Below are 114185 nucleotides of genomic sequence, written 5' to 3' on the forward strand. Positions count from 1 at the left end.
CATCGCGGCCACCACCCCCGACCCCCGGTAAGACATACCGAAGCCCCCGATCAACCGCTCAATTTCGCAACAACCCGATCTGCCGAAAAGTCGTGTCACAACTGGCCGTTCGGCATGTCAGGGGCGAGGCAACGAGTAGAGCGCCATGCGCCGGTTGGACATGTCGTGCTCACCGAGGAACGTGCATCCCGCCCACTCACAGAGCCGGCGGGCCCCGACGTTGCGGTGATCCGGGTCGAACATGATGCGCCGGCAGTTCGGCTCGAGTTCGAAGACGCTGGCGACGATGCGCGGCAGCAGGAACGCGGCGAGGCCACGGTTGACGTACCGCAGGTCGGCGATTGCCGCGTGAATGCCGATGTCGTCGGGTTCTGCGGCATACCGGGGTGCGATGGAATCCTTCGCGGCGCGATACAGCTCGATGTAGCCGACGGGTTCGCCGTTGAAGCTGCCGATGAAGGGGCGGGAGTAGTCACCGTCGACCTGGGCCTGCAGATGACGCCGCCAGCGCTCGGGCGGCCAGTCGTATTCCCAGGCCTCGACCAGGTGCGGACGGTTCATCCACTCCGACACCAGCTCGGCGTCGGCGTCCGGGTCGGCCGGCCGGATCGCGTACGGATCGGCCACGATCGGGGTGGGCGGCGCCGCCACGGCCCGCACCGCGTCGGATATGTCGGTCAGTTCGCGCTTGAGGATGGGCGCGTCGTCGATCTCGGTCATTTGATCGCCGAGCCTACCGCAGAAAGTGAGGGTAGGTTTACCTACCTTCGACCGGGTGAGAGCAGCTTCGCCAGCACCACCAGATGACTCAGTTCCACCTCACGGGTCGCCGTCACCAATGTGAGCGAACCCTTGCTCACCATGTCCCGCAATTCATCAAACGCCTGGGCAGCCGGCGAGGTCTCCAACTCCGCGGTATAGCGGGCGGCGAATTCGTCGAACAGCTCGGCTTGGTGGTTGTACCAGTGCCGCAGTTCGGTGGACGGCGCAACGTCAGGCAGCCAATGCCCGACCCGCGGATCGGTCTTGCGGATCCCCCGCGGCCACAGCCGGTCCACCAGTACCCGGGTCCCCTCGTCAGGCGCCGGTTCCTCATACACCCGCGCCAACCGGATCTGATGTTTCGCTGCCATCACATGCGATGGTAGGAGCATGGATGTCAGTCGCGTTGCCGATCTGGTGCGCTGGGAGGATTCCGGTGCGCACTGGCAGGTGATCGCCCGCACTGCCGACAGCATCACCATCGCACTGCTGCGGTGCGACGGCGGTGAGGAGGTCGAGCGGTTCACCTCTTCCGATCCCCGCCTGCTCGAATTCGTCGGCGCCAGGACCGGCAGCGAGGACTCCAGGTGATCACCGAAGCAGGCCGGTGACATGGAACTTCCGTTGCCGGATGCGGTCCTGAGCCGGCTGGCTCGGCGCTCTGCCCCACCGGAAATCGCCGAAGAGGCGGTGGATCTGGTCGACGAAGGCGACGACACCGCCTTGGCGGAAGCCGCGGCACCGCCGACCGCCGAGCCCGCCCTGCTGCTGCAGAAGATGGAAAACCGGCTGATCCGGCTCACCCTGGCCGATCCCGACGTGCTGACCGACGCAGAGTTGCGCAGACTGCGCTACATCCTGAACTTCGCCCGGCTGGGCGACTTCGAACCTGGTGCTGCAGGCCCGAACGGAATACGCGGACGGGGCGACATCGCGGTCGGTGCACAGTTGGGCCCGTGGCGATCACGGGTCATCGACGCGCTACACGGCCCGCTTCGCGAAGAGCGCGACGCCGTCACCGCGCTGACCACGGCGCGCGAGGCACTGGCCGGCCTGGCCGACGACCAGGCCGAGCAGCGCGACCTGCTCATCGAGCGACACCGCAACGACTTCTCGCCGGCCGAACTGGATTCCGAAGTCGGATACAAGAAACTGGTGACAGTCCTCGGCGGTGGCGGCGGTGCGGGATTCGTCTACATCGGCGGCATGCAGCGGCTGCTGCACGAGGGACATGTCCCCGATTACATGCTCGGGTCGTCCTTCGGAGCGATCATCGGCGCGGTGGTCGGGCGCACGCTACCCGTGCCGATCGACGAGTACGTCGAGTGGGCCAAGACCGTGTCCTACCGCGCGATCCTCGGCTCTGAACGGCTACGTCGCAGGCACGGACTGACCGGCATGTTCTCGCTGCGCTTCGACGCATTCGCGCACACCATGTTCAGCCGCTCGGATGGCGAGCGGATGCGCATGTCGGACATGGCGATTCCGTTCGACGCCGTGGTGGCCGGGGTGCGCAAACGGTCGTTCGCCGCGCTGCCGTCGCGGTTCCGCCGCCCGGAACTGGCCGGGCTGCGCCTGCTGCCCATGCTGCCGGTGGGTATCGGTCCCCTGGTCGCGGCGCGCATGTGGCAGGTGGCCGCGTTCATCGATTCCCGCGTGGTGAAGCCGATCGTCGTCGGCGGTGACGACTTGACCCGCGAATTCAACGTCGTCGACGCCGCGTCGTTCTCCTCGGCGATTCCGGGCGTGTTGCATCACGAGACGAACGACCCACGGATGGAACCGATCCTGGACGCGCTCTGCCAGAGCCACGACGTCGCGGCGCTCGTCGACGGCGGCGCGGCCAGCAATGTGCCGATCGAATTGGCGTGGAAACGCGTGCGCGATGGGCGGTTGGGCACCCGCAACGCCTGCTACCTGGCGTTCGACTGCTTCCATCCGCAGTGGGATCCGAGGCATCTGTGGCTCGTGCCGATCACGCAGGCCGTGCAGCTGCAGATGGTGCGTAACGCGCCCTATGCCGATCACCTCATCCGCTTCGGGCCGACCCTCTCGCCGGTCAATCTTGCGCCGTCGATCGCCACCATCGACCGCGCGTGCGAATGGGGCCGCAACAGCGTCGACGCCGCGATCCCGCTGACATCGGCGCTGCTGCAACCGATCTGGTGGGCGGGCGACAAACCGCCCGTCACCCGTGCCCGTAAGACGCTGGTCAAGTCGGTCGCGTCACCGATGAGTGCGGTGATGTCGGCCATTCAACTGCCGACCGGGTTCGCGCGCTGGCGCAACCGTCATCTGACCTGATCGCTATCCGCGGCGAGGCGGCCACACCGGCGCGCCGAGTTCGCGCGAGACCGTGCGTGCGGTATCCCGCAGCGCGTCGACGGCCTCAGGGTCCAACGGCCAACGCGCCGCGGGGACCACCAGTGCGATCGCGCCCGCCGCATCGCCCGATGCATCGAAAACGGTTGCCGCAACGGAACACTCCCCGAGCACGGCCTCTTCGGCCTCGGTGGCGATGCCGGTGCCGCGGATCTGGGCGAGTTGGGTGGCGAGCTCGGCGGCGTCGGTGACGGTCTCACCCGTCATACCGCACAGCTCCCCTGACGGATAGTCGGCCGCGTAGGCCAGCAGCGCCTTGCCCAGCGCGCTGGCATGGGCGGGGATCACGATGCCGACCTCGGGCATCTGCCGGGTGCCGTCGGGACGCGGTTCGTGCGCCACCACCACGACCTCATCGAACAACAGCACCCCGGTGCGCACCGCACAACCGGTGCGGCGGGCCAGCCCTTCCGTCCAGACCGCGACCCGCGACCGTAGTTCGAGCGTGTCCAGATAGACGTTGCCCATCCGCAGCGTCGCGGGGCCAAGTCGGTACCGGCCGGAATCCAGCTCCTGCTGCACCATGCCGTGCGCCAGCAACGTGCGCACCAAGCCGTGCACCGTCGATGGCGCGAGCTCGATCGCCGAGGCGATCTCCCCCAGACTCATCCGCCGACCGCCTTGCAGCACCGTGAGGATGCGAAGGGCGCGATCCACCGCCTGAATCACGACGACCTCCTCGTGGGCGAAGACGCTCTTGTGCTCACAGCAGCATAAGCGTATGTTCCAGATCACATTCGATAATGTCGAATGTGATGCGAGATAGCCGATTCGCAGTCGGTAAGCGTTGTGTCACATCCCAACCCCTGGAGCGCACGACATGGACGATCCGTCAATCACCCAAAAACTCGCCGCGGAGGCCTTCGGCACCGCGTTCCTGGTATTCATCGGCGTGGGATCGGTACCCGCGACCATCATCATCAACGGTCATGCGCCGTTCACCATGGCCGATCTCGGCGTGATCTCCTTCGCGTTCGCGACGGTCGTCGTCGCAACCGTCTACGCGCTCGGGCACATCTCCGGCAACCACATCAATCCGGCGGTCACCCTCGGTCTGGCCGTGACCGGCCGGTTCCCATGGTCCCGCGTTCCGGCCTACATCGCCGCGCAACTCGTCGGCGCAACCGTCGGGGCCGCAGCGATCCTCGGCGTACTGGGCACGCGCGCGCGAGACGCCGGGCTGGGCATCGCCACCTACAGCGGCGACATCAGTGCCGTACAGGCGTTTTTCGCGGAGTTCGTGGGTACGTTCATACTCGTGTTCACCGTCTTCGGCGTGATACATCGCAAGGCGTCGGCAGGATTTGCCGGGGTGGCCATCGGCTTCGTCGTGTTCGCTGCGATCATCCCGCTGGCACCGACGACGGGTGCCTCGATCAACCCGGCCCGGACCTTCGGGCCCATGCTCGTCCAGCAGATCGCCGGCGGCTCGGTGGCCTGGCACCAACTGCCGGTGTATCTCGCCGCGGAATTCCTCGCCGGCGCGCTCGCCGCACTGTCCTACGCCGCGATCTCGCGCACCCGCGCCGACACCGCCAAAATCTCCGTCCACGCAGCACCGACCGCAGTCTGAGGAGCCGAATTGTGAAGAAACTGATAAACGATCCCGCCGACGTCGTCGCCGAGTCGCTTCGCGGCATGGCCCTGGCGCACCCGGAACTGCGTGTCGACCACGCCAACCGCATTGTCTACCGCGGTGATGCCCCGGTCGCGGGCAAGGTCGGTTTGATATCGGGCGGCGGATCCGGGCACGAACCGCTGCACGCCGGTTTCGTCGGCCGCGGCATGCTCGACGCTGCCTGTGCCGGTGAGGTTTTCACCTCACCGGTACCCGACCAGATGCTCGAGGCGACGACCAAGGTCGACGCTGGCGCCGGCGTGCTGCACATCGTGAAGAACTACACCGGTGACGTGATGAACTTCGAGATGGCCGCCGAACTGGCTGCCGCCGACGGCATCACGGTCGAGTCGGTCGTCGTCGACGACGACGTCGCGGTGCAGGACAGCACCTTCACCGCCGGTCGGCGCGGCGTCGGCGCCACCGTGCTGGTCGAGAAGATCGCCGGGGCCGCGGCCGACGAGGGCAGGCCGCTGGCCGAAGTCGCCGAGGTGGCGCGCCGGGTCAATGCCGCATCCCGCAGCATGGGTGTCGCGTTGACGTCGGGCACGGTTCCCGCGGTCGGCCACCCGACGTTCGAGCTGTCCGACACCGAGATCGAGCTCGGCATCGGCATTCACGGCGAACCCGGCAGGCAGCGTGTGCCGCTGCAACCCGCCCGCGCCGTCGCCGAACTCCTGGTCGAACCCATCTTGTCCGACCTCGACTTCACCGGCGTGGACCCGGTCGTGTTGTTCCTCAACAGCATGGGTGCCACGCCCCTGATCGAGCTGTACGTGATGTACGCAGAAGTGGCGGCCATCCTGGAGAAGGCGGGCGTGCAGATCGCGCGCTCGCTCGTCGGGCCGTACATCACGAGCTTGGACATGGCAGGCTGCTCGGTCACCCTGCTACGCGCTGACGACGAATTGCTGCGGCTGTGGGACCACCCGGTCGACACACCCGCGTTGCGGAGAGGATGCTGACATGGATCTGGATCGACTCACCGCCTGGGTCCGCGAGTTCGCCCGGCTGATCGCCGAAAATGCCCAGTATCTCAGCGATCTGGACGCTGCGATCGGCGACGCTGACCATGGCATCAACATGGATCGCGGGATGACGGCCGTGGTGGCCGCGCTCGACGACCCACCACCGGCCGACGCCGGCGCGTTGTGCAAACAGGTCGGCATGACCTTGGTGAAATCTGTCGGCGGCGCAAGTGGGCCGCTGTACGGCACCTTCTTCCTGCGCATGGCGCCCACGATGGGCGCCGACAGCGCAGATTTCGCCGCGGCGTTGCACGCCGGCGTCGAAGGCGTCGTCCAGCGGGGCCGTGCCGAAGCCGGCGACAAGACAATGTTCGACGCGCTCGCACCCGCCCTCGACGCCCTCGACGCCGCACTCGCGTCGGGCGCCGACCTGGCCAAGGCACTGACCGAAGCCGCAACTGCCGCCGAAAAGGGCAGGGACGCCACCGAATCCATGGTGGCCCGCAAGGGGCGCGCCAGCTATCTGGGACAACGCAGCGTCGGGCACATCGACCCGGGAGCCACGTCGGCAGCATTGCTGATCGGTGCCGCCGCGACGGCGGTGGGCACGTGACCGTCGGGCTCGTCGTCGTCTCACACAGCCGCCCACTCGCCGAGGCCGCCGTCGACTTGGCACAGGAGATGTTGCACGGCAAGCAGATCCAGATCGAGGTCGCGGCAGGCCTGGACGAGACCACCTTCGGCACCGACGCGGTCGCGATCGTCGACGCCATCGCCGCCGCAGACCACGGCGACGGCGCGGTCGTGCTCATGGACCTCGGAAGTGCCGTGCTGTCAGCCGAACTCGCGCTGGAGCTGCTCGACGACGAGGTGCGCGAGCGGGTGGTGCTGTGCCCGGCTCCCCTCGTCGAGGGGCTCGTGGTGGCCGCAGTCGCCGCGGGCGGCGGAGCCCCGGCCGCGGAGGTGGCCGCCGAGGCCTCGGGTGCGCTTGCCGGAAAGCTTGCTCAGCTGGGCGGCGGCGTCGAGCAAGCCGCCACCGAGACGGCCGTCGAAGGGCTGTCCGCGACGTTCGTCGTCGCCAACCCGCACGGGCTGCATGCCAGGCCTGCGGCCCGCCTCGTCCAGGAGGTCCGCGGCCGCGACGCCGAGGTACGTATCCGTAACCCGCGCACCGGTTCGGCGTGGATCGACGCCGCGAGTCTCTCCAAGATCGCCACGCTCGGCGTACGCAGTGGCGACGAGGTCGAGGTCCGGGTATCCGGTCCACAGGCCGCAGATGTGCTCGAGCACATCCTGGCCCTGGCGGCCAGGCACTTCGACGAGACACCGTCCGCCCCTGCCTCACCTGGGCCAGTAACGACAGGCCGACCGATCGGCGCCGGGCCGGGCCTGGGGATCGGACCTGCCTGGTCGGTCCGGGCGGGCACCATCGAGGTTCCCGAACACCAGGGTGAGGATCCTGCGACCGAATGGCGCAGCCTCACCGCAGCCGTCGACGACGTACGTACCGCCATCGCCGGCGTCCGCGCCCACACCGCGCGTGCCGTAGGCGAAGCCGAGGCATCGATCTTCGATGCGCACGCGCTGCTGCTCGACGATGATGCGCTGCTCGGCGCGGCGAAGAGTCGAATCGACAAGGGGCACAACGCCGCAGCTGCCTGGTCAGCCGCGGTGACCGAGGTCGCCGATCAGTTCGCCGCCGTGGATGACGCCTATCTGCAGGCGCGGGCCGAGGACGTCCGTGCCGTGGGCGGACAGGTGCTGCGTACCCTGCTGGGGCAGGTGGCACCCACGGCCGCGGCCACCGGCGTGCTGGTGGCCGCCGACCTGACTCCCGCCGAGGCCGCCGAACTCGATCCGACGCAGGTCGCCGCGGTACTGCTGGCATTCGGCAGCGCCACGGCTCACAACGTGATCCTGTTGCGGGCCAAGGGCATTCCTGTGATCGTGGGTGCCGGACGGGCTGTGCTGGCCATCGCCGACGGCACCACTGTGGCCGTCGACGGTACGTGCGGGGAATACCTGGTCGATCCGCCCGACGACGTCCGCCGGGAATTCGAGGCCCGCGTCGCCGCTGCCGCGCAGCAGCACCGGGAGGCCGTCACCCGCACGCGTGAGCCCGCCATCACCCGGGACGGTGTCACGGTCAAGGTCGGCGCCAACATCGGCTCGGTCGATGACGCGCGCGCCGCAGCAAGCCAGGGCGCCGACTTCGCGGGTCTGGTCCGCACCGAGTTCCTGTTCCTGGGCCGGGAGCAGGCACCCGACGTGGACGAGCAGCTCGCGGTTTACCGCAAGATCGCGGAATCCCTTGAGGGACGCAGGGTCACCCTGCGCACCCTCGACGTGGGCGGTGACAAACCGTTGGCGTTCCTGCCGACGCCCGCCGAGCCGAACCCCTATCTGGGGGTGCGTGGTATCCGGCTGGCGCTGGCACACTCGCAGCTGTTGTCCGACCAGTTGCTGGCGATGGCGCGGCTCAGCAACGATACGCCGGTCAGCATCATGTTCCCCATGGTCAGCACCCTCGACGAACTGTTCTCCGCGCGCCGGGTGCTCGACGACGCGATCCGCCGAGCCGGTCCACAGGCGGCTGACCTGCAGGTCGGGATGATGGTCGAGGTGCCCGCCGCCGCCCTCAAAGCCGCGGCGTTCGCGCCGCACGTCGACTTCTTCTCGATCGGCACCAACGATCTCACCCAGTACACGATGGCGGCCGACCGCAACAACGACGCCGTCGCGAGCCTCGGGGACGCGTTCGATCCTGGTGTCCTGCAGTTGGTGCGAGCGACGTGTCAAGGCGCCGCGGGACGGGCGTCGGTGTCGGTCTGCGGCGAGTTCGCCGCAGACAACCGTGCCGCCGCACTGCTTCTCGGGTTGGGTGTCGATGCGCTCAGCGTCACTCCGCCTGCCATACCGGCCACCAAGGACGCTGTGCGCGCTGTCGACACCGGCGAGGCGCAGCACCTTGCCGCCGTGGCCCTCTCGGCCGCCGATGCCGCCGGGGTGCGATCACAGTTCGGCTGATCGGCTGCCCGCGCCTGCGGGCACCGTCGGTGCCCGCAGGCGCGGCGCAGTGCGCGGCCTTAGGATCCGGATGTGCCGACCGCGTGGCCACTGGTTGATCGTCAGGATGAACTGCGCCTGATCGCGGCCGCGCTGAGCTCCCATGGCGGCGCGGTACTCACCGGGCCCGCCGGGGTCGGCAAGTCCCGACTCGCACACACCGCCGCCCAGCGACGACACGGGGTGGTCCGGTGGATCGCCGCAACAGCCACCGGCCGGTCGATCCCGCTGGGTGCGCTCGCCGGCTACACCGCACGGTGTGGCCCGGACCCGCTGCTGCGGGTGCAGGAAGTGATCCACGCCCTCCTCGACGGCGAAGCTGCGGTTCTGCTCTGCGTGGACGACGCCCACCTGCTCGACGACCAATCGGCCTTGGTGGTCGAGCGGTTCGTCGAGCAGGCGGCAGGCGCCGTCGTCATGACGGTCCGCGACGGCGAGCCACTGCCGGATTCGGTGGCGGCGCTGTGTGCCCGGTTGCCGCGAATTGCCGTGCCCCCGTTGACCACCGAAGGGGTCGGCGCACTGGTCACCGAGGTTCTCGGTGCTCCGCTGGAATCGTCCAGTGCGCAACGGTTCTTCAGCTACACCCGCGGCAACGCGCTGTACCTGCGGCAGCTGGTCACCGACGAGATCGCGGCCGGCCGGCTGACGCGCCGCTCCGACGTATGGGTGTGGGATGGACCGCCTCGACTATCCGCCTCGCTCGTCGACCTGCTCGAAGCGAGCATGGGCAACCAGCCGGACGGGATCATCGATGCACTCGACGTGCTCGCCGTCTCCGATCCGGTCGAACTGCCGGTGCTGCTGCGATTCGTCGGCTCCGACGTGATCGACGACGCCCGCGACCGGATCCTGATCTCCGTCGACTACGGGCAGGTACGGCTGGCGCATCCGTTGTTCGGGGAGGTCCGCCGCAACCGGGCCGGCACCGCGCGGCTGCGCGGTATCCGCGGCCAGGTCGCCGAGCTGATCGGCCAGCTGTGCGCACCATCAGCGGTCCAGACAGTGCGGCGTGCCGTTCTGCTGATGGATTCCGACACCCAAGGCGATCCCGCGTTCCTGGTGGAAGCGGCGAATGCGGCACTGCAATTGCTCGACCTCGACCTCGCCGCCCGCCTGGCCGAGGCTGCGGTCGCGGCAGGCGGGGGACGCGCAGCCCAGGCGGCACTCGCCACGATGTTGGCTTTCGCCGGGCAGGGTGGCGCCGCGGACACGATGTTCGCGGAACTGGCCGAGGGCGGTGATGCCGCCGAACGCGCGTCGATCGCCCTGTTGCGGGCTGCCAACCTGTCCTGGGTGCTGGCACGGCCAGGCAGCGCCGAGACCGTGCTGAACGCGGCGCGTGACGCCGCCGACAGCTGCGGCCTCGGCCCGTCCTACCAGGCGCTGCATGCCTCGTGCCGCAGCGCGCTGGGCCATCCCCGAGAAGCAGTGGACATGGCGACGGCGGCGTTGACCGCAGAGAACGTCGATCCCCTTGCGGCGATGTTCGGTTACTGGGCCTTGGTCTGCGGGCTGGGCGACCTCGGTCACGTCGACCGCATGACCGAGGCGGCAGCAGCCGGCTATGAACTGGCGGCAACGGCCCCGCAAGCCTCGCATCTGCGGTTCGGTCTCGGCCTGATGGAGATCGTCGGCTTGCACCGGGCAGGCACCCAGGAGCGCATCCCCGATATCGCCAACAGGCTGCGACAGCAGTCGCTCGACGTCGTGGTCTCGCGTTCGTTCACCGCGGTCATCCTCGGATATGCCGAATTGTGTTGTGGCCGGTTGGCTTCCGCGCAGCGCTGGCTGCGGGAATCGTTGGCCACCGGTTCGGTGTTCGATGCGCAGTCGGGTGTCATCCGCGAACTCGCCGGGATGTGGCTGACCATGACATTGGCGATGTGCGGTGATCTGGCGGGCGCCCGGACCACCGACGCCGAGAGGTTCCGTTACTTCGGTGACTACTCGCACATCTGGCGTACGGACATGCTCCTGACCCAGGCATGGCTCGAAGCAGTACATGGATCGCGGAGCCGCGCAATATCTTTCGCGATCGGCGCCGCCAGGACTGCGCGCACCCAGGGCAGGCCGGCGCAGGAACTGTGGTGCCTGCAGACCGCAACCCAGTTCGGCGCAACCGAAACCGTGGAGCGGCTCGGACAACTGGCCGCAGTGGTGCAGGGCCCGCGGGCCGGATTGGCACGTGAACATGCCACCGCGCTGCGCCGGGCGGACGGCGCTCGGCTGCTGAGCGCGTCGAACGGCTATGCGGTGATCGGCGATACGGTCGCGGCACTCGACGCCGCGGCGCAGGCCGTACCGCACCTGCATGGCGAGCGGCAGCGCCGCGCGATCGCCACCGCGCACCGGCTCGCCGCAGATGGCGCCCGCACCCCGGCGTACCGGGCGATGGCCAGTACCGGTGTGCTGACCCCGCGCCAGCGGGAGGTCATCGCCCTTGCGGCGACCGGCCTTTCGAACCGCGAGATCGCTGATCGGCTGGTGATGTCGGTGCGCACGGTGGAAGGTCACCTGTTCCGGGCGTGTCAGCGTCTGGGCGTCAACACCCGCGACGAGCTCATCACACTGCTCGCCGACGGCACCGCGTCGTGATCCTCAGGTGGCAGGCCGGAACCGGACCAGCCGGGCCAACTGATCGCGGTCCTCGATGCCGAGTTTGGCGAAAATGCGGTAGAGGTGGCCGTCGACGGTGCGCACCGACAAGCACAGCCGGTCGGCAATCTGCCGGTTGCTCAGCTCGGCTCCCACCAGATTGGCGATCTCCCATTCGCGTTCGGTGAGATGCAGCGGATCGGCTGCACGCCGGGTCGCCGGTGTCGCCAGGCCGCACCGGCTGGCCAGCCAGTGCGCCCGGGTCGCGGATTCCAGCTCACTGCCCCGGTGCCCGGCGCGCGCGTGTTCCCGCGCGGCGTGCGCGGCCGCGTCGGCGGCCAGTGCCAGTAGTCCGAGCTCTTCGAAACGGCAGGCTGCCTCGTCCAGGCATCGGCCGTCATGCTCGGTCACTCCTCGGCTGTGGGCGGCGATCGGCTCGCACAGCGGCGCGTCCAGCTGTGCGGCCAGCTGCTGAATCCTGGCGTCCACGGAGCGGTCGCCGAGCCGCAGCGCGGTGTGCAGTGCGGTGAGTTCCACCGCGCGCATGCCGCCGCCCCGGGCGAGCTGCGCTGCCCGGACGGCGTGCTGCTGAGCTGACGTGGTCTCCCCCCTCGCGGCCTGCAACCAGGACCGGGCGAGCTCAAGTTCGGGCCGGAACACCTCGACCTGGGGCCCGCTGGCCGCTTCGGCCCGCGCCAGGGCCACCGCGGCGGCTTCGATGTTCCCGCGGTGCGCCTCGGCCTGCGCCAACCACGACGCGACCAGCATGACCCAACCCCGCGGCAGGCATTCCGACATCGCCCACACCGAGGTCTGCAAGGCCTCGCACGATTCGGCGACGCGGCCCCGCGCCAATGCGAGACGCCCCTGCAACGCGGTGACGATGGCTTCTGCCTGCAGCGCACCCGCCGTCATCGCGGCGTACCGCGTGGCGACGTCGTCGACGGCGGCCAAGTCACCGCCGTAGAGACCGGCCAGGGCCTCGGCGAGCGCAAGCGAGTAGCGCTGTGGGCCGGACTCACAACAATCGGCAGCCCGTTCACCCTGCTGCACCACCGCGGCAACGTCGCCGAACCGGCCCGACAGCGCCAGCGCCCCCGCAGTGGCCAGCGCAGCCCACACCGTCGCCATCGGCAGCATGTCCGCGGCCATCGCCTTGGTTCCCGAAGCGATGGCCGCAGGCAGGTCACCGGCGAAGAAGGCGAAGCTGACCTCGATCGCGGTGACGAAGCCCAGGGCCGCGGTGGTGGTCACGCGCGCGCGGACGATGTCCAGGACATCCGATGCCTGCTCGGCGCGACCGCATCCGAAGAAGAGGTTCGCCGCGCGCAGGCAGCCCCACCGCACCACGGTCAACTCGTCGCCGCCGGCCGGGTCGAACCCGGCCAGCAGGTCCTCTGCTTCTTGTCCCCTGCCCTGCCAGCTGATGGCGTCGGCGAGCACGATCGCGGCCTGCACACCGGCGCCGTGCTCCAAGGCGAATCGCGCAAGCTGTTCGCCGAGAACCAGATTGGACATGGTCACCGCACTGGCAGCAGCTTCGACGATGGTCTCCAGATCCGCGGGGGCATCGCTGGCGATCATGAACCGGGCCAACTGGATCCGGGTCCGGACATCGGCAGCGGCCGGCCGGTGCGCTGACAAATGCCGTGCCAGAAGAGAATTGATCTGGCGCGACCGGGTCACCGGGCACCGTCGCCGGGCCACCTCGCCGACGATCGGATGCGCAGGCTGCACCATGGTGTGCGCCGCATCGGCGGTCACCTGAATCGCACCGCGACGTTCTGCGCGGGTCACCGCTTCGGGCGGGCAGATGTCCAGCAGCACATCCCACTCGAGGGCCTGCGCCGCAGACACCACCTCCACCACGTCGAGTTCATCTGGGCGCAGGGAATCCAGCCGCGACGCCACCAGTTCATGGATGTCCGGGCTGGGCCGCAAGCGGCCGCGCAGCCGCCAGTGGTCTCCGTCGCGGACCAGGGCACCGTCTGCGCGTGCGGCATTCAGCACGCCGCGCAGGTAGAGCGGGCTCCCCGACGAGAACCGGTGCAGCTCCCCGACCGCCCGATCGTCGACGTCACCGCCGAGCACCGCCGCGGCCAGCTCGGCAGTCTGCTCGCGGGTGAACGGTTCCAGGTCGAGACGGGCCAGCAGCTGTTCCTTCCACAGTGCTGTGACCGCGTCCGCCGGGGCCGCACCCGAGCGGATGGTGACGATGAGCGTCGGTTCCCCGTTGACCGCGAGCTGCTGAACCAGCAGAGCAGACAGCGGGTCGAGGTACTGGGCGTCGTCGACGACGATGACCAGGCTGGGATCGGCGAGGGCCTGCTGTGCCGCGCCGAGCATGACGGCCGGCTCACGTGCATCGGTGAGGTGCAGCGCATGATGGAACGCGCCGAACGGCACCGCCTGCGCGGTCTCGGTACCGAGGACGAATCGCGCGCAGCGTCCCTCGCTCTGCAACTCTCGCGCAAGGACTCTGGCGAGCGCTGTCTTGCCGACACCGGCGGGCCCGACGAGGACGACACCGCGCGAGGGGTCACGTAGCGCCAGCGAGGCTTCGCTGAGCTCCGTATCCCGTGCGACGAACGGCCAATCCGCCAATGCGTACCCCCAAGGTGCGCCGGTGTGCCGGGCCGACATTACGCCCGCGCAAATCTGTGTATCGGCTGAACTTCGACGCCGCATCTCGAATGTTTGCGCAGTTAACCAGTTCTGGGCAGCGGGACTGCCGGGGAGATTACTTGTTCGCGGTGAAAAGAACAGCCCCCGACGCAATCTCCGAACCTGTCCGCACAGCATCGGACACGGCAATGTTGGCGGCCTCGCGCTCGTCCATGATCACCACGGGGACAATGGGATTGAGTCCTTTTTCGGCCACCGACGCGGCATCGTAGGTGATGACGACCTGCCCCGCGGCGACATCATCACCCTGATTGAGGTGGACAGTGAAGCCCTCGCCGCCCAGCGCCACGGTATCGAGGCCGAGATGGACCAGGACGCCGACTTTCTCCTCGGTCAATAAGACATACGCATGAGGCATCAGTTTCAGCAACTTTCCGCTCACAGGGGCGATGGCATCCACCACTCGAGGTCCGGGGTCGATCGCTGCGCCGTGACCGACCATTCCGGCCGAGAAGACCGGATCGGGGACGTCGCCGAGGGCGACCGCGCGCCCGGCGACGGGGGCCAGCACTGTCGTGGTACTCACGCGTGGTCTCCTTTTTTGTTTGTGGCCGCAACCTTACGAGCGTCGCATGCCGTCTCGTCTAAGCTTCCGACCAACTCGGCGACCGCACAGGCGACCAGGAGGGCGACGCACCCATGACCGATACCACGAAACCTGGCGGGACACCGGAGAAATCGACTGCAGCAGCACGCAGTTTCGCCCAGCTGCAACGGCTGGGCAAGAGCCTCATGCTGCCGATCGCCGTGCTGCCCGCAGCGGGGATCCTGCTGCGGCTGGGCCAGCCCGACCTGCTGGGCCGGATCGACGCGCCGGTGATCGGACCGTTCTTCAAGTCGATGAGTGCCGCAGGGGACGCCCTGTTCAGCAATCTGCCCCTGCTCTTTGCGATCGGCGTTGCGATCGGATTCGCCCGCAAGGCCGACGGATCCACCGCGCTGGCGGCCGCGGTGGGCTATCTGGTGACGTCCGCGGTGTTCAAGACCATGTCGCCGATCGTCCTCGCCGGTCAGGTCGACAAAGCCGGGGAGCAGGCCCAGATCAACTACAGCGTGTTCGCAGGCATCATCGTCGGCTTGGTCACCGCGTGGCTGTTCGACCGGTATCACACCATCGAATTGCCGTCGTATCTCGGCTTTTTCGGCGGCAGACGGTTCGTCCCGATCGCGGTGTCACTGGCCTGCCTGTTCATCGCGTTCGCGATGAGCTACTTCTATCCGATCTTCGACGCAGGCCTGACCGGCCTCGGCCGGTTCATCGGCGGTTCCGGCGCGTTGGGCGCATTCGTATACGGGTTCGCCAACCGCATGCTGATCCCGCTGGGGTTGCACCACATCCCCAACTCTTATGTGTGGTTTCTCTACGGCGACTATCAGACGCCCGACGGCAAGGTGGTGACCGGTGAGCTGACCCGGTTCGCCGCAGGCGACCCCACCGCTGGACACCTCACCTCAGGCTTCTACCCGATCCTCATGTTCGGCCTACCCGCCGCCGCGCTGGCCATGATCCACGTGGCGAACAAGAAGCAGCGCAAAGTCGCGGTCGGCATTCTGTCGGCGGCGGCGTTGACGGCATTTCTGACCGGCGTCACCGAGCCGCTGGAGTTCGCGTTCATGTTCGTGGCCTTCCCGCTCTACGTCGTGCACGCCGTGCTGACGGGTCTGTCGCTGGCGATCGCCTATCTCCTCGACATCCATCTCGGTTTCTCGTTCTCCGCCGGCCTGGTCGACCTGCTCCTTTACGGCACGGCGCCGGCAGCCAAGAACATTCCGTTGCTCGTCGGTATGGGTCTGGTGTTCTTCGTCGTCTATTACCTGCTGTTCCGGTTCGCGATCACGAAGTGGAACATGCGCACACCGGGTCGTGAACCCGAGGCCGAGTTCGAGGCCGAGCAGGCCGCCAATCTCGGCGACCCGGCGTCCGCCGGTGCGGTCGAGACTCTGACTCGGACCGACAGCAAGGCCGAGCAACTCATCGAGGCATTCGGTGGCCGGGAGAACCTGGTCACCGTCGACGCCTGCATCACCCGGTTGCGAATGGACGTCGCGGACAAGACCAAGGTCGATCAGGACCGGCTACGCGCACTGGGCGCAGCGGGTGTGATCGAGGTCGGCAACAGCGTGCAGGCGGTCTTCGGCACAGACTCCGAGACGCTCAAGAACAGCATCCTCGACATCCTGTAACCGCCTCAGACCGACAGGAGCCGTTCGAAGAAATCGCGGTAGCGGGTCAGCGCGACCCGGAGGTCTTCGGTCGAGGCCTCCTCGCCGCGGGCCCATTGCGCTTCCAGTCGAGAGCGGGTGTCGGCGAAGCTCGCGTTCAGCTCTTCGACCACTTCTGCCACCAGACTGTCGGCATTCTGCACACATTGCTTCGGGTCATCGACGAAGGCCGCCTGAACTGCGTTCCAGCGCGAATGCAGTCCTGACCGATGCTCGTCGGCGAACAACAACGTGTTGTCGTCGATCGGCGCGTCTGTGGCGGCAGAATCGTCCTCGTAAGCGGGCACGGGTTCAGGCCAGCCGGTCGCGGCCTGCTCGTCGTGGGCGGTCATGCTCGCGCCCCTTTCGTCGGGTCGGTACCTGCCTCTCGCTCGACCGGTGATTCGTGCGTTTCACGTGTTTCGTGGTCCGGCCGCAGCAATTCCTCGAAGAGTGTCCGGTAGTGCACGATCGCCTCACGTTGTGCCTCGGTACCGATTTCACCGCGCTCTTGGGCAAGGTGCAGGATGTGCCCGGCCCGATAGTGTTCGACGACCTTGGGGTGGTCCACCGAGATGTCAGCCGCCCGCTGCTCGAAATCGTCTATCGGGTAACCGCGTTCGCGCAGCACCTCGGTCACCAGTCGATCAGCTTCGCTGACCGCCTTCGACGGATTGTCCACGAACCCTGCCTGGGTCGCCTCCCACGCCTGCTCGTATCGCGCCCGTGATTGCGGCGTCAGCTCACTGATGTCCAACTTGTTGTGTTTGCGCTCGCGGGCGAGAAGTTCCTTTTCCGCCGCGCGTTGGCCTCCGGCGGTGTCCACGGCCCGCTCGTACTCCGGCCCGAACTGCTCCCTCAACCTGTCACTGCGCTTCTTGCGCATCATCGATGCGCCGGCGATCACTGCGAGCACCACGATGATCAGGACGACGACCGCGATGACGATCCAACTCCATGTAGGCATTTCTGACCTCCTGCACGGGGGTGATACCCGATGCAGGACTGCACAAACGTCAATTTCTTGGTGGACGCCGCGGGGACGTGGTCATATCAACCTGTCAGGGCACGTTCCAGGTACGCCAGCGCGTCGTTCGCGTCATCGGTGATGTGCACCAACTCGTCCAGCGGAATCGGTAGGAATCCGTCCTGCTCCATCCGGCGCAGTTGCACCAGCAGACCGTCGTAGAAGCCGGCGGTGTTGAGCAGCACGACGGGTTTGTCGTGCCTGCCGTGCTTGCGTAGTTCGAGGATCTCAGTCAGCTCGTCCATTGTGCCCAGGCCGCCGACCAGCACCACGATGGCGTCGCTTCGGGCCAGTAACGTCGCCTTGCGCTCGGCCAGGTCACGCGTGAAGACCATCTCATCGGCATCGGCTTTTGCCTTGTGGCGCAGGAAATCCACCGAGATGCCCACCAGCCGGCCCCCGCCCGCACGCACGCCGTCGGCCACGACCTTCATCAACCCGGTGTCGGATCCGCCCCACACCAACGTGTTTCCGCGGGCACCGACCAGTTCGGCGAATTCCAGCGCCGGCCCGGTGTAGCGCTCGTCGAGGTCCGCGGCGGACAGGAAGACGCAGATGTTCACGTGCCGGTCTCAGATGCTCGCGAAGCAGGAGTTGGCTTCCCCGTTGGGAATTGACGCGTTCTGACTGGAGAACTTGCCGACCACACCGGTGCTGGTCACCTCGACGCTGTCGGCGTGGATACCCAGCGGATAGTTGTCGTTGAGCTTCTTGGTGAGCCCGTCGAGTGCCGACTGCACGGCGTCCTTCGAGAACGGGCCGGTGGCATCGAGTACCTGCAGGTTCAGGTCACCGTTGGTGACGACGGGCTTGGCGGTGATGCTGGTGCCACCGGCGGCTTCGAGGATGAGGGTGCCTGCGGCGGGGTCGGTGTGCACGTCGGTGAGCAGGTCGCCGACGAACGGCAGGTTCTCGGCCACCGTGTTCTTGATCCCGGCGGAGGTCCAGGACAGTGTGGCGGTGAGCGATCCGATGGTGCCCTTCGATTTGGCATCGCCCTGCAGGCGGATATCGGACAGGCTCACGTCTGCCGTCATCCCCTTGGCGGCTTGCACCTGGTTACCGGCGGTGTCGACGGAGATGTTGGTGTAGTGACCGGTGATGTGCTGCCAGAGGAACGGCGGACTCACCCCGAACGAGATGGTGGCGCCGTCCTGCACGACGCACTGCGTGACGTCGGCCAGCAGGGTCCCCGCCCGGTGCCGGGCATACAGTTCCGCGCCGGCCAGTCCGCCTGCGATCAGCGCGACGACGATGACCGCGACCAGGACGATGGCCTGCCAGCGCCGCGGCTTCTTCCGTGGGCGCTCGCCCGCTGTCGGCGGACGCTGACGGGTGATCTTCTCGGTGGCCGGGGTGTCGGCCGGGGGCCGGTGAGCGCGCAGCTGCTGGGTCGGCGGTTCGGGTTGGCCCGGTCGCTGCGCCGGAGGCGGCCTCAGCCGCTCGGTCGGCGGCTCGGGCGGCCGCAGCCGCTGGGTCGCGGGGTCGGGCGGTGGCGCTCCCCGACCGCGCCAACCAGGTTGTCCGGGGCGTTGCGGCGGCGGTGTCGACACCCCGGCAATTCTGCCCCATCGACATGGGCGCGAGCTGAGAACGAGGGTCAATCACTCATCTCTCGCAGCGACTGCGGCTGCTCGGTGTGTCGCCGGGCGCGCTCCCATGGCCACGTCATCAGCGCCCACACGACGAGAACGATCGCGACCTCGGCCAAAAGGTAAAGCGGCCACGGTCCCAACACGTCCAGCAGGGACGCCGTGGGGGGCTTGCGGTTCAGGTAGCCGTAGTTGGTTCCGGTGGCCGCATTGAAGGCGAGTGTGACAGCTGCCCACCCGAGGGTCGCGATGACCGCGAAGCGGTAGTCACGCCACCGCGGTCGATTTCCACGTCCCCACGTGAGATAGATGGCCGCCCACACCACGAGCACGTGAAGCGTGAAGAAGGTGATGAACAGGTGGTGCGGAAAGTCCGGAGCGCCGTCCTTGGGCGTGCCGATGTCGGGCGTGATCAACGCCTGCGAACTCAGGACGAGGCCCCAGTAGTAGGTCAGGACGAACGCCCAATGCCGTTGGGACCACAGTGCGTAGGCCGCCGCGAGCTCCGCGACGTCGCACAATTGCAGCGGCACCGAGGTGTCCATGGATGGGTCCACCAGCTTGTAGCCCAGCGCCACCGCGAACGCCGCGAGGAGCAGCATCGCCAGCACCCGGCTGAACATCCGCCCCTGCGCCTCGGTCTGGCGCCGGCCCAGCACGACCAGAAGCACTGCACCCAGCGCGAACACCGCCAAAACCGCGCAGTGCGATGGGCCGTACGCCGCGAACTCACGTTGTGCAGACAACACTTCGATCAACTCCCCGTTTCGGTGGCACGCAGGGAACGATTACCCATGATCCCAGGCGGAGTTCGATCTCGTCGGGCGATGGTGGCAGGCTCGCCGAAGCGCGTCAGCGAACCGCTGAGACCCAGCCGAGGTCAGGGGGCAGCGAACCCGGATCCGACGTCGAAGGACCGGACAGGGACGGCTGCTGGCCGCCGTACCCCGGCGTGGCCGAACCGTATCCCGGTTGCGGGCCATGCACCGAAGTCGCCGGGTCGTACCCCGACGACGGCCCGTATCCGGGCACCGTCGGAGCAGAGCCGGCCATCAGCTTGTCCGCGGCGAACGCCGCTGCCTGGGTGGTGTAGACGGGGACGTAACCCTCGGTGTGTCCGCTCCACGCGTTGCCCGGCCCCGGGTGACAGATCGGGTCGGCCGGATTACACAGGTCGATCGCCTTGGCACCCAGCAGTGCGCTGTGCGTCGGCAGCGCCTGGTCGGTGCGGGTCGCCACGTCACCGAAGGTCGCGACCGCCGCAACGTTCTTCGCGTACTCGGCGGGCAGCGGATCACCCCAGCTGATCCCGCCCACGGGGACGCCGGCCACGATGTCCATCACGCTCGCGCCCTGCGAGTAGCCGCCCAAGACGATCTGGGTGTTGGGACACGACGACACGGTGGATTTGAGGTGCGAGATCGCGTCTTTTGCGCCGTCGCCACCGTGCAACTGCAGCTTGCTGGCCTTGTAGTTCACCGCGTAGCTGGCGATGTTCATGCCGGTCTGCTTGCGCAGCGAGTCGACGAAGGCGTCGCCTACCCGGCCCAGACCGGCCGGCTCGTCGGTACCGCGCGCGAAGATCACCTCGGCGTCGGCACAGTCGGTGGCAGATGCCACCGGCAGATTCGGGGCGGCCAGCGCGAGGCCGGCGGTGAACAGTGCAGTAGCGCCAAGCCCGACCCAGCGACCACCTGACCGCGCACTGCCCGTCCGGGGGCTGCGTATGCGGCGAGAAAACACGCCTCAATCTAGCGCGTGTCGGCAAAGGATCAAGGTCGCGTCACGACCGGTTCCGGTGCACATGCGTCGGCCGCGGGTGAGCGAAATGCGCAAAAGCGGCAATTCGCGCATTGCGCGGGTTGCGCACACAAGCGAGCCAGGCCGGTCCACACCGGCCTAACTTGGCGGCATTCGCCCTCGTCAACGCCCTGGAACCGCACCGAAAGCCTCGCCATGAAATCAGCCTCTCTCAGCCGCAAGCAAACCTGGGCCGGCCACCGGCGCGGGTCCACCGAGTACCGCCGCCTGCTCGCGGCATTGTTCTGCGCGGGGATAGCAACCTTTGCCCAGCTCTACTCGCCACAGGGCGTGCTCCCCCAGATCTCGGCCGACCTGGGTGTGGGAGCAGCCTCCGCCGCGCTGATGGTGTCGGCTTGCACGATCGGCCTGGCCGTCGGTGTGATCCCCTGGTCGATGATCGCCGACCGGATAGGCCGGGTGAAGGCGATGTCGCTGTCGGTCCTGTCGTCCAGCGTGCTCGGCCTGCTCACCCCGTTCGCGCCGACCTTTCACCTGTTGCTCGCCGGACGGCTGCTGCAGGGGCTCGTGATCGCCGGGGTGCCCGCCATCGCTATCGCCTACCTCACCGAAGAGATCGCCGCGGAGCACGCGGCCCGCGCGGCCGGGACCTTCGTCTCCGGGACCAGCATCGGTGGGCTTCTCGGCCGGGTGGTCGCCGGCCCGGTCACCGACATCGCGACGTGGCGTGTCGGCATGCTCACCGTAGCTGTCCTGTGCGCAGCCGCCGCGGCGGGCTTCGTCAAACTCGCGCCGCAGTCACGCGGTTTCACCCCCTCGAACGGCCTCGGCACAGGTCCGGAAGGCACTGTGGCCCATCGCCTGTGGTCCAACCTGCGGTCACCGCGCCAGCTGACGCTGTTCGCTCAAGGTTTTCTGCTGATGGGCGGGTTCGTGGCGATCTACAACTTCCTGGCCTTCCGGCTGACCGCCGCGCCCTATCACCTGCCGGGAACCGTGGTGAGCCTGATCTTCTTCGCCTACCTGGCGGGCACCGGAGCATCGACCCTCGCAGGTGCACTGGCCACCCGGTTCGGCCGTAAGGCGGTTCTGCTCACATCGATCGCCATCATGCTCATCGGAGTGGCGACCACGTTGTGCGCCAACCTCTTTCTGGTGTTGGTCGGCCTCGTGGTGACCACCGTCGGCTTCTTCGCCGCACATGCGATCGCCACCGGGTGGGCCGGTCGCGGGGCCACCGTCGGCAAGGCGCAGGCCTCGTCGCTCTACAACCTCTTCTACTACGCCGGATCGAGCATCATCGGCTGGTTCGGTGGCATCGCATTGGACTTCGCAGGGTGGGCGGCCGTCGCCTCGACCGTCCTCATCCTCGCCGGTGTCGCGGCGGCCGCCGCGGCATTCTTCTTGCCCCGCAACTGATCCGAGAGGGACGCCACGATGAACACAACGACACCCGGCCCGGACGCGCCCGCCGACGGATTCAGCCGCGCGGTCATGGCCGCCTATGAGGACTGGAGTTTTTCGTCTCTGCCGACTGCGGTGGTGCAGCGAATCAAGCTCTTCGTGCTCGACACCCTGGGCGTGATCGCCGCCGCAGCCGACGCGCCCGGCATCCCGCAGATGAACCACCTGCTTCTCGGCTGGGAGAGTGGCGGTCCGTCGACCGTGCTCATCGGCAAGGGGCGCGTCGCGCCACCGACCGCCGCGCTGGCCAACGGTGCGGCCGCGCACGCACTGGATTTCGACGACAATCACGACCCCGGCCGCGTACACGCCTACGCCGTGATCCTGCCCGCGGCGATGGCGGCGGCGGAGGCGCGCGGCGGCGTCAGCGGACGCGATCTCATCGCGGCGCTGGCCACCGGCGTTGAACTGCAGGCCCGGCTCGGACTCGCCGCGCCGCAGAGCATGTCCCGCGGCTGGCATCCGACCACCGTCCTTGGTGCGCTCGGCGCCGCAGCCGCGACAGCACGAGTGCTGGACCTGCGCGCCGCGCAGTTCTCCGACGCCGTCGGGCTGGCCTTCCATCAAGCGTCGGGCACCCGACAGGCGCTCAACGACGGCGTTCTGGCCAAGCGACTCGGAGCGGGTTTTGCCGCCCGCAACGGTACGGCCGCGGCGTATCTCGCCGCGGCCGGACTGACCGGTCCGACCCGTTTTCTGGAGGGCGAAGCCGGGCTGTTCCGGCTATATGAGCGTGGCGAGGTTATCCCCGACGCGCTCCTACAGGACCTCGGTCGGAGGTGGGAGGTCATGACGCACAGCATGAAGCCCTATCCCTGCTGCCGCTGCACCCATAACGCGATCGCCATCGGTCGGGCGCTGCACCGAGAAGGCTTGAGCCCAGCGGAGATCGAGAGCGTTGTCATCGGCATGAGTGAGGTGAACACCAAGATCGTCGGCGAGCCCTACGACGCCGCGAGGGACTCGACGATCCACGCCCAGTTCAACGCGTGCTACTGCTTTGCGACGGCGCTCGTCCACGGTCGCGTCGACGTGACGAGCTTTCAGCGGCCACAGATTACCGATCCCGCAGTCAGCGCACTCACGGCGCGTACCCGGGTGATGGTCGACGACGCGATCGCACCCGGCGCCATGTCGCCTACCCGGGTGAGCATCCTCTGCCGAGACGGTCGACGAATCGAACGCTTCCCGGAGTTCATGGAGGGCAGCCCGGAGCAACCGATGACGCAGGACGCGGCGATCGCCAAGTTCTCGACGTGCCTTGAGATGGGTCTCGGCGCGACGCCTGCCGAGATCGACCGTCTCGCAAGCAAAATCCTCGCGCTGGAGAGCTGCGCGGACGTCAGCGACATCATCGCCGCGTTCCCGGGCACGCCACAGCCGCGGTGAGCGCAATGCACAAAAGCCGGAGATTGCGCGCTTGTCGGGGTTGTGCGCACAAGCGAGCCACGGCGCCGAAAGATCCGTAATTTCAGTGATGCAAGGCCACCTTGACAGAAACCAAATATCCACTGACACAGGAGAACTCGAATGAACACAGCAGACGCACGCAGCACCGGCGACACCACCGTCTCGAACGCACAGGCGTTGTACGGCAAACCAATCGCGGTGCTGCACCAGGCAGTCACACCGCCATCACTGGGCGGGGCGGTCAAACCTTCGAACCCCTTCGGCTACCGGGATTCATCCGCCGATATCGCCTTCGCGTTGACGCAGGCCGGCTGTGACGTGCTCACCCCGGTGGACGATCCGCGACCTGATGTCGACGCGGACTGGACGTACCCGGACACGCTCGAGGGAATCTCCCGAGCAATCGCCGACGGAGCCGAGATCCTGTGGGCCAACACCAGTTTGTTCGACGAGCATCCGATGGCCCACTTCGGTTCCCGCGACGGGCTGTACGTCGTCGGTCAGCCGCTGGATGTCGTCGAGAAGTTCGAGGACAAGAACGTGTGCCAGGCCGCCATCAGCGCGATCGGCGTCCCGGTACCCGTGCAGGCGCTGGTCAATGTCGAGACGGGACCGGCGAAAGATCAAGTGGAAGCAGCTGTTTCGACGAAGAGGCTGACCTTCCCGATCATCGTGAAGCCGGTTCGGGGCCGCGGCAGCGCCGGTGTCAAGGTTGTCGACTCCGTCGCGCAAGCATCGGAACACATCGAGTCACTGGTCGGGCCGACGTTCGGCAACAAGTTTCTGCTCGAAGAGTACCTGTCGGGCCAGGAGCTCGCCGTGACCGTGATGCCGCCCGGTGTTTACGAGACCTCCGAGGGGCTGCGCAGCGAGGCCACCCACTGGCCTCTTCCCGCGATCGAGCGGACCGGTCATCACGGCGGGGTGATGCCGTTCAGTGGCGTGGTGCCGATCCAGTCGAACAGCAAGCCTGCGGGCGACGACGATCGCCTGCGCGAATTCGGCAGGCACGCCGTCCGCGTCGCGCAGTTCCTCAACGCCACGGCACCGATCCGGATCGACTGCCGCGAAGACGCCAAGGGTGTCATCAAAGCCATCGACATCAACATGAAGCCCAGCATGACGGGCCCGGGTCGGCCCGGCCGGGATCAGATGATCAACCTGTCGGCCCTGTCAGGAACGGAAATCGGTTGGAGCTACACCGAATTGCTTGCCGCGATAGCGGTCAACGCGGCTTCCGTGCAGAGGATCGCACGGCCGGCGGCCCGCAGGCGTCCTCGCTCCCTGGGGCGCGCTGCAAGCTCTGCCCGGCCGCGCGGGGTCTGCCATCGACCGGAGCGCTCGACTCGTTCGCGGTGACAGGCAAACCGTGCCGGGGCCCGCAAGTAGGAGGTTATGCCCCACCTGCGGGCCCCGGTGGCACCGCCGTCACGACGTCGGTGGCGGGGTGGCAGCCGGGCCCAGCAGATCGGCGCTGGTGTTCGACGAGGTGCGTCGCCACCGTCCGTACAACGGCAACTCACGCATCGACGCGCCGAGCGGGACCGGCGATCGCCGAGCGATGAACCGCGTGACGGTGCGCACGTAGCGCGTCGTCTCCGAATACCACCGCCACTCGTACAGCCGGCCGGTCGGCAACCACTGCGCGAGCGCCTCGGATTCGACACCCTGCAGATACGGCCGCACCCACGTCACCATCACCCATGCCCGTTCTGCCACCTCGGCGGGATGGCGGAACGTCCATTCGATCGGAGTGTCACCGGCGGCCATGGTGTGCCGCACCGCCGGGCGTTGCTCGCCACCGGTTTCTGACACACCGAACAGTTGCACCGTCACGTTGTGAAACACCCCTGGCCCACCCACTTCGAACCGCACGCGATAGGCGCCAGGGCTGTCGGAGTCGTCGCGGTACGCAGAGAACGCGACCAACCCGCCGACCGCGACGTAGCGGGAGAACACCAACTGACTTCCCACCATGACGAATCGGCGAACCGCGAGCAGCACCGTCAACGTCGCCACGGTCAGCGCCACGACACCCCACACCAGGTCCACTCGCACAGAGTGACAGAGCGTGGCCACGAAACCGGTGACAACGCCCGGATACAGGAAAGGCCCCCGTGTCTGGGGGCCTACCTGCATCTTCGGTTGTGGAGCTGCCGGGAATTGAACCCGGGTCCTACGGCATGTCGTCGAGGCTTCTCCGTGCGCAGTTCGCTGTGTCTCTACTCGGATCTCTCAGTCACGCGAACAAGCCGAGATGACGATCCCAGTCGCTGTTTGATGTCCCCATGGATTCCGCGACCGAACCCATGGGTGGGTCCCTCTAGCTGATGCCAGGGTCCGGGCCGAGGGCGCTCCCGGTCTGACAGACCAGCCGTCGCTTAGGCAGCGAGGGCGTAGTCGCGCTGATTGGAATCGGCGCTTAATTGGTTGCAACGACGCTTACGGTGGTCTCTTGCCTGCACCGGCACGCTTCCCTTGATTCGATGCGCGAAGTCGAAACCGATCAGCCCCTCGCATCCCCGCCGACTTTCGGCAGGACGATCAATAGTACGCCAGACCGAGCGGCGAACGCCAAGCCATTATTCCCGTGATCTGGACGGCGTGTCGGCCAACAGACACGCACGTTCGCGGTGCGGCCCGGCGCAGCGGGGCTACATGCCTTTGGCGCGGCGGCCGAGTTCGCGGGTGATCTCCCGGTCGGCGTCCCGCTTGGCGATGTCCTGACGCTTGTCGTGCGCCTGTTTGCCTCGGGCCAGCGCCAACTCCACCTTGACTTTGCCGTCAGAGAAATACATCGACAGCGGCACCAGCGTCAGATTGCCGTCGCGGATCTTGCCGATGAGATTGTCGATCTCCCGGCGATGCAGCAGCAACTTGCGGTTGCGGCGCGGCGCGTGGTTGGTCCAGGTGCCGTGGTGATACTCGGCGATGTGAACGTTGCGCAGCCAGATCTCGCCGTCATCGACGGTCGCGAAGGCGTCGGCGAGTGACGCCTGCCCCTCGCGCAGGCTTTTCACCTCGGTACCCATCAGCGCAACCCCGGCCTCGTAGGTGTCGAGGATCGTGTAGTTGTGCCGGGCCTTGCGATTGCTCGCAACGATCTGCTTGTTGCCAGCGGGGCTGGCCTTCTTGGTCACCACGACGACCTACCTACGGACGTACAGCCGGAGGGTGACGTACGCGGTCAGGCCTGCCATCGCCACGCCGACGAACAACAGGATCGGCGAGATGTACAGGATGTCGGCATAGTCCACCCTGGCGATCAGGTTGGCTTGATAGAACTGGTCGAGCGCGCGTTCCAGGAACGCCGCCCGCACGATGATGAGCCCGACGACCGCGATGACGACGCCGATGAGGGCCGCGAGCATCGCCTCGACCAGGAACGGCAGCTGGGTGTACCAGCGGGTGGCACCGACCAACCGCATGATGCCGATCTCGGTCCGCCGGGTGTAAGCGGCCACCTGCACCATGTTGGCGATCAGCAGCACGGCACCGATGGCCTGCACCAACGCCACCGCGAACGCCGCATTGCTCAGGCCGTCGAGCACCGAGAACAACCGGTCGATGAGCTCTTTCTGGTTGAGCACTCTGCGCACCCCGGGCTGCCCGATCATCGACTTGTCGAAGTCGGCGTGCTGCTCGGGATTGTTGAGCTTGACGATGAACGACGCCGGGAACGCGTCCTTGCTGGCGACGTCCTTGAACTGCGGAATCTTGCGGATGGCGTCGTCGTAGGCCTGGTCGCGGTTGAGGAACCGCACCGATTTGACCTGCTCGGTGTTCTCCTCGAGCTTGCTGCGCAGCGCCTTGCACGGGTCGGCATCACAGTTCGGATCGTTGGCCGAGACGTCGTCGGTCAGGAACACCTGCGTCTCGACCCGGTCGAGATAGATGTCGCGGGACTGGTCGGCCAGCCGCACCACCAGCAGACCGCCACCGAACAGCCCGATGGAGATGGCTGTGGTGAGGATCATCGCAACGGTCATGGTGACGTTGCGACGAAGCCCGGTCAGAACTTCATTGACAAGAAAGCCGAAGCGCACTTAGCGATCCATTCCGTAGACGCCGCGCTGCTCGTCACGAATCAGCCGGCCGAGTTCGAGTTCGACGACCCGCTGACGCATCGAGTCGACGATGTGATGGTCGTGGGTGGCCATCAGCACCGTCGTTCCGGTGCGGTTGATCCGCTCCAGCAGATCCATGATGTCCTTACTGGTCTCCGGGTCCAGGTTTCCGGTCGGCTCGTCGGCGATCAGCACCAGCGGGCGGTTGACGAAGGCGCGGGCGATCGCGACGCGCTGCTGCTCACCACCGGAGAGCTCGCTCGGCAGTCGGTTGGCCTTGCCGGAGAGCCCCACCATCTCCAGCACGTCGGGCACCACCCTGTTGATCACCTCGGATCGCTTGCCGATGACCTCGAGGGCGAACGCCACGTTCTCGAACACCGTCTTCTGCTGCAGCAGCCGGAAGTCCTGGAACACGCAGCCGATCACCTGCCGAAGGCTCGGGATGTGCCGGCCCGGCAGCTTGTTCACATGAAACTTGGAGACCTGGATGTCGCCGGCGGAGGGTGTCTCGGCTGCGAGCAACAGGCGCATGAACGTGGACTTGCCCGACCCGGACGGGCCGATGAGGAACACGAACTCACCCTTGTCGATCTTCAACGAGACGTCGTCCAGCGCGGGACGCGCTGACGACTTGTACTGCTTCGTCACGTGGTCGAGGGTGATCATCACGGCACGCCAGTGTAGCGGTGAGTACGCAAAGGCCGGGTCACGCTACGGCTGCGGTGTCGGAGCAGCAGGTTGCTCACCGACCTGCGACGGTTGCTCGGCAACCGGCGTAGGAGGCTGCCCCGGCGTCGGGGTCGGCGCCGGTGGGCCCATGCCCGGCAGGATCGGCAACGTGATCGGCGGCAACGGTCCGGGACCGTCCGGATCGATCACCGTGGTGCGCGGGCCCGGCGACGGGGATGTCGTGGTCGGACTCGTGGAACTGGTGGTCGGACTCTCGGTGGTGGTCTCCGGCGTCGTGGTTTCGGTCGTCGTCGGCGTGGTGGTCGTCGTCCGATGCGTCGTCGTCGGCGGTGCCACGTTGGTCCGCGGCACCCAGGTGTAGTCGGGATCGGGCACGAAGCCGGGTGGCGCCGTCGGCGTCGGCGCCGGCGGCCGATAGGCCTGCTGCACCCAGAACAACGCCACGAACGCCACCGCGAGCACCACGGTCGAGGTGCGCAGCCGGCCAAGGCGCTTGGGCCAATATTTGACCGCGACGGCCTTGATCGCCGCGGCCTGCGCGGACATGTCGATTTTCATGACGTCGTCTCCCGGGCGGGCCGTCCGGACGGCGTCTGCTCGGCCCCGGGCACCGTCGCCGGATGCGGGATCGACTCCACCGTGGGCGTCGCGCCGTCGGTGGGCGTGACCACACCGGCGCGCCGCAGGGCACGCACCACGCGGACCCGCAGCCGCCGGCCGACCTCGAACTGCTTGCCGGGCAGGGTCCGGGCGACCATGCGCAGGTTGACGGTATCCAGCCCGATGCTCTCCACACCCATGAGCTGGGGCTTGTCGAGCAGCAGCTTGGACAGTTCCTCGTCATCGGCAGCCTTGTCCGCCACGTCGTGCAAGACGTCGTTGACGGCGTTGAGGTCCGCGCTGGCCGGGACCGGGATGTCGACCACAGAGCGAGCCCAGTCCTTGGAGAGGTTCAGCGACTTGACGATCTGCCCGTTGGGAACGGTGTACATCTCCCCCTCGGAAGACCGCAGCTTGGTGACCCGCAGCGTGACATCCTCCACGGTGCCCTCGGCCTCGTTGGCTGCCGCGATCGTGAGCCGGACCAGGTCACCGAAGCCGTACTGCTTCTCGGTGATGATGAAGAAGCCGGCCAGCAGGTCCTGGACGATGCGCTGCGCACCGAAACCCAGCGCGGCGCCGATCACGGTCGCCGGAGCCGCCAAGGACACGATCGGCACCGCCAACACATCGCTGACCTCGACGAGCACGACGACGAACAGCATCGCCACCGACACCCAGGAGATCACCGATGCGACGGCCTGCCGGTGCTTGGCGCTCTCCGAGCGCACCAGCTGGTCGCTTTCCTCATATTCGGCGTCGATGCGCCGCACGAATTTCTGCGCAGCCCAGTTGATGAAGCGGGCCAGCAGCAACCCGCCGATCAGCAGCAGCGCGATGCGCAGACCCTTGGTCAGGATCCACACGCCGAACTCGCCGTGCCAGAAGTCATGCCAGCGCTGAGCCATCGGGTAGGCCAGCACTGTGGCGGCCAAGTTACTCGTCGTCATCTTTTCTGTTGCGCCACCTGATTCCCGCTTCCAGGAATCCGTCGATGTCTCCATCGAGCACCGCGGTCGGGTTACCGACCTCGTACTCGGTGCGCAAATCCTTCACCATCTGATAGGGCTGCAGAACATAGGACCGCATCTGGGTTCCCCAGGAACTTCCGCCGTCGCCCTTCAGCGCATCCATCTCGGCGCGTTCCTCTAACCGCTTACGCTCCAGCAACTTTGCCTGGAGAACCCGCATCGCCGAAACCTTGTTCTGCAGCTGCGATTTCTCGTTCTGACAGGTGACCACGATACCGGTCGGGATGTGGGTGAGGCGTACCGCCGAGTCGGTGGTGTTCACCGACTGCCCGCCCGGACCGCTCGAGCGGTAGACGTCGACGCGGATGTCGCCCTCGGGGATCTCGATGTGGTCGGTGGTCTCGACCACGGGCAGCACCTCGACGTCTGCGAATGAGGTCTGGCGCCGGCTCTGGTTGTCGAACGGGCTGATCCGCACCAGCCGGTGGGTGCCCTGTTCGACCGAGAGGGTGCCGTAGGCGAACGGCGCGTGCACCGCGAACGTCGCGCTCTTGATGCCGGCTTCCTCGGCGTAGGAGGTGTCGAAGACCTCGACCGGATACTTGTGCTGCTCGGCCCACCGGATGTACATCCGCATCAACATCTCGGCCCAGTCGGCCGCATCGACGCCGCCCGCGCCGGACCGGATGGTGACGACGGCCTCCCGCTCGTCGTACTCACCGGACAGCAGCGTGCGGACCTCCATCTGCTCGATGTCCTCGCGCAGCTTGTTGAGCTCGGCGTCGGCCTCGGCGATCTCGGACTCGCCACCTTCTTCGGCGGCCAGCTCGTACAGCACGGGCAGATCGTCGAGACGGCTGCGCAGTTCCTCCACCCGGCGCAGCTCACCCTGAGCGTGCGACAGCTCGCTTGTGACCTTCTGCGCACGCGTCTGGTCGTCCCAGAGCTTCGGGTCCGACGCTTCCTGCTCGAGTTTGGCCACCCGGTCGCGCAGGCCGTCCAAGTCAAGCACCCGCTCCACCGTCGTCAGGGTGGTGTCGAGTGCGGCGATATCGGCTTGACGGTCTAGATCCACGAAAGTTGAGGTTACCTGTAGCCCGCTCGAGGAAGTTATCGCTGACCGGCGGCAGCTCCACCGATCCGCGTTTACAGTCGGGGTGTACCCAGCCCAGCTGTGTCGCGACAGCCCCTTGCGCACGGCCGGGAGAGCGATTGGCTATCAGAAGGCTGATGCATGCGCCCATACCATGTGGCAGTCGTCGGCTCGGGACCCTCGGGGTTCTTTGCCGCGGCAGCGTTGTTGAAGTTTGCCGATTCCACCGACAGTGCTGAGCACCGCGATGTCCGCGTCGACATGCTGGAGATGCTGCCCACGCCCTGGGGACTCGTGCGCTCCGGTGTCGCACCCGACCACCCCAAGATCAAGACGATCAGCACTCAGTTCGAGAAGATCGCGCAGGATCCGCGGTTCCGGTTCTTCGGCAACATCGTGGTCGGCGAGCACGTGCAGGCCGGTGAACTGGCAGAGCGCTACGACGCCGTCGTCTACGCGATCGGGACGCAGTCGGACCGACCGCTCGGCATCCCCGGCGAAGATCTGCCCGGCAGCGTGGCGGCAGTCGACTTCGTCGGCTGGTACAACGCTCATCCGCATTTCGAGCTGATGGCCCCCGACGTCTCGAATGCCCGCGCAGTGGTGGTGGGAAACGGAAACGTGGCACTGGACGTGGCCCGCATCCTCGTCAGCGACCCAGAAGTGTTGGCGAGCACCGATATTGCCGATCACGCCCTGTCCGCACTGCATGCCAGCGGGGTGCAGGAGGTGTTGGTGATCGGCCGGCGCGGACCGCTGCAGGCACCGTTCACCACGCTCGAACTACGTGAGCTGGGTGATCTCGAGGCCATGGCCGACGTCGACATCATCGTCGACCCCGCCGACTTCGTCGACATCACCGACGAAGCGCTGGAGTCCGCGGGCAAGACGGTCAAGCAGAACATCAAAGTGTTGCGTGGTTACGCCGCCAAGGAGCCCACCGGGGCGGCACGGCGCATCGTGTTCCGGTTCTGCACCTCCCCCATCGAGATCAAGGGTGACGGCAAGGTCGAGTCGATCGTGCTGGGCCGCAACGAACTGGTCACCGTCTCCGACCGGGTGGTCGCCAAGGACACCGGAGAGCGCGAGGAGCTGCAGGCACAGCTGGTGGTGCGCGCCGTCGGCTACCGCGGCGTGCCCACTGCCGGGCTTCCGTTCGACGAGCGCTCCGGCACCATCCCGCACACCGACGGCCGGGTGGACGGCAGCCGCAACGAGTACGTCGTCGGCTGGATCAAGCGGGGCCCGTCGGGCGTCATCGGCAGCAACAAGAAGGACTCCGCCGACACGGTGCACACCCTGCTGACCGACTTGTCCTCGGCTTCGCTGAGCGACTTCGGCCCAGAGCACGCCGACGAGCTCGCCCACTGGCTGGTGTCGCGCCAGCCGCTGCTGGTCACCGACGACCACTGGCAGCGCATCGACGCCCACGAGCGAGCCGCCGGCGAGGCGTTGGGACGGCCCCGCGTGAAGCTGACGAATGTGGCGGACATGCTCAAGATCAGCCACGGCTAGCTGTGCCGAATGGCGTCAGGCCGGCTGATTCACCGATTCCGGCACGGCGACGACGCGCCGCGGCCTGCTGCGCACCTTGAGCGGCCACCAGAACCAGCGCCCGAGGATCGCGGCGATGGACGGCGTCATCAACGACCGCACCACGAGCGTGTCGAACAGCAGGCCCAGGCCGATGGTGGTGCCGCCCTGCCCGATCGCGCGCAGATCGGACGTCACCATGGAGGCCATCGTCACCGCGAAGACCAGGCCGGCCGCGGTCACGACGCCACCGGTGGCGCCCATCGCCCGGATGATGCCGGTCTTGATGCCCGCCCCGATCTCCTCTTTGAACCGGGACACCACCAACAGGTTGTAGTCCGACCCCACGGCCAGCAGGATGATCACCGAGAAGGCCAGTGTCATCCAGTGCAGTTCTATCCCGAGCAGGTATTGCCACACCAGCACCGACAAGCCGAATGATGCTGCCAGCGAGAGGATCACGGTCCCGACGATCACGAACGACGCGATGAGCGCCCGGGTGATGATCAGCATGACCATGAAGATCAGCGTGATCGCGCCCAACGCCGCGATCAGCAGGTCCCATTTGGCGCCGATCTGAATGTCCTTGTAGGTGGCCGCAGTACCGCCGAGCCAGAACTTGGCATCGGCCAGCGGGGTGCCCTTGACGGCCTCCTTGGCCGCCTGCAGCTCGGCGTCGACATGCGAAATGCCTTCCGGGGTAGCCGGATCCGTGTCATGGGTGATGATGTACCGCGCTGATTTGCCGTCGGGCGAGATCAGCAGACGCAGACCGCGTTGGAAGTCCGGGCTGTCGAACGCCTCCGGCGGGAGGTAGAAGTAATCGTCACTCTTGGCCGAGTCGAACGCCTGCCCCATCGCGCTGGCGGTGTCGGTCATCCTGTCGATCTGGGTGATCAGCCCGTTGAACGTGCTGTACATCGTCTTCAGGGTGCCCTGCATGTCCTTGGACACCGCGATCATCGGCGGCAACTGATCGAGCAACTGCGGCATGAGCGCATCCATGTCGTTCATGTTGCGCAGCAGCTTGGTGAGGCTGCCGCTGAGCCGATCGACGCCGTCGAGCCCGTCGAACAGCGATCGCATGGACCAGCACATCGGGATGTCGAAGCAGTGCGGCTCCCAGTACAGATAGTTGCGCAGCGGCCGGTAGAAATCGTCGAAATCGGCCATGTGGTCGCGCATCTCGTCGGTGACGGTCTTCATCTCCGTCGCCGTGCCCACCATGTCGTGGGTGGTGCCGGTGAGCTTGCGCATCAGATCCAGCATCTTCTCCATCGAGCCGATCATGATGCCCAGCTGGTCGCTCATCCGCTGCATGTCACCGACCCGGCCCTTGAGGAACTGCATGTTCTCGGTCATCGTCACCGACTGCAGGCTGACTTGAAAGGGTATGGAGCTGTGGGCAATCGGATCACCCAGCGGTCGGGTGATGTTCTGTACGCGGGCGATGCCGGGCACCCGGAAGATGTTCTTGGCGATCTTGTCCAGCACGATCATGTTCGATGCCGTACGCAGATCCTGACCGGCCTCCACCAACAACATGTCGGGGTTCATCCGGGCGGCGCTGAAATGCCGTTCCGCAGCGGCGTATCCGACGTTCGACGGCAACGACTGCGGAATGTAGTGCCGATCGTTGTAGCTGGTCCGGTAGCCCGGCAGGGCGAGCAGCCCGACCAGGGCGATGGAGATGGCCGCCGCCAGGATCGGCACGGGCCACCGCACCACCGCGGTGCCGACGCGCCGCCAGCCGCGGGTCTTGATCGCCCGCTTGGCGTCGAATGCGCCGAACCGGCTGCCGACCGTGAGCACCGCGGGCGCCAGTGTCAGCGATGCCACCACGACGATGGACAAGCCGATGGCGCTGGGAATGCCCATGGAGCTGAAGTAGTTCAACCGCGTGAAATGCAGACACAGCATGGCGCCGGCCACGGTGAGGCCGGAGCCGAGGATGACGTGCCCGACGCCGTGAAATGCGGTGTAATAAGCGTCTTCTCGGTCCTGCCCGGCCTGACGGGCTTCCTGGTAGCGCCCGACCAGGAAGATGACGTAGTCGGTACCCGCAGCGATGGCCAATGAGGTGAGCAGGCTCGTCGAGAAGGTCGACAACCCGAGCAGGTGCTGATTGCCGATCACCGCGACCACGCCCCGCGCCGAGTTCATCTCGATGAGCACGACGAACAAGGCCAGCACCGTGGTGACGATGGACCGGTAGACGAGCAGCAACATCACGGTGATGACGATCAGCGTGATCACGGTGATCTTGACCATCGACTTGTCGCCGGCCTCGGTCATGTCGGTGGTCAGCGGCGCCTGGCCCGTCACGTACGCGTGCACGCCCGCGGGCGGGTGTGATCGGTCCACGATCTCGCGGATGGCCTCGACCGATTCCATACCCAGGGTTTCGCCCTGGTTGCCGGCAAGGTTGACCTGCACGTAGGCCGCCTTGCCGTCCGAGCTCTGCGAACCCGCGGCGGTGATCAGGTCACCCCAGTAGTTCTGCACGTGCTGAACGTGTTTGGTGTCGGCTTCGAGTTCCTTGACCAGGCCGTCGTAGTAGCGGTGCGCCTCGTCACCGAGTGGCTCGTCGCCCTCCAGCACGATCATCGCGATGCTGTCGGAGTCGAACTCCTGGAACTGCGCGCCCATCCGGTTCATCGCGATCATCGCAGGCGCGTCCTTGGGCGACAGCGACACCGAGTTCTCTTTGCCGACCTGTTCCAGTTGTGGCGCAATGGCATTGGTGACCACGGTGATCGCCAGCCAGATCAGGATGATCGGGATGGACAGCACCCGGAGCGTCCTGGCGATTCTCGGCCGGGTCGCGTGCGCGCCGGTCATGCGGCTTTCACCAGGCAGAAGGCCTGAGCATCGTGGCCGGTGGACGACTGGTCCTCGCGCACTTCACCATTGACGGTTATCCGGCACCTGATCGAGGTGCTGTCGCCTTGCGCGACGAGGTTGGCGAACATCGACGGCAGCGTCGTGGTGACCTGGAACGACCACGGCAGCGACGTGAAGTCGGCACGTTGCGGCTCGGCGTTCTCGTCCAAATAGCTGATGCTGCCCGCGGTCGACTCGGGCCCGAGCACCTCGTAGAGGACCCGTTTGGGATTGAACGGCACGATCTTGTCGACTCCCCCGCCGCCCGCGCCTGCCGACTGCTGCGAGCCGAAGATGCCGTGCATGCGGTACATGGCGAAGCCGCTGACCGCGAGCACGACCACCAGAATCAGTGGTATCCAGCCCCGTCGCAGGGCACGAAGAAAACCGAGCACCGCCACCCACCTTCCCGACCAATGGAGCGTGCACCCTGTGAGTAGGTCCTCCGAAAACCCTGAGAGAACTTACTAGTTCACTAATGGAACGTCAACGCTCCACTTTGGGGCGGAGTTACGATGGCACGATGGGCGCCGTCACAGAGCAGTTGTCTGGTTCGCAGGTCCGCACCCGTAATGCCATCCTCGCTGCGACCGCCTCGGTGATCGCCCGCAACCGCACCGCCACCTTGCCCGACATCGCCCAGGCCGCCGGCGTCGGCCGTACCACTGTGCACCGCTACTTCCCGGACCGGGAATGCCTGATGACCCAGACCAGGGCCGACTCGATCCGCATGCTCGACAAGGCGATTCGCGAGGCCGCCACCGACCAGGGCCCCGCCCTCGACGCCATGCGCAGGGCCATCGCGGCGATGGCCTCAGCCGGTGACCGCATCCTGTTCCTGTTCGACGATCCCGCCGTGATGCGCGACGTTCCACCGGCCGAACAGCCCAACGAAGACCTGGTCCTGGACCTCATCCGGCGAGGGCAGGAGGAAGGCGTGTTCACCTCCGACCTCAGTGTGGAGTGGATCGAGCACACCCTGTTCGCGTTGGTGCACTGGGCGTGCCGTGACGCCAATGCGGGCACCCTGCCCCGTCACGCCGTGGTGCCGACCATCATCCGGACCTTCGAAGGCGGCTGCGGGACCTGAAGCTCGATCAACCGATGAATCGGCTGGTCATTGGCCGCCAGTGATTCTGACGATCGGCGGCCGGTGCCCGATGGCATCCGCTTTACTGAAACGGATCTCTCGAGCGTCAGGCGCGGAGGCATGGTGACCGAGGCAACAACTTCGCTGTATCGACGGCTGGGTGGCTACGACGTGATCGCGGCCGTCATCGACGACATGTTCGCCGCGTTGCGGGCCGACCCGGCGTTCGCGCGTTTCGCATCGGGCCGAAGCCTGGATTCCCATATGCGCGCCCGGCAGTTACTGGTCGACCAGATGTGTGAGCTCAGCGGTGGACCGTGCTACTACATCGGGCGCGATATGAGGACCGCCCACGACGGCCTGGCCATCTCCGAAGCCGAATGGCACGCCAACATGAACTACGCCGACGCCGCACTGATGAAGAACGGCGTCGCAGAGCTCGAAAGAGCCGAGTTCCTGGCGCTTTTCGAGCGCTACCGCAACGAGATCGTCGAAACCGACTAAACCGGAGGCATCTCGGAGGGTGGCGGAGCGAAGCCCCACTTGTCCGGGTTCTTCGGTGAGTACACCACGGGAATCAGCTGCCCCATGGTCGGCCACGCGGAGACGTCGACCGCCATGCGCTGATACACCACATGCTCGTTGACCGTCGGTCCGTTGATGACGCCGGTGATCGTGACGAACTGCTCTCCTTCGGCGTCGGGACGCGGACTGACGCCCGTGACCAGCAGCGTCCCCGAAACGGCATCGGGCCCCATGCCGCGACGTCGCATGATCCGCGGGGCCAGCAGCAACACCAGCACGCCCACGAGCAACAGGAGTATCCCGAATTCCCACACACGGCCATGGTAGGACTGCTGCCATGAGCACCTCCGCAGATGACTTGACCCTGGCACTCGCATTGGCCGATCAGGCCGACGCTCTGACCATGGCCCGCTTCGGCGCCCTGGACCTGCGCGTCGAAACCAAACCGGATCTGACGCCCGTCACCGACGCCGACCGCGGTGCCGAGGAATCACTGCGCGCGACGCTGGCCCAAGCACGGCCGGAGGACTCGGTGTTCGGCGAAGAGTTCGGTGGCACAACCACTTTGACCGGCCGGCAGTGGGTTCTGGATCCGATCGACGGCACCAAGAACTTCGTCCGCGGCGTGCCTGTGTGGTGCACGCTGATCGCCCTGCTGGTGGACGGCACGCCGACCGTCGGCGTTGTCAGCGCACCGGCCCTGGCGCGTCGCTGGTGGGCCGGTGCGGGCCAGGGCGCGTTCGGTTCGTTCGCCGGGCAGACCCGCAAGCTGGCCGTCTCCGGCATCAGCGACCTGGCCTCGGCAAGCCTGTCGTATTCCGACCTGACCACCGGTTGGGAAGACCGCCGGGACCGCTTTGTCGAGCTGACCGACGCAGTGTGGCGAGTGCGGGCCTACGGGGACTTCTGGTCCTACTGCATGGTCGCCGAGGGCGCCGTGGACATCGCTTGCGAGCCCGAGGTGAAGCTGTGGGACATCGCCCCGCTCGACATCCTCATCCGCGAGGCCGGAGGGGTGTTCACCAGCATCGACGGCGCCGACGGACCGCACGGCGGCAGCGCGTTGGCGACCAATGGACAGCTGCACGCGGAGGTGCTCAAGCGGCTGTCGGCAAGCTGAGCCGAGCCGTGTGACGGGTGTGAAGTTGGTTACAACCGCGCCGTACCTTACTCCGGAGTAAGATACGGTCATGGCGTCGCCACTCCCAACTAGAGGCAGCTGACATGACCAACACCCTGCCGTCCAAGAACGGCTCTGCACCCCGTCCCCAGCGGTCCGCCCGGCCGAGCGCCGTGGGCCTGCACAAGCACAAGCGGACAGCGACCGACATCGGGTTGGCGCTGATCACCCCGATCGTCGGCCAGGAGTTCCTGGACCGCTACGGATTGCGCGACCCGCTCAACCGCGGCCTGAAATACGGTGTGAAGCAGGTATTTTCAACCGCGGGCGCGGCCACCCGGCAGTTCAAGCGGGTTCAGGGCGTGGGTAAGGCACCCACCCGGCTCAAGCCCAGCGGCGCCGATTACTTCGACCTGACGCCCGACGACGACCAGAAGATGATCGTCGAAACCGTCAACGAGTTCGCCGAAGAGATCCTGCGGCCCGCGGCCCACGACGCCGACGAAGCCGCCACCTATCCGGCCGACCTGATCGCCAAGGCCGCCGAGCTGGGCATCACCGCCGTCAACGTTCCCGAGGACTTCGACGGCATCGCCGAGCACCGCAGCACGGTCACCAATGCACTGGTCGCCGAGGCACTGGCCTACGGCGACATGGGCCTGGCCCTGCCGATCCTGGCGCCCGGCGGCGTCGCCGCAGCGCTGACCCACTGGGGCAGCGCGGACCAGCAGGCCACCTACCTCACGGAGTTCGCGAGCGAGAACGTGCCGCAGGGGTGTGTGGCGATCGCCGAACCGCACGCGCTGTTCGACCCCACCGCGCTCAAGACCACTGCGGTCCGCACTCCCAGCGGCTACCGCCTGTCCGGCGTGAAGTCTCTGGTGCCGGCCGCCGCCGATGCCGAATTGTTCATCGTCGCAGCACAACTCAATGGCAAGCCGGCCCTCTTCATCGTCGAGGCGGCGTCGGCAGGGCTGACCGTCAAGGCCGATCCCAGCATGGGTATCCGCGCGGCCGCGCTCGGTCAGGTCGAACTCGACAACGTGGCGGTGCCGTTGAGCGCCCGGCTCGGTGAGGACGACGCGACCGACGAGGATTACTTGGAGGCCATCGCACTCTCGCGGCTCGGCTGGGCGGCGCTCGCGGTAGGCACGTCGCACGCCGTGCTGGACTACGTGATTCCCTACATCAAGGAACGCCACGCCTTCGGCGAGCCCATCGCCCACCGCCAGTCGGTGGCGTTCATGACCGCCAACATCGCCATCGAACTCGACGGCCTGCGGCTGATCACCTGGCGCGGCGCGGCCCGCGCCGAACAGGGTCTGCCGTTCGCCCGCGAGGCCGCACTGGCCAAGAAGCTCGGCACCGACAAGGGCATGCAGATCGGTCTGGACGGCGTCCAGCTGCTCGGCGGCCACGGCTACACCAAGGAACACCCGGTCGAGCGCTGGTACCGCGATCTGCGGGCCATCGGCGTCGCCGAGGGTGTCGTAGTCATCTAGCCCAGCGGTCCTCCAAGCGAAAGACACATCATGGCAATCAATTTGGAAATGCCCCGCAAGCTCCAAGCGGTCATCGAGAAGGGCCATCAGGGCGCCGCGGAGATGCTTCGCCCCATCTCGCGCAAGTACGACCTGGCCGAGCACGCCTATCCCGTCGAACTCGACACCCTGGCCAACCTGTTCGAGGGCATCTCGAGCGCCAAGACCATCTCGTTCGCGGGTGCCGAGGCATTCCGCGACGACGCCAACGGCGACGGTCAGAAGACCACGGTCAACGGTGCCAACATGTCGGCTCTGCTCAACGCCCTCGAAATCAGCTGGGGCGATGTGGCATTGCTGTTGTCGGTGCCGCGCCAAGGCCTGGGCAACGCGGCCATCTCGTCGGTCGCCACCCCTGAGCAGCTGGAGCGGCTCGGCAAGGACGTGTGGGCCGCGATGGCCATCACCGAACCGGGCTTCGGCTCAGACTCGGCGGCGGTGAGCACGACGGCCGTGCTCGACGGCGACGAGTATGTGATCAACGGCGAGAAGATCTTCGTCACCGCGGGCTCGCGCGCCACCCACATCGTGGTGTGGGCGACGCTGGACAAGTCACTCGGCCGGGCGGCGATCAAGTCGTTCATCGTGCCGCGCGAACACCCCGGTGTCACCGTGGAGCGCCTCGAGCACAAGCTCGGTATCAAGGCCTCCGACACCGCGGTGATCCGCTTCGAAAACGCCCGCATCCCCAAGGACAACCTGCTGGGCGATCCGGAGATCCACGTGGAGAAGGGCTTTGCCGGGGTCATGGAGACCTTCGACAACACCCGTCCCATCGTGGCGGCGATGGCCGTAGGTATCGCCCGCGCCGCCCTGGAGGACCTGCGGGCCATCCTCACCGATGCCGGCGTGGAGATCTCCTACGACAAGCCCGCGCACGCGCAGAGCGCCCCCGCGGCGGAGTTCCTGCGGATGGAGGCCGACTGGGAGGCCGGTTATCTGTTGACCGTGCGCTCGGCGTGGCAGGCCGACAACAGCATCCCGAACTCCAAAGAGGCCTCGATGGGTAAGGCCAAGGCCGCCCGGGTGGCCAGCGACATCACCCTCAAGGCTGTCGAAATGGCCGGAACCGTGGGCTATTCCGAGCAGACCCTGCTGGAGAAGTGGGCCCGCGATTCCAAGATCCTCGACATCTTCGAAGGCACGCAGCAGATTCAGCAGCTGGTGGTGGCCCGCCGCCTGCTTGGCCTGTCCTCGGCCGAATTGAAGTAGGTTCTCTGCCGCAGTTCGCCCGGCGAGCAGTCCGCCATCGGCGGGGACTGCTCGGCTCATAGGGTGAGGCCATGGACACGTTTCAGGCACTCATCGCGAGACAGGACGGCGACCGCATCGACGCGGCAGTCGAGACGCTCGAGGAGTCGGCACTGCCCCCGGGCGAGGTGACCATCCGAGTGCAGTACTCCAGCGTCAACTTCAAGGATGCCGTTGCGAGTGAGTGATCGTTAGTGGTCACGTGACTCGCACCCCGTCTCGGGGTTGTTTCCCGGCCGGATGGCCGGTTCCCTTCCGCGCTTCGTCGCCACCGGCCGGGCGGGGCCCGGTCTTACGGTCGGCTCCACGCTTGACGGCGGCCCTAACTGGGCCGACGACGCTAACGGGTTCCTCGTAGCGTGCGAGGTTTACAGCGGCGTTGTCGTCGCGCTGGTGCGTTGGTGCTGAACACGCTTCACATTGCCAGTGCTCAGCCCATCCGATGTTTTGCACATGCCGACATACGTGGCAGGTTTTCGACGACGGGAACCACCGGTCGGCCACTATCAGTTGTGACCCGTACCAGCGGGTCTTGTAGGACAGGTGTCGCCGTTGTGTGCCCAGGGCGGCATCGCAGAGCCCACGTCGCCGGGCACGAGCCCCCGGCAGCCCCTTCTGCTGCAGCATTCCCGCCGCGTCCACACCTTCGACAACGATGCAGCCGTGGGTTTTGGCCAATCGTGTTGTCAGGACATGCAAATGATGCGAACGGACATCGTTGACCCGGCGATGCAGCCGGGACAGTTCGGTGGTGCGCTCACGGTAGCGTCGTGAGCCTTTCCTGCAGCGCGAGCGGGCACGGGACACGTGCCGCAACTGCGTGAGCGCCGCGTACAGCGGGCGCGGGTTGTCGACCCGTTCTATGACGGTGCCGTCCGTGGTTGCGACCGTGGCCAGGCGCCGGACCCCGACATCGACACCGACACGCGAATCGGGCCGTGCCACGCCACGCTGCTGGGGCCGCTGCACCAGGACGCGCACGCTCGCATCGAACCGGGTGCCGTTGCGGCGCACCGAGATCGCCACAACCCGCGCCCGACCCTTGCTGATGAGCCGCTCAATCCGGCGGGTGTTCTCGTGCGTCCGCACACAGCCGATCACCGGCAGGGTCAGATGCCGTCGATCTGGCTCGACCCGCATCGCCCCGGTCGTGAATGACACCCGGTCAGCGTCGCGACCCTTGCGTTTGAAGCGGGGGAACCCGACCCGTTTCCCTGCACGGGTGCCCGCACGGGAGGTTTGCCAATTCCAGTAGGCCTCGACCGCACCGGCGATGCCGTCGGCGTAGGCCTCCTTCGAGCACTCCGGCCACCACACCTCACCGCTCTCAGCGTTGACGCACACGGTGTCCTTGACGGTGTTCCACCGTTTGCGCAGCACGCGCAGCGATGGCTTCGCCGTCGCGACGCCGGTCGCATGCCAGGCTTCGATGTCGGCCTTCAAGGCCGCGACAGTCCAGTTGTATGCCTTACGCCGGGCACCGAAGTGCCTAGCCAACGCGTGGGCCTGCTCGGCGGTCGGATCCAACGTGAACCGGAACGCCTGCACACACCAGCCCTCGGGGATCTCCAACCGCGGCATCTCAGACCGCCTCCACGCCATCGGAGGCCGCAGCCGCCAGCACACGCATGGCCCAGGCCTGCGCAGCGCGATTACCCAACAGATCCGCGTACATCGATGCCAGGATCTCGGCCTTATCACCCACCAGGTCGTCATCGACCCCGGCCGAATCGACCACCACCAGCTCACGACCCTGGCAGGCACGAGCGGCTTGAACGTACTCAGAGCCGAACCGGCAGAAGCGGTCCCGGCGTCCCACCACGATCCGACTCACCATCGGGTCACCCAGCCGCGCAGCAATCAGTTCAGCCCTGGCCCACCCAGTCACCCGCACTACCTGCCGATCCAGATCCGGCTTCTGATCCGCCGAGGAAACCCGCCCGGACACCGCCGCCCTTTGCCGCGGTCCCGCAACGCTAGAAGGCTCGTCGACAACCATCAGCCGGCCCACTTTCCGGGCGGGCACCGACAACGCCCCCGCGCCCAACCAGCGATACGCGGTAACCCACGCAACACCGTTGCGCTCAGCCCACACCGCCAGATTCATACACCTGTTCCTACAACACACCACCGACAACAACCGACCACTCAGAACGCAACAGTTCGCAACCCCTCGCACTGACACCGAAAGGTGGTGTGGTGCGCGACTATCCGATCGTTCCCGGGATCGACCTGGCCGGTGAGGTGGTCGCGTCGCAGTCATCGGAATTCACGGTGGGCGACCTCGTGCTGGCGCACGGCTATCTGATCGGTACCGGCCACCACGGCGGCTACGCCGAATATGCGCGGTTGCCCGCCGATCAGGTCGTCGCACTGGGTTCCCTGACCCCGCGCGAGGGCGCGGCCATCGGCACCGCGGGGTTCACCGCCGCGATGAGCCTGCAGACCCTGTCCGATCGCGGTATCACGCCCGATGCCGGGCCGATCGTGGTGACCGGTGCGACCGGAGGGGTCGGCTCGGTGAGCGTGGATCTGCTCGCCGCCGCCGGATACGAAGTGATCGCCTCGACGGGGAAGGCCGATCAGGCCGATCGCCTGCGCGAACTCGGCGCGGCCGAGGTGATCGGGCGGCTGCCCGCCGATCCCGACGCCAAGCCCCGCCCGCTCGGCAAGACCCGCGGCGAGCGCTGTGGGAGAAACTGGGCGGCCCGCTCAAGCCACGCCACCTCGACGACATCAGCCGCGACGTCGACGTCAAGGACGTCGTCGGCGTGATCGACGACGTGCGCGCCGGACGTTTCAGCGGACGGGCGGTGGTGCGGGTCGCAGGCGGATTCTGACCGCGAAACACGAAATCGCCCAGAACACCGGAGTGTTCTGGGCGATTCTCGTTATCGCTCGGGCTTAGCCCAGGACCCGCTGCAGGTCCGGAACCATCGCCTGCAGCTCCCGGGCCCAGTAAGCCCAGTTGTGCGTGCCGTTGTCCGGGAAGTTGAACACCGCGTTGTTACCGCCGGCCGCGAGGTAGTTGTCGCGGAAGGTCTGGTTGGTGCGGATGGTCAGGCCCTCCAGGAAGGTTGCGGGCAGGTCGCCGCCACCGAGCTCGTTGGGCTGGCCGTTGCCGCAGTACACCCACAGGCGGGTGTTGTTGGCGACGAGCCTGGGGATCTGCACCATCGGGTCGTTGCGCTTCCAGGCGCTGTTCGGGTCTTCGGTCGGACCCCACATGTCGTTGGCCTTGTAGCCGCCGGCGTCACCCATGGAGATGTTGATCAGGAACGGCCACATGCCCTCGGACGGGTTCAGGAAGCCGGACAGCGAGGCCGCGTAGATGAACTGCTCCGGGTGGTAGGCAGCCAGGATCATCGAGGCCGAACCGGCCATCGACAGACCGACCGCCGCGTTGCGGGTCGCGGAGACGTCACGGTTGGCGGCCAGCCACTGGGGCAGCTCGCTGGTCAGGAAGGTCTCCCACTTGTAGGTGACGCAGCCCGACTTGCCGCATGCCGGCGAGTACCAGTCGCTGTAGAAGCTGGACTGACCGCCGACGGGCATGACCACAGACAGGCCGCTGTTGAGGAACATCTCGAACGCGTTGGTGTTGATGTCCCAGCCGTTGTAGTCGTCCTGGGCCCGCAGGCCGTCGAGCAGGTAGACCGCGTGCGAGCCGGGTCCGCCGCTCTGGAACTGAATCTTGATGTCGCGGCCCATCGACGGCGACGGGACCATCAGGTATTCCACCGGCAGGCCAGGCCGGGAGAACGCTCCCGCGGTCGCCGATCCGCCTGCCACGCCGATCAAGCCAGGCAGCAGCAGTGCTGCCATGGCCGCCACCGTAAATCGGCGCGCCCAATGGCCACGAATCTTGTCAATGAAGGTCATACTGCGAATCCGTCCATCTTCCGGTCAACTACGCCTGTACTGCGCGATCAAGGATCACCCAGCGACACGCAACGAAGGATCGCTGCAATGTCGCGCCCGCTCGGCTGAGCCCGGTGCCTCAGGGGAGCGGACCGAGAAATTTCAGTTGTTTCGCCTTGAGTAAATCATGAGGCCGCGATGAGAGAAAACCGACGGCCCGTTACGGCGCGGCACAACTCGACTTCGCAAAAAGCGACGCGACCTTTGTCTTAAGCCTCTCGTGAGGCGCGCTACCAGCCGAAACAGCAGCTGGCCTCCGCCTGCGCGGACCATCGGCAGTGGCCGCCGACGCCAATCTGTGCACAACCAGTGTCCGGAGGGTTATCCGATCGTCGCCGAGCAGATTCCAAAGGTGTCATTCAAATGACCATACTAAAAAGTATGGTAACTTTCGGCCATGCCGACACTGCCGGAAGTCGAATCGGTCATCACCGACGATTTCGTCGCACGATTGGGTGAGCGAGCCGCCGAGGCAGAGCAGTTGCGGCGACTCCCGGACGCCACGGTGGCCGACCTGACCGAGACCGGTTTCACCGAACTACTGGTCCCCCGCCGATACGGCGGTCGCGAGGAGGATTTCGCGGCGATCCTGGACCCGGTCCGCCGGATGGCTCACGGGTGCACGTCGAGCGCATGGACCATCGGCTTCTACACGCTGCACAACTGGATGCTGGCGCTGTTCGGCGAGCAAGCCCAGGAGGAGGCCTACGCAACGCGACCGTTCCTGGCTCCGGCTCCGTTGGCACCCACGGGCCGCGGGCTGCCTGCGGCGGGCGGCGTGCGGCTGTCGGGCCGGTGGTCGTGGGCGACCGGCGTGATGCACGGCAATTGGATCATCGTGGCAGCGCTGTGCGGACCGGACGACGGCCTCTACCCCGCCCTGGCTCTGCTGCCGATCGGCGACGTCACGGTCGAGGACGTCTGGCACACCGACGGCATGCGGGCCACCGGATCCAACGATGTGGTGGCCACCGACGTGTTCGTGCCGGAGCACCGGTTGGTCAAGGTGACCGACATCTATGCCGGCACTACGCCCGGCGCGGGCCTGCACGGCAGCCCGACCTACCGCTGGCCCATGGTGCCGGCGTTGGCACTGTTGGCGGCCATGCCCGCGCTCGGCAGCGCCGAACGCGTCACCGAGATCTATACACAACGGCTCGCCGAGCGCGTGCTGCCGTACGAGGGGGTCATGCAGAAGGACAAGCCGATCGCCCAGGCCCATCTGGCCGGCGCCCACGTGCGGTTACGCGCCCTGCGCGCACTGCTGGCCGACACCGTCAGCCAGGTCGAGGCCGTCGTGGCCTTTCCAGACCCGGTCGGCAGGCCCGTGCGGGCCCAGGCTCGGTTGGCCGCGGCGCACATCGTCGCCGAGTCGCGCGCAGTCATCGCCGGGCTGCTCGGCGCCGGTGGCGCAGGCATCCACTTTCTGTCCAACCCCATGCAGCGGTTCAAGCGTGACGTCGACGTCCTGGCCGGCCACGTGGTGTTCGACTACGACACCAGCCGCGAGCTGGCCGGAGCGCTCGCGCTGGGTATGAAGGTCCCTCGCACGGCGATGATCTGAGCGGTCAGCGGCGCGGCGGCCGGGGGCCCGGACGCGAGGGCGGCCCGGACTGCGGGCGGAACGGACGGGTCGGCGGTTCCACCCGAGGCTCGGCCGCCGGGGCCCGCAGGCGCGTCGTGGGCGGTACGGCGACCGGTCGGCGCGACGGGCCGAGTTTCATCGGCCTGGTCTCGTCGTGCGCGCGATCGCGCTCCATGAGTACACCTCGGGCGACGCGGTCGAGCGCACCTTGCACCTGGAGGCGATCCGGCCGGCCTTGGAAATCCGGAGACTGCGCGAGGCTCTCGGTGAGCCAGCTGGAGATGACGTTGCGCGCCGAGCTGATCTCCGCGGCACCGGCCGGTGTCAGGGAGAACTCGTGCCCCTCGCGCGTCGCAAAACCGGTGGCGACCAGCCGGTCGAACGCCGGCTCCAGAATCTGCCGAGGTACCCGTCGCTCGTCGGCGATATCGAGCAGGTTCGCGGCCCCGGTGACCGCGGCGTAGCGGTAGATCTGGATCAGCGCCCACAGCTGCGCAGTGTCCAGGAGGCTGCGCGGCGAATGCGCCAGGGCTTCGAGGTCGACGCCGTGACTGCGTTGCAGCAGCCGCCCGATCGCGACTTCGAGCACCTTCTCCGGCGGTTCGGTGGTCGGCATGGCGAAGCCCTCGCCCATGTCCGTACTGCCGCTGGCCGCGGTGTCGCGGAGCGGAACCTGCTTGAGGAACAGCGCCAGCACGAAACCGACCACCGCGAACGGCGCTGCGAACAGGAAGACCCGCGTCAGCGAGTCGGCGTAGGCGTTGACGATCGGGGCCGCGATGTCGTGTGGCAGGCGGTGCAGCACCTGTGGCGACGTCGCAGCGTCGGGCGGCACGTGACTGATGGCCATTGCCGAGGGAAGCCGGTCGTCCAAGAAGTTCGCGAACAGCGAGCCGAAGATGGCGGCCCCGAACGAGCTGCCGATGGTGCGGAAGAACGTCACGCCGGAGGTGGCGACGCCGAGATCGCTGAATTCGACGGTGTTCTGTACCACCAGGATGAGCACCTGCATGCTCAGGCCTATCCCCGTGCCGAGAACAAGCAGGTCCAGCGACTGGATCAGCGTCGAGGTGTCGGCATCCATCCGCGACAACAGCACGAATCCGAGCGCCATGATGGCCGTGCCGATGATCGGGAAGATCTTGTACTTGCCGCTGCGGCCGACGAGAACACCGCTGCCCAACGAGGTCACCAGCAGGCCGGCGACCATGGGCAAGGTCCGCAGCCCGGAGGCGGTGGCCGAGACCCCGTCGACGAACTGCATGTAGGTCGGCAGGAAGGTCAGCGCGCCGAGCATCGCGAACCCGACGACGAAGGACAGCACGCAGCAGACCGTGAAGACCGGGTTGGAGAACAACCGGATGGGCAGCACCGGTTCGGTCGCACGGCGCTCGACCATGACGAAGGCCACCAGTGCCACCAGGGACCCGATGAACAGCCCGACGATCGTCGGCGAGCCCCACCCGTAGGTGGTGCCGCCCCAACTGGTGGCCAGGGTCAGGCCCGCAGCGCCGAGACCGACCAGGACGATGCCCGCGTAGTCGAGGACGGGTCTTGCGGTGCGTTCGAGGGCGGGTATCGCGACCGCCGCGATCGCGATGACGACGATCGCCACCGGAACGTTGATCCAGAATGCCCACCGCCAACTCAGGTGGTCGGTGAACAGGCCTCCGAGCAACGGGCCGACCACGGTGGTGACACCGAACACCGCGCCCAGCGCGCCCTGGTAACGGCCGCGTTCACGAAGGGGTATCACCTCACCGATGACCGCGACGGCCGTCACCGTGATGGCACCGCCGCCGAGTCCCTGCAGCGCCCGAGAAGCGACGAGCATCCCCATCGACTGCGCCGAACCGCACAGCACCGATCCGGCAAGGAACAGCAGGATGGCAACCTGGAACACCTTCTTGCGGCCGAAGATGTCCCCCAGCTTGCCCACCACCGCCGTGACGATCGTCGAGGCGAGCAGATAGCTGGTGACCACCCACGCCTGGTGTCCGGCACCGCCGAGATCGGCGACGACAGTGGGCAACGCGGTCGCCACGATCGTCTGGTCGAGGGCCGCCAAGAGCATGCCCAGCACCACGGCCAGGAAGACGAAGTTGCGTTGCCGAAGACTCGACGACGCGGCGACGGCCGGGTCTGCCGCGTCGGTCGAGGCACGATCTCTCATGACTCGACCCGTGTTCACGTCTGTGCGGGAGTACTCGCCAACTCGTCGGTGATCGCCTCACAGAACGCAGGCAGATCCTGCGGGGACCGGCTGGTGATCAGGTTGCCGTCGACGCAGACCTGCTTGTCGACGACCGTGGCCCCGGCGTTGCGGAGATCGGTGCGGATGCTCGGATAGCTGGTCAATGTGCGATCCCGAACGACGCCGGCTTCCACGAGGGTCCACGGTCCGTGACAGATCGCCGCAACGGGCTTGCCCGAGCGGACGAAGTCGCGGACGAACGCCACGGCGGATTCGTCGAGTCTGAGCTTGTCGGGGTTGACGGTGCCCCCCGGCAGGATCAGTGCGTCGTAGTCGTCGACTTTCGCGTCGGCGACTTCGCGGTCGACGGGAAAGCTGCCTGCCGGTTCGAGATCGTGGTCGCGGGCCTGAATTTCACCCGACTTGAGTGACAGCAGGTCGACCCGGGCACCGGCGTTCTCGACCGCGGTGCGGGGCTGCTCGAGTTCGATGCGCTCCACGCCGTCGGCAGCCAATATGCCGATCCTGCGACCTTGCAGTTCCTTGGGCATGCGAGTCCTTTCGTCATTCGCGACGTCGCCGGCGAGATCGCCTGTGCGCCGCGCTGATACGGGTTACAGCGTGAAGGAAGTCGCGGCGTCAACTTCGGCGAAAGGTATCCGCGACTTCCTCCGTGGGAGCTGGCTACCCCGCGCCGAGGACACTGAAACTCCGCGCGACGAACCCTTGCGAAGCACCGGAAAGAAAAGTAACGTCACTTTCAGTTTTGGTCGCTCGTCCCCTGGGAGCCTGGTATGGAATCGTTCGTCCACCTGCGCAAAGGCAAAACACCGAAGCGTGTACACGCCGACCTCGACGGCCTCAAGGACGACGAACTCGGGCGCGGTGGTTTCGTCGGGCGCACCGCCAACATGTACCGGCGCAACGACCCCACCGCCTACCGCACCGTCGGACCGCTGCGCCCCACCGACGTGCTGTCCTCAGAACTCAAGCCCGCCGACGCGAGCGATGCCCAGGGCGGCCCCCTGCTGATGTTCTCCAATGCCGACAGTCAGGTGTTGTTGAGCCGACGCAGCGAGGCGATGCCCTTCTTCGCCCGCTACGTCGACGGCGACCTACTGCTGTTCGTGCACAAAGGATCCGGGCTCCTGGAGACGGAGTTCGGCCCGCTGCGCTACCGCGACGGCGACTGGGTGTACATCCCGAAAGCGTGCACGTTCCGTCAGGTGCCCGACACCGAAAACACATGGCTGATGATCCAGGCGACCGACGATTTCCGGGTGCCGCCCGCCGGCACGCTGGGCCGGCACTTCCCGTTCGACCCGGCGCAGGTGACGATCCCGGAACCGTCCCCCATCGACGATGACGGCAGAGACGAGTACGAGGTACGTCTCTACCACGAAGGCGGCCCGACATCTCTGTTCTACCAACACCATCCGCTCGACGTGGAGGGCTGGCGCGGCGACAACTTCCCGTTCACGTTCAACATCGAGGACTACACCGTCATCACGTCCGAGAGCGTGCACCTGCCGCCGACGGTGCACCTGTTCATGCAGGCCACCGGGGTATACGTGATGAATTTCCTGCCCAAGCCCGCCGAGAGCGTGCCTGGCACCGAGCGCACCCCGTGGTATCACCGCAATGTGGACTACGATGAGATCGCGTTCTTCCACGCCGGCTCCCTCTATGGCATCCCCATGCCGCCTGGCCTGATTTCCCATGCGCCGCAAGGAGTTCACCACGGCGCGCCGGAGAAGGCGCGGGAGCGGGCCCGCCGCAAGTTCGACGAGTACGACCGGGTCGACTGGTCGGTGATCGCCATCGACACCCGGCGCAGGCTCACACCGTCCGCCGAGATTCTTGCCAACGACCTAGGGCAGCACCAGAAATGACAACCATCGACGCACCCGTGAAGCACGAATACGATCGGATCCCGTATCTGGTTGCCTACCAAAATAATTCGGCTGTGCGCGATGTGTACGGCGGAGTGGCCGAGCTGGTGGTGCTGGAGAGTTATCTACTCAAACCGAAGACCAAGCCGTCGGAGACGGTTTTGGTGTTCATGCACCCGATCGGCGGCGGCGCCTATCTGCCGATGATCAACGCGCTGGCCCGCGCCGGACATCACGTCATCTACTGCAACAGCCGCTTTCGCGGCACCGACTCCGCACTATTGATGGAGAAGGTCGTCGAAGACCTCGGCGAGTGCATCAAGGACGCCAAGAACCGGTTGGGGTACTCGAAAGTGGTCCTCGCCGGCTGGAGCGGCGGCGGGTCGCTGTCGGTGTTCTACCAGCAGCAGGCCCAGAACCCGACGGTGACGGCCAGCCCGTCCGGCGACGGCCCCGACCTGACCACGCTCGGCCTCATTCCTGCCGACGGCATCATGCTGCTGGCCGCGCACATCAGCAGGCACGGCACCATGACCGAATGGATGGACGCCTCGATCCTCGACGAGAGCGATCCGTCGAAGCGTGACCCCGAGCTGGACCTGTACAACCCCGACAATCCGAATCAGCCGCCATACACCGCCGAGTTCCTCGAGCGCTATCACGCGGCACAGATCGACCGGAATCGGCGAATCACCAGGTGGGTCAAAGAAAAGCTCGCCGAACTCAAGGCGGCGGGCCGCCCCGATGACGAATTCGCCTTCGTCGTGCACGGCACCATGGCCGACCCGCGCTGGCTCGATCCGACGGTCGATCCCAACGAACGCACCCCGGGACAGTGCTATCTGGGCGATCCTCAGGTGGTGAACATGAGCCCGGTCGGCCTCGCCCGATTCTGCACGCTGCGCAGCTGGCTGTCGCAATGGAGCTATGACGACGCCAACGGTGACGCGGTCAAGGCGGGCCCGGACATCGCCGTACCAGCGCTGGTGATCGGCAACCTCGCCGATGACGCCTGCACGCCCAGCCACACCCGTCGCCTGTACGAGGCGATCGGGCATCCGGACAAGGAGATGCACGAGATTCCCGGCGCCAACCACTACTACTCGGGGCCCGATCAGCGCGACAAGCTGCGCCACGCCGTCGACATCTGCACGGACTGGCTGCACCGGCACGGGTTCTCATCGGAGGGCAGGAGCACAGCGACCGTGGGTTCAGCACAGTGAACGCGACCGGGGCACTGGACGGTGTCAGGGTGCTCGAACTCGGCACCTTGATCTCAGGGCCGTTCGCCGGCCGGCTGCTGGGCGACATGGGCGCCGAGGTCATCAAGGTCGAGCTGCCCGGCAGCCCGGATCCGCTGCGCACCTGGGGCCAGGCGGAACTCGACGGGCACCACTTCTTCTGGACGGTGCATGCGCGCAACAAGAAGGCCATCACCCTGGACCTGCGCACCGACCGGGGCCGCGAGCTGTTTCTCGATCTGGTCGACCGCTCCGACATCATCGTGGAGAACTTCCGGCCCGGCACGCTGGAGAAGTGGAATCTGGGCTACGACGTCCTGCGCGAGCGCAACAAGGGCATCATCTTGGTGCGGGTGTCCGGGTACGGGCAGACCGGACCGGAGGCGGGCAAGGCGGGCTACGCCTCGGTCGCCGAGGCGGCCAGCGGCCTGCGGCACATGAACGGCTTTCCCGGCGGCCCTCCCCCACGCCTGGCGTTGTCGTTGGGCGACAGCCTCGCCGGCATGTTCGCCGCCCAGGGGGCGCTGGCGGCGCTGTACCGCCGCAGCGTCACCGGTGAAGGACAGGTGGTGGACACCGCGCTGACCGAATCGTGTTTGGCCATCCAAGAATCCACCATCCCGGACTACGACACCGCAGGTGTGGTCCGCGGGCCGTCGGGTACGCGGCTCGAAGGTATCGCGCCGTCGAACATCTATCAGAGCGCCAATGGCAGCTGGGTGGTGATCGCGGCCAACCAGGACACCGTGTTCCGGAGGCTGTGCACTGCGATGGGCCGTCCGGAACTGGCCACCGACGACCGGTTCGCCGATCACCTTGCGCGCGGCCGCAATCAAGACGAACTGGACAAGATCATCGGCGCGTGGGCGGCCGAGCGCCAGCCGTCGGAAATCATCGAGACCCTGTCGCAGGCCGGAGTGATCTCCGGTCCCATCAACACCGTCGCCGAGGTGATCGAGGACCCACAATTGCAGGCCCGCGGCATGATCGCCGATCACTGGGACGAACGGATCGGCCGCAACGTCAAGGGTCCCGGCATCGTGCCGGTGCTGTCCGAATCGCCTGGCAGCATCCGCAACGCCGGACCGGCGCGCCCGGGTCAGCACAATGACGACGTGTACGGCGGCCTGCTGGGCCTCGGGGCCGACGAACTGGAGAAACTGCGCACCGAGGGGGTGCTGTGAACATGCCCACCCATGTCGATATCCGCGAAGTCTGTCTGCGCGACGGTTTGCAACTCGAGGACCCGATTCCGTTGTCGGCCAAGGTCGCACTGTTGGAAGCCATCGTCGCCACCGGTGTCCGGGAGATCGAGGCGACGGCGTTCGTGTCGCCGTCCAAGGTGCCGGCCCTCGCCGACGCCCCCGAGTTCGCCGAAGCGTTGGCGGCGTTTCCCGACGTGGAATTCTCCGCCCTGGTCGCCAGCCCCAACGGCGCCAAACGCGCCATCGCCTCCGGGTTGCGCTCCATCGAGTACGTGGTGTCGGCCTCCGATGCCCACAGCCAGGCCAACGTCGGCCGCAGCACCGCCGAGGCCACCGCCGCCATCGCCGATGTCACCCGGGTCGCACACGACAGCGACGCCGCGGTCGAGGTCATCATCGCCACGGCGTGGGACTGCCCGTTCGACGGGCCGACCGCACCGCAGCGCGTCGTCGACATCGTCACTGCAGCAATCGAACTCGGTGTCGACAGGATCGCCATCGCCGACACCATCGGGACCACCACCCCGCGGCGCGTCACGTCGCTCATCGAGCAGATCCGCCCGATCGTCGGCGCCCTGCCGCTGGGGGCGCACTTCCACAACACCCGAGGGGCCGGGCTGGCGAGCGCCTACGCCGCGGTGCAGGCCGGTGTGACCCGGCTCGACGCGTCGGTGGGCGGCCTCGGCGGCTGCCCGTTCGCTCCCGGCGCCACCGGCAACATCGCCACCGAAGACTTGGTGTACCTGTTGCGGGACAGCGATATCGACGTCGACGTCGACCTGACCGCCGCGATCGAGGCCGCCAAGGTGGCCCAGCAGCTGGTCGGGCACGACCTCCCCAGTGCGCTGTTGCGCGCCGGTGACCGGATCCGGAACTGACAGCACACATGACGCCGGCCGAATCTCTCACCGCCAAGGGCCGCCAGACCCGCGGAGCCATCGAGCTGGCCGCCCGTAAACTCTTCGCCGAGCGCGGTTTTCACGGCACCACGCTGGCCGACATCACCTCGGCCGCGGGTAAATCCTCGGCGGTGTTCTACCGGTACTTCGACGACAAGGAAGACCTGCTGGCGTCGCTGGCCGAATCGTTCCTGCACGACATCGTCACCCCGTCGGGCATGAGCGTGCCGCTGCCGGACTCGCCTCAGGACACCGACTACTTCACCACCGTGGTCACCGGGTACTGGAATCTGTTCAAGCAGAACATCGGCATCATGATCGCGGTCGCGCAACTCGGTGCCACGCAACCACGATTCGCCGAGGTACAGCATCAGTTCCGGCGGTTCGGCATGGACATGGTCGCCGAGTCGGTGCGGCACGCCGCCGCGCAAGGCTACGCACAGGGACTCAACCCGGAGCACATCGCGGCCGCGATCGCGCTGCTGTTCGAGAACTTCACCGTGGTGGTCGTCGGTAACCCGGGATCGGAACTGCAGATCAGCGATGAGGACGCCATCGCAACGTTGTCGACGATCTGGAAGAAGACCCTCTACGGCTTCTGAGACCAGAAAGAGAGATCAGAGTGGATTTCGCTCTACCAGAACACCTTCCAAGACTGCTCGCGGAGATGGACGCCTTCATCGAGGCGCAGATCAAACCGCTCGAACAGCAGCACATGCAGTACTTCGATCGGCGTCGCGAATTCGCCCGCACCGACCTGGAGAACGGCGGCGTACCCGCCCGTGAATGGGAGGACCTGCTCGACGAGATGCGCCGCCGCGCGGATGCTGCCGGCTGGCTGCGGTACGGCTTGCCCAGCGAGTTCGGTGGCCGCGACGGCACGAACCTGGACATGGCCGTCATTCGGGAACACCTGGCGCACAAGGGACTCGGCCTGCACAACGATCTGCAGGACGAGTCGTCGATCGTCGGGAATTTCCCCCAGGTCATCATGATGAGCCGGTTCGGCACCGAAGCCCAGAAGAACGAATGGGTCGAGGCGATGATCACCGGCAAGCGGTCGATGGCGTTCGGGCTCACCGAACCCGATCACGGCAGCGACGCGACCTGGCTGGAGACCACCGCGGTCAAAGACGGTGACGGCTGGGTGATCAACGGCGCCAAACGCTGGAACACCGGGGTGCACCGCGCCACCCACGATCTGATCTTCGCCAGGACATCGGGGGAACCCGGTCAAGCGGTAGGTATCACCGCGTTCCTGGTGCCGACCGACACTCCGGGTTTCACCGTGCCGTACTACTGGTGGACTTTCAACATGCCCAGCGATCACGGCGAGGTGGTGCTCAAAGACGTCCGGGTGCCCGGTGACGCGGTGCTGGGCGAGGTCGACCACGGCCTTGAAGTCGGGCAGACCTTCTTGCACGAGAACAGGATTCGCCAGGCAGCCAGTAGCCTCGGCGCGGCCCAGTACTGCATCGACCGCGCCGCCGCCTACGCCGGTGAGCGCATCGTCTTCGGCAAACCCCTGGCGGTGAACCAGGCCGTGCAGTGGCCGCTGGCCGAACTGCAGACCGAGGCGCAGATGGTTCGGCTGCTGGTCTACTACGCCGCCTGGCATCTGGACCGGGATCACCACATGGAGGTGTCCGACAAAGTGTCGATGGCCAATTACCGCGCGAACCGGCTGGTGTGCGAGGCGGCCGACCGGGCCATGCAGATCCACGGCGGGCTCGGCTACAGCCGACACGAACCGTTCGAACACATCTACCGGCATCACCGCCGCTATCGGATCACCGAGGGAGCCGAGGAGATCCAGATCCGCCGCGTCGCGCAGCGCATGCTGAAGTTCGGACGAAAGTGATCGACACCGCGGCCCTGGCAGCAGTGTTGGCACCCGAACTGGGCGACGTGACCATCGACGGCCTGCGAGAGCTGACGGGCGGCGCCAGCCGGACCACCTGGGCGTTCGCCGCGGACAGCCGGCCGTTGATCCTGCGTATCGGACCGCCGGACGACGTGCATGCCGGCATGGAGTTGGAGGCTGCCGCGCTGCGCCGGGCGGCCGCGGCAGGCGCACCCGTCCCACACATCCTGGCGGCTTCCAATTCGATTGAGCCGCTCGGGAACCCGTACCTGATCTGCGATTTCATCGACGGTGAGACCATCGTCCGCAAGATCGCCCGCACGCTGGACGATACGTCTCGCCCGGCACTGCTGGCCCAGTGCGCGCGGGCGCTCGCACAGATCCACCGCGCCGACGCGCACGGGATCGGCTTGGCGGAATCCGACCCGCTCACCGAATGGCGCCGCGAACTCGACCAAATGGGCGACACGACAGCCACATTCGAGTGGGCGTTCCGTTGGCTGGCGCACAACCGCCCGGCGCCGACGCGTCCTGTGCTGGTGCACGGCGATTTCCGCATGGGCAACCTGATCGTGGACTCCAGCTCCGGAACAACCAGGCTGGCTGCCGTATTGGACTGGGAGCTCACCCATATCGGGGAGGCCGCCGATGACCTGGCCTGGTTCTGCATTCGCGCCTGGCGGTTCGGCGCACCGAAGGAACTCGCCGCGGGTGGCCTTGGCAGCATCGACGACTTCGTGTCGGCTTATCAGGCGGCCGGCGGCGCCCCCGTCGCCCGGGACACCCTGCACTGGTGGCTGGTGCTGGCCACCCTGCGGTGGGGCGTCATCTGCCGCTACCAGTACGAGCGGCACCGGTGCGGCCAGACGCGGTCGGTTGAGTTGGCGGCGATCGGGCGCCGCGTCTGTGAAACCGAGTACGACCTGCTGACCCTGTTGGAGCAGACATGACCGGACTGCACTACAAACCGACCGCGGCCGAACTGGTGGCTGCCGTCGCGGAGTTCCTGGAAACCGAGGTGCGCGACGGCACCGACCCCGACGGTCGGCGCGCCGACGCGGCAGCGCTGCGGTTCCACGCCCGCGTCGCTGCCAACGTACTGCGCACGGTCGAACGGGAATTGCTCGATGACACCGCCGATGAGCCGGCGCGGGCGATGCGCCAGCTCGGCTTCGACGACGAAGCCGAACTGGCGGCTGCGATCCGCGCGGGCGACTGCGGCGACGAAGTGCTGCCTGCGCTGCACGCCCTGGTGCGGCACCGGCTACGCGTAGCGCACCCGGGCTACGAACGGGAGTGAGCCGTTCAGAGTCGGCGCACTCGCGCCAACCAGGCCGGTTCGTCGACCATCGTGCCCACCGCAACCCCGAACGCCTCGGCGTGCGCCTCCCCCACCACGCCGCGGTACGTGGTGGTCTGTAGCGACTCGAGATCCCATCCGGTGCCGAACGCGGTGCGGATGGTGTCCTCGCTGACCTGAGGCCCGAAGCCCCGGCCTGCGTCGGACAGGGCCAGCACGTACACGAGCCCGCCGGGCCGGCATGCGGCCGCGAGGCTGCGCACGTACGCACCGCGGTCGGCGTCGTCGAAGATGTGGAACAGCGCGCTGTCGACGACGGTCTGGTACGTCGACGTGCCGTCGAGCGCGAGCGCGTCGCCCACCGCGAACTGCGCGTCGACGCCCCGCGCGGCGGCATTGGCACGGGCCTGCTCGATGGCCTGAGGTGCGAAGTCCATACCGAGGACGTCGTAACCCAGCCTGGTCAAAAGGATGGTGTGCTCGCCGGCACCGCACCCGATGTCGAGCACGGGACTGCTGATGCCGCCGGTGCGTTCGAGTTCGACGATGGCTGGTTGCGGCTCGCCGATCACCCAGGGGGCGGTGTTCGATGCGTACGCTTGATCGAACCGGGACATGGTCGGTGTTTCGTCCATGCCGTCCAGTGTTCAATCTCAATGGCACTTGAGGTCAATGGCGGTCCAGGAGATTGATCCGACCACCGGCCCACATCGTGATCAAGACACGACCCGACAGCACGATCTGCACGGAGGCGCCATGACCACTCTTCCGGACATCCTCGTCAACACGACGGGCAGCTGGACGCTGGCCCCAGACCGGTCCTCGGTGACGTTCCGGAACAAGACCGGCTGGGGGCTGGCGACAGTGACAGGCGAGTTCTCTGAGTTCAGCGGCGACGGCGTGGTCGGGGAAACGGTCACCGGGCGCGTGGTGGTTCGGGCGACCTCGCTGCACACAGGGATCACCAAGCGGGACAACCACCTGCGCTCGGCCGATTTCTTCGACGTCGACACCCACCCCGACATCGTGGTCGCAGTGACCGGATTCGAGGCCGCTGACGCCGACAGTGCGCGACTGCGTGCGACCTTGACAGTCCGAGGCACCTCGCGGCCCATCGAATTGCCCGTCACCGTGCAGATTCTCGACGACGGCGCTGCGCGGGTATCCGGCGGCTGCACGGTGGATCGGCGCGAATTCGGTGTGTCGGGCAACATGCTCGGCATGGTCGGACCGAAGACCGACATCTCGGCCGACCTGATGTTCACCCGGGCCTGAACGCGCACAGTCGAATTCGCCGAGTTGACCGGCGCGCACGGGCTCAGCCAGTAGCATCGCCAACATGGTCGGCCCCGCGCCGCTGCGCATCCTGGTGTACAGCGACAATCCGCGCACCCGCGAACAGGTACGACTCGCGCTCGGCAAACGCGTTCACCCGGAACTGCCCGAATTGGACTACGTCGACGTCGCGACCGCACCGATGGTGATCGCACAAATGGACGCGGGCGGATTCGACCTGGCCATCCTGGACGGCGAGGCCACCCCGGCCGGCGGCATGGGCATCGCCAAACAGCTCAAGGACGAGATCGACGATTGCCCGCCGGTCCTGGTACTCACCGGGCGGCCCGACGACGCCTGGTTGGCCAGCTGGTCCCGCGCCGAGGCAGCCGTTCCGCACCCCATCGACCCGATCCGGCTGGGTGACGCGGTGGTGTCCTTGCTGCGCGCCCCGGCCAGGTAATCGGAACGCGAATCAACCTGTAGCCGTTTGAAATTCACCGCAGCGCGGTACGCGCCGTGGTAGGTCGGCGCGTTAGTAACCGATACTAATCAAAATGCGTGGCACGGGCCGCAAAGCTCGCTAGGCTGTGGGTCAGCTCACATCGACAGCCCACCGAGGGAGCGTTCACGCGGCATGAGTCTCTACACGCCAATTCTGGTTCTCGGCGCGATCGCAGCAGCGTTCGCGGTCGTCTCGGTGGGGATCGCCCTCGTCATCGGGCCGCGGCGGTACAACCGCTCCAAACTCGAAGCCTACGAATGCGGTATCGAACCGTTGCCTGCAGGCTCGGCGGGTGCCACCGGCCAGCGGATGCCTATCCGGTACTACCTGACCGCCATGTTGTTCATCGTGTTCGACATCGAGATCGTGTTTCTCTACCCGTGGGCGGTCGCCTTTGACAGTCTGGGCCTGTTTGCGCTGGTGGAGATGTTGTTGTTCATGCTCACGGTGTTCGTGGCGTACGCCTACGTATGGCGGCGAGGGGGCTTGAATTGGGACTAGAGGAACGGCTGCCCGGCGGCATTCTGCTCTCGACGGTCGAAGTGGTGGCCGGGTATGTACGCAAGGGATCGCTGTGGCCTGCGACGTTCGGCCTGGCATGTTGCGCCATCGAGATGATGTCCACCGCGGGGCCGCGATTCGACATCGCGCGGTTCGGCATGGAGCGGTTCTCGGCGACTCCCAGACAGGCCGATCTGATGATCGTCGCGGGCCGGGTCAGCCAGAAGATGGCCCCGGTGCTGCGCCAGATCTACGACCAGATGGCCGAACCGAAATGGGTGCTGGCGATGGGCGTCTGCGCGTCCTCGGGCGGCATGTTCAACAACTATGCGGTGGTCCAGGGTGTCGACCACGTGGTGCCGGTCGACATCTATCTGCCGGGCTGCCCGCCCCGTCCGGAGATGCTGCTGCATGCAATCCTGAAGCTGCACGACAAGATTCAGCAGATGCCACTCGGTGTGAACCGGGCCGAAGCCATCCGCGAGGCCGAGCAGGCCGCCCTGGCGGTGCAGCCGACCATCGAACTCAAAGGACTGCTGAGGTGAGCGACTCCAAGGGCGACACACCGGAGGTGATCGGGGTGCGCCGCGGCATGTTCGGGGCGCGGGGCACCGGTGACACCTCGGGCTACGGCCGGCTGATCCGGTCGGTCGCCCTGCCCGGCAGCTCACCACGGCCCTACGGCGGCTATTTCGACGAGGTCGTCGATCGGCTGGCCGAGGTGCTCGGCGAGGAACGCCATGCGGTGTCCATCGAACGCGTCGTGGTGTACCGCGACGAGCTGACCCTCGAGGTCAGCCGGGTGCAGCTGCCCGCGGTCGCCGCCGTGTTGCGCGACGATCCCGCGTTGCGGTTCGAAATGTGCCTCGGCGTGAGCGGTGTGCACTACCCCGACGACACAGATCGGGAATTGCACGCGGTGTATCCGTTGATGTCCATCACGCACAACCGGCGGATCCGGTTGGAGGTCGCCGCACCGGACGCCGATCCGCACATCCCGTCGTTGTACGGGATCTATCCGACCACCGACTGGCACGAGCGCGAGACCTACGACTTCTTCGGCATCGTGTTCGACGGTCATCCAGCGCTGACCCGTATCGAGATGCCCGACGACTGGGTGGGCCATCCGCAGCGCAAGGACTACCCCCTCGGCGGCGTCCCGGTGGAGTACCACGGCGCGCAGATCCCGCCGCCCGATCAGCGGAGGTCCTACAACTGATGACTACCGACGAATCCTCCGTCGTCATGGTCGGCGGGCAGGACTGGGACGAGGTCGTGGCCGCCGCCCGTGAACACGCCGGCGAGCGCATCGTGGTCAACATGGGGCCGCAGCACCCGTCGACGCACGGGGTGCTGCGGCTGATCCTGGAGATCGAGGGCGAGATCATCACCGAAGCCCGGTGCGGCATCGGGTATCTGCACACCGGCATCGAGAAGAACCTGGAATTCCGCAACTGGACCCAGGGCGTCACCTTCGTCACCCGAATGGATTACCTCTCACCGTTTTTCAACGAGACGGCGTACTGCCTGGGCGTTGAGAAGTTGCTCGGCATCACCGACGACATCCCCGAGCGCGCCAACGTGATCCGCGTGATGCTGATGGAACTCAACCGGATCTCATCGCATCTGGTGGCGCTGGCCACCGGCGGCATGGAACTGGGCGCGATGAGCGCGATGTTCTACGGGTTCCGCGAGCGCGAAGAAATCCTGAAAGTCTTCGAATCGATCACCGGCCTGCGCATGAACCACGCCTACATCCGGCCTGGCGGCGTGGCCGTCGATCTCCCCGGCGAGGCGATGGGCCAGCTGCGGGCCCTGGTGGAGTTGCTGCCGAAACGGTTGAACGACTTGGAGGATCTGCTCAACGAGAACTACATCTGGAAGGCCCGCACGGTCGGCGTCGGGTATCTCGACCTCACCGGCTGCATCGCATTGGGCATCACCGGACCCGTATTGCGGTCCACCGGGTTGCCGCACGACCTGCGCAAGACCCAACCGTATTGCGGTTACGAGAACTACGAATTCGACGTCATCACCGACGACCGGTGTGATTCATACGGCCGCTACATCATTCGCGTCAAGGAGATGCGGGAGTCGTTGAAGATCGTCCAGCAGTGCATCGACCGCCTGGAGCCCGGGCCGGTGATGATCAGCGACAAGAAGCTGGCCTGGCCCGCCGATCTCAAAATCGGCCCCGACGGCCTGGGCAACTCCCCCGAACATATCGCCAAGATCATGGGCCATTCGATGGAAGGGCTGATCCACCACTTCAAGCTCGTCACCGAGGGCATTCGGGTACCGGCCGGTCAGGTCTACGTCGCGGTGGAATCGCCACGCGGCGAGCTCGGCGTACACATGGTCTCCGACGGCGGCACCCGGCCCTACCGGGTGCACTACCGCGACCCGTCGTTCACCAATCTGCAAGCGGTGGCGGCGATGTGCGAAGGCGGCATGGTCGCCGACGCGATCGCGGCGGTGGCGTCGATCGATCCGGTCATGGGCGGAGTGGATCGCTAGATGAGCGCTTGCGCGAAGAGGAGACAGTACAGGTGAGCGAAGTTTTCCTGGAACTCGGGCAACGGCCCGACGAAGCGGGCCCGCCGATCAACGGGCCCGCGGCATATCCTGACGACGTCACCGACCGACTGACCGCCGACGCGCAACGCATCACCGCCCGCTACCCCGACGCGCGCTCGGCCCTGCTACCCCTGCTGCACCTGGTGCAGTCCGAGGATGGGTGCCTCACGCCCGCCGGAATCCGGTTCTGCGCAGAGCGACTCGACCTGACCGACGCCGAGGTCACCGCGGTGGCGACGTTCTACTCGATGTACCGGCGCACCCCGACAGGCGACTACCTGGTGGGAGTGTGCACCAATACGTTGTGCGCGATCATGGGCGGTGACGCCATTCTCGATGTGCTACAGGAGCATCTGGACATCCACGCCGGTCAGACGACCACCGACGGGCGGGTCACCCTCGAGCACATCGAATGCAACGCGGCGTGCGACTACGCGCCCGTCATCATGGTCAACTGGGAGTTCTTCGACAACCAAACCCCTTCGTCGGCACGCGATCTGGTCGACGGTTTGCGGTCCGGCAACCCGCCCGAACCGAGCCGCGGCGCGCCGCTGTGCACCTTCCGCGAGACCGCCCGCACGTTGGCCGGGCTCACCGACCCGCATGTAACGGGCGGCGCACCCGGCGCGGCCACCCTGGCTGGCCTGCGCCAGGCACGCGAACTCGGGACGTCGGCGCCGAATCCGGATGGGGCGAGCACATGACGCCGCTGACACCCGTGCTGAGCCGGTTCTGGGACGAACCCGAACCGTGGACGATGGAGACCTACCGTCGCCACGACGGCTACCGGGCGCTCGAGCGGGCGCTGGCGATGGCGCCTGACGATGTCATTGCGCTGGTTAAAGATTCGGGGCTGCGTGGCCGCGGAGGTGCCGGTTTCCCGACGGGCACGAAGTGGTCGTTCATCCCGCAGGGCACCGAGGGCGCCGGCGCCAAGCCGCACTACCTCGTGGTCAACGCCGACGAGTCCGAACCCGGCACGTGCAAAGACATCCCGCTGATGCTGACCACACCGCATTTCCTGGTCGAGGGCGTGATCATCGCGGCGTACGCTATCCGCGCCAAGCACGCCTTCATCTACGTGCGCGGCGAAGTCGTGCCGGTGTTGCGGCGCCTCCAGGCAGCCGTCGCCGATGCGTACGACGCCGGCTATCTGGGCTCGAACATCCTCGATTCGGGTTTCGACCTGGAACTGACGGTGCACGCCGGTGCGGGTGCGTACATCTGCGGCGAGGAGACCGCGCTGCTTGATTCGCTGGAGGGCCGTCGCGGCCAGCCGCGACTGCGTCCGCCGTTCCCCGCGGTGGCGGGCCTCTACGCCTGCCCCACCGTGGTCAACAACGTCGAATCGATCGCCAGCGTCCCGCCGATCCTGCTCAACGGAGTGGACTGGTTTCGGTCCATGGGTTCGGAGAAGTCCCCGGGTTTCACGCTGTATTCGCTGTCGGGGCATGTGAACAGGCCCGGCCAGTACGAGGCGCCGCTGGGCATCACACTGCGCGAGCTGCTCAACTACGCCGGTGGCGTGCGGACCGGCCACACCTTGAAGTTCTGGACTCCCGGCGGTTCATCGACACCGCTGCTGACCACCGAACACCTCGATGTCCCACTGGATTACGAAGGTATGGCGTCCGTCGGGTCCATGCTCGGAACCAAGGCGCTGCAGATCTTCGACGAGACCACCTGCGTGGTCCGCGCGGTGCGCCGCTGGATCCAGTTCTACGCTCACGAGTCCTGCGGCAAGTGCACCCCGTGCCGCGAGGGCACCTACTGGCTGGCTCAGATCTACGCTCGCCTGGAAACCGGCGCAGCGACCGACGCCGACATCGACAAGCTGCTCGACATCTCCGACACCATCTTCGGGAAGTCGTTCTGCGCGTTGGGCGATGGCGCCGCATCGCCGGTGATCTCGTCGATCAAGTATTTCCGCGACGAGTATGTCGCACATCTGGACGGCGGCTGTCCGTTCGATCCGCACGCCTCGGCGTTGATGGCGACCGAAGAGGCGGGTGTGTAGATGTTTCTCACCGCGAGCAGACACAGAGTCGCACGATTCCCGGGCGTGTCATGCGATTCTGCGACTGCTCGCGCAAGGAAAGGGGGCCGCTCGTGACATTGGCCGAGCCGACCAAAGACACGCCGCCGGTCGAGATGGTCACGTTGACCATCGACGGCGACGAAATCAGGGTTCCGAAGGGAACATTGGTGATCCGTGCGGCTGAGCTGATGGGCATTCAGATCCCCCGGTTCTGCGACCATCCGCTGCTGGACCCGGTGGGCGCCTGCCGCCAATGCCTGGTCGAGGTCGAGGGGCAGCGCAAGCCGATGGCGTCGTGCACCACGACCGTCACACCGGACATGGTGGTGCGCACGCAGTTCAGCTCCGAGGCGGCGGACAAGGCCCAGCGCGGCGTGATGGAACTGCTGTTGATCAACCATCCGCTCGACTGCCCGATCTGCGACAAGGGCGGGGAATGCCCGCTGCAGAACCAGGCCATGTCCAACGGACGCCCCGAGACCCGGTTCACCGATGTCAAACGCACGTTCCCCAAACCGATCAACGTCTCTGCCCAGGTTCTGCTGGACCGTGAACGCTGCGTGCTGTGCGCCCGGTGCACCCGCTTCTCCGACCAGATCGCCGGTGACCCGTTCATCGCCCTGCTGGAACGCGGTGCGCTGCAACAGGTGGGGATCGCGCCCGACGAGCCGTTCCAGTCCTACTTCTCCGGCAACACCGTGCAGATCTGCCCGGTCGGGGCGCTGACCGGCACCGCCTACCGGTTCCGCGCGCGGCCGTTCGACCTGGTGTCCAGCCCCAGCGTGTGTGAGCACTGCGCGTCGGGATGCGCCCAGCGCACCGATCATCGCCGCGGAAAAGTGCTGCGCCGCTTGGCCGGTGACGATCCCGAGGTCAACGAGGAGTGGAACTGCGACAAGGGCCGGTGGGCGTTCACCTACCCGACCGTCGGCGACCGCATCACCACCCCACTGCTGCGCGACGACAACGGCGGCCTGCGTCCGGCGTCCTGGTCGGAGGCCCTCACCGTGGCCGGGGCCGGCCTGCTGGCGGCGGGCGGTGACACCGGCGTCCTGGTGGGCGGGCGCAGCACACTGCAGGACGCCTACGCCTACTCGAAGTTCGCCCGAATGGTGCTGGGCACCAACGACATCGACTTCCGGGCGCGCGACCACTCAGCGGAAGAGGCCGACTTCCTCGCCACCGCCGTGGCCGGCAGGCCGATGACGCTGCGCTACGCGGAGCTGGAAACCGCGCCGACCGTCCTGCTGGCGGGATTCGAACCCGAAGAGGAATCACCGATCGTCTTCCTGCGGCTACGCAAGGGGGCCCGCAAGAACCGGGTGGGGGTACTGGCGCTGGCACCGTTCGCCACGCGTGGCCTGGAGAAGATGTCGGGGACGCTGATCGCGACCGTCCCCGGCACCGAGGCCGCCGCGCTCGACGCGTTGACCGGCGATGCTCGGCTGCGCGAACAGGGTGCCGTCATCCTGGTCGGTGAACGGCTCGCCGGCTCGCCGGGCGCACTGTCGGCAGCTGCCCGACTGTCCGCCGCCACCGGCGCCCGGCTGGCCTGGATTCCGAGGCGAGCAGGGGAACGCGGGGCCGTGGAGGCCGGTGCCCTGCCCAACCTGCTGCCCGGCGGCCGTCCGGTCACCGATCCGCAGGCCCGCGCACAGGCCGAGCAGGCCTGGAACTCCGGCGAACTGCCGAGCACACCCGGCCGGGACACCAATGCGATCCTGACCGCGGCGGCCGACGGTCGGCTGGGCGCGCTGCTCGTCGGCGGCGTCGAACTCGACGATCTTCCCGACCCGGCTCTGGCCGTGTCAGCGCTGCGCGCGACGCCGTTCGTCGTCAGCCTGGAGTTGCGGGAAAGCGCGGTGACCCAACTGTCCGACGTGGTGTTCCCGGTCGCGCCGGTGGTCGAGAAGGCCGGCGCATTCGTCGACTGGGAGGGCCGGCTCCGGCCGTTCGAACCGTCATTGCGCACCAATGCGATTCCCGATCTGCGGGTCCTGCACTACCTCGCCGACGAGATAGGCGTCGACCTGGGGATGTCGAGCGCGGCGGCGGCCGACACCGAGCTGGCCGCACTGGGCTCATGGTCCGGGCCACGTGCCGACGCACCGTCGGTGCCGCCCGCCGCGCAGGCGGAGCCGGGCCCCGGGCAGGCAATCCTCGCAAGCTGGCGCATGTTGCTGGACTCGGGGCGACTGCAGGACGGCGAGCCGTATCTGGCCGGCACAGCACCGACACCGGTGGTCCGGCTGTCGGCCGCGACTGCCGCGGAAATCGGGGTGGCCCACGGTGATCCGGTGACTGTCCGGACCGACCGCGGTGCCGTCACCCTGCCGCTGGCGGTGACCGAGATGGCCGACCGGGTGGTCTGGCTCCCACTGCACTCCCCCGGCTCGGCGGTGTACCGGCAGCTGGGCGCATCGGCCGGAGCCATCGTCTCGATCGGAGCCGGATCATGACATATCCCGACCCCACCCTGTTCGGTCATGATCCGTGGTGGCTGATCCTCGCCAAGTCGCTGGCGATCTTCGTGTTCCTGTTGCTGACGGTGTTGACCGCCATCCTCGTCGAACGCAAAGTGTTGGGCCGCATGCAAATGCGGCCGGGCCCCAACCGGGTCGGCCCCTGGGGTCTGTTGCAGTCCCTGGCAGACGGCATCAAGCTGGCGCTCAAAGAGGGCCTCACCCCTGCCGGCGTGGACAAGCCGATCTACCTACTCGCGCCGGTGATCTCCGTGATCCCGGCGTTCATGGCGTTCGCGGTGATCCCGATGGGCGGCGCGGTGTCGGTGTTCGGACACCGCACGCCACTGCAATTGACCGACCTCCCTGTCGCGGTGCTCTACGTACTGGCCGTCACCTCCATCGGGGTATACGGAATCGTGCTGGCGGGATGGGCGTCGGGCTCCACCTACCCGCTGCTGGGTGGTCTGCGGTCCAGCGCTCAGGTGATCTCGTACGAAATCGCGATGGCGCTCTCGTTCGCCGCGGTGTTCCTCTACGCCGGCACCATGTCCACGTCCGGGATCGTCGCGGCTCAGGACCGCACCTGGTACGTGTTCGTGCTGCTCCCGTCGTTCGTGGTGTACGCGACCTCGATGGTCGGCGAAACCAACCGGGCGCCTTTCGATCTGCCCGAGGCCGAGGGCGAGCTCGTCGGCGGTTTCCACACCGAGTACTCGTCGCTGAAATTCGCGATGTTCATGCTCGCCGAATACGTCAACATGACCACCGTCTCGGCGTTGGCCACCACCATGTTCCTCGGCGGATGGCATGCCCCGTTCCCGTTCAACATGATCGACGGCGCCAACAGCGGATGGTGGCCGCTGCTGTGGTTCACCGCCAAGGTGTGGACCTTCATGTTCATCTACATCTGGCTGCGGGCCACCCTGCCGCGGCTGCGCTACGACCAGTTCATGGCACTCGGCTGGAAGGTTCTGATCCCAGTGTCGCTGGTCTGGATCATGGTCGTGGCCGTCACCCACAGTCTGCGCACGCACGGTTACCAGGGTTGGGCCACCGGCCTGATCAGCGCGGCTGTCGTCATCGTCCTGCTGCTGGCGGCGGTGCTGTGGAAGTCGTTGCGGCGCAGAAGTCTCCCACCGCCGCCCGAGCAGAGCGCCGGGGCGTACCCCGTCCCGCCACTCCCGTCCGTCAGGAAGGAGACGGCCGATGCCTAAGTTCCTCGACGCGCTGGCCGGTTTCGCGGTCACGTTCGGCTCGATGTTCAAAAAGCCGATCACCGAAGAGTATCCGGAGAAACCCGGGCCCGTCGCGCCCCGATATCACGGTCGCCACCAGCTCAACCGGTATCCCGACGGACTGGAAAAGTGCATCGGCTGTGAACTGTGCGCGTGGGCCTGCCCGGCCGACGCCATCTTTGTCGAGGGGGCCGACAACCTGCCCGGCGAGCGGTTCTCACCGGGTGAGCGTTACGGGCGGGTGTACCAGATCAACTATCTGCGTTGCATCGGCTGCGGGCTGTGCATCGAGGCGTGCCCGACTCGCGCGCTGACCATGACCAACGACTACGAAATGGCCGACGACAACCGCGCCGACCTGATCCTGGGCAAGGACAAACTGCTGGCGCCATTGCAGCCGGGCATGCTGGCACCGCCGCACGAGATGGCCCCGGGCAGCACCGATGACGACTACTACCTGGGCAAGATCTCGCCCTGTACCGAGGACGCTAGATGACGCCCGAATTGCTGGCGGCGGCCACCGACGCAGTCACCAGGACCTCGACGTCAGAGGCCGTGGTGTTCTGGGTGCTCGGCGCGGTCGCGGTGCTCGGAGCGATTGGCGTGGTGGCCGCGCCCAAGGCTGTGTACTCGGCGGTGTTCCTGGCGTCCACGATGATTGCGCTCGCGGTGCTCTACGTCGCCCAGGATGCGTTGTTCCTCGGGGTGGTGCAGGTGGTCGTCTACACCGGTGCGGTGATGATGCTGTTCCTGTTCGTCCTGATGCTCATCGGTGTCGACCTGACAGAGTCCCTGGTGGAAACCCTACGCGGACAACGGGTGGCGGCACTGATCGCCGGGCTGGGCTTCGGCATCCTGCTGATCGGTGGCATCGGCAACGTATCGGCGGTGGGTTTCACCGGGCTCGCGCAGGCCAACAGCGGCGGCAACGTCCAGGGTCTGGCGGCACTGATCTTCACCCGCTACCTGTGGGCGTTCGAGCTCACCAGTGCGCTGCTGATCACGGCCGCGCTGGGGGCCATGGTGCTGGCGCACCGGGAACGCTTCGAACGCCGAAAGACGCAGCGTGAATTGGCGATCGAACGCTTCCAGGCCGGCGGACGGCCGACGCCGCTGCCCAATCCCGGCGTCTACGCCCGACACAATGCCGTCGACATCCCGGCGCGGCTGCCCGACGGTTCGGACGCCGTGCTGTCGGTCAGCGCGATCCTGCCGCAGCGCAGCGTGCCGGCTGATGGGAAGAGGGAGCACTAGCATGGATCTGCGGACGCGAGGAGCATAATGGATCCCGCGAATTATCTGTATCTGTCCGCTCTGCTGTTCACCATCGGTGCGGCCGGAGTGTTGTTGCGGCGCAACGCCATCGTCATGTTCATGTGCGTGGAGTTGATGCTCAACGCGGCGAACCTGGCGTTCGTGACGTTCTCTCGCATGCACGGTCATCTCGATGGCCAGGTGGTGGCGTTCTTCACCATGGTGGTCGCCGCCTGCGAGGTGGTGATCGGCCTGGCCATCATCATGACCATCTTCCGCACCCGGCACTCGGCCTCGGTCGACGACGCCAGTCTGCTGAAACACTAAGGGCGCCATGACACTTCCTATCTGGTTGCTGATCGCCCTCCCAGCCGCGGGGGCAGCGATCCTGCTGTTGGCAGGGCGCAGATCGGACCGCTGGGGCCACTTGCTGGGATGCGCCGCATCGATTGCCGCGTTCGTCGTGGGCGCGGTGCTGTTCACCGGAATGCTGGGCCGCACAGGCGAGGCGCGGGGTGTGCACGAAACGTTGTTCTCCTGGGTCCCGGTGGCCGGACTGCAGGTCGACTTCGGTCTGCAGCTCGATGCGCTGTCCGTGTGCTTCGTGCTGTTGATCACCGGTGTCGGCTCGCTGATCCACATCTACTCCATCGGCTATATGGCAGAAGATCCCGACCGGCGACGGTTTTTCGCGTACCTGAATTTGTTCTTGGCGGCCATGCTGCTGCTGGTGTTGGCGGACAACTACCTCGGGCTCTACGCGGGGTGGGAAGGCGTCGGCCTGGCCTCCTACCTGCTCATCGGGTTCTGGTCATACCGGCCATCGGCAGCCACCGCCGCCAAGAAGGCCTTCGTCGTCAACCGGGTCGGCGACATGGGTCTGGCGATCGCGCTGATGATCATGTTCGCGACCATCGGCTCGATCTCGTTCGCCGGCGTGTTCTCCGCCGCGCCGGGGGTGAGCCAGCCGGCGCTGACGGCCATCGGGCTGCTGTTGTTGCTGGGAGCATGCGGCAAGTCCGCGCAGGTGCCGCTGCAGTCCTGGTTGGGCGACGCCATGGAGGGCCCGACGCCGGTGTCGGCGCTGATTCACGCGGCGACCATGGTCACCGCGGGCGTGTACCTGATCGTGCGGTCCGGCCCGATTTTCGATCTGACACCGGCCGCGCAGACCGGCGTCGTCATCGTCGGCGCCGTCACGCTGCTGTTCGGCGCGATCATCGGTTGCGCCAAGGACGACATCAAGAAGGCCCTGGCCGCGTCGACCATGAGCCAGATCGGCTACATGGTGCTCGCGGCCGGGCTCGGGCCGGCAGGTTACGCCTTCGCGATCATGCACCTGCTCACCCACGGCTTCTTCAAGGCCGGGCTGTTCCTCGGTGCCGGCTCGGTCATGCACGCCATGAACGACGAGGTGAACATGCGCCGCTACGGTGGGCTCCGCAAGGCCCTGCCGGTCACCTTCGCCACGTTCGGGCTCGGGTATCTCGCGATCATCGGGGTACCTCCGCTGGCCGGATTCTTCTCCAAGGACGGCATCATCGAGGCCGCACTGGGCGCAGGCGGCGTCCGTGGCGTGATCCTCGGTGGCGCCGCCATTCTCGGCGCCGGGATCACCGCGTTCTATATGACCCGGGTGATGCTGATGACGTTCTTCGGCGAACCGCGGTGGGCCGAAGACGCTCATCCCCACGAGGCGCCGGCCGTCATGACGTGGCCGATGATCCTGCTCGCAGTCGGCTCGGTGGTCTCCGGCGGTGCCCTGGCGATCGGCGGGACGTTGTCGCACTGGCTTCAGCCCGTGGTCGGCAGGCATGAGGCCGAGCATGGTGTGCCCGCATGGGTGGTCACCGTCGTCGTCCTGGCAGTGGTGGCCATCGGCATCGTGATCGCCTACCGCATGTATGCGCGGCAACCGGTTCCCGAGCAGGTCCCGGCCGGATCCGCACTCACGGTGGCGGCCCGACGGGACCTCTATGGCGACGCGTTCAACGAGGCGGTGTTCATGCGAGGTGGGCAGACGTTGACCGCGGCTCTGGTCGAAGTCGACGACAAGGGTGTGGACGGGGCGGCCACCGGACTGGCCGCTCTGGTCAGCGGAATCTCTGACCGGTCCCGACAATGGCAGACGGGTTTTGCCCGGTCCTATGCGCTGTCGATGCTCGCCGGCGCGGCGCTCGTGGTGGCGGCGATCCTGGCGGTGCGGCTGTGGTGAACACGTTTCCGTGGTTGACGGTGCTCTGGGCGGTCCCGACGGTCGGCGCCGCGATCGTGATCCTCATCCCGGCCGGGCAGCGCGCCCTGGCCAAATGGCTCGCGCTGGCCGTGTCGGTGGTCGGGCTCGCTGTGGCGGTGGTGCTCGCGGTCGGCTTCGACCCGGCCGGCAAGCAGTATCAGTTCGTCGAATCTCACCCGTGGATACCATCTTTCGGGACCGGGTACATCCTCGGCGTCGACGGGATCGCGCTCGCGCTGGTGGTGCTCACCGCGGTCTTGATGCCCCTGCTGATCATCGCGGGATGGAACGACGCCGCCGACCGGACCGGGCTGGCCGGCCGTTCGGTGCAGGCATATCTCGCACTGATGCTGGCTGTCGAGGGCATGGTGTTCATGTCGCTGGTGGCCCTGGACATTCTGCTGTTCTACGTGTTCTTCGAGGCCATGCTGATCCCGATGTACTTCCTCATCGGCGGCTTCGGAGGTGAGAACAGGTCGCGTGCAGCGGTGAAGTTCCTGCTGTACAACCTCTTCGGCGGGCTGGTCATGCTGGCCGCGGTGATCGGACTGTATGTGGTGACGGCGCAGTCCGACGTCTTCGGCTCCGGCACTTTCGATTTCCGGGCGATCGTCGAGGCAGTCGCGTCGGGTCGGCTGGTGCTCAGTCCCGAGGTGGGTGGCTTCCTGTTCCTGGGTTTCATGTTCGCGTTCGCGGTCAAGGCCCCGCTGTGGCCGTTCCACCGCTGGCTGCCCGATGCCGCGGTGGAGGCCACCCCGGCCAGCGCGGTGTTGATGATGGCGATCATGGACAAGGTCGGCACGTTCGGTATGTTGCGCTACTGCCTCCCGTTGTTCCCCGACGCGGCAACCTATTTCCGGCCCGTGATCATCACCCTGGCCGTGATCGGGATTGTGTACGGCGCGGTGCTGGCGATCGGGCAGGTCGACGTCATGCGGCTCATCGCCTACACATCGATCTCGCACTTCGGCTTCATCATCCTGGGCATCTTCGTCATGACCAGCCAGGGACAGTCCGGGTCGACTCTGTACATGATCAACCACGGGATCTCCACGGCTGCTCTGTTCCTCATCGCCGGATTCCTGGTGTCGCGGCGCGGTTCCCGGTTGATCGCCTCTTACGGCGGGGTGCAGAAGGTGGCGCCGGTCCTGGCCGGCACCTTCCTGGTGGCCGGTCTCGCCACCCTGTCTCTGCCGGGCCTGGCCCCGTTCATCAGCGAATTCCTGGTCCTGATCGGCACATTCACCCGCTATCCGGTGTTGGCGGTGTTCGCCGCCACCGCCCTGGTGCTGTCTGCGGTCTACATCCTGTGGACCTACCAGCGGATGATGACCGGACCTGTTCGTGAGGACGACAGCGACGGCACCGAGAGTGTGCGTAGCTTGCGCGATCTCGTTCCTCGCGAGCTCGCCGTGGTGGCGCCGCTCATCGCGCTGCTGCTGGTGCTCGGGATCTATCCCAAACCCGCGCTCGACGTGATCAATCCGGCTGTTCACCACACCCTGACGATCATGGGCCAGACCGATCCGGTACCGAGCGCACCGCCGACCGTGGCGGAAGGGAGCCGCTGACATGGTGACACCCAGCATCGAATACGGCTTGCTCTCCCCCATGCTGATCGTCTTCGGTGTGGCGGTCGCCGGTGTTCTCGTGGAGGCTTTCGCGCCGCGCCGCAGCCGCTACCCGATTCAGGTGACCCTGGCGCTCGGCGGGCTCATCGCCGCGATCGTCGCGGTGGGGCTGCTGGCGCGCGACCTGCACGGCAGTCCCGGCCGGGCCGCGGTACTGGGCGCGGTCATGCTCGATCCGCCCGCGTTGTTCCTGCAGGCCACCATCGCCCTGGTCGGCATTCTGGGGATCCTGCTGATCGCCGAACGCCAGATCGGCAGCCAAACCGATGACAGCGCACGCGGTCTGGACGGTTTCACCCCGCAGGCCTCTGCGGTCGCCGGCAGTGTGGCGGAGCAGTTGGCCACCCGTGCCGGCGTGATGCAGACCGAGGTGTTTCCTCTGACCATGCTGGCCATCGGCGGCATGCTGCTGTTCCCGGCGGCCAACGATCTGCTCACCATGTTCATCGCGCTGGAAGTGCTGTCGTTGCCGCTGTACCTGCTGTGCGGGCTGGCGCGGCGGCGCCGGTTGCTATCCCAGGAAGCGGCACTGAAGTACTTTCTGCTGGGCGCGTTTTCGTCGGCGTTCTTCTTGTACGGCGCGGCGATGCTGTACGGCTATTCCGGCACGCTGACGCTGCCCGGCATCGCCGACGCGGTGGCCACGGGCAGTGGGCACACGTCGCTCGCGCTGATCGGCATCGGCCTGCTGCTGGTCGGGCTGCTGTTCAAAGTCGGTGCGGTGCCGTTCCATTCGTGGATTCCCGACGTGTATCAAGGGGCGCCGACGGCCATCACGGCGTTCATGGCGGCCGCCACCAAGATCGCCGCTTTCGGTGCCACGCTGCGCATTTTCTACGTCGCGCTGCCGCAACTGCGCGCCGACTGGCGCCCGGTGCTGTGGGCGGTGGCGATCCTGACCATGGTGGTCGGCACCATCACCGCCGTCACCCAGACAGACGTCAAACGCATGCTGGCGTACTCGGCCGTCGCGCATTCGGGCTTCATCCTCACCGGTGTGATCGCCGCGAATCCGGCCGGGGTGTCGTCGACGCTGTTCTACCTGTTCGCCTACGGCTTCAGCACAGTTGGTGCGTTCGCGGTGGTCGGTCTGGTCCGCGATGCCAGCGGCGAGGAGGCGACCGCCATGTCGCGGTGGGCCGGGCTGGGACGGCGCTATCCGGTTGTCGGCGTGGTGTTTTCGCTGTTTCTGCTGGCGTTCGCCGGTATCCCGCTGACCAGCGGGTTCGTCAGCAAGTTCGCGGTGTTCAAGGCGGCCGGTCAGGGCGGGGCCATTCCGCTGGTGATCGTCGGCGTGATCGCCAGCGCCGTCGCCGCCTACTTCTACGTGCGGGTCATCGTGCTGATGTTCTTCACCGATCCTCCGGAGGACGCCCCCGACGTGGTGGTGCCGAGCGGGCCGACCATGACCGTGGTGGCCGTCACCGCGGTGGTGACCTTCGCCCTCGGCGCGCTCCCGCAGCCCCTGCTGGATCTCGCCAACAACGCCGAAGCCTTCCTGCGCTGACGTTTCCCGCGCCAACTTTCCCCGGCGAGCAGACACTGGGGTACGCGACACGCCGCACTTCCGGTACCGCAGTGGCTGCTCGCGGTTATGGCAACAGACCCACCTGGCGGTAGGCGGCCTCCAAGTAGTGCTTCATCTGCCTGGCGGTCGGCGGATCTGGTTGCAACACCCGGTAGGTCACGCCGCCGGCGAGCATGTCGACGAGCACGTCCAGATCGGCGTCGGGCGCGATCCGCCCGTCGGCCTGGGCGCGACGGAGCATCGCGACGGCCAGCTCGCGCCGAGGCTGGATGTAATGCGTCCAGTAGGTCTGCATCAACAGTGGGTGGGTTACCGCTGAACCGTAGATTTGGGCGACGAGCGCACGGAAGCGCGGATCGGCGGCTGTTCGAGCTGCGGCGGCGATGTTGCGCTTGACGAGCTGATGCGTTGGCGTGGCAGCGATCTCGTCGCGTGTAGGCCAGGTGACATCGGCGGTCACGAGTGTTTCGATCGCGTCGGCGACCAGAGCCTCTTTCGTCGACCACCGTCGATACAGCGTCGGTTTCCCGACACCGGCTCGCTTGGCGATCTGTTCCATACTCATCGCGGAGATGCCTTGTTCGATGAACAGATCCAGCGCGGCAGCGAGGATCGCGGTGTCGACAGCAGGATCGCGGGGGCGTCCGCGGGCCGCTGTCATCGGACGCGCCCGGTGGCCAGGGCCCGGGACAACCAGCTGCCGAGCCGCTCGGGATCCGTTCCACGCCAGGCCAAGTGGCCGTCGGGGCGCACGAGATACGTGTCAGACCGGCCGGCCTGGTGCAGGATGGTCACCCGATCGGCCAGATGGGCCCGAGCGACGCCGTACGCCGCTGACCGGGCATCGGAGATCAGCGCCCAATGTCCGCGCAGCTGTGTGTAGAGCCGCACCGGGCTGCCGTCACATGCCCGATACGTTCCGTCGGCGACCCGGTCGCCGGGTCTGGGCTTGGGCGCCAACGGAAGTGACTTCTCGGCCAGCGGGCCCGTGTGGTAGCTCACCCATAGTTGCGATGTCTGGTAGGTGATCCAGCGTTGTACGGCAGGCAGATTGAGCACGGGTACCGCAATCCGGTCCCGGACGAAGCGGCCCACCGGCCGCTGTGTGATGTTCATCCTGGTGACCGCACTGGTACCGCGCAGCACCTCGGTGGCCAATGGGCGACGTTCGGCCTCGTAGCTGTCCAGTAGCGGTTGCCCTGCCGTTCCCTTGACCACCAAAGCCAGTTTCCAGGCGAGGTTTTCGGCATCGCCGAGCCCGGTCAGCATGCCTTGCCCGCCGAACGGCGCGTGGGTGTGCGCGGCGTCGCCCGCGATGAGGACACGACCTCGGCGGTAGGTGTCCGCCAGCCTGCGGTGCACGGTGAACGTCGACAGCCACTCGGCCTCGGTCACCCGCACGTCGCGCCCGGTTCGCTCGGGCAGTTGTCGTCGCAGCCGGTGCAGGATCTCGTCGCCCGCCGCGTCGTCGGCCAGGTCGGGATCGTAGGCGATGATGCGCCACGTATTGTCGGGCATCGGCATGGCCCCGACCATGCCGTCGGGGTGGATCCAGCCCGTGGTGCCCGACCGGTCGAGATCCCAGTCGAGTCGCACGTCGGCCAGCAGGAAGCGCTCGCTGAGCCGCCCACCACGGAAGCCGATCCCGGCGCGGCGCCGGGTGGTGCTGGCGGCGCCGTCGCAGCCGACGAGCCAGGCCGCGCGGGTCGTCGCACCGTCCCCGAGGGTCGCCTCCACACCGCCGGCGTCCTGCCGCAGGTCGGTCAGCGGTGTCGACCAGTCGACCGCACCGCCCAGCTCGGCGAGCCGGCCCCGCAGGGCCGCTTCCACGGCCGCCTGCGAGACGACCATAGGTGGTGCGGCTGAACGGATTCCGGGGTCGCCGAACCGAATCCGCATGACCGGCTCGTCGCCGAGGTAGGTGGTGATCCGCATGGCACGCACCGACTGCTGTGGCAGCGTGCCGAGAGCTCCTAGGCGGTCGAGCACCTCCGATCCCCGCGCGTGCACGAAGTTTGCCCGCGATGTCGTGGCCGGACCCTCGGCCTTGTCGATGATGCGCACCGGCACACCCTGACTCAGCAATCCGCAGGCCACCGCCAGGCCGGCCGGGCCTGCCCCGGCGATCAACACCTCACCATCGGCCATGATCCCTACTTAAATAACGGAACGGTTTCGTAACGAAACTACACCTCGCCGCTGCCGGCCGCCAGATTCAGTTCATGGCGCCAGAGATCCTTGGACTCAGACGCCGCGCTCCACGGGCAGCAGCCCACGATCCACGGCGGCAACCAGAGCGGCGTGGTCGGCCTCGGTCTGGTCGGCATAACGCCGGGCGAACAGACACAGCGCCTGGTCCACGCGGTCGGAGCGGCCCATGTAGCCGGCGATCATCGATGCGCCACTCGTGCGGGCATGGCCTTTCGCGAGCAACTGTCCGACGACGCCCGCGTAGTCGGTGAGCGCGGTGGCGTCGATGGCATCCAGTGGGATGGTGCCCTTCATGTTGCGGAACTGCCGCACGTAGTACTGCCGACCGTCCATGCTGGTCCAGCCCAGCAGCGGATCACTGACGGTCTGAAGTGCCTGCTGATACTCCACCACCCGCTGCCCCTGGTGGGCGTGCCAGGCGGATTCGCCGTGCACATAGCGTGCGAGCACCGAACGGCGAGCCTGTTTGAGCTGCAGGAAGATCACGTCGTCGGCCGTCGAACCTTCGAGCAGTGCCACGTAGGCACGCAATCCGACACTGCCGACCCCGACGACCTTGTGCGCGACGTCGACCAGCGTGTACCCACCGAGCATGCGCCGCCAGTGCGGCGCCAAGGTGCACAGGTACTCGTCGAGCGCCTCGGCGAGCTGATCGGCGTCCGGTTCGGAGAGCCGGGTGATCAGCGGGGGCTCCTCCACCAGCCGGCGCACTCCCGCGACCTCTTCGGTGAAACGGGGCAGGGCACGGTCGCTCGTGCGGTTGCGGGCCCGCTTGGCGGCACGGTTCACCTCGTCCTGCAACCTGCCGCCGGCCTCGGCGGCAAGTTCGTCGGCACCGATCCGCTGGAACGAGCGCGCGAACAGCGGCTGGTCGGCCAGCCAGCGAATCTGCTTGCGGTAGGACGCAACACAGGCTTGCACCGAGGTGGCGCACTGCTCTTCACTGGCGCCGTTGTGCCTGCCCGCTACCCAGATGCTGGCCACCAAACGACGCAGATCCCATTCCCAGCCGCCGGGGTGAGCCTCGTCGAAGTCGTTGAGATCGATGACCAGATCCCGCTCCGGCGACGCGTAGAACCCGAAATTGCCCAGATGCGCGTCCCCGCAGACGACCGGGTTGATGCCGGTGCTCGGCAGATGCGCGACATCCTCGGCCATGACCACCGCCGAACCACGGAGAAAGCCGTACGGCGACGCGACCATGCGACCGACCCGGACCGGGATGAGCCGATCGACACGGCCCTCGTGGCTGATCGTGATCAGCTGGACCGGGTCGGGGCGTCCGATGCGCGGATCCCAATCGGCCAGTGTGCGACGCGGAACGCGTTTGCGCAGCCCCTTGCCGATCGCGTATCGCTCGGCACGCGACACCGGTCGGTGCCGCAGCGACTGATACGAGGTGCTGTCGACCTCTGCCAGCACAGTGTGACTGCTGCCGTTGGTCCGTGAATCGCCGATCACAGGCTGATGGTACGACTCACCCTCAGCGGCCGGGTTCGATGATGGTCATCCCGGGACCCGTCGGCGCATCCATGGCGGCCAGCGCCGCGCCCGCCTCGTCGAGCCCCACCACCCGCGTCACCAACCGTTCCGGGTCAAGAGCGCCGGTCGCGAGGAGCGCAAGCATCGCCGGATAGTCCACGGCGGGCATACCGTGCGAGCCGAGGACCGCGAGCTCCTGGGCGATCACGCGGTCCATGGGCAGGGCGGTCTGCGCCGCGTCGCCGAGCAGCAAACCCACCTGAACGTGCCGGCCCCGACGGCGCAGTGAGGACACCGAGGCCACCGCGACCGCGGGGTGGCCGATGGCGTCGACGCCGATGTGCGCCCCTCCCCCGGTCCGATGGACGACTTCGGTTGCGACATCGTCGATCTCGGAGCCGTTCACCAGTTCGTCTGCGCCGAGCGCACCGGCCGTGGCGAGCGCTTCTGCGCTGCGGTCGATGGCAACGACGTTGGCGCCGAACGCTTTCGCGATCATCACCGCCGACAGGCCGACGCCGCCGCAGCCGTGTATCGCGACCCACTGGCCGGGCTGTACCCCGCCGTGCGTGACGACGGCACGAAACGACGTCGCGAACCGGCACCCCAGTGCGGCCGCCGCGACGAACGAAACCGTATCCGGCAGCCGCACCAGGTTGGTCTGCGCACGTGGCACGGCCACCCGCTGAGCGAAGGAGCCCGGCAGGGTGAACCCGGGCTGCAGCTGGTCGGGGCATACTTGCGCGTCGCCTGCGGCGCAGTACTCGCACTGCCCACAACCCAGCACGAACGGCACCGTGACGCGCTCACCGACCTGCCAGTCGGTGACATCCGTGCCGACTGCAGCGATGGTCCCGGCGAACTCGTGCCCGGGAATGATGGGCAGTTCAACCGGATCGTGACCCCGCCAGGCATGCCAGTCAGAACGGCACACGCCGGTGGCGGCCACCTCGACGATCACACCGTCGGGAGGGCATTCGGGAGCGCCCACATCGACAACTGCCGGCAGCACACCGACCTCGGGATACACCACGGCTCGCACACGTCGATAGTAGGCGGGGCGGGTTCTCGCTCAGCGGTGTCGCTTGAGAATGAAATCCACGGCGCGTCCACCGACCGCCTCCCGTACCGGGGTTGTCATCTCCACCTGGTGGCGAGCCTGCTCGACGACAGGCGTGTGCGGGTCGAGCACTGACAGGTAAACCTCATGGGCGGCAAGCGATTCGACCGCCCTCTCGAGATAACCCTCCACCGCCTCACAGTGCGTCGGCTCCGGCCCGTTCTCGAACAACCAGCGTGGTGGCTCGACCAAACCGTCGAAGGCCGCCGCGACCGCGTGCGCGAACTCGATGTGGTCGCGCTGATTGGGCGCATCGGGCGCCCAACTCGCGCCGCTGTAGATGGTGACGACGAGGTCGGGGTGCAACGTCGCGATGGTCGTGGCGATCTTGGCGCGCAACTCGGGGGTGTCGCGAATGTCGCTGTCTGGAAAGTCCCAGAACGCCACGTCACTGACGCCGACGAGGGCCGCCGACCGGCGCTGCTCGACTTCCCGCAACGGTCCGGCCTGCTCGGGCGGCATGCCTGCGATGCCCCGCTCACCACGGGAGGCCAGGGCGTAATGCACGGTCTTGCCGGAATCGGTCCACTTGGCGACGGCCGCGCCGATGCCGTACTCGGGATCGTCGGGGTGAGGCACCAGCACGAGTGCGATCTGCCAGTCCGCGGGGAACGGTTGCTCGCTCATCGTCCCAGTGTCGGGCCTCGACGACGGTGTATGTCAACTGATCGTGTCAGGACCAATCCGACGGCCGGTACGCCGCGCCAGGGTGGTCCGCGGACAGTAACGGTCCGGCGCCGCCGAGCCGCTCTCGTAGTGTCGCCCGCTCCGCGTGATCCGGGACCCGGCCACGACGACGCAACTCGGGTACGACATGGCGGGCGAAGTCGACGAAGGTCCCCGGTGTCGTGACGTAGGCCAGATTGAACCCGTCGACGCCGGCCTCGTCGACCCAGCGTTCGAGTTCGTCGGCGACCTCGGCCGGCGAACCCACCACCACCGGTCCACGGCCACCGAGACCGACTTCGTGGGCGAGCTCCCCCGCGGTCCAGTTGCGGTCCGGCGTGGTAAACGATGCCAGCGCAGACCGATTGGCCTCGGTCTGTACGTATTTCAGCGGTTCGTCGGCCCCGAGCTCGGCGAGGTCCACCCCGGTCCAGCCGCCGAACAGCGCCAGCGCACCGTCGGTGCTCACATACCTCCGGTAGTCGTGCAGCTTGGCGACGGCCGCCTCATGGGTTTCGGCGACGATCGGGGTCAGCATCGTGAACACCTTGATCGACCGGGGATCTCGCCCGAGCTCGGCTGCGGCGGCACGCAGCGCCGTGACCGGCTTGGCGACGATTTCCGGCGTCGGGCCCGACACGAAGACCGCCTCGGCATGGGCGGCGGCGAATCGGACTCCTCGAGGTGAGGCTCCCGCCTGAAACAGCACGGGCGTGCGCTGTGGGGACGGTTCGGACAGGAACGGCCCCGGGACGCTGAAGTAGCGACCTTTGTGTTCGATGTCGTGCACTTTGGCCGGATCGGTGAACACGCCGCGCTCTCGGTCGCGGACAACGGCGCCCGGCTCCCACGACGCCTCCCACAGCTTGTAGCAGACCTCGAGGTACTCCTCGGCGATCTCATAGCGCTCGTCGTGCGGGATTTGGGCGTCCAGCCCGAGATTGCGGGCGGCGCTGTCGAGGTACGAGGTGACGATGTTCCAGGCCACCCGGCCATCGGTCAGGTGATCCAGCGTCGCGAACCGCCGCGCGAGTGCGTAGGGCTGCTCGTAGGTCAGCGACACCGTGACTCCGAAACCGAGCGTTTCGGTAACCGCGGCCATGGCCGACACAGCCAGCGTCGGATCGTTGACCGGTACCTGTGCGGCGTCGGCCACTGCCGCGTCCCGCGAACCGCCATAGACGTCGTACACCCCGAGCACGTCGGCGAGGAACAGCGCGTCGAAACCTCCGGACTCCAGGATGCGGGCCAGCTCTGTCCAGTAGCCCAATTCGCGGTATCGGTAGCCCTGGTCTTCGGGGTGACGCCACAGCCCTGCGGACTGATGTCCGACGCATGCCATGTCGAACGCGTTGAGATAAATCCGGCTCATCGCGCGTCCCCGATCTCGTCCCGATGCGTTTCCCGTGCGAAGTAGGCGGATGTCAGCGTGATCGCGGTCAGCACCGCGAAATACCCGACGATCAGCCAGGGGCTGCCCCCACCGGCCACCAGCAGAGCCGCTGCGATCAACGGTGCGAATCCACCCGAGAGCACCGCACCGATCTGATACCCCAGCGAAGCCCCGCTGTAGCGCACCCGGGTGTCGAACAGTTCACCGAACCAGGCGGCCTGGGGCCCGTACATGGCGTCGTGCGCGATGTTGATCCCGAACACCATGGACAGCACGATTGCGACGTGGGATCCGGTGCCTGCCGCCACGAAGAACAGGGTCAGGGCCACCACACCCGCCATGGCGCCGAACAGGTACGGTGGCCGCCTGCCCACGCGGTCGGACAGCATCGCCCACGCCGGCGTGCTGATCAGGCCGATGGCCGACGCGATGAGGACGGCCGTCAGGCCGACCTGGCTGCCCGCCTCTGAATCCGCAAGGTAGGTCAATGAATACGTGGTCAGCAGGACGAACAGGGCAATCTGTGAGAACCGTAACCCGGTGGTGATCAACACATTTCGCGGCTGGGTACGCAGCACCTCCAGCACCGGCAACCGCACCACCTCGCCGCGGTCCCGGACTCGCGTGAACACCTCGGCGTCGGTGATCCTCAGTCGGATCACCAGCCCGATCACGACGAGAACGGCACTCAGCAGGAACGGGATTCGCCAACCGTAGCTGAGGAAGGCATCGGGGCCCGTGATCGTCCTCGTCGCGTAGAAAACCCCCGTCGACAGCAACATGCCTGCCGGCGAGCCCAATTGCGTGAAGCTGCCGAACAGGCCGCGGCGCCCCGCCGGTGCATGCTCCACCGAGAGCAGTGCCGCGCCGCCCCATTCCGCGCCCACCGCCAGGCCCTGCAGCAACCGCAGGCTCACCAGCAGTGCGGGAGCCAGCAGCCCGACCTGGGCGTACGTCGGCAAAAGCCCGATCGCGAAGGTGCTCAGGCCCATTCCGACGAGCGCGGCCACCAGAACAGCCTTGCGTCCCAACCGGTCTCCGTAGTGACCTGATATCAGCGCGCCGAGCGGCCTGGCCCCGAACCCCGCCGCATACGTCGCGAACGAGGCCAGGGTTCCCGCCGTCGATGAGATGTTCGGGAAGAACAGTGGTTTGAAGACCAAGGCAGCGGCCGTGGCGTACAGATAGAAGTCGTACCACTCGATCGTGGTGCCGACCGCGCTGCCCAACGCGACAGTGCGCGCAGTGGGTTTGGCCGCCGAACGTGGGGCAGTAAGCGTCACGTGGCCACAGGCTATGCAGCGCCGCGGCCGCCCGGAAGGTTTGTCCTCACCATGACGCAAAAGGGCCGGGAGTCACTGCCCGATGGTCACACCGTGGACCACGATCGCGGTGGTCTGGGCCACCCATTCGTCATCGAGGTCGCTGCCCGGCCACAACAGCATTCTCAACATGGTGGCCCCACCGATGATCTCCACGAGCCGGTCCGGGTCGACGTCGGCATGCACCTCTCCGCGGGCGATGCCGTCGACCACCCGGTCGCGCACCGCCGCGAACATCCCGGTGAAGCGGGCCATCACCCGCGCATTGAGCTCGGGATCGGCGGCCACGTCGGCCACCAGCCCCGGCAGGGCGGCGCGCACCACCGGGCTGGTGAACACGTCCCGTGCGGCGCTGATCATGGCCCGCACGTCGGCGGCGACATCGCCTGGCGGGGTGGCCAGCGCGCTCGGCGCCGCGGGGAATGCGGCCTCGTGCACGAGCTCGGCTTTGCTCGACCATCTCCGATACAGCGCCGTCTTGGTGGTCTGCGCGCGTTCGGCGACGGCGGCCATGGTGACTGCCGAATAGCCGATTTCCACAAGCAGATCCGCGGTGGCGCGCAGTATGGCAGCGTCGATGCGCGGGTCGCGGGGGCGCCCGGCGCCCGGAACCTTGCCATTCGAAGACGCGTCTGCTTTCATAACGCTACCCACAGTATCGTAATTACGTCGGGAAGGAAAAGCTCATGGCCGCTGAACGGGCCGTAGAGGACGTCGACCGACTGCAACGGTCCAGTCGGGACACCAGCGATCTGCCCGCGGTGATGTCGCAGTGGCTGTCGACGGTGATGCCCGGCGGTGTGGCACCGGAGATCACCGTGGAGAGCGGCGTCGACTCCAACGGAATGTCCTCGGAGACGATCATTCTCACGGGCCGGTGGAGCGAAGACGGCGAAGTCAGAGAACAGCAATGGGTGGCCCGGGTGGCACCCACCGATGACGACGTGCCCGTGTTCTCGGCGTACCGGCTGGGCGACCAGTTCGAGGTGATGCGGCTGGCCCGCGAGTTGACCGATGTCCCGATACCTGCGGTGCGCTGGCTGGAACCCACGGGCGAGGTACTGGGCCGGCCGTTTTTCCTGATGGACCGGGTTGACGGGGTGGTGCCGCCCGACGTCATGCCCTACACGTTCGGCAACAACTGGTTCGCCGACGCCACCGCCGAGCAGCAGCGGACCCTGCAGGACTCGACCGTGCGGGTGCTGGCTCAATTGCATGCAATCCCCAACGCAGAGAAGACTTTTGACTTCTTGACGCGGGCCGATCCGCCGGGAGACACCGCGCTGCGCAGGCACTTGAGGTGGCTCAAGGACTGGTACGAGTTCGCCGTACCGGACATCGGCCGCTCACCGCTGGTCGATCAGGCACTGCAATGGCTGGAGGAGCACTTCCCCGAGGACATCGCGGCAGGCGAGTCTGTACTGGTGTGGGGCGACTCACGCATCGGCAACGTGCTCTACCGGGACTTCGAGCCCGCCGCGGTTCTCGATTGGGAGATGGCCACGGTGGGCCCGCGCGAGTTCGACGTCGCGTGGATCATCTACGCGCACATGGTCTTCCAAGAGCTCTGCGGTATGGCAGGCCTTCCCGGGCTGCCGGATGTGCTGCGCGAGGAAGACGTCCGCGCCACCTATCGCGAACACAGCGGGGTCGAGGTCGGCGACCTCAGCTGGTTCTACGTGTATTCGGGGGTGGTGTGGGCCTGCGTCTTCATGCGCACCGGCGCACGCCGCGTGCATTTCGGGGAGATGGAAAAACCTGACGACGTCGAAACCCTGTTCTACCACCGGCCTCTGCTGCAACGCATGATCGAGGAGACACCATAGTGCTCGGCCCCATGGACGAATTCCCGGTACACCAGGTCCCCCAGCCCATCGCCTGGCCCGGATCATCGGACCGGAATTTCTACGACCGCTCGTATTTCAATGCCCACGACCGCACCGGCGACATCTTCGTCATCACCGGCATCGGCTACTACCCCAACCTCGGGGTCAAGGATGCCTATCTGCTGGTCGGTCGCCGCGGCAGCGGCAGATTCGGCGGGGGCGGTGACACCCAAACCGCGGTCCATCTGTCCGACGCCATCGACCAGGACCGGCTGCACCAGCACGTCCTCGGCTACCGCGTCGAGGTCACCGAACCACTGCAGCAAGTGCGCATCGTGCTCGACGAAACCGACGGCATCGCAGCAGATCTCACCTGGAACGGGCTTTTCGACGTCGTACAGGAGCAGCCGCATCTGATGCGGCAGGGCAACCGCGTCACCCTCGATGCCCAGCGGTTCGCCCAATTGGGTTCGTGGACCGGTCATCTGGAGATCGACGGGGAGCACATCGCCGTCGACCCGGCAACGTGGATCGGCTCTCGGGACCGCTCGTGGGGAATCCGGCCGATCGGCGAGGCCGAGCCCGCGGGCCGTCCGGCCGATCCGCCGTTCGAGGGCATGTGGTGGCTCTACGTGCCGATCGCGTTCGACGAGTTCTCGATCGTCATCATCATCCAGGAGGAACCCAACGGATTCCGCTCGCTCAACGATTGCACGCGGATCTGGAAGGACGGCCGCGTCGAACAACTCGGCTGGCCGCGCGTGAAGATCCACTACCGCTCCGGCACCCGTATCCCGACCGGCGCGACCATCGACGCCACGACTCTCGACGGCTCGCCGGTACAGTTCGAGGTGGAATCCAAACTGCCCGTGCCCATTCACGTGGGCGGCGGCTACGGCGGCGACGTCGACTGGCTGCACGGCATGTGGAAAGGCGAGCGGTTCACCGAACGCCTCACCTACGACATGACCGATCCCGCGATCATCGGCCGGGCCGGGTTCGGCGTGATCGACCACGTCGGCCGCGCGGTGTGCACCGAAGGCAACGGTGCACCCGTGGAGGGCTGGGGCCTGTTCGAGCACGGCGCGCTGGGCCGCCACGACCCGTCAGGTTTCGCGGACTGGCTGACCGTCGCCCCCTAGTTTTCTTGCGCGAGCAGACGCAGAATCGCACTGTAGCCGGTCGACTTGTGCGAGTCTGCGTCTGCTCGCGGGAACTAGGCGACTGACTCGGAGCGGGCCATGGCGGGCGCACGGCCGAACACCATCGACTCGTCGATGCGGTCGAACCGGTGGTCGATGGCATCGAGCACGTAGTTGTGCCGAACATGCCATGGTCGCTTGGTGCCCGAGCGCGGCAGCGCATGTGCGGAGCGCTGGATGTAGCCGGATTCCAGATCCCAGGTCCGCTTCTCCTGCATGGGGCCCGGTCCCCGGTGCGGATAGGCGTGGGTGTACCCGTGGGAATCCATGTAGGCCAACAGCTTCGCCACGGCGCGGGCCGTCATGTCGGCGCGTAGCGTCCACGACGCGTTGGTGTATCCGATGCACCACGCCATGTTGGGGACGTCTTCGAGCAGGAACTCCTTGTAGACGAAGCGCTCGGTCGGCTTCATCTCGATGCCGTCGATACTGAGGGTCACGCCGCCGAGGGCCTGCAACTGCAAACCCGTTGCGGTGACGATGATGTCGGCGTCGACGCGGCCGCCCGAGCGCAACACGATGCCGTCGGCATCGACGTGGTCGATGTTATCGGTCACCACGTCGACTCGGCCGTCGCTGATGCGCTCGAACAGATCGTCGTCGAGCACCAGGCACAGCCGCTGATCCCACGGGTTGTACCGCGGCTTGAAATGGACGTCGACGGGATAGCCCGGGGGCAGCGCCGCGACTGTGCGGTTGCGGATCAGCCGGCGGCCGAACTCGGGTGCCTTGCGGAACACGAAGTACATCAACACGTGGATCATCGCGTTGCGGAATCGCACGATTTGATGGGAAACCCTCCGCGGCAGGTATTTTCGGATGGCCTGCACCATCGGATCGACGCGCGCCATCGACAGGATGTAGGTCGGTGAGCGCTGCAGCATCGTCACGTGACCGGCCTGGCGCGCCAACGCGGGAATCAAGCTGATCGCGGTGGCGCCGCTGCCGATCACCACCACCCGCTTGCCGGTGTAATCCAGCGCTTCGGGCCAGAATTGCGGGTGCACCACCTCACCACGGAAAGTCTCGATCCCGGGAAATTCGGGGGCGTATGGCTCGTCGTAGTTGTAGTAACCGGTGCCGAAGAAGACGAATCGCGCCCGGTAGGTCCGCGGCTGTCCGTCGTGCTGCGCCTGCACGGTCCAGGTGTCGGTGGCCGAATCCCAATCCGCCGATAGCACCCTGGTGTCGAACTGGATGTGCCGGTCGATGCCGTATTTGCCTGCTGTGGCGGTCAGATACTCGCGAATGTCCGCGCCGTCGGCGACGCTCTCGGGCCGAGTCCACGGTTCGTACGGGAAGCTGAGCGTGAAGATGTCACTGTCGGAACGGATTCCCGGATAGCGGAACAGGTCCCACGTGCCACCGATATGCGCACGGCGCTCCAGGATCGTGTACGTCAGACGAGGGTTCTTCTCATGGATGCGGTAGGCCGCACCGATACCGGAGATACCGGCCCCGATGATGAGCACGTCCGTGTGATCGAGTTCCGTGGCCGCCATGCGAACCTCCTTTGGTCCCGCTGCGTACCATCCACATTTAGCCCTCAGGTGCGCAGTGCGTCAACGATCTCGGCCAGCGAATCGACCGGGATCGGGCCGGGCTGATACAGGCACACCCGGTCGGACACCCCGCACACCCGGTCGCGGATGTGCGCCGCGATGTCGCTGGGGCTACCGCACGCGGCGATGGTGTGCAGCATCTCGTCATCGATCAGCGAACCCATCTCCTGCCAGCGGCCCTGCTTGGACAGCGCATTGAGTTCCGGTTGCAGATCCCCCCAGCCATGCACGTCGAGCACCGGCCGATACGCCGGGGTGGACCCGTAGAACGCCAGCAGCCGCCGGGTCGCGTCGTGATCGTCACCTACCGAGACGATGATCTCGGGGACCACCGCGAAATCAGCGAGCTCGCGACCGGAGGCGCTCAGCCCGTCACGCACCGCGGGCAGTGTCACGTCGTTCAGGAACCGCCGGGAGCCGAACGGCATGACCAGCAGGCCATCGGCGAACTGGGCGGTCGCCCGCGTCAACCGCGGCCCGAGCGCACCGACATAGATCGGCGGCGGACCGTACGGGTTGTCCCGCGGCGTGAATGTGGGTGTCATCAGCGTGTGCCGATAGAACTCGCCGTGAAAGTTCAGCCGTTCGCCTGTCTGCCAGGCCGCGAAGATCGCTCGCAGCGCGGCGATGAGTTCGGCCATCCGGGCCACCGGGCGGTCGAAGTCTGCGCCGTAACGCTTTTCGATCTGAGTCCGGATCTGCGTGCCCAATCCCAAGGTGAACCGCCCGCCGGAGAGCAATTGATGGTCGACGGCCTGATGGGCCAGCTGAATGGGGTTGCGCGGAAAGGCGATTGCGACGTTGGTCAGCAGGTCCAGGCCACCGACCGTGGACGCCAACGTCAGTGGTGCGAACACGTCGTGCGGGCCTTCGAAGGTGAATACGCCGCCGGCACCGGCCTCCCGCAACGCGTGAGCCCGGTCGATCGCGTCCGTCGGCCCGAACAACGCCGTCATCACCTGCATGGCGTGAGAGCCTAGTCAGATGAGCATCCCAACCAACGCCGACGTCGTCGTGGTGGGGGCCGGATTCGCCGGGCTGGCGGCCGCCCGCCAACTGGAGAGCCTCGGGCACGACGTGCTGGTGCTCGAGGGCCGCGACCGGGTCGGGGGCCGTTCGTCGACCACCACGATCGCCGGTGTCCCGGTGGACCTGGGCGGCACGTTCGTCGGGCCGACGCAGGACGCGGTGCTGAAACTGGCCGCCGAATTGGGCTGCGAGACCGTGCCGACGTACTGCCGCGGGAAGAACTTGATCCGCTGGCACGGCAAGGTCCGGTCGTACCGCAGCACCATCCCGAAGCTGTCGATCATCGAACTGGTCGACGTGTCGCGCATCCAATGGCGGTTCGAGCGGCTGCGCCGCCAGGTCCGGGTGTCCGAGCCGTGGAACGGCGCCACCGCCCGCAAACTCGATCAGATCACCATGGAGCGCTGGCTGCGGTCGGTGCACGCCAGCGCCTCGACACGCAATCTGATGGCGATCGTGTCCCGAGTGACCTGGGGCGCCGAACCGGATGCGGTGTCGATGCTGCATGCCGTGCGCTACATCAGGGCCGCAGGCGGACTGGGCCGCTTGCTCGACGTCAAGGGCGGTGCGCAGCAGGACCGCTTCCCGGGCGGCACGCAGCAGATCGCCCTGCGGATGGCCGAGGAGCTGGGTGAGCGCGTGGTGCTCGGGACGCCCGCGCAGCGCATCGAGCGCCGACCGGACGGCGGCGTCGTGGTCGGCTACGCGGGCGGTCAGGTGTCGGCCCGCGCTGTGATCGTGGCGATCGCACCCCAGCATCGCGCCCACATCGCATTCGACCCGCCACTGCCCCGGCAGTACACGGAGCTGACCGAGCACTGGCCGCAGGGCACGTTGAGCAAGGCGTATGCCGCCTACGACAAGCCGTTCTGGCGGGCCGGCGGGTGTTCGGGTGAGGCGTTGTCCGACGAGGGGCCGGTGTTCATCACCTTCGACGTCAGCCCCGAGGACGGTCCCGGCATCCTGCTGGGGTTCACCGACGCCCGCGCGTTTGACCCGCTGCCCGCCGAACAGCGGCGCGATCAGGCGCTTGCCGGCTTCGCCAGGCTGTTCGGCAAGGCCGCGTTGAAGCCCGTCGACTACATCGACCACTGTTGGGGCACAGAAGCATTCGCCCCGGGCGGACCGACAGCGGCCGTGCCGCCGATGTCGTGGACCACCTACGGGCCCTGGCTGCGCAAACCGGTGGACGGCATCTTCTGGGCAGGCACCGAGACGGCCGACCGGTGGACAGGGTTCCTCGACGGCGCCGTGCGCTCCGGGCAACGCGCGGCGACCGAGGTCGCCGAGGCGCTCGCAAGCCCTAGCTGACGCGTTCGTGTGGGGCCACCGAGTCGGCGAGCGCGCGCAACTGCTGGTTGACCTGCTGGGGACGTTCCAGGATGGCGCAGTGGCCGCCGGTGAGCTCGACGAGCTTGGCCAGGTTGGGTGCGTCCGCGGCGATCCGGCGCGACGCGTTGATCGGCAGCAACCGGTCCTGCGCGCTGCCGATCACCAGGGTGGGCACCGCCAGGTTGCGCAGCGAGATATGCCGCGACCCCAGGCTGTCCACCAGGACGCGCGCCCAGCCGCCGCGCCCAGCCGCCGGGGTCGACGCGAACAGTTCGTAGACGAACTGGGCGACCCACGGGTCGGCATCGCGCCCCACGGCCAGGTATGACACGAATCGTTTGTTGGGACCGTCGGCCAGGCGTGGCACCGGAGTCGCACCGAACGTCTTGAGCAGGGTCCCGGCGGCTCGGACCCGGGTCGCGCTCAACGGTGCAGGGACCTGCGCGAGTTGCACATCCCGCAGCAGGTCACCGGTGGTGGTGTTGATCAACGCGACCGCGGCGGCGCATTGACGCACCCGGAGCGGGTAGCGCTGCGACCACGCACTGATCGCGATGCCACCCATCGAATGACCGGCGATAACGGCCCGCTCCCCTGGTGCGAGGGCGGCGTCGAGCACCGCGTCCAGATCGCCGGCCAGGTGGTTGAGGCTGTAGCCGCGGCGCCCACGCGGGGTCTCGCTGCGGCCGTGCCCACGGTGGTCGTAAGCGATGACACGGTGATCGGTGGCCAAGTCCGCGATCTGGTGCGCCCACACGGTGATGGCGCAGGTGATGCCGTGCGCCAGCACGATCGGCTGACCGTCGGCCGGCCCGAACACCTGCGCATGTAGCCGGACACCGTCGGTGCCACGAACCTGCAGCGGGCGTCCGGGAGGTAGCTGGGGCAGAGCTGCTGCGGTCATCGATGCTCCGATCGTCGGCGTCGTTGCCTTGAGGAAATGCACTGAACTGGCAGCCTACGCGCCGGTCACCAACACCGGTTTGACCACCTCACCGGCCTTGGCGGCTGCCCACGCCCGGTCGAAGTCGTCGAACGGGTAGGTTGTCACGACCTTGTCCAACGGCAGCTCGCCGCGGCGGTGCAGCGCGGCAAGCCGGGGTATGAATGTTTGCGGTTCGCTGTCGCCCTCCACCACGCCGCGCACCGCCAGCCCCTTGCCCATGATGAGCGCGACGGGCAGCTCCGCGGTCAGCGCACCGAGGCCGACGAGCGCCAGGGAGCCGCGCGTGCGCAGCGCACCGACCGCCGCGGCGATCACGTCGGGCCGGGCAGTGGTGTCGACCGCGGCGCCCGCTCCGCCGGTGAGTTCGACCACCTCGGCGACCACGTCGGAGGTTGTCGGGTCGATGGTCGCGGTGGCGCCCAATTCCGTTGCCAGCGTGCGTCGTTGCTCGATGGGGTCGACGGCGACGATGGTCCGGCAACCGGCGATGCGGGCAGCCATGACGGCAGAAAGGCCCACGGCGCCGGCTCCGAAGACGACGAACGGGTCGCCGGGCTCGGGGGTGAGCACGTTGAGCACGGCGCCCACGCCGGTCTGCACGCTGCAGCCGAGCGGCGCCGCCACTGCCGGGTCGATCGACTCGGGCACCGCGACCGCGCTGCGGCTGCGGGCGATGGCGTGGGTGGCGAAACTGGACTGGCCGAAGAAGCCTGCGGTGATCGGGGCGCCATCGAGGCGCAGTGCACTGGACTCGTCGCGACGACCGCCCCGCATGTTGAGGTCGGTGGCGTGATCGCAGTAGGCCGGCCGCCCGGCAGCGCAGTTCGAGCAGACACCGCAACTGGCGAACGTGAGAACCACCTGCTCACCGACCCGCCGCGCGGCCCGCGGTCCCGCCGCGACCACCGTGCCTGCACCTTCGTGCCCGAACACCATGGGCAGCTTGCGGAACCGGGCGGCGACGCTGATGTCGGTGTGGCAGATGCCCACCGCGTCGATGCGCACCAGCACCTCGTCGCCGACAGGTTCCCTGAGTTGGACGTCGGTCAGCTGCGGATCGCCTCCGGCGTCGAGCAGGACAGCGGCGCGGGCTGTGAGCATCGGCTGATGCTAGGACACGAACTTGACACCTGTCGAGAGTGGCCGTGGTTTCCCGGACCGGACGAGGAGGGCGACGGCGGCAGGCGCAGAATTGGGCCCGACCCGATACAGGAAAGAGGCCCCGATGCGTGCAGCACAGATCACCCGGCTCGACGGACCGTCGGCGGTACAGCTGGTCGAGATCGATGAACCGGCCGGGAGCGCCGGGGTGGTGATCGATGTCCATGCGGCCGGGGTGGCTTTCCCCGACGCGTTGCTGACCCGTGGCCTCTACCAGTACAAGCCCGAGCTGCCGTTCACTCCCGGAGCCGAGGTCGCCGGCGTGGTGCGCAGCGCCCCGGCGGGAGCGCACGTGGCGGCCGGTGACCGGGTGCTCGGCCTGACCATGCTGTCCGGCGGGATGGCCGAAGTGGTTGTGCTGCCGCCGGATCGGGTGTTTGCGCTGCCGGATTCGGTGTCGTTCGAATCCGGGGCAGGCATCCTGTTCAACGACATGACGGTGCATTTCGCGCTGCGCACGAGAGGTCGGCTGGCCGCGGGCGAAACGGTGCTGGTGCACGGTGCGGCCGGCGGGATCGGCACCTCGGCGCTGCGATTGGCGCCCGCGCTGGGCGCCGCACGCACCATCGCCGTGGTGTCCACCGAGGAGAAGGCCGAGATCGCCCGGGCGGCAGGGGCTTCCGACGTGGTGCTGGCCGACGGCTTCCGCGACGCCGTCAAAGAGCTCACGGCCGGGCGCGGGGTCGACATCGTCGTCGATCCGGTCGGCGGCGACCGGTTCACCGACTCACTGCGTTCATTGGCGGTGGGAGGCCGGCTGCTGGTCATCGGGTTCACCGGCGGCGACATCCCCACCGTGAAGGTGAACCGGCTGCTGCTCAACAACGTCGACGTTGTCGGCGCCGGGTGGGGCGCGTGGACCTTCACCCACCCGGGCTTCCTGGCCGAACAGTGGGCCGAGCTGCAACCGCTGCTCGCCGAGGGCGCCATCGCGGCACCGGCCCCCGAGGTCTATCCGCTGGAACGCGCCGGCGACGCCATCGCTGCACTGGAAAACCGCAGCGCCAAGGGCAAAGTGGTACTGCGCCTGCGCTGAGGTCTCGTTGCGCACGCAACGACTTCGAGTACGGCCGACGTCCAATGCCGCCCATTTGTGTTCCGGCACAGTCAAACTTGCTTTCGAGACCGCTCGGCCATCCAGGCAAGGGAGAGACATGCCGAAACGTTTGGTGGTGTGCTGCGACGGGACGTGGAACACCCCCGATCAACAGGCTCCGACCAATGTCACCAAGGTCGCACTCGCGGTGGCCGATCAGGACGCCAAAGGGATCGAACAGCGGGTGTTCTATTCCCTTGGCGTCGGCACCGGCCGCGGCGAGCGGATCAGCGGTGGTGCGTTCGGATACGGGCTGTCGCACAACGTCATCGAGGCCTACCGGTTCGTCGTGGAGAACTACGCCCCGGGTGACGAACTGTTCTTCTTCGGGTTCAGCAGGGGCGCGTTCACCGCGCGCAGCACCGCCGGATTCGTCCGCAACGCCGGTATCCTGCGACCACAGCACACCAACCGAATCGACGATGCCTACGCGCTGTACCGCGACCGCACCAGCAAGACGCATCCGCGAAGCACCCAATCGACCCTGTTCCGGCGCTCGTACTCGTATGAATCCCGCATCCGTTTCATCGGTGTCTGGGACACCGTGGGCGCACTGGGCATTCCGGTGAGTGGGTTCGGTCTCGCCAAGCTGGTGAACGAGCGGTGGGCATTTCACGACACCGCGCTGAGCAGTTACGTCGACGCGGCCTTCCAGGCGTTGGCCATCGACGAGAAGCGTGGCCCGTTCCAGCCGACGCTGTGGGCCAGACAACCGGATCCGCCGAAACATCAACGGGTGGAACAGGTGTGGTTTTCCGGGGTGCACTCCGACATCGGGGGAGGCTATCCGGAACACGATCTCAGCGACATCGCCCTGCTCTGGATGGTGGGGCGTGCACGCGGCTATGGTCTGGCCTTCGATCCGACGGCATTCGATCAGCGCTCGCCGGGCGCGGCGCCACCGGCCGTCGAGGACGAGACGCTCGCCACCCGAACGCAGGTGTACCCCGACGCGTTCGGCCAGATGCACGAGACCCGCACCGGCATGTACCGCTTGATCCGGCCGTACATCCGTCAGCCCGGCGGCACCGACCCCGACAACGAATACGTCGCGTCGAGCGCGGTCACCCGCAGCCGCGCCCTGGCGCCCTACGCGACCAACACACTGGGATTCGTCGACGGCCATCCACGCACCATGCCGGTGCGGTATCTACGACGCTGAGCTCAGAGGTGCTTCTTGAAGAAGGGGACCACGTTCGACAGCGCGATGCCGACAGGTTCGGGCTTGTCGTACAGGTCGTAGTGCGAGAAGCCCTCGGCCACCACGAGTTCCTTGTCTTTCGACGCAGCCCGGCGGTATGCCTCTATCCCGTCGCGGTAGGCACCGAACGCACCCGGCTTGTCGCCGATCACAATGATCATCGGCTGCGTGAGCAGCACCTCCAGTCTGTTGAAGGCATCCCATCCGACCGCGGTCGCCTGATGCGAGAAGAGTGAACTCGTTGCACCACCGGGCTTTTCCCCGCGCGGCGTGCGGTAGTACTCGGTGGCCTCGCTGACATCGATCTCGGTGATGCCCTGCTCCGCCGCCACCTGAGGATTGGCAGGCAGCAGGTTGTTCACCTTCAACTCCTCGCCTCGGGCTTCAGCGGTACGTTGCGCCGCAACAGCTTCCAGCGTCCCGATCGGGTCGTAACCGGAAAACGCCTCGTGCATCAGCCGCCCGAAGTTCACTCCGGTGATCGAGGCGACCGCTTTGATGCGCCGTTCGGTGGTTGCGGCATTGATCGAGTACCCCCCACCACCGCACACGCCGATGATGCCGATCCGATTCTCGTCCACATAGGGCAGCGTCACGAGGTGATCGATGACGTGGCTGACGTCCTTGACCCGCTGGGTCGGATCTTCGATGAAGCGCGGTTCGCCTCCGCTGGCGCCCTGGAAGCTCGCGTCGAAGGCGATGACCACGAAGCCCTCGTCGGCCAGGGCCGTGCCGTAGACATTGCCGGATGTCTGTTCCTTGCAGCTGCCGATCGGGTGCATGCTGACGATCGCCGGGTACTTGCTCGACGCGTCGAAATCCGGCGGGAAGTAGATGTCGGCGGCGATGTCCCAGTACGGCGTCTTGACCGTGACGGATTCCCGGTTGTCCAGTGCCATGTCAGTGTCCTTTCAGGTTCTGGTGGAAAAACGGAACTGCTTCGGCCACAGCGAGATCGACGTATTTGGGTACGTCGTAGAAGTCCATGTGGGTGGCGCCGTCGACGATCACCAGTTTCTTGTCACTGCGGACCCGCGAATGCAGCCCGGTGGTGGCCCACAGTGATCCCGCGTCGCTGCCCGCCACCATCAAGATCGGCTGGGTGAGCAGGTCTTCGACGAGGTGGAACGCGTCGAACGCGAAGATCTTGGACAGGCTCTTGCTCATCAGATATTTGTTCTGCGCGTTCGGATGCTGTGCCCGCGGGGTCAGGTAGTAGTCGGCGGCCTGCTTCAGGTCGTATGGGGTGTCGGCATCGAGCTGCGCGGGGACATAGGGAGCGAACGCCACTTCGGCGCCGCGCGCCTCGGCGGTGCGCTGAGCGGCGGCGGCTTGCAGGGTGGGCAGCGCATCGGAGTCGACTCCGGTGCCGTACCACCCCCGGCGCCACGATGCGCCGATGTTGACGGCACTGACCGTGCCGACCGCCTTGATGCGGTGATCGGTCATTGTGGCTGTGACCGCGTAGCCGCCGCCGGCACAGACACCCCAGACACCGATGCGCTCCGCGTCGACGTAGTCGAGCGACTGAAGGTAGTCCACCGCGGCCCGGATGTCCTCCACGCGGGCGTCGGGATCCTCCAGATGATGCGGATGGCCGCCGCTGTCGCCCTGATAGGACGCGTCGAAGGCCAGCGTGACGAAGCCCTGTTCAGACAGCTTTCCGGCATAGAGACCGGCAGTCTGCTCCTTGACTCCCCCGCCGGGGTGCACGGTGACCAGTGCCGGGTAACTCTGCTCCGGATCGAAGTCCGGCGGCAGAAAGAGGTTGCCCGCCATGCTGATCGGGCCGTTGGGAAAGGTGACGGAATCCATGCTGCGCTCCTCGGATGTCGGGGTGGCTCGGTTTTTGATCTCTGAACGTCAGTCAACCGTGCCGACACCGCCCGCAACAGGACGCGCTTTACCGGGGTACCAGCAAACCCCCCTACACCTTGATGTCGCGTCTTAGGCTGGGATGCATGGACCCGCGCAAAGACATTCGGGAGTTCCTTACCACCCGTCGGGCCCGGATAACCCCGCAACAAGCAGGCATTCCGGACTATGGGGCCAAGCGAAGGGTCCCGGGGCTGCGCCGAGAAGAGGTCGCGTTGCTGGCTGGGGTCAGTGTCGACTACTACACCCGACTTGAGCGTGGCAACCTCACCGGGGTGTCGGACACCGTGCTCGGCGCGGTGGCCAAGGTGCTCGAACTCGACGAAGCCGAACGGGCGCACCTGTGGGATCTGGTCCGGGCGTCGACAACCATCCGCAAGACGCAGCCCAAGCCGACCACCGCGCAGATCCGCCCCAACCTCCAGCATGTTCTCGATGCGCTGGTGGGCGCCCCGGCCTGGGTCAGCAACGACCGACTGGACATCCTGGCCACCAATCGGCTGTGTGAGGCGCTCTACGCCGACGCGTTCGCAGGCCCGCAGCGGCCCGTCAACCTGGCCCGGTACATATTCCTCGAGCCGAAGTCACGGCAGTTCTTCTTGGACTGGGAGCAGCACGCCGACAACGCGGTCGACATCCTGCGCACCTCCGCCGGACGTAATCCCTACGAGGAGCAACTCACCAAATTGGTCGGTGAACTCTCCACGCGCAGTGACGATTTCCGGACCCGGTGGGGCGCCCACAATGTGCGCTTCCATCGCACCGGCGTCAAACGTATGCACCACGCAGATGTGGGCGATCTCGACCTCACCTTCGAGGGCATGGAGGTGTCGTCCCATCCCGGGTTGACGCTGTATGTGATGACCGCCGAACCGGGATCGGCATCCGACGAGCGGCTCAGGATCCTGGCCAGCTGGGCATCGCCGACCGAGAACGCGCCGCGGGGCGCTCGGGTGTTGCCGCCTGAACAAGGCTGACAGTCGAGCCGCTACAGCGGGACCAGGCCCCGCCGCCCGATGGTGTATTCCCCGCCCACGTGTGCGTGCAGTTCACGTAGCCCCTGCGCGCACACCGCCCGCACGTCGGGGTCCAGATGCTCCAGAAGTGTCGCCAGTTCACGACGCCTGCGACGAATCACCTTGCGCGCCAACGCTCGACCCGAAGGCGTCAGATCAAGGATCACCACGGTGCGGTTGCCCGGGTCGGCCCGGCGCAGCAGATGCCCGGAATCAGTGAGCCGGTCGGCCAGCCTGGTGACCGACGACGCGGCCAAACCCAGCGCACGGGCAACCTCGACCGACGAGCACGGCCCGTTCTCATAGACGACGAGCAGCAGCCGAAACTGCGGCAGCGACAGGTCATCGCCCAGCTGATCGATGCTGCGCAGCGCGACACCTGCGAGGTCCCTGGTGGCCACCTCGAACGCCTTCAGCTCGTCGCGGGTCGCCGGTCGCCGCTTACCAGCGGCGGGCGTCGGCTCGTGCACTTCCTGGTGTTGCGCCATCGCACCATTGCAGCATCAATTGAATCGATGCGCTTGGATCACCGCGCCGCGTTGATGGAATAGCACGCCGAGACCCGATGTTGCGATCGGCGTGACTGATGCCGAGCTGAGCCCCACCGACTGGGTACGCGAACAGACCGAACAGATCCTCAAACAGGGCACCACCGACGGCGTCGAGATCCTCGACCGCCCCGTTGTCCTGTTCACCACGACGGGCGCGAAGTCCGGCAAGAAGCGGTACGTGCCGCTCATGCGGGTGGAGGAGAACGGCAAGTACGCGATGGTCGCGTCCAAGGGCGGCGCGCCGGAACATCCGTCGTGGTACTTCAACGTCAAGGCGAACCCGGCGGTGACGGCACAGGACGGCGACAAGGTCCTGCAGCTGACCGCGCGCGAGCTCAGCGGCGACGAGCGTGAGCACTGGTGGAAACTGGCCGTCGAGGCGTATCCGCCGTACGCCGAGTACCAGACCAAGACCGACCGGCAAATCCCCGTCTTCGTGGTCGAGTAGCAACCCCGACATCTGGACCCGTCGGCGCATTGTGCGCCGACGGGTTTTTTCATACGCGGGCCGGTTAGTCGGGCGCCTCGCCGCCGCAGGCCAGGGTCGGGTAGTAGGCACTGGTGACCCGGTTGCCACCGGCCTCCCTGGACTGCTGCATGGCGCGGGTCGCCAATGTCACCAGCGTGTCGACGACCTCTTCGGCCGGCAGGTCCGCCGCCGTGCGCAGTGGGCTGCACACCGACCCGATGCTCGTGGTCAGCCGCATCTCGGTGGTTTTGATCGATCCGCGGATTCGTCCCACCAGCGGCGAGGGATCGTTGGTCTTGAAGACGTCCGCGATGAGGAAGTCGGTGTCGCTGATGTGCGCCAGCGGCACCTTGTGCCGGATGGTCTCGTGCAACGCGCGGCCGACGGCCACCCGCGCGCTCAGCGTGCCGTGCATGCCTTCCATGTGGGTGAGCAGTTCCATGTCGTCGATGGACACCGCCACCACGACGAGGTACTGGTCATCGTGGCGGCTTGCCGCACCGAACATCGTGGCCGCGGCGATGTCGAAGGCCTCGCGATTGAGCAGCCCGGTCAACGGCTCGATTTCGTTCGGATGCCGCATGGCGTCCGGGTCGATCAGGCGCACCGCCATCCGGCACATCAGCGACGTAAAGGTCAGGACGAGAGTGACGACGATCGCGCCGGCCACGCCAAGCAGGATGTCGATCATCCCGACCCGCACCGAGAGGTACAGAACGACGATTTCGCCGACCGCCAACGTCAACGCCCATACCCGCCGGCTGTGCAGGAAGGCCGCGTAGCTGGTGAGCATCGCGTAGATCGACATGCCGAGCAGGCCGATCGTCGGACTGGTGAGCAGCAGGCACGTGACGATGATGCCGAGGGCGCCGACGACGACGATCATCCACGATTCGGTGCGGCTGGGCCATTGCAGCCGCCACCACCGCCACGCCATCACGACCCCGCCGAGCGTCACCAGGCCCGCCACGTAACGCTCCGGGCCGTGCGGCCCCATCGAACTGGCAAGCAGGAGCAGCGGAACGACGCTCAACGCGAGCATCGACGCCGCGTTGAGCCGACGCATCCGGGTACGCAGCCCGAGGGCCGCCAGGTGTGCCGTGCGTCCGTAGTAATGGTCGTACGGGCTCATGTCGCAACCACCACACCGATGGTTGCCACGGATGGTCGTCGCGCTCGGCGGCTCAAGACATACGCCACCGCCGCATTCTCCCACCCTCGCCCCGCAAGGGCACGCGCCACGGCGTTATCTGACCGAAGGCTGGTTCTGGGTGATGCAGTGGACGCCCCCGCCACGCTCGAACAACGGCCTGGCATCCACCGTCACGACGGTCCGGCCCGGGTAGTGCTCGCCGAGGATCGCCACCGCGGTTTCGTCGACCGGGTCGCCGAAGCTGCACGCGACGACACCGCCGTTGACCACGAGGTGGTTGATGTAGCTGTAGTCGACGAAACCCTCGGCGTCGGTCAGCGTCGCGGGAGCGGGCATCTCGGTGATCTCCCAGGATCTGCCCGCGGCATCGTGGCTTCCTTCCAAGACCGCGCGGACCTCTTTGCTGACGAGGTAATCCGGGTGATTCGCATCCTGCTGCGTGTGTAGCAGCAGTCGGCCCGGCGACGTGATCGCCGCGACGATGTCGACGTGGCCGCGGGTGCCATACCTCTCGGAGTCTCTGGTCAGGCCCCGAGGCAGCCAGATCGCGTGGGTCGCCCCGATGGTGCGCGCCAACTCGGCCTCGACGTCGGCGCGGGTCAGGCCCGGGTTGCGACCGGGATCGAGTTGCACGGTCTCGGTGACCAGCACCGTGCCCTCACCGTCGACCTGGATGCCGCCGCCCTCGTTGACCAATGGGGAACTGATGACGGGCGTGCCTGCCAGCCGCGCAACGGTGGAACCGATCTTCTCGTCGCGGTCCCACTGCGCCCAGTCCTGGGCGCCCCATCCGTTGAACACCCAGTCCACGGCGGCCACCGAGCCGTCGGCACGATGCACGAATGTGGGCCCGATGTCGCGCATCCAGGCGTCGTTCAGCGGGGCTTCGACGATGTCGATGTCTGCCGAGAGGTACTTCTGGGCCGCGGTCAGTTCGCCCGGATCCACGAGCACGGTGACCGGTTCGAACCCGGCTACGGCATGCGCGACCGCGGCCCAGGCGGATCGGGCCTCGTGCTGTTCGGTTTCGGTGTCGCCCAGCGAGTAACCCTCGCTGGGAAAGGCCATCCAGACCCGGTCCTGGGCGGCCGTCTCGGCCGGCATGAGCGTGGAATTGTCGGTCACTGGTCCTCCTCGGCTGTCGATGGACAGCGTCTTCAAATGTGGTCTGTGTGAACTACGGCAGAGGCGGCGTTCGCGGCGGCACGGTACGCCGGTTTCCGGTCGCTTCGAAGGCCGCCGCCAGCGACAACAGCGCGGTGTCGTCGTAGGCGCGGCCCGCGAAGGTCAAACCGACCGGCATACCGATGTCGGCCATGGTGCCCATCGGGACGGTCACCGTGGGAATGCCCAGGTGTCGCGGCACCAGATTGCCGTTGGCCACCCACACCCCGTTGCGCCAGCCGAGGTCGGCCGATGCTTCGTTGACGTCCATGTCGGCGGGACCGACGTCGGCGACGGTCGGGAAGATCACCGCGTCGAGGCCGAGCTCGGTCATCCATTCCTCGAGATCGATCCGGCGAGTTTCCTCCAGTCCCCGCAGGCCCTCTTCTATGTGCGGGATCTTGGTGAAGTCCTCGATCGGATGCTCTCGGATGAAGTCGGGATAGGTGGTGATGTCGTCGCCGAATCCCTCCGCGCGATCCGGCAGCGCACCTTCGGGGTGGACCCAGATGAGTGCGCCGTCGACGTCGGCGAGCCGATTGAGCTTCGGGTCGTCGTTGGCCCGCAGGAAGTCGTCCCAGGACCACGCCGACAGATCCAGGATCTCGCGGTCCAGGAACTCCTTGCTGACCAGGCCACGGGTGCGCACGGTCGGCGCGCCGGGCCGGTCCCCCTCGTAGTTCGAGACCACCGGGAAATCGACGAGTACGACCTCGGCTCCGGCGGCCCGCAGATCCGCCGTGGCCGCGTTGAACAAGTCGATGACCGACTGGCGGGTCTCGATCTTCTGCCCGGTGGCACCGCCGATACCAGGATGTTCACTCGTCCCGGCGTCGGGGTCGGCGTTGACGTACATTCTCGGGACACCGAACTTCTTGCCCGCCAACGCTTTCCGAGCCACTTCACGGTTTTCCGGCGCCAATGCCGGGTACGACGCGGGCCGCACGTCCGACGCCTTGGGGATCTCGATCCACGGCTGCACCCGCCAGAAGTCTCCACGGGTGTCGGGATCGTCGGCGACGATGATGTCGAGTACCTCGAGCAGGTCGGCCATCGTCCGGGTATGAGGTACGACGACGTCCATGGTGGGCACCAGCGGCCAGTTGCCACGCACCGAGATGACCCCGCGCGACGGGGTGTAGGCACACAAGGCGTTGTTGGTCGCCGGTGCCCGTCCGCTCGACCAGGTCTCCTCCCCCAGGCCGAACGCGGCGAAGCTCGCGGCGGTCGCGGTGCCCGAGCCGTTGGACGAGCCCGAGCCGAATGCCGAGGTCAGGTAGTCACCGTTGTAGGGACTCTCCGCGCGTCCGTAGACGCCGCGCTGCATGCCGCCGTTGGCCATCGGTGGCATGTTGGTCAGGCCGATCAGCACAGCACCGGCCGAACGCAGCCGCTCGATGGTGAACGCGTCGCGCTGGGCGACCAGATGTTCGAACGCATGTGCGCCGGCCGCCGCGGTGAGCCCTTTCGCCAGGTAGCTGTCCTTCGCCGTGTACGGGATGCCGTCGAGCGGCCCGAGCGTCTGCCCATTGGCACGTCGCTGGTCGGAAGCCCGGGCATCGGCCAAGGCCTCGGGGTTCATCACCACGAGCGCGTTCAGCCGGGGGCCGCTGCGGTCGTAGGCCTCGATCCGCTCGAGGTAGCGCTGCACAAGCTCTTCGCTGGTCACCGATCCGTCTTCGAGCGCGCGACGCAGCTGCGCAATGTCGGCCTCCACAACATCAAACCGCGCCACCGGGAAACCGTCCTCTCCAAAGATCCGTCGACCCGGCATCCGTGCTGACGACCTGCCGGGTGTGGCTAGACACTAATAGGTGACGCATCCGCGCGAAGGCGTTTGCCCCGACGTTCCGGTGACCGGACACCTGTCTTGCGAAGTCCATAAAGTGCTGCTCAGTGGGCGTCTCAGCGCTGGAGTGGACGCAGCACAGCCACGGACGCGCGTTCGGTTCGCCTGCAGCCGTGCAGTGTGCACAAGGAATGTCCTCAGCCTCCTGAAAACTCTTGCAGAGCGACACATTCCAATCCATGCCGGGCTAATGGTGTTGACAGTTCCCACATTCCGTCTACACCTCGGCACCCGGAGCCGAACGGCAAACAAATCCCTGCCATTATCAGATGATTCTGATATTTACCTGTGTATCAATAGCTTTCGTGCGACAACCCGGTCGGGTCCGATCGATTCCCGTGCGTCCCAACGGCTGAACACCTGTCAAGCCAGGACGTCCATGCAGGCCAAGCCCAATTATCAGAATTTTTTCGCTGGGCTGTAACGGCCGCGGCGTGGCTACCGATATCAATTGTGTCGATGGTGGACACCCGTGTTGGTGTCGAGCCCGCGACAACACCCGAATAATCCATGATTGGAGTGGTTATCCGCATGAGCAAAACTAGGCGTAACGGAGTTGCATTTGGCCTCGGCATGGGCGCTAGCGCGCTGCTTGCCGCCGGACTGATTCCGCTTGCGACCGCTGGCGCTGCCTGGGCCGATAACGGCGTGTCGGGTGGCGCCGCCGGCGGCGTGAGCACGCCCGTCGGCGGCGGAAACGTCGAAGGCGGTTCCAGCCTCGAGCTGCCGAACCCGTTCCACCCGTTCGCTCCCGCCGGAGTTTCCGGTAACACCGGAGCCGAGGGTGGCGTGAACACCCCGGTCGGTGGCGGCAACGTCGAAGGCGGAACCGGCGTCAACCTGCCCAACCCGTTCCACCCCTTCGCCCCCGCGGGCGTCTCCGGTGACACCAACGCCGGCGGCGGCGTGAACACCCCGATCGGCGGCGGCAACGTCGAAGGCGGAACCGGCGTCAACCTGCCCAACCCGTTCCACCCCTTCGCCCCCGCGGGCGTCTCCGGAAGCACCGGGGTCGAAGGTGGCGTGAATACGCCGGTGGGCGACGCCGGCGTCGACGGTGGCCTCAACGCGGGCATCGGCCGCTAACCGCACGGACTCAGCCAAAAGGCCAGGGACCCTTCGGGGTTTCTGGCCTTTTGCGTATCAAGGGGCCTTTTGTGCCCGGACGGCGCGCGGCGACACCGAGAGATGTTGTTCGGCAGCGCTATTCGCAATGAGGAACAACTTGCGCCGCCCGCGCGAAACCAGACAGTCGAGTTGACGCGGGCGTCGTTACAGGTGTACACCTGTAACGCAAGCACCTCGTTGGGCGAGGCGTCTGCATGGACACAGGCCACTGACCCCGAACGTCGAGAGACGCCCCCGGTCAGGACAGCTCCTCCCGGCTTAAGGGTTGAGCCCAAGTGGCTTTCGGATCCCGGTCCGAATACGCCGTGCAGTGCCGAAGCTGTGACGAGAGGGGTGCATCCGGCCGCTCGACGGTCCGATCCACTCCTGTGTGCCCGACACCGGCGCCCACGCGCGCCACGGCCCTGAGGAGGTGAGGACGATTAGTAGTGGGGAAAGTCCCTATCCCAGTCCTATTCCGTTCCATCCGGCCGGGGCACGCGCGATTCACCGCTGATCCACGGCGCAAGACCACCCGCTTGTACGGGTAGATCTGCGCTGCGCCAAAGCAATTGATGCTCGTGCACCGCTGGATGCTGTCCATGAGGAGAAGGCCCAATGTCCTTCGTGGCAATCCACAACACATTTCGTTTCAACCGCCGGCCGCACGCCGGCGCAGGCGCCCTCGGCCGGCTGTGGGCCCGCCGAAACCTCACCGCAGAGGAACGCGCCAACCTGCATGCGTTGACCACCACTCCCCTCGCGGTCATCACGGCCTCTTTGGGCGGTCACCCGAACGCATGACCCGGCTACTCGGTAGCGGTGCAACGGTTTTCCCGCTGCACCGCTACCGAGCCGTGCCCAATTTCACCCCGCCCGCTCGGGCTCCTCCATCTGCTCTCGACCTGAAAGTGACTACCGATGAGCTTCTTTGCGACGTGGCCGCGCGGCCGGACCACCGCGCAGGCCCCAATCTCTCCGGGCGAGGGTTCTGCAACCCTCGACACGGCCCACACCGGCGACATCGTCGGTGCGCTGGGCCGAATTACCATAGGTGACACTGCGCAGGGCCGCAGCTTCTGGCAACGGATGCGCATGCTGGCCGTCATTGTCGGGCCAGGCCTCATCGTCATGGTCGGCGACAACGACGCAGGCGGGGTGGCCACCTACGCGCAAGCAGGCCAGAACTACGGCATGAGCCTGTTGTGGACGCTCGCCTTGTTGATCCCTGTGCTCTACGTCAACCAGGAGATGGTTGTCCGGCTCGGCGCGGTCACCGGAGTCGGGCATGCGCGGCTCATCTTCGAGCGGTTCGGCCGGTTCTGGGGCGCGTTCAGTCTGGGTGATCTGATTCTGCTGAATGCGTTGACCATCGTCACCGAATTCATCGGTGTCTCATTGGCTTTGGGTTATCTAGGCGTCCCCAAGGCCATTACGGTGCCGGTGGCTGCGGTGTTGTTGTTCGGCGTGGTGGCCGGTGGTTCGTTCCGCCGTTGGGAACGGTTGCTGTTCATCCTGATCGCAGTGAACATCGTCATGGTGCCCATGGCGCTGCTGGTGCATCCCAGCATTTCCACCACGGCGCACGGTCTGATCCCGCAGCTGCCCGGTGGACTCGACGCCACCCTGTTGATGTTGATCGTCGCGATCGTAGGCACCACCGTGGCGCCGTGGCAGCTGTTCTTCCAGCAGTCCAACATCGTCGACAAGCGCATCACGCCGAATTGGATCCGCTACGCGCGGGCCGACCTGTGGATCGGCATCGCGGTCGTCATGGCAGGCGCGCTGGCCATCATGGCGACAACCGCGTTCGGGTTCGCCGGCACCGATCTGGTGGGACAGTTCACCGATGCCGGCGCGGTGGCCGCCGGCCTGTCCGACCACGCCGGGCGCACAGTGGGTGTGCTGTTCGCGGTCCTGCTGTTCGACGCATCGCTGATCGGGGCCAACGCGGTCGGCCTGGCCACGACCTACGCAGTGGGCGATGCGTTGGGAAGGCGACACTCGTTGCACTGGAAGATAAGTCAGGCCCCGGTCTTCTACGGCGCCTATGCCGTGCTGCTGGCCGTGTCGGCGGCGTTGGCGTTCAGCCCCGATCACGTGTTGGGTCTGATCACTCAGGGCGTACAGGTGCTCGCCGGGGTGCTGCTGCCTTCGGCCACGGTGTTTCTGGTGCTGCTGTGCAACGACCGGCCAGTACTGGGACCGTGGGTCAACACCGTCCGGCAGAACTTGGCTGCGTGGACCATCGTGTGGTGTCTGGTGCTGCTCTCACTGGCGTTGACCGCGGCAACCCTCTTTCCCGATGTGTCGACCTTCGCCCTGGAGGCCGGCCTGGGGACCGGAGCAGTGCTCGGGATCCTCGGCGGAGCGATCGTCATCGTCGGGTCCCGGCGTCGGCACCTCCGGCGCCGGGCCCGCGCGGTGTCCTCGGAGCTCGGTGGCATCGACCCCGATGTGATCGAGGAACTCGACAGCGACGCCGCACTGTCGCGGGTCGAACGGTCCGCGGTGCGCGAAGGTGATCGCGCCTCCTGGCGGATGCCTGCGTTGGCAACGCTGGACCGGCCGGTGATGTCGGCGGGTCGCCGCGTCGGGTTGTCGGTCCTGCGCGGCTACCTGTTGTTGGCCACCGTGCTGGTGGTGGTCAAAGTGGTGCAGGCCGGAATGTCCTGAGCGCCAATGACGCCGGGCGGACCACATGCGCTCCTCCCGGCGTCATCGCACCTGTCGTCCGGTCAGTGCGTGAGCTGAACCGCCTTGACGATCAACAAGACTGCTCCGATCACCAGGTAGCTGCGCAGTGCGATCATGCCCAGCCGCGTCCCCGGCGACCACTTCACCGGCTCCAGCAAGCTCAGCGGCGGCATGCGCCAGGTGCTCTTGTCGGCGCGGGCCAGCTTGCGGATGAGCGCCTCCTGCTCCGGTGAGCGCTTCTGGCGGCGGCGTGACATCCACCGCAACACCACGGCGGCACTCACCCCCAACACGACCAGTGCCAGCCCCAGGTACTCCGCGACCGACACCACGTCGACATTCGGGAAAAGCGTGGTGGCCATCAGGATGCCCGACAGCAACAACAATGTCCCGACGATCACCGCGGCGACGCCGTTGAGCCACGGACGGTTCACCCACGGCCCCAACACTTCCCGATCGTTGCACAGGAGCAGCAGGAACACGCTGGCGCTCGGCAGCAGCAGCCCCGCCAACGCCTGCACGGCAGTGGTGATCAGACCGAGCGGGGCGCCGGGGATCAGCACGATGATCGCCGCCAGTGCGACCATCGCGGTGTAGGACAGGTAGAACGGCTTGGCGTCGGAGAAGCCGCGGTGCAGGGAGTGCTTGAGCCCGAAGACATCACCGAAGGCGTAGCTCGTCGAGAGCGTCACCGCGGCGGCGCCGACGATCGAGGCGTCCAACAGCACGATGGCGAACAGGCCGCCGAGTATCGAACTGTGCTGTCCGAGAAGGTGCGCGATGTCGCCGGCGTCGACGAAGTTGCCGATCGCGCCTGCGGATCGCCCGGCCCAGTCACCGGTCATGACCAGCGCCGCGGCGCCCAGGACGACGACGACAGCACCCAGCGCCGTGTCGGCCCGCTCGTAGGAGATGAACCTCGGAGTGATCCGCTTGTCGACGATGTTGGACTGTTGGAAGAACAGCTGCCACGGCGCGACGGTGGTGCCGACGATGGCGATGATCAGCAACACCGCGTCGGAGCTGATGCCACCGGAGATACCGGGAACCACAAAGGATTTCGCCGCCCGCCCCCACTGTGGGTCGGACATGAGCAGCATCGGGATCTGCAGCAGGGTGATCGCGATGAAGACGAACATCATCCGTTCCCACCGCCGGAAACTGCCGGTCGCCATGATCGCGATCAGCGCGACCGCCGACGTGGGTACCACGATGTATTTGGACAGCCCGATGTAGTCCGCGGCCAAGGTGATCCCGATGAATTCGGTGACCAGCGTGAGAAAGTTCAGCAGGAACAGATCACCGACCGAGAACCAGCCCCACCCGCGGCCGAAGCGTTCGTTGATCAGTCGCGCATGGCCGACCCCGGTGACCGCGCCGAGTCGGACGACCATCTCCTGGTTGACGATGAGCACCGGGATGAGCAGCAACAGGACCCACAGCAGGCTGTAGCCGTAGTTCTGACCGGCTTGCGCGTAGGTGGCCACTCCGCCGGCGTCGTTGTCGCCGACCATGACGATGAGGCCAGGGCCGACGATGGCCAGCAGCGTGAGCAGTCGGGTGCGCAGGGTGCGAGGCCGGTCGGTGTCGTTGACGTTGATCCGCCCGAATGCACCCTCGATATCGCCGAGGTGCGCCGAATCGAGCACCGCGGTGCGCGGCGTTTCGTTGCTCGTCATCGGTCGTGGGCTCCGGTGACCGTCGAGTTCTGGTCGTCGGCGTCGCGCACCGGACGCGCCGCCGGTTCTCGCCGCCGCCAATCCTCGGGAATGGTCGCCTCGAGCACGTCGTCGACGGTGACGACGCCGAGTACCCGGTCGTTGTCGTCGACAACGGGAACCAGGTAGAGGTTGTAGTCGGCCATCAACAGTGCGATATCGGTGAGGTCCGCGTCGGCGTTGACCCGGACGGGGTCGGCGTCCATCACCTCGGCGATCGTCGTCGATGGCGCGACCTGCAACAGCGCGATCACCGAAACGACGCCCGACAGACGCTGATCCTCGTCCAACACATGGACTTTCAGCAGGGCCTCGGGTTGGATGGCCGTGGCAGCACCGATCGCGGCGAGCGCGTCGGCTGCGGTGGTGGTACGCGCGCACGAGACATAGTCGACGTTCATCAAGCCGCCTGCGCTGTCCGGGCTGAAGCCCATCAAGGTCAGCACTTTCGTCCTGTGCGGAGCAGGCATGAGGTCCAGCACGCGTCGCCGGCGTGACTGCTTGAGATCCGCGATGGTGTCGGCGGCGTCATCGGCGCGCATGCGGCCCAGCAGCGTGGCGACGTCGGCGTCGGACATGTCCCCCAGCAGGCGGCTGGCCTTGTCGGGATCAAGCTCCTCGAAAACGTCGGCTTCCAGCTCCGGATTACTACGCACCCGGTCGAGGATCTCCCCACTTTCGGCCCGATCGGCGTCCTCGATGAGGTCGGCAATCTGAGCCGGCTTGAGGTTTCCGACGCGGCCGGATATCCGACGTACGGCGACCGAGCGATCATGGCCGATCAAGGGCTCGAACGCTTTCCAGTCGCGGGCCGCATGCCCGCCCGACCCCTTGATGAGACCGAAGAACCGCGCGGGGCGACGGGTGTCCACCCGGGTCAGCACCCACCCCTCGCCGGAGTTCTCCAGTTCGACGTCGTAGGCACGCACCAGGTCGGCGGCCGCCACATCGATGAGCCGGTGATCGAGTACGTCGGCCTGCAGCAGCACCTCACCGTCGCGGCGTTCGAAACCGCGGAGGTTGATCTTGTTCTTACCGAGGACAACTCGTCCCGGCGCCAACTCCTCGACTGTGTCGGTGCCGACGAATACCGCTCGGCTCCCGACTCCGACCACCAGGCCGGTGACCAAGGGATACGTGTCGGCCCCGCGCAGTCGGACGATGACGTCCTCGACCTTGCCGACCGCCTCGCCCGACCGGCTCACCACCGGCGCGCGCAACAGCTGCGAGAGATGTATCACCGGTCGCCCGTTGCCCGACAACTCGACCGCGTCCAGCTCACTCATCGGGTGCTCCTCGAAGCTAGTCAGGACTGGAGAATCCACCCGGGCACTGCCGGAACCCGCGTGTTCCCAACGTGATTGGCCATCCGCGGTGAGTCGCGCCGCGGATGCCCGAATGGATGCGGTGCCCCGGGCGAAGCCCGCGACAACACGCGTTATTCAAATGCTTCTACAAGTGTATTACCGAATGTACGCTAGCAGACCGTTTCGGTCGGTGCATCCCGATGAACGGCGGTCACACATGCCCGCCCTGAGGTGTCGAACAAGTAGAAGCACATTCACCCGAACACACCGAACAGGGCACCGACATGACTGCAATCACCACATCGCGCAGCACGTCCACACGTGCGGTCGCCTACTGGGTGGCGACCGGCCTGCTCGCCGCTGAACTGATCGTCGGCGGCGTCTGGGACATCCTGCGCATCCCGCTGGTCCGCGACGTCGTCATCCATCTCGGCTATCCCACGTACCTGCTGGTGATCCTGGGCACCTGGAAGCTGCTCGACGGAGCGGCGATCCTGGCGCCGGGATATCCGGTACTGAAGGAATGGGCGTACGCCGGATCCTTTTTCGTCTTTTCCGGCGCGATGGTCTCGCACTTGACGACGGGCAAGGACCTGCAGGAGCTTGGAGTTCTGGCCGTCGCGCTCGCACTCGTCGTCGCGTCGTGGGCGTTGCGTCCACCATCGCGCCGCGTCCGCGGCACCACCGGCCGGTCGGTGTCCGGCCCATGACAGCGACAGAGGAGTCCGACGCCATGTCCGACAACTGGGCGGAGCCGTTCGAACGGGCCCGACCGCAGTTGCGCGCGGTGGCCTACCGCATGCTCGGTTCGCTCGCCGACGCAGAAGACGCCGTGCAGGAGGCCTGGCTGCGCCTCAGCGGTACAGACGCCGCTGCGGTGCACAACATCGACGCGTGGCTGACCACCGTGGTGGCTCGGATCTGTTTGAACATCCTGCGCGCACGCCACGTCCGGCCGGAGGACGAATCCCTGTCGACACTGCCGGACCCGGTGATCGACGCGGCCGACGATGTCGACCCTGAACACCAGGCACTGCTGGCCGATTCCGTCGGACTGGCATTGTTCATCGTCCTCGACCGACTCGCGCCCGCCGAGCGCCTCGCCTTCGTGCTGCACGACGTATTCGCGGTTCCGTTCGACGACATCGCGCCGATTGTCGAGCGTTCTGTGCCGGCCACCCGCAAACTGGCCAGCCGGGCACGTCAGCGAATCCAGGCTGCTGACGCGTCGCCGGATGGCGATCTGGCTGCCCAGCGCAAAGTTGTTGACGCGTTCTTCGCCGCCGCACGCGACGGCGATTTCGCCGAGTTGCTGGCCGTGCTGCATCCCGATGTCGTGCTACACGGTGATTTCGGACCGGGCGACAGCCGATTGGAGCGGGGAGCCGACGCCGTGGCACGCCTTGCCGGTTTGTACGCCCGCGGGGGCGGTGCGGTACACCCGGCCACTGTCAATGGCGCGGCCGGTGCCGTCATCACCGTGGCGGACCGGGTGGCCGCCGTCATGGGCTTCGTCGTGGTAAGCGGCAGGATCGCCGAAATCGATGTGCTTGCCGAGCCGCGAAGGCTGTCGCGCCTCGACGTCAGCGCGGTGGTCGACTGATGTCGGCTCGGCGGTCAAACCGACCAACCATGGCGCGGCTGAGCATCTTTGGCGGCTTTGGCGGCTCGCCGCTCCGTAGCGGCCCCGTGATCGATCAGATCACCGTCAGTAGTTTCGAGATGAGCCCGTCTGCGCCGTGCTGCGGTATCGCAGGCGCGGCAAGGCATCTGGGGACCGACCGTCCCGGCGGGAGCAGATCAGTCCTTCCCGCTGATGGCGTCGCGAGCGCGGTCGAGCATGGCCGCGAAAGGCCCCACCATGACATTGGCGATCTGAGATTCGACACCGGCGTGTGGCCTTGTGGGGGCGACGGCTTCCGCCAGCTTCGCGGCACGGCCCATCCGTTCGAGTTCGGCTCCGGACAGTTCGGCGCTGAGTTTGGCGAATTCGTCCTGCTCCTCGCGCTCGGCGTGGTCGATGACCGCTTGACGGAGTTTCGTCAGCTTTGTGACGAACTCCGGGCTGTCGACGTCGAGTTCTTCCAGCTCGGCGAGGAGTTTCTTGGCCTCATGTTCTTCCTCCAGCCGCGCCTCGACAACCGTGTCGCCGTGAGGCACCTTGTGTTTGGCCCGAGGGTGCACGATTTCTTCCTCCGCGGTCTCGTGCACCGCGAGCAGGCGTCGGAGATCCCGAAAGGCCGACTCACGCTCCTTGCCGGAGCTCGACAAAGTGGCCTCGAACAGAGACTTGATCTTTTCGTGCTGACCGATCAACAGGTCGATCACGTCGGCTTGGGACTTGATGGCTACATCAGCCACGGATTCCTCCTCTGGTGATTTCGGTCGGTCGCGCCGGGCTTTCGGCACGCCCGCTGTTCCATACCCGATCGGTAGATCCCAAAACAGGCGCTACGAAGGGGCCCAACGAAAGCCGATACGTCCTAGGCGTGCCGCTTGCCCGCAACCGATGCGCGGCCCGGGGACGCGTTGAGCAGGTAACCCCACTGCCGACGCACGATGCGCAATGCCGGGTGCAGTCGGTATGCCTCGCTCGTCACCTGCACACCCGAGGCCAGGTCCACCAGCGCCTTGGCCAGTTCGTAAGGAGACATCCGGCAACTCTGGGCCACTTCGATCAGTTCGACGATTTCGTCTTCCCACCGCCGACAACGCAAGCCGACCAGGATTCCCGCAGCCAGACTGATCATCCGCATCTGCGCGTTGTAGCGCTTGTCCGAGCCCGGTTCCGCTTCGTAAGTATCCAACGCTCTCTCCCGGACGACCCCGTCGCTGACCGTCACGGATACCCATTCGGCGCCGCACGCAAACCGAACGGTCACGCGCACATGGATACTTGTACCCACTCATGACCTCGCTGACGGTGGACGACCTACGGCCGGTATCCCTCTGGGCGGCGGACTGCGCCGAACGTGTCCTTGCGTGCTTCGAGGACCGGATGCCGGACGACGCCCGTGCCCGCGACGCCATCGAGGGGGCACGGGCATTCGGGCGCGGGCAGCGGCGGGACAAGCGAATGCGCACACTTGCGTTTGCTGCTCTGACGGCCGCCGGCGAGGCAGGCGATCAGAGCGCGAAAGCCGCGGCTCGCGCGGCGCAAATGGCGGTGGCCGTTGCGTATACCCACCTGGATCTCACCGCCACTGCGGCCGCCCGGCAGACCATGCACCTGCTCGCCCCCGCCGTCTATGCCGCGCGAGCACGCGAATTCGCCGACGGCAGTGCCGCAGCCGATGCTGAGATCGACTGGGCGGCAGCCCATTCCACTGCGTACGTCCGAACCGTCGTCACTCGCATGCCGGTCCCGCAGCCCGGACAAACCCGGCTCGGTGACCTCTACCGAGCGCTGGATGCGGCTGTGCGTCAGGCGGATGTCGACCGATGACTGCGGGCGTACGAACGTCTCATGACAGAGTCAGGCTTCCGTCAGACGATCAAGCGCCGCCCGGAGTTTGATCGCGACCTCGTCCGCGACGGCTTTGAGCGCAGGCTCGCCGGTCACCTGGACGAGCAGTTGCGGGTTCATCGCCTCGACATGAACGAGTCCCTCGCTGGTCGGATCGCTGCGCACGCCAGCCGGGCGGGTGTCGTTTCACACCTAAGTGACCTAGCGGTAATATCAGCCGCGTACGGCTTCTGCCGCGAGTAAGGAGGACGTGTTGTCCATTCGCCGCGCCATCGAGGAATTGGTCCAGCGCCGGACCCTGTTACCAGACCGGGTCGAGGCCGCCCTCTCGGGGCCGGGACGCGACGTGCGGGGTCTGACAGTGGTGGTCACGGGAGCATCCGCCGGCATCGGCCGGGAAGCGACGACGCAACTGCGAGCACGCGGAGCCCGTGTCATCGGTGTGGCACGGCGCGCCGATGAGCTGCGTTCCCTCGCCGCGGAGACCGGCTGCGAGTGGCGCACGTGCGACCTCGCGGATGAAACCGCGATCGCGCGACTGCTCGACGATCTCGCCGACGAGCACGTAGATGTACTGGTCAACAACGCCGGCCGCTCCATCCGGCGCCGCATCGTCGATGCCTCCGATCGGCTTCACGATTACCAGCGCACGATGACACTGAATTACCTTGCCCCGGTACAGCTCACGTTGGGACTGCTACCGGGAATGATCGAACGCGGCAGCGGCCAGATCGTCAACGTCTGCACCTGGGCCCTGCACGCCAACACTTTTCCGCGCTTCTCGGCGTACGCGGCGTCGAAGAGCGCGTTGGCCATCTTCGGCCGCAGCCTCAACGCCGAGCGGCCACATCCCAACGTCCGTGCGACGAATGTGTACTTCCCCCTCGTTCGTACCGAAATGATTGCTCCGACAGCCGAATACACCTCAGCGGGCGCGCTCTCGGCCCAGGAGGGCGGCCGGTGGATCGTCCGGGCGGTGACCCACCAGCCGGTCGAGGTCAACGCGGCGGTGCTGCGGGCCCTGCTCCCGGCCATCGACCTGCTGTCCCCATCCGCAGCGGATCGCACCATCGCGTCCATCACATAGTCTTCGCGCGTCGGGCGCACCGGCAGTCCCCCCAGTTCACGCCGAGGTGACCGCACTGTGTACGCAGCGCTATTCGCGAGTGCCGTCGAGACCACCCGGCTTCTCGGCGACCGAATCCTCCGCAGCCTGCCAGAAGGACGCGCCGGCGATGACGCCGTGGCGGGCGCACAGGTCGTCCACCCAGGCGGTGTCGAACTCGACGCCGTATCGACGAGCTAGTTCGGCTACGTTCTCGCTGGTTGCCTGGTTCGCGTAACCAAGCGCCCGAAGCTCGCCGATGTACTCCTCCAGACGTCCCGGGCTCGTAAGTTCGAGCATCACCGCTGTGTCGTCCGACGGATTCCAGAGTGTGTGGGGTACACCTCTCGGCCGAAAGATCGACTCGCCAGCCTTGAGCTCATATTCCTTGTCGCCAGTCCGAAAACCGATCCGGCCAGAAATGACGTAACTGACGTGATCATCGAATGCGTGCGTATGCGGGGGCACGAGTAGTCTCGGTGCAATCCGTTGCTCCATCATTGTGTACGCGCCTGCTGTCCAATCGGCGTGTGCGCGGAACGCCGACGGGAGGTTGCCGATGAGAAACCAGTCTTCGCTGGCCGCCGTGGCGCATAGCGCGTGCACGTTGTCAATCGAATCTCGTGGCATCCAGCCTGCTTCCTTGTCAGTTCGCGCCCGGTCCCACCCCTGCATCCAAGACGAACGATTGCCAATCCCAAACGCAGTGCAGAAACACTGCCCCGAACGATGTCTCGCCGGAGCGCGTCACACTTGTCGATGCGTGGTAATGATCCGCCGAGCGCGGGCCATTACCGGCCCGTCAACCATCCGGCCGGCGACGGCAATTGCTGAACCATCACTATTGCAGCCATCAATGACCTCTCGCGCCCAGCGTAATTCGGCTGCGGATGGCGCCGCCGCCGCGTGTA

General features: G+C 66.8%; 107 protein-coding genes, 1 other RNA gene, 3 pseudogenes and 1 riboswitch (1 of these 112 running past the window's edge). Of the genes and pseudogenes, 58 read left to right on the top strand and 53 right to left on the bottom strand.

Annotated features, from left to right (window positions below; genetic code table 11):
- Window positions 1-117: 117 nt before the first annotated feature.
- Window positions 118-720 carry a GNAT family N-acetyltransferase gene (locus tag BST13_RS18130; protein WP_083165420.1) on the bottom strand — a complete coding sequence of 201 codons (603 nt, stop codon included), beginning with the start codon at window positions 718-720 and terminating at the stop codon, window positions 118-120.
- A 41-nt stretch (window positions 721-761) separates the two neighbouring features.
- Window positions 762-1133, bottom strand: a complete 372-nt coding sequence (locus BST13_RS18135; RefSeq protein ID WP_083165421.1) for a DUF488 domain-containing protein — start codon at window positions 1131-1133, stop codon at window positions 762-764.
- Between the two features lie 19 nt (window positions 1134-1152).
- On the opposite strand from BST13_RS18135, the gene BST13_RS18140 reads away from it, so the two are divergent.
- Together BST13_RS18140 and BST13_RS18145 are read left to right on the top strand one after the other, a co-directional pair.
- Window positions 1153-1353 (top strand): hypothetical protein, encoded by a 201-nt coding sequence (locus BST13_RS18140; protein ID WP_083165422.1) that lies wholly within the window; start codon window positions 1153-1155, stop codon window positions 1351-1353.
- Window positions 1354-1374: 21 nt separating this feature from the next.
- The gene (locus tag BST13_RS18145) at window positions 1375-3066 is read left to right on the top strand and encodes a patatin-like phospholipase family protein (RefSeq protein ID WP_083165423.1); all 1692 of its coding nucleotides are present in this window, start codon (window positions 1375-1377) and stop codon (window positions 3064-3066) included.
- Window positions 3067-3069: 3 nt separating this feature from the next.
- On the opposite strand, the gene BST13_RS18150 is transcribed toward BST13_RS18145, so the two are convergent.
- Window positions 3070-3813, bottom strand: coding sequence for an IclR family transcriptional regulator (locus BST13_RS18150; RefSeq protein WP_083165524.1), 744 nt, complete (start codon window positions 3811-3813; stop codon window positions 3070-3072).
- Between the two features lie 151 nt (window positions 3814-3964).
- Between BST13_RS18150 and BST13_RS18155 the strand changes: the two genes are divergently transcribed.
- From BST13_RS18155 to BST13_RS18175, 5 genes are all read left to right on the top strand, one after another.
- Window positions 3965-4717 (top strand): MIP/aquaporin family protein, encoded by a 753-nt coding sequence (locus BST13_RS18155; protein WP_083165424.1) that lies wholly within the window; start codon window positions 3965-3967, stop codon window positions 4715-4717.
- An 11-nt stretch (window positions 4718-4728) separates the two neighbouring features.
- Entirely contained in the window at window positions 4729-5727 is a 999-nt protein-coding gene (gene dhaK, locus BST13_RS18160) for a dihydroxyacetone kinase subunit DhaK (protein ID WP_083165425.1), read from the top strand.
- Between the two features lies 1 nt (window position 5728).
- Window positions 5729-6343, top strand: a complete 615-nt coding sequence (dhaL, locus tag BST13_RS18165; protein WP_083165426.1) for a dihydroxyacetone kinase subunit DhaL — start codon at window positions 5729-5731, stop codon at window positions 6341-6343.
- Entirely contained in the window at window positions 6340-8757 is a 2418-nt protein-coding gene (gene ptsP, locus BST13_RS18170) for a phosphoenolpyruvate--protein phosphotransferase (protein WP_083165427.1), read from the top strand. The genes dhaL and ptsP overlap by 4 nt, the downstream gene beginning before the upstream one ends.
- Before the next feature lie 72 nt (window positions 8758-8829).
- On the top strand, window positions 8830-11394 hold the full coding sequence (locus BST13_RS18175; protein ID WP_083165428.1) for a LuxR C-terminal-related transcriptional regulator: 2565 nt from the start codon (window positions 8830-8832) through the stop codon (window positions 11392-11394).
- A gap of 3 nt (window positions 11395-11397) precedes the next feature.
- Here BST13_RS18175 and BST13_RS18180 read toward each other — a convergent pair whose 3' ends face one another.
- Both BST13_RS18180 and BST13_RS18185 read right to left on the bottom strand, forming a co-directional pair.
- Window positions 11398-14037, bottom strand: coding sequence for a LuxR C-terminal-related transcriptional regulator (locus BST13_RS18180; protein WP_211296117.1), 2640 nt, complete (start codon window positions 14035-14037; stop codon window positions 11398-11400).
- A 97-nt stretch (window positions 14038-14134) separates the two neighbouring features.
- Window positions 14135-14605, bottom strand: a complete 471-nt coding sequence (locus tag BST13_RS18185; RefSeq protein ID WP_083165429.1) for a PTS sugar transporter subunit IIA — start codon at window positions 14603-14605, stop codon at window positions 14135-14137.
- 113 nt (window positions 14606-14718) lie between these two features.
- Here BST13_RS18185 and BST13_RS18190 point away from each other — a divergent pair, with 113 nt between their 5' ends.
- Window positions 14719-16263, top strand: coding sequence for a PTS transporter subunit EIIC (locus tag BST13_RS18190; RefSeq protein ID WP_083165430.1), 1545 nt, complete (start codon window positions 14719-14721; stop codon window positions 16261-16263).
- Between the two features lie 5 nt (window positions 16264-16268).
- Here the strand turns inward: BST13_RS18190 and BST13_RS18195 are convergent, their stop codons facing one another.
- The 6 genes from BST13_RS18195 to BST13_RS18220 all read right to left on the bottom strand — a co-directional run bounded on the left by BST13_RS18195 (window position 16269) and on the right by BST13_RS18220 (window position 20562).
- Window positions 16269-16634 (bottom strand): hypothetical protein, encoded by a 366-nt coding sequence (locus BST13_RS18195; protein ID WP_083165431.1) that lies wholly within the window; start codon window positions 16632-16634, stop codon window positions 16269-16271.
- Entirely contained in the window at window positions 16631-17248 is a 618-nt protein-coding gene (locus tag BST13_RS18200) for a hypothetical protein (RefSeq protein WP_083165432.1), read from the bottom strand. The genes BST13_RS18195 and BST13_RS18200 overlap by 4 nt, the downstream gene beginning before the upstream one ends.
- 86 nt (window positions 17249-17334) lie before the next feature.
- Window positions 17335-17871, bottom strand: coding sequence for an LOG family protein (locus BST13_RS18205; RefSeq protein WP_083165433.1), 537 nt, complete (start codon window positions 17869-17871; stop codon window positions 17335-17337).
- A 9-nt stretch (window positions 17872-17880) separates the two neighbouring features.
- On the bottom strand, window positions 17881-18870 hold the full coding sequence (locus BST13_RS18210) for an LmeA family phospholipid-binding protein (protein ID WP_170064302.1): 990 nt from the start codon (window positions 18868-18870) through the stop codon (window positions 17881-17883).
- Window positions 18871-18908: 38 nt separating this feature from the next.
- The gene (locus BST13_RS18215) at window positions 18909-19649 is read right to left on the bottom strand and encodes a YwaF family protein (RefSeq protein ID WP_211296118.1); all 741 of its coding nucleotides are present in this window, start codon (window positions 19647-19649) and stop codon (window positions 18909-18911) included.
- A gap of 103 nt (window positions 19650-19752) precedes the next feature.
- A complete protein-coding gene (locus tag BST13_RS18220; RefSeq protein WP_245839726.1) occupies window positions 19753-20562 on the bottom strand; it encodes a cutinase family protein in 810 nt (269 codons plus the stop codon).
- A gap of 294 nt (window positions 20563-20856) precedes the next feature.
- On the opposite strand from BST13_RS18220, the gene BST13_RS18225 reads away from it, so the two are divergent.
- The 3 genes from BST13_RS18225 to BST13_RS18235 all read left to right on the top strand — a co-directional run bounded on the left by BST13_RS18225 (window position 20857) and on the right by BST13_RS18235 (window position 24894).
- Window positions 20857-22080, top strand: a complete 1224-nt coding sequence (locus tag BST13_RS18225) for an MFS transporter (RefSeq protein WP_083165435.1) — start codon at window positions 20857-20859, stop codon at window positions 22078-22080.
- Between the two features lie 18 nt (window positions 22081-22098).
- Window positions 22099-23514 carry an MmgE/PrpD family protein gene (locus BST13_RS18230; protein ID WP_083165436.1) on the top strand — a complete coding sequence of 472 codons (1416 nt, stop codon included), beginning with the start codon at window positions 22099-22101 and terminating at the stop codon, window positions 23512-23514.
- Between the two features lie 141 nt (window positions 23515-23655).
- Window positions 23656-24894, top strand: a complete 1239-nt coding sequence (locus BST13_RS18235) for an ATP-binding protein (RefSeq protein WP_083165437.1) — start codon at window positions 23656-23658, stop codon at window positions 24892-24894.
- A 69-nt stretch (window positions 24895-24963) separates the two neighbouring features.
- Here the strand turns inward: BST13_RS18235 and BST13_RS18240 are convergent, their stop codons facing one another.
- From BST13_RS18240 to prfB, 8 genes are all read right to left on the bottom strand, one after another.
- On the bottom strand, window positions 24964-25587 hold the full coding sequence (locus tag BST13_RS18240; RefSeq protein WP_083165438.1) for a hypothetical protein: 624 nt from the start codon (window positions 25585-25587) through the stop codon (window positions 24964-24966).
- Window positions 25588-25680: 93 nt separating this feature from the next.
- Window positions 25681-26049: a transfer-messenger RNA gene (gene ssrA, locus BST13_RS18245) on the bottom strand.
- Window positions 26050-26189: 140 nt separating this feature from the next.
- On the bottom strand, window positions 26190-26678 hold the full coding sequence (smpB, locus tag BST13_RS18250; RefSeq protein ID WP_170064301.1) for an SsrA-binding protein SmpB: 489 nt from the start codon (window positions 26676-26678) through the stop codon (window positions 26190-26192).
- 6 nt (window positions 26679-26684) lie between these two features.
- Complete coding sequence (ftsX, locus tag BST13_RS18255) at window positions 26685-27581, bottom strand: permease-like cell division protein FtsX (RefSeq protein WP_083165439.1); 897 nt, start codon at window positions 27579-27581, stop codon at window positions 26685-26687.
- Window positions 27582-28271, bottom strand: a complete 690-nt coding sequence (gene ftsE / locus BST13_RS18260; RefSeq protein ID WP_029373870.1) for a cell division ATP-binding protein FtsE — start codon at window positions 28269-28271, stop codon at window positions 27582-27584. It abuts the gene before it with no gap.
- Window positions 28272-28316: 45 nt separating this feature from the next.
- Complete coding sequence (locus tag BST13_RS18265; protein WP_083165440.1) at window positions 28317-28853, bottom strand: Rv3103c family proline-rich protein; 537 nt, start codon at window positions 28851-28853, stop codon at window positions 28317-28319.
- Complete coding sequence (locus tag BST13_RS18270; protein WP_083165441.1) at window positions 28850-29845, bottom strand: mechanosensitive ion channel family protein; 996 nt, start codon at window positions 29843-29845, stop codon at window positions 28850-28852. Before BST13_RS18270 ends, BST13_RS18265 begins: the two co-directional genes overlap by 4 nt.
- The gene (prfB, locus tag BST13_RS18275; protein ID WP_029373873.1) at window positions 29832-30941 is read right to left on the bottom strand and encodes a peptide chain release factor 2; all 1110 of its coding nucleotides are present in this window, start codon (window positions 30939-30941) and stop codon (window positions 29832-29834) included. Before prfB ends, BST13_RS18270 begins: the two co-directional genes overlap by 14 nt.
- Before the next feature lie 159 nt (window positions 30942-31100).
- Between prfB and BST13_RS18280 the strand changes: the two genes are divergently transcribed.
- On the top strand, window positions 31101-32474 hold the full coding sequence (locus BST13_RS18280; RefSeq protein ID WP_083165442.1) for an FAD-dependent oxidoreductase: 1374 nt from the start codon (window positions 31101-31103) through the stop codon (window positions 32472-32474).
- A gap of 15 nt (window positions 32475-32489) precedes the next feature.
- Here BST13_RS18280 and BST13_RS18285 read toward each other — a convergent pair whose 3' ends face one another.
- Both BST13_RS18285 and BST13_RS18290 read right to left on the bottom strand, forming a co-directional pair.
- Entirely contained in the window at window positions 32490-35333 is a 2844-nt protein-coding gene (locus BST13_RS18285) for an MMPL/RND family transporter (RefSeq protein ID WP_083165443.1), read from the bottom strand.
- Complete coding sequence (locus tag BST13_RS18290) at window positions 35330-35770, bottom strand: MmpS family transport accessory protein (RefSeq protein ID WP_083165529.1); 441 nt, start codon at window positions 35768-35770, stop codon at window positions 35330-35332. The genes BST13_RS18285 and BST13_RS18290 overlap by 4 nt, the downstream gene beginning before the upstream one ends.
- A gap of 128 nt (window positions 35771-35898) precedes the next feature.
- Here BST13_RS18290 and BST13_RS18295 point away from each other — a divergent pair, with 128 nt between their 5' ends.
- Window positions 35899-36465 (top strand): TetR/AcrR family transcriptional regulator, encoded by a 567-nt coding sequence (locus tag BST13_RS18295; protein ID WP_083165444.1) that lies wholly within the window; start codon window positions 35899-35901, stop codon window positions 36463-36465.
- A 123-nt stretch (window positions 36466-36588) separates the two neighbouring features.
- A complete protein-coding gene (locus BST13_RS18300; RefSeq protein WP_083165530.1) occupies window positions 36589-36969 on the top strand; it encodes a group I truncated hemoglobin in 381 nt (126 codons plus the stop codon).
- Here BST13_RS18300 and BST13_RS18305 read toward each other — a convergent pair.
- Complete coding sequence (locus BST13_RS18305; RefSeq protein WP_083165445.1) at window positions 36966-37304, bottom strand: hypothetical protein; 339 nt, start codon at window positions 37302-37304, stop codon at window positions 36966-36968. The genes BST13_RS18300 and BST13_RS18305 overlap by 4 nt on opposite strands.
- Before the next feature lie 23 nt (window positions 37305-37327).
- Between BST13_RS18305 and hisN the strand changes: the two genes are divergently transcribed.
- From hisN to BST13_RS38720, 4 genes and pseudogenes are all read left to right on the top strand, one after another.
- On the top strand, window positions 37328-38110 hold the full coding sequence (gene hisN / locus BST13_RS18310; protein ID WP_083165446.1) for a histidinol-phosphatase: 783 nt from the start codon (window positions 37328-37330) through the stop codon (window positions 38108-38110).
- A 104-nt stretch (window positions 38111-38214) separates the two neighbouring features.
- On the top strand, window positions 38215-39612 hold the full coding sequence (locus BST13_RS18315) for an acyl-CoA dehydrogenase family protein (RefSeq protein WP_083165447.1): 1398 nt from the start codon (window positions 38215-38217) through the stop codon (window positions 39610-39612).
- A 30-nt stretch (window positions 39613-39642) separates the two neighbouring features.
- Window positions 39643-40863: an acyl-CoA dehydrogenase family protein gene (locus BST13_RS18320; protein WP_083165448.1), complete on the top strand. Its 1221-nt coding sequence runs from the start codon at window positions 39643-39645 to the stop codon at window positions 40861-40863.
- Window positions 40864-40934: 71 nt separating this feature from the next.
- Window positions 40935-41081 (top strand): annotated as a pseudogene (locus tag BST13_RS38720) (oxidoreductase); the annotation flags it as partial.
- 19 nt (window positions 41082-41100) lie between these two features.
- On the opposite strand, the gene tnpB reads toward BST13_RS38720, so the two are convergent.
- Both tnpB and BST13_RS18330 read right to left on the bottom strand, forming a co-directional pair.
- Window positions 41101-42483 (bottom strand): IS607 family element RNA-guided endonuclease TnpB, encoded by a 1383-nt coding sequence (gene tnpB, locus BST13_RS18325; RefSeq protein ID WP_083165449.1) that lies wholly within the window; start codon window positions 42481-42483, stop codon window positions 41101-41103.
- 1 nt (window position 42484) lies between these two features.
- The gene (locus tag BST13_RS18330; protein ID WP_083165450.1) at window positions 42485-43009 is read right to left on the bottom strand and encodes a recombinase family protein; all 525 of its coding nucleotides are present in this window, start codon (window positions 43007-43009) and stop codon (window positions 42485-42487) included.
- Window positions 43010-43047: 38 nt separating this feature from the next.
- On the opposite strand from BST13_RS18330, the pseudogene BST13_RS18335 reads away from it, so the two are divergent.
- Window positions 43048-43742: pseudogene (locus tag BST13_RS18335) on the top strand (alcohol dehydrogenase catalytic domain-containing protein); the annotation flags it as partial.
- Between the two features lie 64 nt (window positions 43743-43806).
- Here the strand turns inward: BST13_RS18335 and BST13_RS18340 are convergent.
- Window positions 43807-44784 carry an esterase family protein gene (locus tag BST13_RS18340; RefSeq protein ID WP_083165451.1) on the bottom strand — a complete coding sequence of 326 codons (978 nt, stop codon included), beginning with the start codon at window positions 44782-44784 and terminating at the stop codon, window positions 43807-43809.
- A gap of 436 nt (window positions 44785-45220) precedes the next feature.
- Between BST13_RS18340 and BST13_RS18345 the strand changes: the two genes are divergently transcribed.
- Window positions 45221-46387: an acyl-CoA dehydrogenase family protein gene (locus BST13_RS18345; protein WP_083165452.1), complete on the top strand. Its 1167-nt coding sequence runs from the start codon at window positions 45221-45223 to the stop codon at window positions 46385-46387.
- Window positions 46388-46391: 4 nt separating this feature from the next.
- On the opposite strand, the gene BST13_RS18350 is transcribed toward BST13_RS18345, so the two are convergent.
- On the bottom strand, window positions 46392-48581 hold the full coding sequence (locus tag BST13_RS18350) for an MDR family MFS transporter (protein ID WP_083165531.1): 2190 nt from the start codon (window positions 48579-48581) through the stop codon (window positions 46392-46394).
- A 14-nt stretch (window positions 48582-48595) separates the two neighbouring features.
- A complete protein-coding gene (locus tag BST13_RS18355) occupies window positions 48596-49153 on the bottom strand; it encodes a type 1 glutamine amidotransferase domain-containing protein (protein ID WP_083165453.1) in 558 nt (185 codons plus the stop codon).
- 243 nt (window positions 49154-49396) lie between these two features.
- Here BST13_RS18355 and BST13_RS18360 point away from each other — a divergent pair, with 243 nt between their 5' ends.
- Genes BST13_RS18360 through BST13_RS39780 form a run of 8 tightly spaced genes read left to right on the top strand, consistent with a single transcriptional unit; the run spans window position 49397 to window position 57003 of the window.
- Window positions 49397-50494 carry a homogentisate 1,2-dioxygenase gene (locus BST13_RS18360; protein WP_083165454.1) on the top strand — a complete coding sequence of 366 codons (1098 nt, stop codon included), beginning with the start codon at window positions 49397-49399 and terminating at the stop codon, window positions 50492-50494.
- Window positions 50491-51717 carry an alpha/beta hydrolase family protein gene (locus BST13_RS18365; protein ID WP_083165455.1) on the top strand — a complete coding sequence of 409 codons (1227 nt, stop codon included), beginning with the start codon at window positions 50491-50493 and terminating at the stop codon, window positions 51715-51717. Before BST13_RS18360 ends, BST13_RS18365 begins: the two co-directional genes overlap by 4 nt.
- A complete protein-coding gene (locus BST13_RS18370; RefSeq protein ID WP_083165456.1) occupies window positions 51714-52919 on the top strand; it encodes a CaiB/BaiF CoA transferase family protein in 1206 nt (401 codons plus the stop codon). The genes BST13_RS18365 and BST13_RS18370 overlap by 4 nt, the downstream gene beginning before the upstream one ends.
- Window positions 52920-52921: 2 nt before the next feature.
- Complete coding sequence (locus tag BST13_RS18375) at window positions 52922-53818, top strand: hydroxymethylglutaryl-CoA lyase (RefSeq protein ID WP_083165532.1); 897 nt, start codon at window positions 52922-52924, stop codon at window positions 53816-53818.
- An 8-nt stretch (window positions 53819-53826) separates the two neighbouring features.
- Window positions 53827-54441 carry a TetR/AcrR family transcriptional regulator gene (locus BST13_RS18380; protein WP_083165457.1) on the top strand — a complete coding sequence of 205 codons (615 nt, stop codon included), beginning with the start codon at window positions 53827-53829 and terminating at the stop codon, window positions 54439-54441.
- A 20-nt stretch (window positions 54442-54461) separates the two neighbouring features.
- Window positions 54462-55700 carry an acyl-CoA dehydrogenase family protein gene (locus tag BST13_RS18385; protein WP_083165458.1) on the top strand — a complete coding sequence of 413 codons (1239 nt, stop codon included), beginning with the start codon at window positions 54462-54464 and terminating at the stop codon, window positions 55698-55700.
- Complete coding sequence (locus BST13_RS18390; RefSeq protein ID WP_083165459.1) at window positions 55697-56653, top strand: phosphotransferase family protein; 957 nt, start codon at window positions 55697-55699, stop codon at window positions 56651-56653. Before BST13_RS18385 ends, BST13_RS18390 begins: the two co-directional genes overlap by 4 nt.
- A complete protein-coding gene (locus BST13_RS39780) occupies window positions 56650-57003 on the top strand; it encodes a DUF6285 domain-containing protein (RefSeq protein ID WP_083165460.1) in 354 nt (117 codons plus the stop codon). Before BST13_RS18390 ends, BST13_RS39780 begins: the two co-directional genes overlap by 4 nt.
- Window positions 57004-57008: 5 nt before the next feature.
- Here the strand turns inward: BST13_RS39780 and BST13_RS18400 are convergent, their stop codons facing one another.
- A complete protein-coding gene (locus BST13_RS18400) occupies window positions 57009-57638 on the bottom strand; it encodes a class I SAM-dependent methyltransferase (RefSeq protein ID WP_083165461.1) in 630 nt (209 codons plus the stop codon).
- A gap of 121 nt (window positions 57639-57759) precedes the next feature.
- Between BST13_RS18400 and BST13_RS18405 the strand changes: the two genes are divergently transcribed.
- The 16 genes and pseudogenes from BST13_RS18405 to nuoN all read left to right on the top strand — a co-directional run bounded on the left by BST13_RS18405 (window position 57760) and on the right by nuoN (window position 74227).
- Window positions 57760-58278: a YceI family protein gene (locus tag BST13_RS18405; protein WP_083165533.1), complete on the top strand. Its 519-nt coding sequence runs from the start codon at window positions 57760-57762 to the stop codon at window positions 58276-58278.
- 64 nt (window positions 58279-58342) lie between these two features.
- A complete protein-coding gene (locus BST13_RS18410; protein ID WP_083165462.1) occupies window positions 58343-58741 on the top strand; it encodes an Rv3143 family two-component system response regulator in 399 nt (132 codons plus the stop codon).
- Between the two features lie 174 nt (window positions 58742-58915).
- The gene (locus BST13_RS18415) at window positions 58916-59284 is read left to right on the top strand and encodes an NADH-quinone oxidoreductase subunit A (protein ID WP_083165463.1); all 369 of its coding nucleotides are present in this window, start codon (window positions 58916-58918) and stop codon (window positions 59282-59284) included.
- A complete protein-coding gene (locus BST13_RS18420) occupies window positions 59275-59829 on the top strand; it encodes a NuoB/complex I 20 kDa subunit family protein (protein WP_029372640.1) in 555 nt (184 codons plus the stop codon). Before BST13_RS18415 ends, BST13_RS18420 begins: the two co-directional genes overlap by 10 nt.
- A complete protein-coding gene (locus BST13_RS18425) occupies window positions 59826-60503 on the top strand; it encodes an NADH-quinone oxidoreductase subunit C (protein WP_083165464.1) in 678 nt (225 codons plus the stop codon). The genes BST13_RS18420 and BST13_RS18425 overlap by 4 nt, the downstream gene beginning before the upstream one ends.
- Entirely contained in the window at window positions 60503-61801 is a 1299-nt protein-coding gene (gene nuoD, locus BST13_RS18430) for an NADH dehydrogenase (quinone) subunit D (protein ID WP_083165465.1), read from the top strand. The genes BST13_RS18425 and nuoD overlap by 1 nt, the downstream gene beginning before the upstream one ends.
- Before the next feature lie 32 nt (window positions 61802-61833).
- On the top strand, window positions 61834-62565 hold the full coding sequence (gene nuoE, locus BST13_RS18435; RefSeq protein ID WP_083165466.1) for an NADH-quinone oxidoreductase subunit NuoE: 732 nt from the start codon (window positions 61834-61836) through the stop codon (window positions 62563-62565).
- Complete coding sequence (gene nuoF, locus BST13_RS18440; RefSeq protein WP_083165467.1) at window positions 62562-63878, top strand: NADH-quinone oxidoreductase subunit NuoF; 1317 nt, start codon at window positions 62562-62564, stop codon at window positions 63876-63878. The genes nuoE and nuoF overlap by 4 nt, the downstream gene beginning before the upstream one ends.
- Before the next feature lie 92 nt (window positions 63879-63970).
- Window positions 63971-66358 carry an NADH-quinone oxidoreductase subunit G gene (locus BST13_RS18445; RefSeq protein WP_083165468.1) on the top strand — a complete coding sequence of 796 codons (2388 nt, stop codon included), beginning with the start codon at window positions 63971-63973 and terminating at the stop codon, window positions 66356-66358.
- Entirely contained in the window at window positions 66355-67578 is a 1224-nt protein-coding gene (gene nuoH / locus BST13_RS18450) for an NADH-quinone oxidoreductase subunit NuoH (protein ID WP_083165469.1), read from the top strand. The genes BST13_RS18445 and nuoH overlap by 4 nt, the downstream gene beginning before the upstream one ends.
- Window positions 67553-68095, top strand: a pseudogene (nuoI, locus tag BST13_RS18455) (NADH-quinone oxidoreductase subunit NuoI); the annotation flags it as partial. The gene nuoH and the pseudogene nuoI, both read left to right, overlap by 26 nt.
- A complete protein-coding gene (locus BST13_RS18460; RefSeq protein WP_083165471.1) occupies window positions 68092-68853 on the top strand; it encodes an NADH-quinone oxidoreductase subunit J in 762 nt (253 codons plus the stop codon). The pseudogene nuoI and the gene BST13_RS18460, both read left to right, overlap by 4 nt.
- Window positions 68854-68880: 27 nt before the next feature.
- On the top strand, window positions 68881-69180 hold the full coding sequence (gene nuoK, locus BST13_RS18465; RefSeq protein WP_029372627.1) for an NADH-quinone oxidoreductase subunit NuoK: 300 nt from the start codon (window positions 68881-68883) through the stop codon (window positions 69178-69180).
- A 7-nt stretch (window positions 69181-69187) separates the two neighbouring features.
- Complete coding sequence (gene nuoL, locus BST13_RS18470; protein ID WP_083165472.1) at window positions 69188-71068, top strand: NADH-quinone oxidoreductase subunit L; 1881 nt, start codon at window positions 69188-69190, stop codon at window positions 71066-71068.
- Window positions 71062-72660: an NADH-quinone oxidoreductase subunit M gene (locus BST13_RS18475; protein WP_083165473.1), complete on the top strand. Its 1599-nt coding sequence runs from the start codon at window positions 71062-71064 to the stop codon at window positions 72658-72660. The genes nuoL and BST13_RS18475 overlap by 7 nt, the downstream gene beginning before the upstream one ends.
- Before the next feature lies 1 nt (window position 72661).
- Window positions 72662-74227: an NADH-quinone oxidoreductase subunit NuoN gene (gene nuoN / locus BST13_RS18480; RefSeq protein ID WP_083165474.1), complete on the top strand. Its 1566-nt coding sequence runs from the start codon at window positions 72662-72664 to the stop codon at window positions 74225-74227.
- Between the two features lie 85 nt (window positions 74228-74312).
- Here nuoN and BST13_RS18485 read toward each other — a convergent pair whose 3' ends face one another.
- The 8 genes from BST13_RS18485 to BST13_RS18520 all read right to left on the bottom strand — a co-directional run bounded on the left by BST13_RS18485 (window position 74313) and on the right by BST13_RS18520 (window position 83084).
- On the bottom strand, window positions 74313-74909 hold the full coding sequence (locus tag BST13_RS18485) for a TetR/AcrR family transcriptional regulator (RefSeq protein WP_083165475.1): 597 nt from the start codon (window positions 74907-74909) through the stop codon (window positions 74313-74315).
- Complete coding sequence (locus BST13_RS18490) at window positions 74906-76396, bottom strand: FAD-dependent monooxygenase (RefSeq protein ID WP_083165476.1); 1491 nt, start codon at window positions 76394-76396, stop codon at window positions 74906-74908. The genes BST13_RS18485 and BST13_RS18490 overlap by 4 nt, the downstream gene beginning before the upstream one ends.
- A gap of 96 nt (window positions 76397-76492) precedes the next feature.
- Window positions 76493-77920 carry a DUF2252 domain-containing protein gene (locus BST13_RS18495; protein WP_083165477.1) on the bottom strand — a complete coding sequence of 476 codons (1428 nt, stop codon included), beginning with the start codon at window positions 77918-77920 and terminating at the stop codon, window positions 76493-76495.
- Window positions 77921-77942: 22 nt separating this feature from the next.
- The gene (locus BST13_RS18500; RefSeq protein WP_083165478.1) at window positions 77943-78983 is read right to left on the bottom strand and encodes a zinc-dependent alcohol dehydrogenase family protein; all 1041 of its coding nucleotides are present in this window, start codon (window positions 78981-78983) and stop codon (window positions 77943-77945) included.
- A gap of 30 nt (window positions 78984-79013) precedes the next feature.
- Complete coding sequence (locus BST13_RS18505; RefSeq protein ID WP_083165479.1) at window positions 79014-79688, bottom strand: PIG-L deacetylase family protein; 675 nt, start codon at window positions 79686-79688, stop codon at window positions 79014-79016.
- Window positions 79689-79734: 46 nt separating this feature from the next.
- Window positions 79735-81099: an LLM class flavin-dependent oxidoreductase gene (locus tag BST13_RS18510; RefSeq protein ID WP_083165480.1), complete on the bottom strand. Its 1365-nt coding sequence runs from the start codon at window positions 81097-81099 to the stop codon at window positions 79735-79737.
- Window positions 81096-82403 carry an MFS transporter gene (locus BST13_RS18515; RefSeq protein WP_083165481.1) on the bottom strand — a complete coding sequence of 436 codons (1308 nt, stop codon included), beginning with the start codon at window positions 82401-82403 and terminating at the stop codon, window positions 81096-81098. The genes BST13_RS18510 and BST13_RS18515 overlap by 4 nt, the downstream gene beginning before the upstream one ends.
- Window positions 82404-82475: 72 nt before the next feature.
- On the bottom strand, window positions 82476-83084 hold the full coding sequence (locus tag BST13_RS18520; RefSeq protein WP_083165482.1) for a TetR/AcrR family transcriptional regulator: 609 nt from the start codon (window positions 83082-83084) through the stop codon (window positions 82476-82478).
- Between the two features lie 44 nt (window positions 83085-83128).
- Here BST13_RS18520 and BST13_RS18525 point away from each other — a divergent pair, with 44 nt between their 5' ends.
- Window positions 83129-84268, top strand: a complete 1140-nt coding sequence (locus BST13_RS18525) for a phosphotransferase family protein (RefSeq protein WP_083165483.1) — start codon at window positions 83129-83131, stop codon at window positions 84266-84268.
- A gap of 11 nt (window positions 84269-84279) precedes the next feature.
- The gene (locus tag BST13_RS18530; RefSeq protein ID WP_211296120.1) at window positions 84280-85410 is read left to right on the top strand and encodes an Rv3169 family protein; all 1131 of its coding nucleotides are present in this window, start codon (window positions 84280-84282) and stop codon (window positions 85408-85410) included.
- A gap of 74 nt (window positions 85411-85484) precedes the next feature.
- On the opposite strand, the gene BST13_RS18535 is transcribed toward BST13_RS18530, so the two are convergent.
- Together BST13_RS18535 and BST13_RS18540 are read right to left on the bottom strand one after the other, a co-directional pair.
- Window positions 85485-86972 (bottom strand): flavin-containing monooxygenase, encoded by a 1488-nt coding sequence (locus BST13_RS18535; protein ID WP_083165485.1) that lies wholly within the window; start codon window positions 86970-86972, stop codon window positions 85485-85487.
- A 44-nt stretch (window positions 86973-87016) separates the two neighbouring features.
- Entirely contained in the window at window positions 87017-87988 is a 972-nt protein-coding gene (locus BST13_RS18540; RefSeq protein ID WP_083165534.1) for an LLM class F420-dependent oxidoreductase, read from the bottom strand.
- A gap of 28 nt (window positions 87989-88016) precedes the next feature.
- On the opposite strand from BST13_RS18540, the gene BST13_RS18545 reads away from it, so the two are divergent.
- Window positions 88017-89372, top strand: coding sequence for a flavin monoamine oxidase family protein (locus BST13_RS18545; RefSeq protein WP_083165486.1), 1356 nt, complete (start codon window positions 88017-88019; stop codon window positions 89370-89372).
- Here BST13_RS18545 and BST13_RS18550 read toward each other — a convergent pair.
- Both BST13_RS18550 and BST13_RS18555 read right to left on the bottom strand, forming a co-directional pair.
- Window positions 89365-90297: an alpha/beta fold hydrolase gene (locus BST13_RS18550; RefSeq protein WP_083165535.1), complete on the bottom strand. Its 933-nt coding sequence runs from the start codon at window positions 90295-90297 to the stop codon at window positions 89365-89367. The two genes, BST13_RS18545 and BST13_RS18550, sit on opposite strands and share 8 nt — an antisense overlap.
- 54 nt (window positions 90298-90351) lie before the next feature.
- Window positions 90352-91440 carry an NAD(P)-dependent alcohol dehydrogenase gene (locus BST13_RS18555; protein WP_083165487.1) on the bottom strand — a complete coding sequence of 363 codons (1089 nt, stop codon included), beginning with the start codon at window positions 91438-91440 and terminating at the stop codon, window positions 90352-90354.
- A 124-nt stretch (window positions 91441-91564) separates the two neighbouring features.
- Here BST13_RS18555 and BST13_RS18560 point away from each other — a divergent pair, with 124 nt between their 5' ends.
- Both BST13_RS18560 and BST13_RS18565 read left to right on the top strand, forming a co-directional pair.
- Entirely contained in the window at window positions 91565-92536 is a 972-nt protein-coding gene (locus tag BST13_RS18560; RefSeq protein WP_083165488.1) for an NADPH:quinone oxidoreductase family protein, read from the top strand.
- 118 nt (window positions 92537-92654) lie between these two features.
- The gene (locus BST13_RS18565) at window positions 92655-93758 is read left to right on the top strand and encodes a DUF2235 domain-containing protein (RefSeq protein WP_083165489.1); all 1104 of its coding nucleotides are present in this window, start codon (window positions 92655-92657) and stop codon (window positions 93756-93758) included.
- A 2-nt stretch (window positions 93759-93760) separates the two neighbouring features.
- Here the strand turns inward: BST13_RS18565 and BST13_RS18570 are convergent, their stop codons facing one another.
- Both BST13_RS18570 and BST13_RS18575 read right to left on the bottom strand, forming a co-directional pair.
- Complete coding sequence (locus BST13_RS18570; protein WP_083165490.1) at window positions 93761-94696, bottom strand: alpha/beta hydrolase; 936 nt, start codon at window positions 94694-94696, stop codon at window positions 93761-93763.
- A 1-nt stretch (window position 94697) separates the two neighbouring features.
- Complete coding sequence (locus tag BST13_RS18575; RefSeq protein ID WP_083165491.1) at window positions 94698-95612, bottom strand: alpha/beta hydrolase; 915 nt, start codon at window positions 95610-95612, stop codon at window positions 94698-94700.
- Window positions 95613-95758: 146 nt separating this feature from the next.
- Between BST13_RS18575 and BST13_RS18580 the strand changes: the two genes are divergently transcribed.
- Entirely contained in the window at window positions 95759-96649 is an 891-nt protein-coding gene (locus tag BST13_RS18580) for a helix-turn-helix transcriptional regulator (protein ID WP_083165492.1), read from the top strand.
- A gap of 11 nt (window positions 96650-96660) precedes the next feature.
- Here BST13_RS18580 and BST13_RS18585 read toward each other — a convergent pair whose 3' ends face one another.
- Window positions 96661-97176, bottom strand: a complete 516-nt coding sequence (locus BST13_RS18585) for a MarR family winged helix-turn-helix transcriptional regulator (protein ID WP_083165493.1) — start codon at window positions 97174-97176, stop codon at window positions 96661-96663.
- A 91-nt stretch (window positions 97177-97267) separates the two neighbouring features.
- Between BST13_RS18585 and BST13_RS18590 the strand changes: the two genes are divergently transcribed.
- A complete protein-coding gene (locus BST13_RS18590; RefSeq protein WP_083165494.1) occupies window positions 97268-97687 on the top strand; it encodes a nitroreductase family deazaflavin-dependent oxidoreductase in 420 nt (139 codons plus the stop codon).
- 64 nt (window positions 97688-97751) lie between these two features.
- On the opposite strand, the gene BST13_RS18595 is transcribed toward BST13_RS18590, so the two are convergent.
- From BST13_RS18595 to BST13_RS18605, 3 genes are all read right to left on the bottom strand, one after another.
- On the bottom strand, window positions 97752-98840 hold the full coding sequence (locus BST13_RS18595; protein ID WP_083165495.1) for a nucleotidyl cyclase domain-containing protein: 1089 nt from the start codon (window positions 98838-98840) through the stop codon (window positions 97752-97754).
- 114 nt (window positions 98841-98954) lie between these two features.
- Window positions 98955-99965, bottom strand: coding sequence for an agmatine deiminase family protein (locus BST13_RS18600; protein ID WP_083165536.1), 1011 nt, complete (start codon window positions 99963-99965; stop codon window positions 98955-98957).
- Window positions 99966-100038: 73 nt separating this feature from the next.
- Complete coding sequence (locus tag BST13_RS18605; protein WP_083165496.1) at window positions 100039-101799, bottom strand: amidase; 1761 nt, start codon at window positions 101797-101799, stop codon at window positions 100039-100041.
- A 606-nt stretch (window positions 101800-102405) separates the two neighbouring features.
- On the opposite strand from BST13_RS18605, the gene BST13_RS18610 reads away from it, so the two are divergent.
- From BST13_RS18610 to BST13_RS18620, 3 genes are all read left to right on the top strand, one after another.
- Window positions 102406-102960: a hypothetical protein gene (locus BST13_RS18610; RefSeq protein ID WP_142282804.1), complete on the top strand. Its 555-nt coding sequence runs from the start codon at window positions 102406-102408 to the stop codon at window positions 102958-102960.
- A 208-nt stretch (window positions 102961-103168) separates the two neighbouring features.
- Window positions 103169-103342, top strand: a riboswitch (M-box (ykoK) riboswitch).
- A 257-nt stretch (window positions 103343-103599) separates the two neighbouring features.
- Entirely contained in the window at window positions 103600-103785 is a 186-nt protein-coding gene (locus BST13_RS18615; protein WP_083165498.1) for a hypothetical protein, read from the top strand.
- A 117-nt stretch (window positions 103786-103902) separates the two neighbouring features.
- Window positions 103903-105657, top strand: coding sequence for an NRAMP family divalent metal transporter (locus BST13_RS18620; RefSeq protein ID WP_083165499.1), 1755 nt, complete (start codon window positions 103903-103905; stop codon window positions 105655-105657).
- 62 nt (window positions 105658-105719) lie between these two features.
- Here the strand turns inward: BST13_RS18620 and BST13_RS18625 are convergent, their stop codons facing one another.
- Window positions 105720-107357 carry an NRAMP family divalent metal transporter gene (locus tag BST13_RS18625; RefSeq protein ID WP_083165500.1) on the bottom strand — a complete coding sequence of 546 codons (1638 nt, stop codon included), beginning with the start codon at window positions 107355-107357 and terminating at the stop codon, window positions 105720-105722.
- Window positions 107354-108682, bottom strand: coding sequence for a magnesium transporter MgtE N-terminal domain-containing protein (locus BST13_RS18630; RefSeq protein ID WP_083165501.1), 1329 nt, complete (start codon window positions 108680-108682; stop codon window positions 107354-107356). The genes BST13_RS18625 and BST13_RS18630 overlap by 4 nt, the downstream gene beginning before the upstream one ends.
- A 305-nt stretch (window positions 108683-108987) precedes the next feature.
- On the opposite strand from BST13_RS18630, the gene BST13_RS18635 reads away from it, so the two are divergent.
- Both BST13_RS18635 and BST13_RS18640 read left to right on the top strand, forming a co-directional pair.
- Window positions 108988-109413: a DoxX family protein gene (locus BST13_RS18635; protein ID WP_083165502.1), complete on the top strand. Its 426-nt coding sequence runs from the start codon at window positions 108988-108990 to the stop codon at window positions 109411-109413.
- Window positions 109410-110306 (top strand): sigma-70 family RNA polymerase sigma factor, encoded by an 897-nt coding sequence (locus BST13_RS18640; RefSeq protein WP_083165503.1) that lies wholly within the window; start codon window positions 109410-109412, stop codon window positions 110304-110306. Before BST13_RS18635 ends, BST13_RS18640 begins: the two co-directional genes overlap by 4 nt.
- A 197-nt stretch (window positions 110307-110503) precedes the next feature.
- Here the strand turns inward: BST13_RS18640 and BST13_RS18645 are convergent, their stop codons facing one another.
- Both BST13_RS18645 and BST13_RS18650 read right to left on the bottom strand, forming a co-directional pair.
- Window positions 110504-111064, bottom strand: a complete 561-nt coding sequence (locus BST13_RS18645) for a hemerythrin domain-containing protein (RefSeq protein ID WP_083165504.1) — start codon at window positions 111062-111064, stop codon at window positions 110504-110506.
- Between the two features lie 122 nt (window positions 111065-111186).
- Complete coding sequence (locus BST13_RS18650) at window positions 111187-111585, bottom strand: hypothetical protein (protein ID WP_245839720.1); 399 nt, start codon at window positions 111583-111585, stop codon at window positions 111187-111189.
- Window positions 111586-111611: 26 nt separating this feature from the next.
- Between BST13_RS18650 and BST13_RS18655 the strand changes: the two genes are divergently transcribed.
- A complete protein-coding gene (locus tag BST13_RS18655) occupies window positions 111612-112148 on the top strand; it encodes a putative immunity protein (RefSeq protein ID WP_083165505.1) in 537 nt (178 codons plus the stop codon).
- A 30-nt stretch (window positions 112149-112178) separates the two neighbouring features.
- Here BST13_RS18655 and BST13_RS39065 read toward each other — a convergent pair whose 3' ends face one another.
- Window positions 112179-112334, bottom strand: a complete 156-nt coding sequence (locus tag BST13_RS39065; RefSeq protein ID WP_158087162.1) for a DUF302 domain-containing protein — start codon at window positions 112332-112334, stop codon at window positions 112179-112181.
- An 88-nt stretch (window positions 112335-112422) separates the two neighbouring features.
- Here BST13_RS39065 and BST13_RS18660 point away from each other — a divergent pair, with 88 nt between their 5' ends.
- On the top strand, window positions 112423-113256 hold the full coding sequence (locus BST13_RS18660) for an SDR family NAD(P)-dependent oxidoreductase (RefSeq protein ID WP_083165538.1): 834 nt from the start codon (window positions 112423-112425) through the stop codon (window positions 113254-113256).
- A 69-nt stretch (window positions 113257-113325) separates the two neighbouring features.
- Here the strand turns inward: BST13_RS18660 and BST13_RS18665 are convergent, their stop codons facing one another.
- Together BST13_RS18665 and BST13_RS18670 are read right to left on the bottom strand one after the other, a co-directional pair.
- Window positions 113326-113904 carry a cupin domain-containing protein gene (locus BST13_RS18665; RefSeq protein ID WP_158087163.1) on the bottom strand — a complete coding sequence of 193 codons (579 nt, stop codon included), beginning with the start codon at window positions 113902-113904 and terminating at the stop codon, window positions 113326-113328.
- 117 nt (window positions 113905-114021) lie between these two features.
- On the bottom strand, window positions 114022-114185 hold the 3' portion of the coding sequence (locus BST13_RS18670; RefSeq protein WP_083165507.1) for an HpcH/HpaI aldolase/citrate lyase family protein. It continues 661 nt past the right edge of the window; the window shows 164 of its 825 coding nt (coding positions 662-825); its start codon lies beyond the right edge, outside the window; it ends in the stop codon at window positions 114022-114024.

Source organism: Mycobacterium aquaticum, from assembly GCF_002086485.1.
GTDB lineage: Bacteria > Actinomycetota > Actinomycetes > Mycobacteriales > Mycobacteriaceae > Mycobacterium > Mycobacterium aquaticum.

Excerpts from the sequence above, each read along its gene's own strand:
- BST13_RS18130 (WP_083165420.1), bottom strand. The coding sequence starts at position 720 with ATGACCGAGATCGACGACGCGCCCATCCTCAAGCGCGAACTGACCGAC.
- BST13_RS18135 (WP_083165421.1), bottom strand. The coding sequence starts at position 1,133 with ATGGCAGCGAAACATCAGATCCGGTTGGCGCGGGTGTATGAGGAACCG.
- BST13_RS18140 (WP_083165422.1), top strand. The coding sequence starts at position 1,153 with ATGGATGTCAGTCGCGTTGCCGATCTGGTGCGCTGGGAGGATTCCGGT.
- BST13_RS18145 (WP_083165423.1), top strand. The coding sequence starts at position 1,375 with ATGGAACTTCCGTTGCCGGATGCGGTCCTGAGCCGGCTGGCTCGGCGC.
- BST13_RS18155 (WP_083165424.1), top strand. The coding sequence starts at position 3,965 with ATGGACGATCCGTCAATCACCCAAAAACTCGCCGCGGAGGCCTTCGGC.
- dhaL (WP_083165426.1), top strand. The coding sequence starts at position 5,729 with ATGGATCTGGATCGACTCACCGCCTGGGTCCGCGAGTTCGCCCGGCTG.
- BST13_RS18180 (WP_211296117.1), bottom strand. The coding sequence starts at position 14,037 with ATGTCGGCCCGGCACACCGGCGCACCTTGGGGGTACGCATTGGCGGAT.
- BST13_RS18190 (WP_083165430.1), top strand. The coding sequence starts at position 14,719 with ATGACCGATACCACGAAACCTGGCGGGACACCGGAGAAATCGACTGCA.
- BST13_RS18195 (WP_083165431.1), bottom strand. The coding sequence starts at position 16,634 with ATGACCGCCCACGACGAGCAGGCCGCGACCGGCTGGCCTGAACCCGTG.
- BST13_RS18200 (WP_083165432.1), bottom strand. The coding sequence starts at position 17,248 with ATGCCTACATGGAGTTGGATCGTCATCGCGGTCGTCGTCCTGATCATC.
- BST13_RS18225 (WP_083165435.1), top strand. The coding sequence starts at position 20,857 with ATGAAATCAGCCTCTCTCAGCCGCAAGCAAACCTGGGCCGGCCACCGG.
- BST13_RS18230 (WP_083165436.1), top strand. The coding sequence starts at position 22,099 with ATGAACACAACGACACCCGGCCCGGACGCGCCCGCCGACGGATTCAGC.
- BST13_RS18235 (WP_083165437.1), top strand. The coding sequence starts at position 23,656 with ATGAACACAGCAGACGCACGCAGCACCGGCGACACCACCGTCTCGAAC.
- ftsE (WP_029373870.1), bottom strand. The coding sequence starts at position 28,271 with ATGATCACCCTCGACCACGTGACGAAGCAGTACAAGTCGTCAGCGCGT.
- BST13_RS18265 (WP_083165440.1), bottom strand. The coding sequence starts at position 28,853 with ATGAAAATCGACATGTCCGCGCAGGCCGCGGCGATCAAGGCCGTCGCG.
- BST13_RS18270 (WP_083165441.1), bottom strand. The coding sequence starts at position 29,845 with ATGACGACGAGTAACTTGGCCGCCACAGTGCTGGCCTACCCGATGGCT.
- BST13_RS18280 (WP_083165442.1), top strand. The coding sequence starts at position 31,101 with ATGCGCCCATACCATGTGGCAGTCGTCGGCTCGGGACCCTCGGGGTTC.
- BST13_RS18285 (WP_083165443.1), bottom strand. The coding sequence starts at position 35,333 with ATGACCGGCGCGCACGCGACCCGGCCGAGAATCGCCAGGACGCTCCGG.
- BST13_RS18295 (WP_083165444.1), top strand. The coding sequence starts at position 35,899 with ATGGGCGCCGTCACAGAGCAGTTGTCTGGTTCGCAGGTCCGCACCCGT.
- hisN (WP_083165446.1), top strand. The coding sequence starts at position 37,328 with ATGAGCACCTCCGCAGATGACTTGACCCTGGCACTCGCATTGGCCGAT.
- BST13_RS18315 (WP_083165447.1), top strand. The coding sequence starts at position 38,215 with ATGACCAACACCCTGCCGTCCAAGAACGGCTCTGCACCCCGTCCCCAG.
- BST13_RS18320 (WP_083165448.1), top strand. The coding sequence starts at position 39,643 with ATGGCAATCAATTTGGAAATGCCCCGCAAGCTCCAAGCGGTCATCGAG.
- tnpB (WP_083165449.1), bottom strand. The coding sequence starts at position 42,483 with ATGCCGCGGTTGGAGATCCCCGAGGGCTGGTGTGTGCAGGCGTTCCGG.
- BST13_RS18330 (WP_083165450.1), bottom strand. The coding sequence starts at position 43,009 with ATGAATCTGGCGGTGTGGGCTGAGCGCAACGGTGTTGCGTGGGTTACC.
- BST13_RS18340 (WP_083165451.1), bottom strand. The coding sequence starts at position 44,784 with ATGACCTTCATTGACAAGATTCGTGGCCATTGGGCGCGCCGATTTACG.
- BST13_RS18345 (WP_083165452.1), top strand. The coding sequence starts at position 45,221 with ATGCCGACACTGCCGGAAGTCGAATCGGTCATCACCGACGATTTCGTC.
- BST13_RS18350 (WP_083165531.1), bottom strand. The coding sequence starts at position 48,581 with ATGAGAGATCGTGCCTCGACCGACGCGGCAGACCCGGCCGTCGCCGCG.
- BST13_RS18355 (WP_083165453.1), bottom strand. The coding sequence starts at position 49,153 with ATGCCCAAGGAACTGCAAGGTCGCAGGATCGGCATATTGGCTGCCGAC.
- BST13_RS18360 (WP_083165454.1), top strand. The coding sequence starts at position 49,397 with ATGGAATCGTTCGTCCACCTGCGCAAAGGCAAAACACCGAAGCGTGTA.
- BST13_RS18365 (WP_083165455.1), top strand. The coding sequence starts at position 50,491 with ATGACAACCATCGACGCACCCGTGAAGCACGAATACGATCGGATCCCG.
- BST13_RS18375 (WP_083165532.1), top strand. The coding sequence starts at position 52,922 with ATGCCCACCCATGTCGATATCCGCGAAGTCTGTCTGCGCGACGGTTTG.
- BST13_RS18380 (WP_083165457.1), top strand. The coding sequence starts at position 53,827 with ATGACGCCGGCCGAATCTCTCACCGCCAAGGGCCGCCAGACCCGCGGA.
- BST13_RS39780 (WP_083165460.1), top strand. The coding sequence starts at position 56,650 with ATGACCGGACTGCACTACAAACCGACCGCGGCCGAACTGGTGGCTGCC.
- BST13_RS18400 (WP_083165461.1), bottom strand. The coding sequence starts at position 57,638 with ATGGACGAAACACCGACCATGTCCCGGTTCGATCAAGCGTACGCATCG.
- BST13_RS18405 (WP_083165533.1), top strand. The coding sequence starts at position 57,760 with ATGACCACTCTTCCGGACATCCTCGTCAACACGACGGGCAGCTGGACG.
- BST13_RS18410 (WP_083165462.1), top strand. The coding sequence starts at position 58,343 with ATGGTCGGCCCCGCGCCGCTGCGCATCCTGGTGTACAGCGACAATCCG.
- BST13_RS18415 (WP_083165463.1), top strand. The coding sequence starts at position 58,916 with ATGAGTCTCTACACGCCAATTCTGGTTCTCGGCGCGATCGCAGCAGCG.
- nuoD (WP_083165465.1), top strand. The coding sequence starts at position 60,503 with ATGACTACCGACGAATCCTCCGTCGTCATGGTCGGCGGGCAGGACTGG.
- nuoF (WP_083165467.1), top strand. The coding sequence starts at position 62,562 with ATGACGCCGCTGACACCCGTGCTGAGCCGGTTCTGGGACGAACCCGAA.
- nuoH (WP_083165469.1), top strand. The coding sequence starts at position 66,355 with ATGACATATCCCGACCCCACCCTGTTCGGTCATGATCCGTGGTGGCTG.
- BST13_RS18460 (WP_083165471.1), top strand. The coding sequence starts at position 68,092 with ATGACGCCCGAATTGCTGGCGGCGGCCACCGACGCAGTCACCAGGACC.
- nuoK (WP_029372627.1), top strand. The coding sequence starts at position 68,881 with ATGGATCCCGCGAATTATCTGTATCTGTCCGCTCTGCTGTTCACCATC.
- nuoL (WP_083165472.1), top strand. The coding sequence starts at position 69,188 with ATGACACTTCCTATCTGGTTGCTGATCGCCCTCCCAGCCGCGGGGGCA.
- nuoN (WP_083165474.1), top strand. The coding sequence starts at position 72,662 with ATGGTGACACCCAGCATCGAATACGGCTTGCTCTCCCCCATGCTGATC.
- BST13_RS18485 (WP_083165475.1), bottom strand. The coding sequence starts at position 74,909 with ATGACAGCGGCCCGCGGACGCCCCCGCGATCCTGCTGTCGACACCGCG.
- BST13_RS18490 (WP_083165476.1), bottom strand. The coding sequence starts at position 76,396 with ATGGCCGATGGTGAGGTGTTGATCGCCGGGGCAGGCCCGGCCGGCCTG.
- BST13_RS18505 (WP_083165479.1), bottom strand. The coding sequence starts at position 79,688 with ATGAGCGAGCAACCGTTCCCCGCGGACTGGCAGATCGCACTCGTGCTG.
- BST13_RS18510 (WP_083165480.1), bottom strand. The coding sequence starts at position 81,099 with ATGAGCCGGATTTATCTCAACGCGTTCGACATGGCATGCGTCGGACAT.
- BST13_RS18520 (WP_083165482.1), bottom strand. The coding sequence starts at position 83,084 with ATGAAAGCAGACGCGTCTTCGAATGGCAAGGTTCCGGGCGCCGGGCGC.
- BST13_RS18525 (WP_083165483.1), top strand. The coding sequence starts at position 83,129 with ATGGCCGCTGAACGGGCCGTAGAGGACGTCGACCGACTGCAACGGTCC.
- BST13_RS18530 (WP_211296120.1), top strand. The coding sequence starts at position 84,280 with ATGGACGAATTCCCGGTACACCAGGTCCCCCAGCCCATCGCCTGGCCC.
- BST13_RS18535 (WP_083165485.1), bottom strand. The coding sequence starts at position 86,972 with ATGGCGGCCACGGAACTCGATCACACGGACGTGCTCATCATCGGGGCC.
- BST13_RS18540 (WP_083165534.1), bottom strand. The coding sequence starts at position 87,988 with ATGACGGCGTTGTTCGGGCCGACGGACGCGATCGACCGGGCTCACGCG.
- BST13_RS18545 (WP_083165486.1), top strand. The coding sequence starts at position 88,017 with ATGAGCATCCCAACCAACGCCGACGTCGTCGTGGTGGGGGCCGGATTC.
- BST13_RS18550 (WP_083165535.1), bottom strand. The coding sequence starts at position 90,297 with ATGACCGCAGCAGCTCTGCCCCAGCTACCTCCCGGACGCCCGCTGCAG.
- BST13_RS18555 (WP_083165487.1), bottom strand. The coding sequence starts at position 91,440 with ATGCTCACAGCCCGCGCCGCTGTCCTGCTCGACGCCGGAGGCGATCCG.
- BST13_RS18560 (WP_083165488.1), top strand. The coding sequence starts at position 91,565 with ATGCGTGCAGCACAGATCACCCGGCTCGACGGACCGTCGGCGGTACAG.
- BST13_RS18565 (WP_083165489.1), top strand. The coding sequence starts at position 92,655 with ATGCCGAAACGTTTGGTGGTGTGCTGCGACGGGACGTGGAACACCCCC.
- BST13_RS18570 (WP_083165490.1), bottom strand. The coding sequence starts at position 94,696 with ATGGCACTGGACAACCGGGAATCCGTCACGGTCAAGACGCCGTACTGG.
- BST13_RS18575 (WP_083165491.1), bottom strand. The coding sequence starts at position 95,612 with ATGGATTCCGTCACCTTTCCCAACGGCCCGATCAGCATGGCGGGCAAC.
- BST13_RS18580 (WP_083165492.1), top strand. The coding sequence starts at position 95,759 with ATGGACCCGCGCAAAGACATTCGGGAGTTCCTTACCACCCGTCGGGCC.
- BST13_RS18585 (WP_083165493.1), bottom strand. The coding sequence starts at position 97,176 with ATGGCGCAACACCAGGAAGTGCACGAGCCGACGCCCGCCGCTGGTAAG.
- BST13_RS18595 (WP_083165495.1), bottom strand. The coding sequence starts at position 98,840 with ATGAGCCCGTACGACCATTACTACGGACGCACGGCACACCTGGCGGCC.
- BST13_RS18600 (WP_083165536.1), bottom strand. The coding sequence starts at position 99,965 with ATGCCGGCCGAGACGGCCGCCCAGGACCGGGTCTGGATGGCCTTTCCC.
- BST13_RS18605 (WP_083165496.1), bottom strand. The coding sequence starts at position 101,799 with ATGCCGGGTCGACGGATCTTTGGAGAGGACGGTTTCCCGGTGGCGCGG.
- BST13_RS18610 (WP_142282804.1), top strand. The coding sequence starts at position 102,406 with ATGAGCAAAACTAGGCGTAACGGAGTTGCATTTGGCCTCGGCATGGGC.
- BST13_RS18615 (WP_083165498.1), top strand. The coding sequence starts at position 103,600 with ATGTCCTTCGTGGCAATCCACAACACATTTCGTTTCAACCGCCGGCCG.
- BST13_RS18620 (WP_083165499.1), top strand. The coding sequence starts at position 103,903 with ATGAGCTTCTTTGCGACGTGGCCGCGCGGCCGGACCACCGCGCAGGCC.
- BST13_RS18625 (WP_083165500.1), bottom strand. The coding sequence starts at position 107,357 with ATGACGAGCAACGAAACGCCGCGCACCGCGGTGCTCGATTCGGCGCAC.
- BST13_RS18630 (WP_083165501.1), bottom strand. The coding sequence starts at position 108,682 with ATGAGTGAGCTGGACGCGGTCGAGTTGTCGGGCAACGGGCGACCGGTG.
- BST13_RS18635 (WP_083165502.1), top strand. The coding sequence starts at position 108,988 with ATGACTGCAATCACCACATCGCGCAGCACGTCCACACGTGCGGTCGCC.
- BST13_RS18640 (WP_083165503.1), top strand. The coding sequence starts at position 109,410 with ATGACAGCGACAGAGGAGTCCGACGCCATGTCCGACAACTGGGCGGAG.
- BST13_RS18655 (WP_083165505.1), top strand. The coding sequence starts at position 111,612 with ATGACCTCGCTGACGGTGGACGACCTACGGCCGGTATCCCTCTGGGCG.
- BST13_RS18665 (WP_158087163.1), bottom strand. The coding sequence starts at position 113,904 with ATGCCACGAGATTCGATTGACAACGTGCACGCGCTATGCGCCACGGCG.